This is a genomic window from Elusimicrobia bacterium HGW-Elusimicrobia-1 (assembly GCA_002841695.1).
Lineage (GTDB): Bacteria > Elusimicrobiota > Endomicrobiia > PHAN01 > PHAN01 > PHAN01.
The window spans coordinates 1-115343 of the sequence record PHAN01000003.1 but is presented as its reverse complement, the minus strand read 5'-3'; the positions used below and the strand labels follow the sequence as shown (position 1 = coordinate 115343).

General features: G+C 53.3%; 109 protein-coding genes and 3 tRNA genes (1 of these 112 running past the window's edge). 6 read left to right on the top strand and 106 right to left on the bottom strand.

Annotation, left to right across the window (positions count from 1 at the left end; genetic code table 11):
- The 13 genes from CVU77_02535 to CVU77_02475 form a co-directional block, all read right to left on the bottom strand.
- Positions 1–1704: the 5' portion of an ABC transporter permease gene (locus tag CVU77_02535; GenBank protein ID PKN01836.1), read on the bottom strand. Its footprint begins 15 nt before the window's first position; the window shows 1704 of its 1719 coding nt (coding positions 1–1704); the start codon lies at positions 1702–1704; its stop codon lies off the left edge, out of view.
- Complete coding sequence (locus CVU77_02530; protein ID PKN01835.1) at positions 1701–2966, bottom strand: hypothetical protein; 1266 nt, start codon at positions 2964–2966, stop codon at positions 1701–1703. Before CVU77_02530 ends, CVU77_02535 begins: the two co-directional genes overlap by 4 nt.
- Positions 2867–3790 carry a UDP-N-acetyl-D-glucosamine dehydrogenase gene (locus CVU77_02525; GenBank protein ID PKN01834.1) on the bottom strand — a complete coding sequence of 308 codons (924 nt, stop codon included), beginning with the start codon at positions 3788–3790 and terminating at the stop codon, positions 2867–2869. Before CVU77_02525 ends, CVU77_02530 begins: the two co-directional genes overlap by 100 nt.
- Before the next feature lie 54 nt (positions 3791–3844).
- Positions 3845–4684 carry a DUF1009 domain-containing protein gene (locus CVU77_02520; GenBank protein ID PKN01833.1) on the bottom strand — a complete coding sequence of 280 codons (840 nt, stop codon included), beginning with the start codon at positions 4682–4684 and terminating at the stop codon, positions 3845–3847.
- Positions 4681–5481 carry an acyl-[acyl-carrier-protein]--UDP-N-acetylglucosamine O-acyltransferase gene (locus tag CVU77_02515; GenBank protein PKN01832.1) on the bottom strand — a complete coding sequence of 267 codons (801 nt, stop codon included), beginning with the start codon at positions 5479–5481 and terminating at the stop codon, positions 4681–4683. The genes CVU77_02520 and CVU77_02515 overlap by 4 nt, the downstream gene beginning before the upstream one ends.
- 9 nt (positions 5482–5490) lie before the next feature.
- A complete protein-coding gene (locus CVU77_02510; protein PKN01831.1) occupies positions 5491–6798 on the bottom strand; it encodes a UDP-3-O-[3-hydroxymyristoyl] N-acetylglucosamine deacetylase in 1308 nt (435 codons plus the stop codon).
- Positions 6795–7820 carry a UDP-3-O-(3-hydroxymyristoyl)glucosamine N-acyltransferase gene (gene lpxD, locus CVU77_02505; GenBank protein ID PKN01830.1) on the bottom strand — a complete coding sequence of 342 codons (1026 nt, stop codon included), beginning with the start codon at positions 7818–7820 and terminating at the stop codon, positions 6795–6797. The genes CVU77_02510 and lpxD overlap by 4 nt, the downstream gene beginning before the upstream one ends.
- Entirely contained in the window at positions 7820–8515 is a 696-nt protein-coding gene (locus CVU77_02500) for a hypothetical protein (GenBank protein ID PKN01829.1), read from the bottom strand. The genes lpxD and CVU77_02500 overlap by 1 nt, the downstream gene beginning before the upstream one ends.
- A gap of 117 nt (positions 8516–8632) precedes the next feature.
- Positions 8633–10921: an outer membrane protein assembly factor BamA gene (bamA, locus tag CVU77_02495; protein ID PKN01828.1), complete on the bottom strand. Its 2289-nt coding sequence runs from the start codon at positions 10919–10921 to the stop codon at positions 8633–8635.
- Positions 10922–11084: 163 nt separating this feature from the next.
- Positions 11085–12614, bottom strand: coding sequence for a methionine--tRNA ligase (locus CVU77_02490; GenBank protein PKN01827.1), 1530 nt, complete (start codon positions 12612–12614; stop codon positions 11085–11087).
- Positions 12615–12853: 239 nt separating this feature from the next.
- A complete protein-coding gene (locus tag CVU77_02485; GenBank protein PKN01826.1) occupies positions 12854–13642 on the bottom strand; it encodes a stage 0 sporulation protein in 789 nt (262 codons plus the stop codon).
- A 6-nt stretch (positions 13643–13648) separates the two neighbouring features.
- Positions 13649–14536, bottom strand: a complete 888-nt coding sequence (locus tag CVU77_02480; protein PKN01825.1) for a hypothetical protein — start codon at positions 14534–14536, stop codon at positions 13649–13651.
- Positions 14533–15168, bottom strand: coding sequence for a dTMP kinase (locus tag CVU77_02475; GenBank protein ID PKN01824.1), 636 nt, complete (start codon positions 15166–15168; stop codon positions 14533–14535). Before CVU77_02475 ends, CVU77_02480 begins: the two co-directional genes overlap by 4 nt.
- Positions 15169–15253: 85 nt before the next feature.
- Between CVU77_02475 and CVU77_02470 the strand changes: the two genes are divergently transcribed.
- The gene (locus CVU77_02470) at positions 15254–15682 is read left to right on the top strand and encodes a hypothetical protein (protein ID PKN01823.1); all 429 of its coding nucleotides are present in this window, start codon (positions 15254–15256) and stop codon (positions 15680–15682) included.
- A gap of 12 nt (positions 15683–15694) precedes the next feature.
- Here CVU77_02470 and CVU77_02465 read toward each other — a convergent pair whose 3' ends face one another.
- From CVU77_02465 to CVU77_02415, 11 genes are all read right to left on the bottom strand, one after another.
- Positions 15695–16594: a glycine--tRNA ligase subunit alpha gene (locus tag CVU77_02465; GenBank protein ID PKN01822.1), complete on the bottom strand. Its 900-nt coding sequence runs from the start codon at positions 16592–16594 to the stop codon at positions 15695–15697.
- 168 nt (positions 16595–16762) lie between these two features.
- Positions 16763–17395, bottom strand: a complete 633-nt coding sequence (locus CVU77_02460) for a hypothetical protein (protein PKN01821.1) — start codon at positions 17393–17395, stop codon at positions 16763–16765.
- Positions 17396–17476: 81 nt separating this feature from the next.
- On the bottom strand, positions 17477–18121 hold the full coding sequence (locus CVU77_02455; GenBank protein PKN01820.1) for a hypothetical protein: 645 nt from the start codon (positions 18119–18121) through the stop codon (positions 17477–17479).
- Positions 18118–19518 carry a magnesium transporter gene (gene mgtE / locus CVU77_02450; protein ID PKN01819.1) on the bottom strand — a complete coding sequence of 467 codons (1401 nt, stop codon included), beginning with the start codon at positions 19516–19518 and terminating at the stop codon, positions 18118–18120. Before mgtE ends, CVU77_02455 begins: the two co-directional genes overlap by 4 nt.
- A 2-nt stretch (positions 19519–19520) precedes the next feature.
- The gene (locus CVU77_02445; GenBank protein PKN01818.1) at positions 19521–20768 is read right to left on the bottom strand and encodes a hypothetical protein; all 1248 of its coding nucleotides are present in this window, start codon (positions 20766–20768) and stop codon (positions 19521–19523) included.
- Positions 20769–20772: 4 nt separating this feature from the next.
- Positions 20773–21882, bottom strand: a complete 1110-nt coding sequence (locus CVU77_02440; GenBank protein ID PKN01817.1) for a hypothetical protein — start codon at positions 21880–21882, stop codon at positions 20773–20775.
- Positions 21879–22373, bottom strand: a complete 495-nt coding sequence (gene ybeY / locus CVU77_02435; GenBank protein PKN01816.1) for an rRNA maturation RNase YbeY — start codon at positions 22371–22373, stop codon at positions 21879–21881. The genes CVU77_02440 and ybeY overlap by 4 nt, the downstream gene beginning before the upstream one ends.
- Positions 22370–23887: a hypothetical protein gene (locus CVU77_02430; protein ID PKN01815.1), complete on the bottom strand. Its 1518-nt coding sequence runs from the start codon at positions 23885–23887 to the stop codon at positions 22370–22372. Before CVU77_02430 ends, ybeY begins: the two co-directional genes overlap by 4 nt.
- Positions 23888–23909: 22 nt before the next feature.
- Positions 23910–24290: a hypothetical protein gene (locus CVU77_02425; protein ID PKN01814.1), complete on the bottom strand. Its 381-nt coding sequence runs from the start codon at positions 24288–24290 to the stop codon at positions 23910–23912.
- Between the two features lie 288 nt (positions 24291–24578).
- The gene (locus CVU77_02420; protein ID PKN01813.1) at positions 24579–25304 is read right to left on the bottom strand and encodes a hypothetical protein; all 726 of its coding nucleotides are present in this window, start codon (positions 25302–25304) and stop codon (positions 24579–24581) included.
- Positions 25297–26163 carry a cation transporter gene (locus CVU77_02415; protein PKN01812.1) on the bottom strand — a complete coding sequence of 289 codons (867 nt, stop codon included), beginning with the start codon at positions 26161–26163 and terminating at the stop codon, positions 25297–25299. Before CVU77_02415 ends, CVU77_02420 begins: the two co-directional genes overlap by 8 nt.
- A 94-nt stretch (positions 26164–26257) precedes the next feature.
- On the opposite strand from CVU77_02415, the gene CVU77_02410 reads away from it, so the two are divergent.
- Complete coding sequence (locus CVU77_02410; protein ID PKN01811.1) at positions 26258–28387, top strand: hypothetical protein; 2130 nt, start codon at positions 26258–26260, stop codon at positions 28385–28387.
- Positions 28388–28494: 107 nt separating this feature from the next.
- Here the strand turns inward: CVU77_02410 and CVU77_02405 are convergent, their stop codons facing one another.
- The 52 genes from CVU77_02405 to CVU77_02150 form a co-directional block, all read right to left on the bottom strand.
- Entirely contained in the window at positions 28495–29037 is a 543-nt protein-coding gene (locus tag CVU77_02405) for a hypothetical protein (protein PKN01810.1), read from the bottom strand.
- Positions 29038–29293: 256 nt separating this feature from the next.
- Complete coding sequence (locus CVU77_02400; GenBank protein PKN01809.1) at positions 29294–30325, bottom strand: threonylcarbamoyl-AMP synthase; 1032 nt, start codon at positions 30323–30325, stop codon at positions 29294–29296.
- Positions 30326–30333: 8 nt separating this feature from the next.
- A complete protein-coding gene (locus CVU77_02395; GenBank protein ID PKN01808.1) occupies positions 30334–31527 on the bottom strand; it encodes a hypothetical protein in 1194 nt (397 codons plus the stop codon).
- A complete protein-coding gene (mtnA, locus tag CVU77_02390; protein ID PKN02021.1) occupies positions 31524–32570 on the bottom strand; it encodes an S-methyl-5-thioribose-1-phosphate isomerase in 1047 nt (348 codons plus the stop codon). Before mtnA ends, CVU77_02395 begins: the two co-directional genes overlap by 4 nt.
- 250 nt (positions 32571–32820) lie before the next feature.
- Complete coding sequence (locus tag CVU77_02385) at positions 32821–33084, bottom strand: hypothetical protein (GenBank protein ID PKN01807.1); 264 nt, start codon at positions 33082–33084, stop codon at positions 32821–32823.
- Between the two features lie 21 nt (positions 33085–33105).
- A complete protein-coding gene (locus CVU77_02380; protein PKN01806.1) occupies positions 33106–33957 on the bottom strand; it encodes a pyrroline-5-carboxylate reductase in 852 nt (283 codons plus the stop codon).
- Positions 33958–33964: 7 nt separating this feature from the next.
- Complete coding sequence (locus CVU77_02375; protein ID PKN01805.1) at positions 33965–34666, bottom strand: YggS family pyridoxal phosphate-dependent enzyme; 702 nt, start codon at positions 34664–34666, stop codon at positions 33965–33967.
- A 292-nt stretch (positions 34667–34958) separates the two neighbouring features.
- Positions 34959–36575, bottom strand: coding sequence for a chaperonin GroEL (gene groL, locus CVU77_02370; protein PKN01804.1), 1617 nt, complete (start codon positions 36573–36575; stop codon positions 34959–34961).
- A gap of 50 nt (positions 36576–36625) precedes the next feature.
- Entirely contained in the window at positions 36626–36916 is a 291-nt protein-coding gene (locus CVU77_02365) for a co-chaperone GroES (protein PKN01803.1), read from the bottom strand.
- 149 nt (positions 36917–37065) lie between these two features.
- On the bottom strand, positions 37066–37614 hold the full coding sequence (locus CVU77_02360) for a peptide deformylase (protein PKN01802.1): 549 nt from the start codon (positions 37612–37614) through the stop codon (positions 37066–37068).
- A gap of 14 nt (positions 37615–37628) precedes the next feature.
- Positions 37629–38171, bottom strand: a complete 543-nt coding sequence (locus CVU77_02355; GenBank protein PKN01801.1) for a hypothetical protein — start codon at positions 38169–38171, stop codon at positions 37629–37631.
- Between the two features lie 241 nt (positions 38172–38412).
- Positions 38413–39369 carry a hypothetical protein gene (locus tag CVU77_02350; GenBank protein ID PKN01800.1) on the bottom strand — a complete coding sequence of 319 codons (957 nt, stop codon included), beginning with the start codon at positions 39367–39369 and terminating at the stop codon, positions 38413–38415.
- On the bottom strand, positions 39341–39958 hold the full coding sequence (gene scpB / locus CVU77_02345) for an SMC-Scp complex subunit ScpB (protein ID PKN01799.1): 618 nt from the start codon (positions 39956–39958) through the stop codon (positions 39341–39343). Before scpB ends, CVU77_02350 begins: the two co-directional genes overlap by 29 nt.
- Before the next feature lie 95 nt (positions 39959–40053).
- Positions 40054–40251, bottom strand: coding sequence for a 50S ribosomal protein L35 (locus tag CVU77_02340; GenBank protein ID PKN01798.1), 198 nt, complete (start codon positions 40249–40251; stop codon positions 40054–40056).
- Positions 40244–41056, bottom strand: coding sequence for a segregation/condensation protein A (locus CVU77_02335; GenBank protein ID PKN01797.1), 813 nt, complete (start codon positions 41054–41056; stop codon positions 40244–40246). The genes CVU77_02340 and CVU77_02335 overlap by 8 nt, the downstream gene beginning before the upstream one ends.
- Positions 41053–42081, bottom strand: coding sequence for a tryptophan--tRNA ligase (gene trpS / locus CVU77_02330; GenBank protein ID PKN01796.1), 1029 nt, complete (start codon positions 42079–42081; stop codon positions 41053–41055). The genes CVU77_02335 and trpS overlap by 4 nt, the downstream gene beginning before the upstream one ends.
- Positions 42078–42704 carry a site-2 protease family protein gene (locus tag CVU77_02325; GenBank protein ID PKN01795.1) on the bottom strand — a complete coding sequence of 209 codons (627 nt, stop codon included), beginning with the start codon at positions 42702–42704 and terminating at the stop codon, positions 42078–42080. Before CVU77_02325 ends, trpS begins: the two co-directional genes overlap by 4 nt.
- A gap of 145 nt (positions 42705–42849) precedes the next feature.
- A tRNA-Gly gene (locus tag CVU77_02320) sits at positions 42850–42922 on the bottom strand.
- A gap of 64 nt (positions 42923–42986) precedes the next feature.
- Positions 42987–43826, bottom strand: coding sequence for a cobalt ABC transporter ATP-binding protein (locus tag CVU77_02315; GenBank protein PKN01794.1), 840 nt, complete (start codon positions 43824–43826; stop codon positions 42987–42989).
- Positions 43739–44380, bottom strand: coding sequence for a hypothetical protein (locus CVU77_02310; protein ID PKN01793.1), 642 nt, complete (start codon positions 44378–44380; stop codon positions 43739–43741). The genes CVU77_02315 and CVU77_02310 overlap by 88 nt, the downstream gene beginning before the upstream one ends.
- A 15-nt stretch (positions 44381–44395) precedes the next feature.
- Positions 44396–44692, bottom strand: a complete 297-nt coding sequence (locus CVU77_02305; protein ID PKN01792.1) for a hypothetical protein — start codon at positions 44690–44692, stop codon at positions 44396–44398.
- The gene (locus CVU77_02300) at positions 44689–45327 is read right to left on the bottom strand and encodes a cobalamin biosynthesis protein CbiM (protein PKN01791.1); all 639 of its coding nucleotides are present in this window, start codon (positions 45325–45327) and stop codon (positions 44689–44691) included. Before CVU77_02300 ends, CVU77_02305 begins: the two co-directional genes overlap by 4 nt.
- Before the next feature lie 88 nt (positions 45328–45415).
- Positions 45416–46159 (bottom strand): hypothetical protein, encoded by a 744-nt coding sequence (locus CVU77_02295; GenBank protein PKN01790.1) that lies wholly within the window; start codon positions 46157–46159, stop codon positions 45416–45418.
- Between the two features lie 132 nt (positions 46160–46291).
- Positions 46292–47314 (bottom strand): endolytic transglycosylase MltG, encoded by a 1023-nt coding sequence (locus CVU77_02290; protein PKN01789.1) that lies wholly within the window; start codon positions 47312–47314, stop codon positions 46292–46294.
- Positions 47311–47748 carry a Holliday junction resolvase RuvX gene (locus tag CVU77_02285; GenBank protein PKN01788.1) on the bottom strand — a complete coding sequence of 146 codons (438 nt, stop codon included), beginning with the start codon at positions 47746–47748 and terminating at the stop codon, positions 47311–47313. Before CVU77_02285 ends, CVU77_02290 begins: the two co-directional genes overlap by 4 nt.
- Positions 47726–48451: a hypothetical protein gene (locus CVU77_02280; protein ID PKN01787.1), complete on the bottom strand. Its 726-nt coding sequence runs from the start codon at positions 48449–48451 to the stop codon at positions 47726–47728. Before CVU77_02280 ends, CVU77_02285 begins: the two co-directional genes overlap by 23 nt.
- 5 nt (positions 48452–48456) lie before the next feature.
- Complete coding sequence (locus CVU77_02275) at positions 48457–49722, bottom strand: hypothetical protein (GenBank protein PKN01786.1); 1266 nt, start codon at positions 49720–49722, stop codon at positions 48457–48459.
- A 25-nt stretch (positions 49723–49747) separates the two neighbouring features.
- Positions 49748–50044, bottom strand: coding sequence for a DUF3467 domain-containing protein (locus CVU77_02270; protein PKN01785.1), 297 nt, complete (start codon positions 50042–50044; stop codon positions 49748–49750).
- A 114-nt stretch (positions 50045–50158) separates the two neighbouring features.
- Positions 50159–51724: a sodium:calcium symporter gene (locus tag CVU77_02265; GenBank protein ID PKN01784.1), complete on the bottom strand. Its 1566-nt coding sequence runs from the start codon at positions 51722–51724 to the stop codon at positions 50159–50161.
- 120 nt (positions 51725–51844) lie between these two features.
- Positions 51845–52504: a hypothetical protein gene (locus CVU77_02260; GenBank protein PKN01783.1), complete on the bottom strand. Its 660-nt coding sequence runs from the start codon at positions 52502–52504 to the stop codon at positions 51845–51847.
- Positions 52505–52519: 15 nt separating this feature from the next.
- Entirely contained in the window at positions 52520–53686 is a 1167-nt protein-coding gene (locus CVU77_02255; GenBank protein ID PKN01782.1) for a threonine synthase, read from the bottom strand.
- Positions 53687–53690: 4 nt separating this feature from the next.
- Entirely contained in the window at positions 53691–54818 is a 1128-nt protein-coding gene (locus tag CVU77_02250) for a hypothetical protein (protein ID PKN01781.1), read from the bottom strand.
- A gap of 19 nt (positions 54819–54837) precedes the next feature.
- Positions 54838–56166 (bottom strand): 8-amino-7-oxononanoate synthase, encoded by a 1329-nt coding sequence (locus CVU77_02245; protein PKN02020.1) that lies wholly within the window; start codon positions 56164–56166, stop codon positions 54838–54840.
- A 152-nt stretch (positions 56167–56318) separates the two neighbouring features.
- Positions 56319–57305: a hypothetical protein gene (locus CVU77_02240; GenBank protein ID PKN01780.1), complete on the bottom strand. Its 987-nt coding sequence runs from the start codon at positions 57303–57305 to the stop codon at positions 56319–56321.
- Between the two features lie 80 nt (positions 57306–57385).
- Positions 57386–57766, bottom strand: a complete 381-nt coding sequence (locus CVU77_02235) for a hypothetical protein (GenBank protein ID PKN01779.1) — start codon at positions 57764–57766, stop codon at positions 57386–57388.
- A gap of 4 nt (positions 57767–57770) precedes the next feature.
- Positions 57771–59048, bottom strand: coding sequence for a hypothetical protein (locus tag CVU77_02230; GenBank protein PKN01778.1), 1278 nt, complete (start codon positions 59046–59048; stop codon positions 57771–57773).
- Positions 59032–60384, bottom strand: a complete 1353-nt coding sequence (locus CVU77_02225) for a GTPase ObgE (GenBank protein ID PKN01777.1) — start codon at positions 60382–60384, stop codon at positions 59032–59034. Before CVU77_02225 ends, CVU77_02230 begins: the two co-directional genes overlap by 17 nt.
- An 88-nt stretch (positions 60385–60472) precedes the next feature.
- Positions 60473–60733 carry a 50S ribosomal protein L27 gene (locus tag CVU77_02220; GenBank protein ID PKN01776.1) on the bottom strand — a complete coding sequence of 87 codons (261 nt, stop codon included), beginning with the start codon at positions 60731–60733 and terminating at the stop codon, positions 60473–60475.
- 21 nt (positions 60734–60754) lie between these two features.
- Positions 60755–61069, bottom strand: coding sequence for a 50S ribosomal protein L21 (gene rplU, locus CVU77_02215; GenBank protein PKN01775.1), 315 nt, complete (start codon positions 61067–61069; stop codon positions 60755–60757).
- A 67-nt stretch (positions 61070–61136) separates the two neighbouring features.
- Positions 61137–62183: a hypothetical protein gene (locus CVU77_02210; GenBank protein ID PKN01774.1), complete on the bottom strand. Its 1047-nt coding sequence runs from the start codon at positions 62181–62183 to the stop codon at positions 61137–61139.
- Positions 62170–63234, bottom strand: a complete 1065-nt coding sequence (locus CVU77_02205; GenBank protein ID PKN01773.1) for a hypothetical protein — start codon at positions 63232–63234, stop codon at positions 62170–62172. The genes CVU77_02210 and CVU77_02205 overlap by 14 nt, the downstream gene beginning before the upstream one ends.
- An 82-nt stretch (positions 63235–63316) precedes the next feature.
- A complete protein-coding gene (locus tag CVU77_02200; GenBank protein ID PKN01772.1) occupies positions 63317–64603 on the bottom strand; it encodes a hypothetical protein in 1287 nt (428 codons plus the stop codon).
- Entirely contained in the window at positions 64600–65961 is a 1362-nt protein-coding gene (gene argH, locus CVU77_02195) for an argininosuccinate lyase (GenBank protein PKN01771.1), read from the bottom strand. The genes CVU77_02200 and argH overlap by 4 nt, the downstream gene beginning before the upstream one ends.
- A gap of 20 nt (positions 65962–65981) precedes the next feature.
- Positions 65982–66242 (bottom strand): type II toxin-antitoxin system RelE/ParE family toxin, encoded by a 261-nt coding sequence (locus CVU77_02190; protein PKN01770.1) that lies wholly within the window; start codon positions 66240–66242, stop codon positions 65982–65984.
- The gene (locus tag CVU77_02185; protein PKN01769.1) at positions 66229–66420 is read right to left on the bottom strand and encodes a hypothetical protein; all 192 of its coding nucleotides are present in this window, start codon (positions 66418–66420) and stop codon (positions 66229–66231) included. The genes CVU77_02190 and CVU77_02185 overlap by 14 nt, the downstream gene beginning before the upstream one ends.
- A complete protein-coding gene (locus tag CVU77_02180; protein PKN01768.1) occupies positions 66417–67667 on the bottom strand; it encodes an argininosuccinate synthase in 1251 nt (416 codons plus the stop codon). Before CVU77_02180 ends, CVU77_02185 begins: the two co-directional genes overlap by 4 nt.
- 200 nt (positions 67668–67867) lie before the next feature.
- Positions 67868–68896, bottom strand: a complete 1029-nt coding sequence (locus tag CVU77_02175; GenBank protein PKN01767.1) for a hypothetical protein — start codon at positions 68894–68896, stop codon at positions 67868–67870.
- A 50-nt stretch (positions 68897–68946) separates the two neighbouring features.
- A complete protein-coding gene (locus tag CVU77_02170) occupies positions 68947–70995 on the bottom strand; it encodes a helicase c2 (protein ID PKN01766.1) in 2049 nt (682 codons plus the stop codon).
- Entirely contained in the window at positions 70976–72727 is a 1752-nt protein-coding gene (locus CVU77_02165) for a threonine--tRNA ligase (protein PKN01765.1), read from the bottom strand. Before CVU77_02165 ends, CVU77_02170 begins: the two co-directional genes overlap by 20 nt.
- Positions 72728–72832: 105 nt before the next feature.
- Positions 72833–72906, bottom strand: a tRNA-Val gene (locus tag CVU77_02160).
- A gap of 62 nt (positions 72907–72968) precedes the next feature.
- Positions 72969–76328, bottom strand: a complete 3360-nt coding sequence (locus CVU77_02155; GenBank protein PKN01764.1) for a hypothetical protein — start codon at positions 76326–76328, stop codon at positions 72969–72971.
- A gap of 21 nt (positions 76329–76349) precedes the next feature.
- Positions 76350–77522, bottom strand: coding sequence for a hypothetical protein (locus tag CVU77_02150; protein PKN01763.1), 1173 nt, complete (start codon positions 77520–77522; stop codon positions 76350–76352).
- 94 nt (positions 77523–77616) lie between these two features.
- Here CVU77_02150 and CVU77_02145 point away from each other — a divergent pair, with 94 nt between their 5' ends.
- Both CVU77_02145 and CVU77_02140 read left to right on the top strand, forming a co-directional pair.
- A complete protein-coding gene (locus tag CVU77_02145; protein ID PKN01762.1) occupies positions 77617–78816 on the top strand; it encodes a hypothetical protein in 1200 nt (399 codons plus the stop codon).
- A gap of 49 nt (positions 78817–78865) precedes the next feature.
- A complete protein-coding gene (locus tag CVU77_02140; protein ID PKN01761.1) occupies positions 78866–79552 on the top strand; it encodes a hypothetical protein in 687 nt (228 codons plus the stop codon).
- Here CVU77_02140 and maf read toward each other — a convergent pair.
- The 22 genes from maf to CVU77_02030 all read right to left on the bottom strand — a co-directional run bounded on the left by maf (position 79530) and on the right by CVU77_02030 (position 101614).
- Positions 79530–80108: a septum formation protein Maf gene (gene maf / locus CVU77_02135; GenBank protein ID PKN02019.1), complete on the bottom strand. Its 579-nt coding sequence runs from the start codon at positions 80106–80108 to the stop codon at positions 79530–79532. The two genes, CVU77_02140 and maf, sit on opposite strands and share 23 nt — an antisense overlap.
- Positions 80109–80157: 49 nt before the next feature.
- A complete protein-coding gene (locus CVU77_02130) occupies positions 80158–80421 on the bottom strand; it encodes a DUF4321 domain-containing protein (protein PKN01760.1) in 264 nt (87 codons plus the stop codon).
- Between the two features lie 127 nt (positions 80422–80548).
- A complete protein-coding gene (gene amrS, locus CVU77_02125; protein PKN01759.1) occupies positions 80549–81406 on the bottom strand; it encodes an AmmeMemoRadiSam system radical SAM enzyme in 858 nt (285 codons plus the stop codon).
- The gene (locus CVU77_02120) at positions 81403–81963 is read right to left on the bottom strand and encodes a hypothetical protein (protein PKN01758.1); all 561 of its coding nucleotides are present in this window, start codon (positions 81961–81963) and stop codon (positions 81403–81405) included. Before CVU77_02120 ends, amrS begins: the two co-directional genes overlap by 4 nt.
- Complete coding sequence (locus tag CVU77_02115) at positions 81953–82486, bottom strand: YfcE family phosphodiesterase (GenBank protein PKN01757.1); 534 nt, start codon at positions 82484–82486, stop codon at positions 81953–81955. Before CVU77_02115 ends, CVU77_02120 begins: the two co-directional genes overlap by 11 nt.
- Before the next feature lie 47 nt (positions 82487–82533).
- Complete coding sequence (locus CVU77_02110; GenBank protein ID PKN01756.1) at positions 82534–82929, bottom strand: CoA-binding protein; 396 nt, start codon at positions 82927–82929, stop codon at positions 82534–82536.
- Between the two features lie 48 nt (positions 82930–82977).
- Positions 82978–83265 (bottom strand): hypothetical protein, encoded by a 288-nt coding sequence (locus CVU77_02105; GenBank protein ID PKN01755.1) that lies wholly within the window; start codon positions 83263–83265, stop codon positions 82978–82980.
- Complete coding sequence (locus tag CVU77_02100; GenBank protein PKN01754.1) at positions 83265–84422, bottom strand: hypothetical protein; 1158 nt, start codon at positions 84420–84422, stop codon at positions 83265–83267. Before CVU77_02100 ends, CVU77_02105 begins: the two co-directional genes overlap by 1 nt.
- Before the next feature lie 38 nt (positions 84423–84460).
- Complete coding sequence (locus tag CVU77_02095) at positions 84461–85819, bottom strand: 8-oxoguanine deaminase (GenBank protein ID PKN01753.1); 1359 nt, start codon at positions 85817–85819, stop codon at positions 84461–84463.
- A gap of 133 nt (positions 85820–85952) precedes the next feature.
- A complete protein-coding gene (locus tag CVU77_02090; protein ID PKN01752.1) occupies positions 85953–87221 on the bottom strand; it encodes a glutamate dehydrogenase in 1269 nt (422 codons plus the stop codon).
- Between the two features lie 283 nt (positions 87222–87504).
- Complete coding sequence (locus tag CVU77_02085) at positions 87505–88854, bottom strand: chlorohydrolase (protein ID PKN01751.1); 1350 nt, start codon at positions 88852–88854, stop codon at positions 87505–87507.
- A 63-nt stretch (positions 88855–88917) separates the two neighbouring features.
- Positions 88918–89400 carry a hypothetical protein gene (locus CVU77_02080; protein ID PKN01750.1) on the bottom strand — a complete coding sequence of 161 codons (483 nt, stop codon included), beginning with the start codon at positions 89398–89400 and terminating at the stop codon, positions 88918–88920.
- A gap of 86 nt (positions 89401–89486) precedes the next feature.
- Positions 89487–90347: a hypothetical protein gene (locus tag CVU77_02075; GenBank protein PKN01749.1), complete on the bottom strand. Its 861-nt coding sequence runs from the start codon at positions 90345–90347 to the stop codon at positions 89487–89489.
- Positions 90348–90829: 482 nt separating this feature from the next.
- The gene (locus CVU77_02070; GenBank protein ID PKN01748.1) at positions 90830–91327 is read right to left on the bottom strand and encodes a hypothetical protein; all 498 of its coding nucleotides are present in this window, start codon (positions 91325–91327) and stop codon (positions 90830–90832) included.
- Positions 91327–91551, bottom strand: coding sequence for a hypothetical protein (locus CVU77_02065; GenBank protein PKN01747.1), 225 nt, complete (start codon positions 91549–91551; stop codon positions 91327–91329). The genes CVU77_02070 and CVU77_02065 overlap by 1 nt, the downstream gene beginning before the upstream one ends.
- A 4-nt stretch (positions 91552–91555) precedes the next feature.
- Positions 91556–94030 (bottom strand): dihydropyrimidine dehydrogenase, encoded by a 2475-nt coding sequence (locus tag CVU77_02060; protein PKN02018.1) that lies wholly within the window; start codon positions 94028–94030, stop codon positions 91556–91558.
- Positions 94031–94164: 134 nt separating this feature from the next.
- A complete protein-coding gene (locus CVU77_02055; GenBank protein ID PKN01746.1) occupies positions 94165–95379 on the bottom strand; it encodes a hypothetical protein in 1215 nt (404 codons plus the stop codon).
- A gap of 6 nt (positions 95380–95385) precedes the next feature.
- Positions 95386–95781, bottom strand: coding sequence for a hypothetical protein (locus CVU77_02050; protein PKN01745.1), 396 nt, complete (start codon positions 95779–95781; stop codon positions 95386–95388).
- Positions 95760–96500 (bottom strand): hypothetical protein, encoded by a 741-nt coding sequence (locus CVU77_02045; GenBank protein ID PKN01744.1) that lies wholly within the window; start codon positions 96498–96500, stop codon positions 95760–95762. Before CVU77_02045 ends, CVU77_02050 begins: the two co-directional genes overlap by 22 nt.
- A gap of 2 nt (positions 96501–96502) precedes the next feature.
- Positions 96503–97102: a hypothetical protein gene (locus CVU77_02040; protein ID PKN01743.1), complete on the bottom strand. Its 600-nt coding sequence runs from the start codon at positions 97100–97102 to the stop codon at positions 96503–96505.
- A 61-nt stretch (positions 97103–97163) separates the two neighbouring features.
- A complete protein-coding gene (locus tag CVU77_02035; GenBank protein ID PKN01742.1) occupies positions 97164–98831 on the bottom strand; it encodes a hypothetical protein in 1668 nt (555 codons plus the stop codon).
- Between the two features lie 11 nt (positions 98832–98842).
- Positions 98843–101614: a hypothetical protein gene (locus tag CVU77_02030; GenBank protein PKN01741.1), complete on the bottom strand. Its 2772-nt coding sequence runs from the start codon at positions 101612–101614 to the stop codon at positions 98843–98845.
- A gap of 88 nt (positions 101615–101702) precedes the next feature.
- Between CVU77_02030 and CVU77_02025 the strand changes: the two genes are divergently transcribed.
- Positions 101703–101779 (top strand) — tRNA-Met (locus CVU77_02025).
- A gap of 59 nt (positions 101780–101838) precedes the next feature.
- Here CVU77_02025 and CVU77_02020 read toward each other — a convergent pair.
- The 3 genes from CVU77_02020 to CVU77_02010 all read right to left on the bottom strand — a co-directional run bounded on the left by CVU77_02020 (position 101839) and on the right by CVU77_02010 (position 110288).
- The gene (locus tag CVU77_02020; GenBank protein ID PKN02017.1) at positions 101839–104073 is read right to left on the bottom strand and encodes a 1,4-alpha-glucan branching enzyme; all 2235 of its coding nucleotides are present in this window, start codon (positions 104071–104073) and stop codon (positions 101839–101841) included.
- A 169-nt stretch (positions 104074–104242) separates the two neighbouring features.
- Entirely contained in the window at positions 104243–105193 is a 951-nt protein-coding gene (locus CVU77_02015; GenBank protein PKN01740.1) for a hypothetical protein, read from the bottom strand.
- Between the two features lie 160 nt (positions 105194–105353).
- Positions 105354–110288: a hypothetical protein gene (locus CVU77_02010; GenBank protein ID PKN01739.1), complete on the bottom strand. Its 4935-nt coding sequence runs from the start codon at positions 110286–110288 to the stop codon at positions 105354–105356.
- On the opposite strand from CVU77_02010, the gene CVU77_02005 reads away from it, so the two are divergent.
- Complete coding sequence (locus CVU77_02005) at positions 110276–110479, top strand: hypothetical protein (protein ID PKN01738.1); 204 nt, start codon at positions 110276–110278, stop codon at positions 110477–110479. The two genes, CVU77_02010 and CVU77_02005, sit on opposite strands and share 13 nt — an antisense overlap.
- On the opposite strand, the gene CVU77_02000 is transcribed toward CVU77_02005, so the two are convergent.
- The 5 genes from CVU77_02000 to CVU77_01980 all read right to left on the bottom strand — a co-directional run bounded on the left by CVU77_02000 (position 110449) and on the right by CVU77_01980 (position 115260).
- Positions 110449–111672, bottom strand: a complete 1224-nt coding sequence (locus CVU77_02000; GenBank protein ID PKN01737.1) for a hypothetical protein — start codon at positions 111670–111672, stop codon at positions 110449–110451. The genes CVU77_02005 and CVU77_02000 overlap by 31 nt on opposite strands.
- 61 nt (positions 111673–111733) lie before the next feature.
- Positions 111734–113251: a hypothetical protein gene (locus CVU77_01995; GenBank protein ID PKN01736.1), complete on the bottom strand. Its 1518-nt coding sequence runs from the start codon at positions 113249–113251 to the stop codon at positions 111734–111736.
- Between the two features lie 38 nt (positions 113252–113289).
- Positions 113290–113871, bottom strand: coding sequence for a hypothetical protein (locus tag CVU77_01990; protein PKN01735.1), 582 nt, complete (start codon positions 113869–113871; stop codon positions 113290–113292).
- 58 nt (positions 113872–113929) lie between these two features.
- The gene (locus CVU77_01985) at positions 113930–114502 is read right to left on the bottom strand and encodes a hypothetical protein (protein ID PKN01734.1); all 573 of its coding nucleotides are present in this window, start codon (positions 114500–114502) and stop codon (positions 113930–113932) included.
- Positions 114499–115260: a hypothetical protein gene (locus tag CVU77_01980; protein ID PKN01733.1), complete on the bottom strand. Its 762-nt coding sequence runs from the start codon at positions 115258–115260 to the stop codon at positions 114499–114501. The genes CVU77_01985 and CVU77_01980 overlap by 4 nt, the downstream gene beginning before the upstream one ends.
- Positions 115261–115343: the final 83 nt, after the last annotated feature.

Here is a 115343-nt window from a genome sequence, read left to right as displayed (position 1 = left end):
CAGACAAATGCGGTGATAAACGCCCTGACGGCGCACCAGTTCGTCGTGGCTGCCCTCTTCCACGACGGCTCCGTCGTCGATAACCAGTATTCTGTCGGCGTTTTTTATGGTGGCGAGGCGATGGGCTATCATCAGCACGGTTTTTTCCGCCATAAGGTTTTCTATGGCTTCGGCCACGGATTTTTCCGACTCCGCGTCCAGCGAAGACGTCGCCTCGTCGAGGATAAGTATCGGAGCGTCTTTAAGAATAGCGCGGGCCACCGCCACCCGCTGTTTCTGTCCGCCGGAAAGCAAAGCGCCCCTCTCTCCGACCACGGTTTCGTAACCGTCGGGCAGCGATTCTATGAAATCCGCCGCATTGGCGCGGCGGGCCGCCTCGCGCACATCTTCGTCGGAGGCGCCGGGACGTCCGCATAATATATTGTTTTTTATGGTGTCGTTGAAAAGAATTATATCCTGCGTCACAAGAGCCATCTGCGCGCGAAGAGACGCCAGAGTAATGTCCCTTACGTCGACGCCGTCTATGGCCACCCGACCGGAGCAGGCGTCGTAAAACCTCAACACTAAATGGGCCACGGTCGTCTTACCCGCTCCCGATGGCCCCACAAGGGCAACCTTTTCGCCTCTGGATATTTTGATATTGAGTTTTTTAAGAACGGGATGCTTGTGGTCGTAATAATAGTCCACGTCTTCAAGCGTGACGGCTTGGCGGAATTCCCCGAAATCCGCGGCTCCGGGAGCGTCGGCTATGGCGGGTTTCTCGTCGATAATCTCGAATATGCGCCCCGCGCTGACAACGGTTTGCTGCAAAAGCGCGTTCGCCGAAGAAAAGTTTTTTATGGGCTTGTAAATCGACATCGCGGCGCCCAGAAAAGCAAAAAACGCTCCGCTGGTCCACACGTCTTTAAGAACGTCCATCGCGCCGTACCATATTATTAAAGTGAGCGCGACGGCGCTTATAAACTCCATAATCGGACTCGACCGCGAATCGACTTTTACGAATTTCATCTGGTGCGAATAAAATTCCGTGTTTTCCTTCTCGAATACCGCCTTCTGCCTTTCTTCCATCCGGAAGGTCTTTATAACGGAAATACCGGTGACTGCCTCCTGAATTCTGTTGTAGATTTCGGCCATCTGTTTCTGACCGGCGTGGGCGGCCTTGCGCATACGGCGCGCAAAATCCACCAGAGGAAGAGCCACCACGGGAAACACCACGAATGCTATGACGGCAAACTTGAAGTTAAGCCAGAAAATTATGCCTATCAGAACCAGTGTCGTCAGAAAATCGCCGATAAAATTCAGCGGCAGACGAAGAAGGGCGTTTTGTATTATGTAGAGGTCGTTCGTCATTCGCGATAGGATTTTGCCCGACGAGTTGCGGTTGTAAAAATCGTGCGACAGCGACATAAGTTTGGCGAACAAATCTCCGCGGAGGGCCAGCGTGACGCGCTGTCCGACGTACTGAAGAAGATACGCCTGTCCGTAAAACGCTATCCCGCGTATGAACCACATAAGCGGAACCAGCCACAGAATCATAAAGAGCATACCGGTATCTTTGGCAATGAAGACCTTGTCGATTATGGGTTTTATCAAAAGCATGGTCGCGCCGGTTATGCCCGAAACCAGCGCCGTCAAGAAGGCCGCCAGAATAAGACGGTTTCTGTGAGGCAGCACGTATTTTATCAGGCGGGCAAGATTATTCATTGGTTCGACCTTCCGTCGGACGAAGCGCCGAGAATATCGTTGATAATGGACGAGGCGACCCTGCCGGAAGCGTCGGCCGGCTCAAGAAGCCGCCGCACGCGCGCGAACGATTCGGCGGTATCGCGCGGCTCGCCGTCTATGAAACCGGCGACGCGGACGGCTATATCGCCGCCGAGGGCTTTCTCCTGCAGGAACTCGGGCTGCAATTCTTCGTCCAGCAATATGTTGGGCAGCGACACGTATTTTGTCCGTATTTTTATCATAGAGCGAAGGATAAACGCGTTGAGAGCGCTGACGTTGTAGAAAATCGCCGTCGGGATTTTCATCAGGGCGAGTTCCGTCGCTATCGTTCCGGAAACACTGACCGCGGCCGACGGCCCGGCGGCGGCCACGCCGCGGGATCCCGCGTCAAGAATAAGATTTATTCCACTCGCCAGACGGCGGTAGGAATCCTTAAGCGCCGAAAGTCCGAAAAGCGCGAACTCTGTTTTGCCCGCTCCACGGATGTCGTTCAAATTCGCGGCGACGGCGTTAATGATGTCCACATGCCTGCGCACTATGTGCGTGCGGCTGCCGGGAAAAAAACCCACAAGTGGCGGCAGCCCCGCCCGACGACTTTCTACGCCGGACGGCGTTGTCTCAAGCAGCGGATGTCCCACCTGCTCGAAGGGTATCCCCTCCCTTGCGTATATTTCGCTTTCAAACGGCAGGGTCGTAAAAACTTTTTTGACAAAACTTTTTATCGCCTTTATTCTTCCGTAACGCGTGGCCCATATCTGGGGCGGAATGTAATAATATACCGGAATACCCCGACGGGCGGCAGCGGCGCCCACCTTCGCGTTGAATCCAAAAAAATCCACAAGCAGAACGGCCGAAGGCCTTCGCTCGTCGAGGTGCCGCTCCACAGCGCGGTACACTTTTAAAATTCCCAGGGCGGCGCGCGGCGAAACCGCGAAGCCGAAGGTCTCAAGAGATATCGTATCTCCGACGAATATATCGGAAAGGTTTTTGAGCTTTTCGCCGCCGGCCGACGACACGGCGAGGCCGCCTTCTTTAAGCAGCGATGCGACTCCGGCGGCGTGATTCTCGGCCGACGGGTCGCCGGCGCATATAAAAATTATCGGACGAGAATCGTCCGCGGCAAGTGGCGTCATTATTATTTTTACTGCAAACGAATTATCTTGTAGATTTCGCCAACAAGTTCCAGCGCGTCGCGTCCGTGCTCGCCGGTTACGGCGGGCCTTTTTCCGTGCCGAGCGCATTCTATGAAGTGCTCAAGCTCCCGCTCAAGCTGATCGTAGACCGGCGGTTTGGGTTTCTCAACGGAAATATCAAGAAAACTCTTCGGCTCCGGCACGCGTTTGGAATACACTTTTACGCTGCGCGCGGCGTAATCTATGGAGACGTAACTGTCCGGCTGAAATATTCTTATCTTGCGCTGTTTTTCAAGAGAAACACGACTACCTGAAAGATCGCAGACGCAGCCGCCCTCGAAACGTATCCTGACTTTAGCCATATCCTCGTGGTCGGTCAGAACTCTGGCGCCGTAGGCCTCTATGTCTTTGACCTTTTCTCCGACGAGATAAAGCAGTATGTCTATGTCGTGTATCATCAGATCCATTATGACGCCTATGTGGGCCACACGGGGACTGAACGGCCCTATGCGGTTGGCCTCGATAAATATGGGTTTGGTGATAAAGGGCTTGGCCGCCACGACGGCGGGATTGAATCTTTCTATATGGCCGACCTGCAAGACCAGATTTTTTTTGGCGGCAAGGTCGATGAGTTCGTCGGCTTCGGCGGGAGTGGCTGTGAATGGTTTTTCGACGAAGCAGTGAACGCCCTCTTCAAGAAATTTTTTGGCAAGCGGATAGTGAAACGGCGTGGGGGTTACTATCACGGCCGCATCCGGCTTAGGGGCGGCGTCGACGGACGCAAAGTGCGGGAGGCCGTACTTCTTGCCGAAGGACTCGGACAGGCGCGCGTCGGAATCCACCAGAGCGCAAACCTCCACTGTTCCGTTTTTGGCCAGTATCCTTACGTGATGCTGTCCCAATTGTCCCAAACCGGCTACAAGTATTTTCATAATATATTTTTCGTTTTCATAATTGTAGTTGCCGACCTTGGTCGGCCACAGTTTTTACACTCCGACGAAAGCCATGTCATTTTCGTCGGCGAAGGCCTTCATGGCTTCCGGATCCAGCAACAGTGTTTTTCCCGCTTCCACGGCGACGACCGTCGCGCCGGCGGCGAGGGCCGTTCTAAGCGTGTCAGGGCCGGCGACCGGAACGTCGAAACGCATATCCTGACGGGGCCGCGACATCTTTACGACGACTATCCCGCGTCCGGCGAGCGCGCCCGCGCGTTTTATTGTTTCGTCGGTGCCTTCGGCGCCCTCAAGAGCCACGACCACTCCGTTTTTTACCGCGACGGTCTGACCGCAGTCAAGATTCGCCAGCGCCGACGCGATTTTACGTCCGAGCTCCACATCCGCCGACTCGCCCTCCGTAGGACGGCGGCGGCTCAAAAATCCTTTGGGCGCCAGAAGATGTTCGAGCGCCGACGATTGCGGCAGAACTCTCACGCCCATTTCGGCGAACTTTCCTGCCAGCGAATAGAGCAGATTTTCCGCGCGGGCGTCGGGGCGCGACGCAAATAACGCGGCCGCCTCGGCGTCGAGTTTTTTGGTGAATATATATTTATGCTCTATCTTGCCTGATAAAATAAGATTGGGGGATTTGGATTCCCGTATGGCTCCGATTACGGCGGCAAGCGACCCGACCTCCGCCCAGCCGACGGAATCCGCCGCGTCGGTGATGGCCTCGGACGTCTCGCCGCGAAAAGCCACCGCCGAAACGACGCAGCCCTTTTTTTTGAGAGCGCGCGCCAGAATCAGCGGAAAATCCCCGGCGCCCGCCAGAATAACGACTCTGTCGCCGCGCGACAGCGGCGAAACTTCGGGGCGGGCCGGAGAGGTCATTCATCCTCCGACAATGCTTCTTTGAAACGGGCGCGGCAAACACCCCGTTTGGATTTCTGTATAAACTCAATGAGTTCCCTGACCTCGGAGACGGGCTCCGCGGCCGCGATTTGGTCAAGCGCTTCCTGCATGGGAATTCCGGAAATGAATATGTTCCTGAAAGCGCTTTTTATCTCGGAAATGGATTCCGGTTTTATGCGATTGCGCTTTAATCCGACAACATTCAGGCCGACGAGCTGCGCTCTGTCGCCCTGGGCCTGAACGAAAGGCGGAATATCCTGTGAAACCATGGCGCCGCCGCCTATCATAACGAGCCGGCCTATGCGGACAAACTGGTGAATACCCACCAGAGCCGACATTACCACGCCGTCGGCGATTTCCACGTGTCCGGCTATTTGTGTGCCGTTTGCTATTATGACATTGTTGCCGACCCGACAATCGTGCCCGACGTGCGTTACCGACATAAGGAAACAATTGTCGCCTATGCGCGTGGGCGCGGCGGGATTGGTAGCGCGGTGTATAGTGGCGAATTCCCTCACCACGCAGCCATTGCCGATTTGAACTTCCGTCTTGGTTCCGTCGTGTTTGAGGTCTTGAGGCGCGGCCCCTATTACGGCATACGGATATATACTGTTATCGGAACCGATGCGCGCGCTTTCAATCCACGCGTGATGTCCCACGGTCGTGTTTTTATTTATAAACACGCCCGCGCCGATAATGGCATAAGGCCCTACAGTGACCGAAGGATCTATCTCGGCGGTTTTATCCACAATGGCAGTGGGATGTATTTTAGTCATATCTTTTTCCTATTTGTCCACGATAATAAAAGTGAACTCGGCCTCGGCAACCAGCGCGGCGCCGACAAAGGCCTCGCCTTTCACGCGGCCCACGCGCTCTTTGGCTTTTAGCACTTCTATCTTCAGTTCCAGATTATCTCCCGGCAAAACCGTCTTGCGGAATTTGGCGCGTTCTATCCCCATAAAATAGGCCACTTTCCCCGACAAATCGGGACGAGAAAGTAAAAGCACGCAGGACGTCTGAGCCAGCGCCTCGACGATAAGAACACCCGGCATTATGGGATTGCCCGGGAAGTGCCCCTGAAAAAACGGCTCGTTGCCGCTGACGGATTTGTATCCGACGGCCTTTTTTGCGGCCTCCGTGACTACGACTTTGTCTATCATCAGGAAAGGATAGCGGTGCGGAATGATTTTTTGGATGTCGACGGCGCCTATCAACTCTCCTATTTTGATTTCCGGCTGACTCATCTTTTCCTCCGTTGAATTTTCGCTGTGTTCGGCGACCAGTTTTTTAAGGAAATTTATGTTGTGAAGGTGGCCGGATTTGACCGACGTTATTTTACCCTTGAGCGGCTTGCCCAGAATCCCCATATCGCCTATGATATCGAGCATCTTGTGTCTTACCGGCTCGTCGGAAAATCTCTGGCCGCCGTGGGCGTGGACTTTATCCATACTGAATACGACGGTGTTCGTGAAGTCGCCGCCCTTGCCGTAGCCCTTGGAATGGATTGCCTCTATCTCATAATCCAGGCAGAAAGTGCGCGCGGGCGCAATATCGGAAAGATATTTTCCGGGTGTTACAACGGATGAAAACCGCTGCGAACCTATGAGAGGATGGTCGTATACTATGGAGCAATCCAGTGTGAAATCATCGGACGGCTCCGCGACGATTGTGGTCCCGTCCGAAACGTATTCGACGCGTTTGGTTACCACAAAATAATTTCTCGGAGCCGATTGCGGCTGGAGGCCGGCGGACATAATGGCTTCGGCATACGGCTTGGCGCTTCCGTCGAGAACCGGCGGCTCGGAAGCCGTAAGATGCACAAAAACGTTGTCCACTCCCATGGCGGACAATGCCGACAATATATGTTCCACCGTATGAACGCGCGCTTCTTTTGTGCCGATGGTAGTGCCGCGCGTAACACCAAGAACCTTGGCAAACTCCACGTGTATCATGGGCGCGCCGGGCAGATCGTCTCTTACAAAAACAACGCCGGTGCCTTCCGGAGCCGGCTTAAAATTTATTTTCGTGTTCTTGCCCGTATGAAGACCCGGGCCTTTGAGCGCGAAGGATTTTGATATCGTGGCCTGATTCATTTTTTGCCGGTGACGCGGCCCGTTTTTTTTTCGGTGACGGCCGCATAAATTTCGGGAAGTTTTTCCATTAAAGCGTATATACGCATCATCCCGGCGTGAGGTCTGGCCGGAAATCCGGAAACAGTTACGCCCGGCGGCACATCGCCTATGACACCCGCCTGACCCGCGATTACGGCGCCGGCGCCTATCTCGATATGTCCGTTAATACCCGCCTGACCGGCCATCATTACGCCGTCGCCCACAACAACGGAACCCGCGAAACCTACCTGACCGGCCAGCATACAGTTGCGTCCGATTTTTACGTTATGGGCTATATGGACGAGATTGTCTATTTTTGTGCCGTCGCCTATGACGGTGGCGCCCATAGTGGCTCTGTCGATGGCCGTGTTGGCGCCGATTTCCACGTCGTTTCCGATTTTAACTATGCCGATCTGAGGAATCTTGACAGGCAGACCGTCCGTGGGGATGTACCCGAAACCGTCGGAACCTATGACGGTGCCCGCGTGCACAATGACTCTGTCGCCAAGTACACATCTGCCGTAAACGGTTACCGAAGGATGCAGAACGCAATCGGCGCCGATATGCGCGGAAGCTCCCAGGCGGCATCCTGAATGTATGACAGTCCGGTCGCCGACTACGACTCCGTCGGAAACGACGGCAAAATCTCCCACGCTGACGTCTTTGCCCAGACGCGCCGAAGGCGATACCGAAGCGCGGGACGATATTCCGGGCGTCGACAACGGAAATATGTCCGCGGCGAATATCGACAAAACTTTGGCCAGGGCGTCCGTCGGATTTTTGACGATTACAAATGTCTTGTCTTTGAAATCGTAGCTGCGGGACGCCAAAATAACTCCGGCCCGCGTGGCGGCGATACACTTCCGGAACTTGGGGTTTGCTATAAATGTGATGTCGGAAGGCCCTGCTTCTTCTATGGGAGCGGCCGCCGACACTGCCGCGGATGACTTGCCCTCGACACGTCCGTCGGTGAGCGCTGCGATTTCGGCGGCGGTTATTTTCATTATTTAAGCCGGTCTATAACTTTGGAAGTAATATCGTACGCTTCGGGGGCGTAAAGAATATAGTTTTTGTCGATTATCACAAGAAGCTCTTCTTCGACGGCTATCTGTTCAAGAACTTTGTATATGGTTTGAAGTATGTCCGTCGAACAATTTTTCTCGATATCCGAGATGCCCGATACCATTTCCGCGCGCGCTTTATCCAAAGACGCCTCAAGTTTTGTTATATCCGTATCGGCCGCCTTTCTGGCGATCTCTTTTTCATATACGGCTTCGACCGTCTTTGCGGAAGCGGTTTTATCCGCGGCAGGCGGCAAAGTTTCCGTGGATACGTCCACAGGCGCGGCGGACGTTCCGCGGCGGTATTCTTCTATTTCCTTTTGCAGCCGTTCCGTATCGCCCCGCCTGACGGCCAGGGCAGCGGTAATCGAGGATATGGCCGTTTCGTAGGCGTCTTTGGCGTCGCGGTATTCCTTTGTGGCTCTGGCTTTTTGCGGACAGACGTTATAAATAAGCTCCATATCGGCGTAGGCGATGCGCATCGCTTTGCCGTCCGTAACCGCGGAAACCGGTATTTCAAGAGCAACGGCCGGAGACACAAAAAATCCGCATACGGCCGCCGTGAATAAATGTCTTATAGCGCGAAAAACAAATGTTTTCATAATTAACTCATTGTCCTCGCTCTCACCTTCTGTCATTGCGAGGATTTTGTAGGGACAGGTCGCGACCTGTCCCTACTGACAAAGCAATTTCGCTTATTGTGAGATTGCCACGGCCATCTCCCTGCGGGAGATGACCTCGCAATGACAATGTGCTTAGAAAATTTGTCCTATCGTGAAATAGAACTGACTGGGATCCACACCCGTTTTTTGGTTGAGTCCGTAGCCCCAGTCGAGACGTATGGGAAACACCGGCGTGGTGAATCTGATGCCAAAGCCCACGCCGCTCTTCAAATCGTTTTCTCCGGTGCCCGCGCGGTAATCGATATCGCCGAATTCCCTCCACGCTCCTCCGATGTCATAGAAAAAAGCGCCTTGCAGCACGGTGCGATTGCGTTCCTGGATGATGGGGAATTTATATTCGATGTTTGCCACCATCATCGCGCGGCCGCCCTCATCGGGCCCGATCTCGCCGCGATATCTGTAACCTCTGACGGTTTCGGCGCCGCCCACGTAGAACCTCTCGTATATCGGCACGCCCGTCGACGGCTCGAAGGCGCCGATCCATCCGACTCTGAGGTTGGTGGACAGCACGAACTTCCAGAAAGTAAGAAAGTGCCACGACGTGGCGCCGATAGTTTTTACAAAATTAACGTCGCCGCCCATAACGCCGCCCGCGTACTGAATGCTAAGCGAGTTGCGCGACCCGCGCGAGGCGTCGAATACGTTGTCTCTGGAATCTCTGATAATCTGCGAAGAAATACTCGAAGTAACGCTCTTCGACGGCGTTATGCCAAGGTCGGCCGCCGACGAAGCGATGTCGAATATTTCTATTTCTTCGTACGAGTACGAGAAAAGCAGCGACAGCAAATCGGAAAGGCGCGGGCCAACTCTGAGCGCGCCTCCTTTTCTTAGTTCGCGGTAAGCGCTGTATATGGCTCCGTACTCTCTGGCGCGTTCGGTGTTGAAAATATCAAAACCAAAACTCATGGGCCTGTCCAAAAGCCACGGCTCCGTCCACGATATTTCATAATTCTGCTTTCGCTCGCCGAACTCCCACATCAGGTTGAGCCGCTGAGCGCGTCCCAGCAGATTTATGTGCTGAACCTGAAGAGTGCCGACCAGCTTGTCCACCGACGAGTATCCCGCGCCCGCGGTGAGAATCCCGGGTTTTCCTTCCGCGACATTTATTACAAGATCGACCACGTTATCCTGCGCGGTCGGACGTATTTCGGGCTCGACGAATTCCAGAAAACCCAAATTGTATATTTTTTCTAAGCTGCGTCTCAGAGTGCCCATCCGGAAGACATCGCCCTCTTTGAGCAGCACTTCGCGGCGGATGACTTTTTCCTTCGTATAGGTCAACCCCGTAACATCCACGTATCCGAGATAAAAAACCGGACCCTCGTCGATATGAAATACTATGTCCATTTTGCCCGTTTCTTTATCCTTGGCAAACTCGGGGCGCGCAAGCGCGCGAAGGTATCCTTTATCCGAATAGAGTTGCTGTACGCTTGAAAGTGTTTCCTGGAATTTCTCGTCGTTGTAGAAACGGCCTTTTTTGAGCGCCACCAGCTTTTTGAGTTCTTTTTGAGTGGCGGCCGTATAGCCCTCGAAAGTAACCTCGCCGACGCGGTAACGCACGCCCTCCGAAATAATCAGAAGAACCGTCATCGCGGTTCTCGCCTCGTTGAAAACTATTTCCGGACGCCCCGCGGCTATCTCCTGCCAGCCGCGATTTTTGTAAAAGTTCTCGATTTCCTTTATGTCGTTTTCAACAACGTCCTGCTTGTAGACCTTTTTGCGGCGTGTTTTCATCAGCGAGATTATTTTCTTCTCGTTGAATACTTTCGTGCCTCTTATAAAAACGTCGGAGATGAGAATTTTGTTGCCTTCGGTAACAAGAAAATTGACGGTTACGCGGTTTTCATCGTCGACGGAAGTTATGGTCTCAACCGAGCAGTCGGCGTATCCTTCGTCGCGGTAAAGCGTCAGAATCTTGGCTTCGGATTCCATTACGGAGAGCTTATCGAGATATTCTTTTTCTTTTACGGTTATTTCGTCGAGAAGCCGGCCGCGCGAGAAACGCTTATTGCCGCGGAATTCCACTTTCCGCACAAAAGGTTTTTCGACTACGTCCACGGTAACGACATTATAGGCAGGGTCGAAAGATATTTCGACGTTCTGGAAATGCCCCATCGCGGCCAGGGCCTCTATGTCGGCGGTGATTTTAGCGGGATCATAAAGGGCGCCGCGGCGGGATTTCATCTCGGCTATGACTGAGCGCTCTCTTACGTTGTAAAGTCCGTTGACGACTACAGCGGCTATGCGCGGGGCATTTTCCTTTTTGGAAGCGGCCAAAACCGGCGATGCGGATACAAAAACGGCAGCCGCCGCAAAAACAATGTACATCGACAACGGGAGTATTCTGATTTTAGTTTTCATAATGCTCACTTATCCTTTCGCCGCGCTTCAAAAATATCGCTTTATTTTCGTATCGCGCAATGCCGCCCGAACACGGGCAATTCTGATATTTTTCGGACGGCAATCGTTACAAACGACGATTTTATCATTTAATGAATATACTTTCAAAAAGCCGGATACCGCGCTACTCCACTCTCGGAAAAAGCAGGGGCGGCTTGACGGTCTTGCCGCCTGCGGACAGGGCCGACATATCCCGGGAGAAAATTCTGCGGGCTCCTTCATCTATGCCGATGGACGAACCCGACGACGTCCACATGGCTTCGGCCGCGGCGGGCATAAACGGCCTGAGGCAGACGGCGGCAGCCGAAATGGCCGCGAAAAGATCGCGCATTACCGTATCAAGGCGGGTATCTTTTTGCTTAAAGAGTGTCCACGGCTCCTCGCGCTGAACAAGACGATTCGCCTCGTCGACTATGGCCTGAGCGGCGGCGGCGGCGGTATGGAGCCGCGCGACGTCCATCGCCGCGCGGTATTGGGCAATTTTCGACGACAACATATCCGCAAAAGGTTTCGAGACGGCGCCGGCAGGAACGACAGCGTCGAAATATTTTTCCGACATTGTCGCGGCGCGGTTAAGAAGGTTCCCGGCATTGTTGGCAAGCTCCGAATTGTATCTGCGGTCAAGTTCGCTCTTGGAAAAATCTCCGTCGACGCCGAAAGGAAAAAGGGTGACCAGCAAATATCTTGCGGCGTCCGCGCCGTAGCGCTCTATGAGTTCGTCGGGGGCTATTACGTTTCCGCGCGTCTTCGACATTTTGGCTCCGTCGAGCGTGAAAAAACCGTGCGCGAATACGCGGCGGGGCGGCTTAAGCCCCGCGCCGATGAGAACCGCCGGCCAGATTACCGAGTGAAACCACAGAATGTCCTTGGCCATCAGATGACAGTCGGCGGGCCACCACTTGGCGAACTTATCGGGCGCGGAAGGCCATCCGGCTCCGGTGGCGTAGTTTATCAGCGCGTCGACCCAAACGTAGGCCGTCTGCGAGGGGTCGAACGGAATGGCCACGCCCCATCCGGTCGAGGCGCGGGAAATGCTGATGTCTTCGAGGCCGACCTTCAGTTTGCCTATTATTTCGTTGCGTCTTTCCTCCGGCAGAATCTCGATATGGTCGGGCAGCGCCGCGTCCTCGACAAGTTCCAGAAGCCGGTCGCGGAAAGCCGAGAGGCGGAAGAAATAATTTTCCTGGCTGTATTTTTCGGGTTTGCGGCCGTGGTCGGGACAGAGGCCGTCGGACGTGAGTTCGGTTTCCGTCAGAAACTTTTCGCAGGACGAGCAGTAAAGTCCTTCGTAAACGCCTTTGTAAATGTGGCCGGCCGCGCGCAGGCGCGACAGGATGTCGCCCACGGCGGCGATGTGGTCGGCGTCGGTCGTTCTTATGAAGCGATCGAAAGTTATGCCCAGCCGCCCCCAGGCGTTTTTGAATTCGGCTGACATGCCGTCGCAGAATTCTTTGGGTGTTTTGCCGGCGGCCTTCGCGGCGGCGGGAATTTTGGTGGCGTGTTCGTCGGTGCCGGTAAGAAACAGCACCTCGCGGCCTTCAAGCCGCCAATAGCGCGCCAGGATGTCGGCGGCGACGGTGGTGTAAGCGTGGCCTATGTGCGGCTTGTCGTTAACGTAGTATATGGGCGTGGTTATGTATTTTTTGTCGGGCATAAATAATTCTTTGAGTCAATTGAAAAAGTGTCCACAATGTCACCCTGAACAAAGTGAAGGGTCTCGTTTCTCATCGGAAAATGTCTTCGCGGAGTTTATCCTGAGGCATTATGAGATTCTTCGCTACGCTCAGAATGACGCCGCCGAAGGACCCAGAATGACACCGCCGAAGAACTCAGAATGACGCCGCCGAAGGACCCAGAATGACAAATAATAGGGTTTTTCAACTGACTCTCTTTCTAAAATTTCACTTCCGCGAGTTTAAATGTCTTTATCGCGCCCTCGGCAAGGCGCACGGTTACCGTGGCCGTAAGATAATTGCACGAAAGAACCGCGGCGCGGCCCTCCGGGGTCACGGCCTGCATACCGGTCTTCGGATATTTTTTCTTTTCTTCGACGTAAAACCTGTCCTCGTGCGCCAGGCAGCACAACAGGCGTCCGCAATGACCGGAGAGTTTCTGCATATTGAGCGTAAGGTCCTGATGCTTGGCCATATCTATCGATATTGAACCGAATCCCTTCATGTGACCGGCGCAGCAAAATACACGCCCGCAAACGCCCAAACCGCCCAACATTTTGGATTCGTCTCTTACGCCTATCTGAACCATTTGTATGCGCGTCTTTAGAGTGTGCCCCAAGGATTTGATGAATTCTCTGAAATCGACCCTGCTCTCGGCGGTATAATAAACGAATAATTTGCTCCGGTCGAAGTTATATTCTATGGCGCTCAGGCGCATTTCTATCTCGCTGTCCTCGATTTTTTGCGCTATCAATCTGAGCACCCTGCATTCGTTGCGGCGGTTGTCGGCCAGGCGGCTTTCATCTTCTTTTGTGAGACGCCGGACGACTTTGCCGTCGGAGCGCACGTCTTTGTCGACGAACCTTTCCTTGCGCACGACAACTCCGGTCTCAAGGCCGTGTTCGGATTCGACCAGCACTTTGTCGCCGATAGACAGGTCGTGTTCGCCGGCGTCGCAATTTAGTTTGTCGCGTTTTTTTCTTACGGATATTTCTATTGCAAGAGGCATATGATTTTAACCGGACGCGCGGAGCCGCGCGTGCAGATTGGAAAGCACCATATTTTTATTTACGCCCTCGGCGGCAAGCCGGCGGGCGTCGTGAAGCGCCTCTATCCGGAAAAGATTCTCCGACGGCGACGACGTGAAACCCGCGCGGAAAGCCGCGGCCATATAATCCAAAAATCCGCCGAGATCCTCGTCCTTGAATTCGCCCAATTCCAGACGCTCGAACTTTTTTTTGAGTTCTCTGTACCTGTCGGCTTTTTCCTCAAACAGAAGCGCCCTCGATACCGACCCCACGGAAGCCCGCGCGATGGCGGCGGCGGAGGCGCAATCCGGACGGAGCCGCTTAAGAATCCCCTCAACGTCTCCGTCAGACAAAGCCGCGAAAAAAACCGACTGACAGCGCGACACGATTGTTCGCGGCATTTCCTTCTTGGAGCGGCAAATCAATATAAGCACCGCGGCGGACGACGGTTCTTCGAGCGTTTTCAAAAAAGAGTTGGCCGCTTCGCCCGAAAGTTTTTGGGCGTCGGTCACTATTACAACCGCCTTGCGACCGTACGAAAGCTTCAGTGAAAGCGCTTTCTGTATGGCCCGCACAGTGTCGATGCTGAATTCTTTGACATCGCGCCCAAGAATCTGCCACTGATATTCGTCGTCGACGTAAATTACCGCGGGATGGCTCAAGTCGGCCACGGCGCGGCAGGAACGGCATTGGCAATCGCTCGTTGAGGCGTGGCCGTTTTCGCAGTTAAGCGCCCGCGCGAACTCCAGCGCCGAGGCCGACCGTCCTACGCCGTCGGGGCCGGTGAAAAGCAACGCCTGCGGCGGAGAAGACGCGGCGTACTTACCGAGAATCTCCACGGCTTTTTTTTGGCCGATTATGTTTTCAAAACTCATTTTGCTTTCAGAACCTTGAGGACCTCAGAGAGAATCCTTCTGTGGGTGGAGTTGATGTCCGGCTGAACAGGGATTACTTTTATTCGGCGGGATTCGCTGCGGGCGCTTTTAAGATAGCCCTGTCTGACCTTGCGGTGAAATACGACCGACTCTTTTTCCATTCTGTCGCCGTCGACAAAATCATCCTTGCGACGGGCCTTTGCAAGGCCTTCGTCGGCGTCAATGTCGAGGTATATCGTAAGGTCGGGCTTTATGCCGTCGGTGGCTATCCTGTTAAGAGAAGCCACAATTTCCAGATCGATGCCTCTGCCGTAACCCTGATAGGCGACGGTGGCGTCCGTGTATCTCTCGCATATTACGACGCGGTCGGCGCCGAGCGCCGGAATGATGACGTCCTGCGTATGCTGATTGCGGGCCGCCTCGTATAAAAGCAATTCCGTCATGGGATGAACGCGGTTGTCCGGCGACAGAAGAATATGCCTTATGGCTTCGGCGACCGGATTGCCGCCGGGCTCGCGGGTGTGCACGACGGAATAACCCGCTTCTACGAGGTAATTTTTCAGAAGCTTTGCGTGGGTTGTTTTGCCCGAACCTTCGGGGCCTTCCAGAGTGATAAAAAGATGCTTCCTCATCGGGGGTAGGCGCGACGGGTGTGATTTTGCTCACTTCCGTCTTTCGCGCGAGTTATTTTAACATAAATTTTATATAATTCAAAACATGATAAAGTGGCTCAAAGACGCGTACCTTCGCGCGCGATACGGCTTCGCCAAAAGACCCGAAAGATTCAAGATACACGGAATGGTGGCCATAGCTCCGGCGCGCTTCCGCAGCGAGGAAGAGCGCTACGCGCGGGCTGCCGTTGTGGACATCAGCTCCGGCGGTGCGGCCGTGGAATGTTTCACCGAATACAAAGTGGACGACGAAGTGGTTCTTGAATTCACGCTGCCTGCGCACAAAGTCACGTTATCGGGCAAGGTTATGCGCAGACACGCTCAGCCGCCCACGTGGGTTTACGGCGTTAGGTTCGACGACTACGCCAACGACAAGCACTCCGTAAAACAAGTGCTGGCTTTCGCCAGAGAAGAGATGAACAGAATGAGAGCGGCGGCAGCCAAGAACGCGACCGGGCAAAACAAGCAGGCCTGACGCCGACACGCATCAGACGCCCGAAGCAGAAAGTATTTCCCCGGGATTTTCCGAACCGGGGATTTTTTTTGCCTCTTCGGCTTCCGCATACGCGGCGGCTACCGACTTAGCAAGACCCCTGACACGTCCGACGAACGCGGTGCGCTCCGATACGGATATGGCGCCTCTGGCGTCGAGCAGATTGAAGGCGTGAGAGGCCTTCATGACGAAATCATAGGCGGGAAGAAAAAGTCCCTTACCGACGAGGCGGCGACATTCGGCTTCGTGCCTCTGGAAATCCTGCCGGAGCGTTTCGACGTCGGCCTCTTGGAAGTTATATTTGGAAAACTGGTATTCGTCGCGCTTGTGGATGTCGCCGTACGTCAAGTCGCGGTTCCATTTTACGTCGTAGACGCTGGAAACTCCCTGCGCGAACATCGCCAGACGCTCCAGCCCGTAGGTTATTTCAAGAGAGATGGGATCAAGCGTAATTCCGCCTATCTGCTGAAAATAGGTAAATTGAGTGACTTCCATACCGTCGAGCCAGACCTCCCATCCGAGTCCCCACGCGCCGAGAGTGGGCGATTCCCAGTCGTCTTCCACAAATCTTATGTCGTGTTTTTTTGGCGTCAATCCGATAGCCGCCAGAGATTCAAGATACAGCCCCTGGGCGTTTTCGGGGGCGGGCTTAAGAATTGCCTGATACTGGTAATAGTGGCACAGCCGGTTGGGATTTTCTCCGTATCTTCCGTCGGCGGGACGACGCGAGGGTTCCACGTAGGCCGCTTTCCAGGGCGTCGGCCCCAGACATTTTAAAAACGTCGCCGGATTGAAAGTGCCCGCGCCTTTCTCAATGTCGTAGGGCTGCCATATAACACATCCGCGCCGCGCCCAGAAACGCTCCAAAGCCATAATGATTTCCTGAAATGTCATATTGTGTCTCCTTGAAATTGAAGCATGGCGGACTTGACAAGCCGGCAAGCAATCTTATATACTGCGTCAAGAGGAAGCGAGTAAGTCCTTTTGAATTCCCGCGAAGTTCCCTTTCGTAAGATTGGATAATATTCGCGGGGAAGCGTTCAAAAGGGGTCGCTTCCTTCTTTATTTCTGTGGTAGATACATGGTCTCGAATCTGATTTTATCTTTATACATATCGTACCATTCCGCATCTTTCCGTTCATACTTTCTGAAAACCCCCCAACAGAACAAATCAACCGCTTGCAGACCTTTGCTCGCGTACGAATGATTATGATATATGTCTATCTTAGGCAATTGCGCTTTCAAATAACTCAGGAGATATTTGTTAAAACTTTCCACTCCCTGTTTGCGGCTTCTTTTATCTATCGTTAATATTATCCTGTCTATAGCTTGCTCGAAGGGGCATTTTTCCAAAAGAAACTTTGAAAGAAAGGCATAAAGCATCTCCGGCTCCGAAGATAAATACTTGTAAACTCGCCTCTTATTCAATATCACCGCGTAAATCTCAAAATCAGTTTCATATTTTAAGAGCGTGTTATAGAAATATTTTTTTACTTCGAACGCGGTATCCGAACCCTTTATCTCGTTAACGCTGTTTCTACGGCGATTTACTTTATTCTTCAGTGTTCTTTTAACAGCTCTTTCAAATCCCGTTTTGTCCCGCGCAACCAATACGGTTATTACCAAATGGCTTGTTGTATGGGCCTTGCTAAAATCAAAACCCAAATCGCCGGATTCATCCAAAAAAATATACATATACGCTTTAATCTCCCTTTACAAAGGAAGAAATTTTGAAACCCCGTTTTACTAAATTCCACTGCCCCGCCCCTTTTATTTTTATAACGCGGCCGCAGGACGCCTTTTCGCGCCGCAGATGTCTTCTATGTATGCTTCCAGAGCGAATGTCAGCCGCGATGCAGACTCATCGTCGACCTTCTCGAAAGCAAGGTCATCGCCGGAGAGCCGCGCGAGCCGCTCCGCCAGAACGGCTATACGGCGGTCGGCGAGCCTGGCGCGCGGATATTGTCTGGCAAAGTCATAGCCGGAAATTTTAAGCATCCGTAAAGTGAACGCCGGCGTGATCACTCGCGGATTGTCCGAGCGGCTCAGCAATTCCAGCGAACGACGCACAAGATTATATTTTACGTCGTCGGTCTCAAAGTACGGCGTAACCGCCGCGTATATGCGCGCGCATTCAAAGGCCTGCCGAATCCGTTCGCCCGAGTCAAAAAGTCCCGCGAACGGCTCCTCGACCACGGCCGAAGTTATTCTGTTTCTGAAAGAATGCGGTCGTCCCCACAGCGATATACGCGATTCTCTGAACGGTTCCAGCGACGCCGATAATCTGGCGGCGGGTTTGAGCGCTCCGGGAGCCACCGCCGTTATCTTGCCGAAGGTTTGCGTGCACAACAGCAGCGTCTTATCGGATTCTCCCGAAGGCGATGCGTCGAGCGCTATGCAATTTGTCTTTTCGTATCTCACAAATGTTTAAGTTGCGGCAGAAGCATCTGCGCTATCTTGAAATAAACTATCAATCCGATGACGTCCACTATTGTTGTGGTGATGGGCCCCGCCAGAACCGCTGGGTCGAGGCCGGCTTTTTTGGATATCAGAGGAAGCGCTATGCCCGTCGATATGGCAACCATTATGACGGTCGCCATACTCAGTCCCACCGTAAGCGCCAGAAATATCCCCTCGCCTATCAGAGACGCTCTCATAAACGCCACTACTCCGACTATTATCGCCATAAAAAACGCTGCGGCCATCTCCACTCTTACGATTTTTTTAACATTGCTCAAATCGACGTCGCCCGTGGCAAGGCCGCGAATTATCGTAATCGACGTCTGCGCGCCGGCATTGCCGCCCGCGTCAAGAAGCATCGGTATGAAAAACGCCAGTGAAACAACCGCTGCCAGCGCCGACTCAAAGGTCTGAAGCACCGTACCCGATAGAAAGTTGACGGCCAGAAGAAATATCAGCCATCCGGCGCGGCGGCGGACCAAATCGAAAACTTTGGCCGTCTTGTAACTGATTATTTCGCCGCCTTCCGACGACATCTTGCCGATTTCGTACATCTCTTTGGTATTGAGTTTTTGAATTATGTCGACGACGTCGTCTATCACGACAATACCCGCAAGCCGCCCGTTCTCGTCGGACACAGGAGCGCACGTAAGGTCGTAGCGCGCGAAAATCCGCGCGACTTCATCTTCGGGCATATCGGGCGAAAGTGTAATCACTCCGACGGAAGACATCGAATCGCGGACTTTTGAGTCCGGCGGCAGAGCTATGATGCGCCTGAGGGTGAGGCCGCCCAGCAGTTTCGAGTCATCGTCGATGACATAAAAAGCGTAGAGATTCTCTATCCTGCGGGAGCGGCCGAGACGCTGGATTCTTTCGAGCGCCTGTTTGATGGTCATGTCGGGTTTCAGATCGATGAAGTCGGCGTTCATCAGGAAACCCGCCGTGCCCTTGGGATATTCAAGAGTTTTTCTGACTTTCTCGGCTTCCTCGGAGCGCATCAGCGACATAAATTTTTTGTGCTGACGGGGAGATATCTTCCAGAAAATCTGGGCTTTCACGTCGGAAGGCGTTTCGTCGAGGAGCCGCCCCGCCTGCGCGGCTTCGATATTATCGAGTATATGACGCTGATCCGGCACGTCGAGTTCCTCAAAAACTTCTATGGCTTTAGACGGCCTCAAAAGCTTAAAGATAACCAGCCGTCCGTCCGCGTCGAATTTTTCCCAGGCATCGGCGATGTCCACGGGATGTATTTCGTCGAGGATTTCTTTCAGACGTTCATAATCTCGTTCTTTTACGGCAATAACCATCTCCGGATAAAACAGCGCCCATGACTGTATCTTTTTTTTGCGGGAGTTCATATTCAGTTAGGTTCCTTTTGGATTTTGCTGATTTTTATTTTTTTCACCCGTCTGCCGTCGGCTTCCACAATTTCTATGTCGAGATTTTCCCACGAAACGCGCGCGCCGGCGCGGGGTATTTCCCCGAAAATGCCGGTTATCCATCCTCCGACGGTGGAATAATCCGCGGACGGCAATGCGGTCTTCAGCTCCGTTGCGGCGGCGGACAGGGATTCTTTCGCGTCGAACATAACGCTGCCGTCGGGAAATCTGGTGACGTTGGTTTCCCTGACATCGTGTTCGTCCCACACTTCTCCGACTATTTCTTCGACGATATCCTCGATAGTGACCAGTCCGGTTATAAGCCCGTGTTCGTCGACGATTACGGCCATATGAAACCGGCCCTCGCGGAATTTTCTCAGGAGCTTCGCCACGAGCGCGTTTTCGGGATGAAAATAAGCCGGACGTATGAGGTCGTCTATAACGATAAGGTCCTTGTTGCGGTAAGAAAACGCTATATCTTTGGCGTATATTACACCCGCCATATTTTCAAGCGTACCGCGATATGCCGGCAGGCGCGAATATCCCGATTTTATGATTTTATCGAATATCTCTTCTCTCGGACGCGATATATCAACCGCCACTATTTCCCTGCGAGGAATCATTACGTCCTTGACGCGCCTGGAGCGGAAATCTATTATATTTTTAAGAAGTGTCCTGGTGTCGCGGGCAACGCCTATATCCGTGGCGTCGAGAAATCTTTTTATTTCGCGGCTGCTTTTGAAAGACGGCTCCGTTCCCGGCGACACTCCGATGAAGAATTCCGATATTTTAAGAAGAAATTTATTTACGATATCAAACGCCGAGGAAAGCGCGACCAGCGCTCCGATACTGTGTTTGCCGACGGAAACCGCGTTATACCGCGAATATGTTTTGGGAAGAATTTCGCCGAATATCAGCACCAGCGCCGGCGTAACGGACGGAATAGTCCATGCCAGAATGCGATTGGATGCCGCCATATCCTTTGCGATGCTCACGGCCACGACACCTACTCCCGCCATAGCCAGATTGGTGCCCACAAGTATCGTGCTCAGTATTCGTTCGGGATGGCGGGTCCAGAAGTCGAATTTTTCGGCTCTGCCGGCCGACTCCATACCGCGTTTATCAAGTGACGTTATCGCTGTCTCGCTGCCGGCAAAAAAAGCCAGCGCGGCGAAAAATCCGGCGTATATCAGAAGTTTGACGATAATAATTAATACGGCTGATTCCATTTTTTCAGTTTTCCCGCGGCAGTTCGGCGGACTGTCCGTCGGCTGCCTCGACACCGGCTGTTTCCGGTGAAGCGTCAACGCTTGCCGCGACGGCGGCAGAATCTCTGGCGGCGTCGTACTCGTCGAGTATCTCTCCGACTATTTCTTCCAGAATGTCTTCCAGCGTTACCATCCCCAGTATTGCTCCTTCAGTATCCGACACAAAGGCCACGTGAGTGTTCCCCGATTGAAACTCTCTTAAAAGACGGCCGACTTTTTTATCCTTGGGTATGATGTAAGGCATCCGCACTATGTCCTCGCTTATTGTCTCTCCGCCAACGGACAGGCGCTTTAAGATATCTTTTATGTGGACGTAACCGGATATGCGGTAGGGCGAACGCTTGACTATGGGTATGCGGCTGCGGCTTGTCTCGATGAACTTATCGAGCAGCCCGGTTTCGTCGCGGCAATCGAGGCACACGCCCTCTATTTTATCCACGGGAGTCATTACGCGGGAAACGTCGATATTGCCGATTTTAAGCACCCTGTCGACGGCCGACGAAGTGCCGTCGCCGAACATCGCGTCAAGATTCGATTCCGAGAAGAGTTGGCTCATCTCATCGGAACTGAAATGCGCGAGTCGGCCGAAAGGCGATATGATGTCGGGAGGAAAAAATTTCCTGAACGCGAACTCAAGCGGTCTCATCACGGGGCCCAGTAATTTCACCAGTCGCTCGTAAATCGGCAGCGCCATTACGGATATGCGCTCCGGCTGACGACGGCAGTAAATTTTGGGGGTAATCTCGCCCAGAACAAGAAGAAGAAAAGTTATCCCGAGCCACGCCACGATTTCTATGGCCTCGCGCGGCAGCGCCCACGACAGCGCGCTCACCGCGAATACCGCGGTCAAAGAACTCAGAAGCATGTTGGTGAAAGTATTGCCGACCAGAATTATGGTGAGTATGTAGTAGGGTTTTTCAAGCCAATATTTCAGAACTACGGCGCGGCGGGGATTAAGGGCGATAAGTTTTTTTACCCTGGTTACGGAAAGAGACGTCAAAGCCGTCTCGGTTCCGGACCAGAAAGCCGAGAGGGCAAAAAGAATTACGATGGACGCGACTATAGCCGGTATCATTTGTCGGCAACTTGAATACGAGACACTTTCGGGAATATCCCGCGGACTATCCGGTTCTGCATACGCCACATGCGCGCTTTGCGGGCCGCGCCGTGGTCGTCGTAACCGGCCAGATGCAGCAAACCGTGGACGGCCAAAAGAAATATTTCTTTTTCGACGGCTTTATCAAAATCATCTTCGTCGGGACACTGTGCGGCCGCCTGCCGGATATTTATGAATACATCGCCTTCGATATTGCGGGAGGCGGGGTTATCGTCGTAGTAAAAAGCTATGACGTCGGTCGTTCCGGCGCGGGAAAGATATTTGCGATTCAGCCGCCTCGTCCGGATGTCGTCGATGAGGATAAAACTTACCGAGCAAGGTCTCGACGCGAAAAACTTGCGCGCGGCCCGCAGCAGCAACAATCGCAGAATCGCGGGGAACCGGCGCGCGAGGCGCGGTTTGCCGTCGGGGGGATGGGCGGATTCGTCGACAACTAATATTTCTTTCATTCTGCCGGAGGAGCGGCGGGCGCGGCGTCAACAGCGGACAGGGGCGGCTCGTCGTCGGGCTTTTGATATCGCACGTGCAGGATTCCGCAGAGGGTGCGCGTCATAACTTCGGTGATAATCTCAAGATCCTTCAGTGTAAGCGGCGCGTCGTTGAGCTGGCCGTCGACGAATTTGTTATTTACGACTTTTTTTACCGTGTCGGCTATCGCCGACGGTTTGAGCGCCGTAAGAGACCGGCTCGCGGCTTCAACCGAGTCGGCCAGCATGACTACGGCCGTCTCACGGCTCCTGGGACGGACACCGTCGTATCGAAAATCTTTTTCCTCCACGTTCACGTCCTTGGTGACGGCCTTGTGATAAAACTGCAAAATCAGCGATTCTCCGTGGTGCTCTCCTATAAACTCGACGATTTTTGGATTCAATTTGTGCTGTCTGGCAAGTTCCAGTCCTTCCTTTACGTGCGCCATAAGCACCATACTCGACATCGTCGGAGAAACGGTGTCGTGCGGATTGCCGGTGTATATCTGATTTTCGATGAAATATTCCGGCTTAAACAGTTTACCGATGTCGTGATAATAGGCGCCCACGCGGGCCAGCGGACCGGAAGCTCCTATGGCGTCGCAAGCCGCTTCCGCAAGCGAAGCCGTTATAAGCGAATGATGGTAAGTGCCCGGAGCGTCGACCATCATACGTTTTATCAGGGGCTTGTTTGTGTCCGACATCTCGACCAAAGTTATAGAGCTCATTCTTCCGAAAATCGCCTCGAGGTACGGAAGCGCGATGAGCCCGGCCGCCGCGGCGGCAAGTCCCGATCCGAGCGCGTAGTAAATATCAACTCCGACATCGCCCTTGATACCGAAAAGTTCCTTGCCGAAAGCGAATATCAGCGTGTTGACCAGAGAAAGTTTGAAACCGGCGCTGATCACGGCCTTTCTCGATGTTACGGGTGACGCCAGAATAATCGCCGCGAACGACGACAGGACGTAACCCGGGAGAAAATACCAGTGTCTCATCGGCAGAAAAGAGCGGCAAACCAGAAGTGAAAATACGGCAAAGACCGATACGACTTTTTTGGGAAAAAGCATTGCCGCCGTAAACACCACGGCCGTCGTAGAAAAAATGTAGGCGGCGCCGTATATCTCGGCTATAAACAATGTGTATAGATTTACAAGCAAAAGAAAAATCAAAAGCGTGTACGACGATGTCTCCGAGCGTATTTCCGGGTCGGCCAAGCTTACGGCATAAACAAAAACTCCGTACATCCCCACGGAGTAAACCACCAGAGAAATGAAATGAAAGAAATCGGCGGCGTAAAAACGACTCTGTAATACCAGCAGGCCGGCCACCGCGGCGTCCAAAAGCAGGGGCGGTATCCTGACATCGCGGAGCCATATTCTCCCCGACGAGCGGGCGGAGCGCCCGGACGCCGCGGCTTCAAGACGTTCCATCTCGGAATCCACGAATGTTTTCACGTGTCTGAACACGCCGATAAGCAGTTTTGCGAAAATTTTCATAATGTCCCGATGTCCGGCGCGGTCAATCTTTGCTGCCGGAACCCGGCCCGCGCCACTTTTCGTAAGCGTCTATGGCGTCGACATAATCCAGTTGCGCGGGACTGCGAGGTTTTATGGCCTTGCCGTTGTGCGCCAGTATAACGGCATCGCCCGCCGCCGAAGCCGACGGCGTGCGGGCTTCAAATCGGCCGCGACGTCCGGCGTCTTCTATGGCGCGCACGGCCGCTTCGACTTTTGCCGGAGCTCCGCGGACGGAAATGACGAAATCCCCGCTCGACGGCGACTGTCGGGAAAATATCCGGACTCCGCACCCCGATTCTATGCTCCTGAGATGCTCGTCCTTGGATCCGAAGAGAGCCATCGCCTCGTCGAAATTATTCAGGATTATTCTTTTTGTCACCATACTGTCGAACCGCGCACAATTAGTTGCTCCTGAAAAACTATACACTTTGTCATTCTGGGTCCTTCGGCGGCGTCATTCTGAGTCCTTCGGCGGTGTCATTCTGAGCCCTTCGGCGGCGTCATTCTGAGCGTAGCGAAGAATCACATAATGCCTCAGGATAAACTCCGCGAAGAATCTCAGTTTTTCACTCGGGATAAACTCCGCGAAGAATCTCTTTGTCCGACGATAAGCGAGACCCTTCACTTCGTTCAGGGTGACAGTTTTATGACTTATTTCAGGAGCAACTAATTAATGCCCGTTGAGCATAAGTCCGCCGACGGCGACCAGCAGCGCTCCGGCAAAAAATGCCAGCGTAATAAGCCGATTGTTTTTCTTATGCGCCGCCGGTATAAGATCCGTGGCCGCGATGTATATGAACGAGCCGGCCGTCACAGACAGCAGAACGGCAAGGGCGTATTCTCCGAAGTTCGGAGCCAGCAGACGAAAAGTTATGGCGCCCGCGGGCGTTGCCAGCGCTACCAGAGACGACAACGCCAGTATCTTTTTACGGGACTCGCCCGCGTGCGAGAGGATGCCGCTTATTGAAATGCCTTCGGGGAGTTCGTGAAGTATTACCGAGACGGCCGTAAAAAAACCTACGCCGCTACCTACGGCAAAACCCACGGCTATGGCCACTCCGTCGAGCAGCGAATGCACGAAAAGCCCTATGAAAGAAATTATACCCAAACGGTGAAGTTCGCAGTGCTCGTCGACGCAGGGATGGAACATTACGAAGTTCTCGATTACATAGAAAGCGGCAAAACCCGCCAGCGCCCACGGAAAAACCGCTGCATTGGCGGCTTCGGCGGCTTCGGGCAACAGATGCATAAAAGAGGTGGCCAGCATTACGCCGGCGGCAAAGCTCAGAAGGTATTTGGCGTATTTTTTTACGAAACCCTCGTAGCGCAGGACAAGAAGCGTTCCGACAAGAGTTATACCCCCGGCGGCCAAAGAGTAAAGAGCCACGCTATACATAGCATTTCCCCGTTTCGCACGATACGCATTCGACTTCAAGCGTTGTGTGCGATATTCTGTATTTGTCAAGCAATATGGCGCGGAGTTCGCAGAGTATTTTCTGCGATTCGCTTGTTTTTATGTCGTCGACGAGAATGTGCCCCGATATAGCCCGCGCCTCGCCGGATATGCTCCAGACATGCACATCGTGAAAATCCCTTACTCCGGTTATGTTTTTTATATCGGCGGCGATGTCGGCCACGTTTATGTCGGGCGGGGCGGCCTCAAGAAGAATATTTAAAGACGCTCCTATCAGACGGGCGGAGTTGCGCACTATTACCGCCGCTATGACGAGACCGAGCACGGAGTCGATAAAATAAAGTCCCGTAAGGCGGATTATCAACGCGCCCGCGATAACTCCGACGGAGGAAAGCAAATCCCCCACAATATGCAGATACGCCCCTTTTATGTTTATGTTATGCGAATGCTCGCGCCGAAGAAGCAAAATGCCGACGGCGTTTCCGGCGAGACCGACCATCGCCACCGCAAGCATCACCGTGGTTTTTATCTCCACGGGACGCATAAACCTTAAAGCGGATTCGTATAAAATCGCTCCGGCGAGCGCCGCAAGAAGCGCCCCGTTAAAAAGAGCGGCCAGGACTTCGGCCCGTTTCCAGCCGAAAGTATTGCGAACCGAGGCGCCCTTTACCGCAATGAAAATCGCAACATAAGAAATCAAAAGAGCGGTTGTGTCCGTCAGCATATGACCGGCGTCGGAAAGAAGCGCCAGAGAGCCGGAGACAAGCCCCCCGACAACCTCCGCGGCCATCAGAACAAGGTTAAAAGAAATGATTATGAGAAGTTTATTTTTGACTTGCATAATATTGGGATACGCATAAGCGACGAAAGCGCCTGTTCGTCTCAAATTTTACATTTTTTTGACGGAGATTTACAAATTGGTATAATTCCGGTATATGAACAGGGAACTCTTCTTTTTCTATGTCAGAAAATACAGGACGGCGCTGATAATCGCCTCCGTTCTTGCGCCATTGTCCGTGACGGCATACTTCAATGCTCTCATACGGGAATTGCCGCCGGTTGAGAACCTGCAGAACTACAGCCCCGCGCTGGCCACCAAAATTTATGACCGCAACGGAACGCTGGTTTACGAACTATTCACGGAAAAGCGGCGGATGACGACCCTTGCCGAAATACCCGAAAGCGTAAAAAAAGCCGTCCTGGCCATAGAAGACACTAATTTCTATCACCACTACGGATTCAGTCCGCGGGGAATAATCCGGGCGGCGGTAAATAATACCGTCTATAAGAGGAGCCGTGGCATACAGGGCGGCTCGACATTGACACAGCAACTATCCAAAACCATATTTTTGTCGAGAGAGAGAACTTTATCAAGAAAGCTCAAAGAATTAATGATGTCTGTTCAGCTTGAGAGAACGCTGTCCAAAGACGAAATACTGGAACTTTATCTCAACCAAATATATTTCGGCGCGGGCGCTTACGGGATAGAGGCGGCGAGCCGCATTTATTTTTCAAAGATTCCGTCGGAAATCACTCTTGACGAGGCGGCGCTGCTGGCAGGCCTGATCAAAGCGCCGAACTATTATTCGCCTTTCAACGACCCGGAAAGAACCAAAATAAGGAGAAATATCGTTCTAATGCGCATGGCCGGCATAGGCCTTATTGCCCCGGCGAAGGCCGCCGAAGCTCTCGAAGCTCCGGTACAATCGCAAAGACCGCCTCCGGCGTCGACGGTAAGCCCTTATTTTATGGAGTATGTGCGGCTGCAACTGGAGCCGCTATTCGGCGAGGACTTGATATACCGCGGCGGGCTTTCCATATATACGACACTTGACGCCGACTTCCAGAAATCGGCGGAGGATGCCTTTGAAAAAAATATACGCGCGGTCGAAGCGGACACTAAATTCGTCGCCAATCTGGCCAAACAAAACAAATCATCGGCTACCCTGCAAGGCGCGCTGCTGGCCGTGGACGTGAAAACAGGCGGGATATTGGCGATGATAGGCGGCAGAAATTTCAGGGTGTCTCAATTCAACCGCGCTACACAGGCGATGAGACAGCCCGGATCGAGTTTCAAACCCGTTATATATGCCTCGGCGCTGGAAAACGGCTTCAAGGCCACGAGCGTTCTCGACGACGCTCCGCTTGTTTATCTCAACGACGGGCGCGACTGGCGGCTTGCCGCGCGCTCGACGGATTTTCTTGAAACCCTCGACCCGCAATTACTCGAAGACCCGATGAAAGTATGGGTTCCGCAGAATTATAAACGAAAATATCACGGACCGGTATCTTTAAGACAAGGACTGGAGCAGTCCATGAACTCCGTGTCCATAAGAATACTTGAAACCGTCTCGCCGCCGAGGGCCATTGATTACGCCAGAAGAATGGGCATCACTTCGCCTCTTACAAACACTTTGTCTCTGGCGCTGGGTTCAAGCGACGTCACTCTCTACGAAATGGTGCGGGCATTCTCCACACTGGCCAATTACGGAATAAAAACCCGTCCGTACGCCGTTACAAAAGTCGAGGATAAGGACGGGCGGCTGATATACGAGGGCAGGCCCCACGAAGAGGAAGTGATGTCGGCGGCCACGTGTTTTATAATGACTCACCTTCTGAAAGGCGTGGTTGAAAGAGGCACAGGCAGAGCGGCTCGGCTCGGAAACGTGGCCGCGGCAGGCAAAACCGGCACAACTAACGACAACACCGACGCGTGGTTCATAGGTTATACCCCCGAAGTGGCCTGCGGAGTGTGGGTAGGTTTCGACGACAAAACTTCTTTGGGCGACGGTATGACCGGCGGACGCGTCTCGGCGCCTGTATGGCGCGATTTTTTCAGAGGCGTCGGCCAAGAAAAAGCGGGACTGACGGATTTCGCCGCGCCTAAGGGCGTAGTGCTGGCCGGCATAGACCGGGCGACGGGATTTTTGGCGCTGCCGGAAACCCGCCAGGTGTTCACCGAAGCGTTTATCGCCGGAACGGAGCCCACGCAAACCGCTCCGGAAGACCCCGCGCTTTTGCCCGCGTTGATCTCCGACATAAAGGACGACGCCGAAGGTTTTTAGTGCCGGCGAATGGTACGCAACGATTAAAAATAAAAATCCCCCTGTGTCCCCCTTTATTAAAGGGGGAGTGAGGGGGATTTTAACTTTCGGCTTGCGTTTTTTGCGGACTATCTTCCCTGTTTATTCTGTTCGACTTCCAATTTATCGAAGGCCTTCTCGGCGTTGGCCTTTATGTACTCCCGCGCCTGCGCGCTCAACTGCCGGATTTTATCGGTAAGATCTTTAAGGTCGTCGACATTCAGGGAAGCCAGCGAGTATGTTTTCTTGCCGTCGTCCCAGCGGTCTATGATCTTTGCGCCAGTGATGGTGTTGGACGCGAAGGTCTTAACGGTATTTTCGACGTACTGCTCGCCGGAAGATTTATCCTGCTCGGTGGCGTCGGCCGAAGCCATATAATCGCGCATAAGCGATGTGGACATCACCGAGAGCTGCTTGGATATCTCGGCAACGGCGCGGTTGTCGGCGGTGGTGCGTCTTAACGCTTCCGATTTGATATTTTCCGCCAGTCCCACGCCGTAGAGAGATTTTTTGTCGCTTTTGAAAGCCGCCGGACCTTTTGTTATCCAATCCGGTTTTTTCGGCGCGCTCGAACAACCTGCCATCACACCCGCAAGAGCCAAAACCATCGACAACTTCACAATACCTTTCATAAGACCCTCCTGTCGTATTCGGCGGCGTCATTCTGAGCGTAGCGAAGAATCTCATAATGCCTCAGGATAAACTCCGCGAAGAATCTCGTCTTCCGACGACCACCCGCAGGTGGGAGACCCTTCACTCCGTTCAGGGTGACATTTTGGACACTTTTTCAATTGACTCAAATTGCGATTGATTTTTTTATTATAACACAAAACTCGGCAAAAAACAAGGCCGCGCGGAAACATATTAAAAATCACATTACGGCAAAATCTATCCGAGGGTAATTTCGGACGCCGCGCGGCGAAGGCGGTCGTTTACCGCGCGCGCAAGACCGGCGCCGGCAAGAAGGGGCGCCGCAATAACTCTTGCGCGCGACTTGGCGGCCTTTCTTAAAAGATAATAAAGATTCCGCGACAACTCGGCTGAACCGCGGAATCCTTCCGCGGCAAAACCGGCGCGACGGAAAACAGCCGTCATCTTGGACGGCGAAATAACGAAAACCGCCTTATGCGGATACGGAAACCGGCCCGCCAGAAGATTTTTTTTCATCGCGGCGGCGGTGGAGAAAACCACCAGAGGTATCCGCGGACGGTAATGCGCTTTCAACATTCCCGGCGCCTCGACGGCCCCTGCGGCGAGGCGTCGGCGCAGCAATTCTTCCGCAGATATTCCCAGCGCGTCCGCCACGGCCTCGGCCGTAATCGAACCGTGGCGCAGTATCGCGGGGCGGCGCCTGGAAAGATCCACTATGGTCGATTCCATTCCGCGGCGGCTGCGCCCTCCCGCGATGAGCACGTCCGGCGACGGCCCGCGCTTCGGGCGCGCCGAAAAATCGTCGACGACATCCGCGTGCGCCACGGGACTTACCCGCCCCGAAACATTCGCGCTGGGAGCGGCGATGGGAACGCCCGCGGCTTTTATGAAATCCAGCGCCGCGCGCGAAGACGGCATCCTGACGGCCACGGTATCAAGACCGCCCGTTACCGCGCAAGAAACTTCTTTTCTTTTTTTAAGCACCAGCGTCAGCGGCCCCGGCCAGAAACGTTTCATCAGAACGGAAGCCGCGCAAGGTATGTCGCGCGCCAAAAGCCCGACCCATGAGACCGAAGCCACGTGCACGATAAGAGGATTGTTCGACGGACGGCCTTTAATGCGGAATATTCTGCGGCAGGCGGCGGGATTAAAAGCGTCGGCGCCCATGCCGTAGACCGTCTCGGTAGGAAAAACGACGACGCCGCCGCTCTTAATCACCGACGCGGCGTATTGAATGCCTCGTCGGGAATCGGAACGGACTATCTTCATATTCGGGGTTATTGATTACCGCCGGGAACTTCGGCGGGCTTTATAGAACTTGCAGGCGGAATATTTTTCCATTCTTTTACGAATCGCCCGTAGGATTCTTTTGATTCAAGCGCGTCGCGGGTGTAGCGACATTTCGGATCCCACAAAAGCCACTGGTACACGCCGGCGTCATAGCAGGCCTGTATCTGGTCGCGGACTTCCTTCGCTCCGTATTTGTGCCCCAGCGAAAAATCCTGCAGATAAGGTCTTATCTTTGTGCGCATGTCGCCCAGTCGCTTCGCGGCGCCGGATATACTGAAATAGACGGTCTTGTACGGTTCGGCGTTGGGACTTGCGAGGCCGTATTCGCCGGGGTTGTAATGAGAGGGATAAACCATCGGGCACACGGCGTCGATAGATGCGGACATATCGACTATTCTCTGTCCGATGCCAAGATCGTGCGACGAAGTCGTCGTGAGGCCGAACACGCAGATGGAGATGTCTACGCCGTAAGGTTTAAGACGTTCGCGCGCGTAAGCAAGAAAGTCCGCCAGAGCGGCCGCGGCGGCTACGGAACTATGACGCACCGAGTAGCGGCACAGTCGCGTGTTGCCGTCGGACGGAAAGCGTATGTAGTCGAACTGTATTTCGTCGAAGCCCAGCTGTGCGGCGCGTTCGGCGATTTTAATATTATAGTCCCATACTTCGCGGTTGTAAGGATCTGTCCAGGCGATTTTCTTGCGGTCATGCCAGATGTTGCCGTCGGGGTCTTTAACGGCCCATTCGGGTTTCGCGCGAGCGACGGCATCGTCCTTGAAGACAACTATTCTTGCCGAAGGGAAAATGCCTTTGGCCTTCAGTCCGGCGATGTAGCTTTCCATGTCCGGCACGGCCTTTATGCTGCCGACGAGATTATCCACATCCGCGACACCGGCTATGTAGACGTCGCCCTTGTATTCTTTAATCGCGACCACGACGTGATTGAGTTCCGTTTCTTCGAGCAGCTTGTCGACGCGGGCGCGGGAATTCTTAGAGCCCGCCGCCCAGGCGCTCAAATGCACGCCGCGGACAAACATCGGTTTTTTTATCTCGCGCCTGACAATCTTTTTAACGGGATCGGCGGCATTTTCCGGCGGCGCGCCGTCGGCGACGATTTGCCTGCCCAGCCAAAACAGCCCCGCCGATACGACAAGCAGCAATACGGCGACATATTTTTTCTTCATTTATGACAACCGCCTTTCCGTGAAAAATCCAGATTAAATTTATGAGGAGGGCGAAACACGCCCCGCTCGGTTACAATCGCCGTTATAAGTTTTGAAGGTGTTACGTCGAAAGCCGGATGCAGCGCCTTGGTGCCGCGCGGCGCGATACGACATCCGCACACCCGCGTGACCTCGTCGGAGGAACGCTCCTCTATGGGTATGAGCGAGCCATTTTTCGTAGACGGGTCTATGGTAGAAGACGGGGCCGCGACATAGAAAGGAATGCTGTGATACGCGGCTAGAACCGCCAGCGAATAAGTGCCTATCTTGTTGGCAGTGTCGCCGTTGCGGGCAATGCGGTCGGCGCCGACGATAACGGCGTCTATGTCGCCGCGGGACATAAAGTGTCCGGCCATATTATCGGTGATAAGAAAATGAGGAATTTTTTCGCGCGAAAGTTCCCACGCGGTAAGCCGGGCGCCTTGAAGATACGGCCTCGTCTCGTCGACATAAACTGTTTTTATTTTCCCCGCGCGGAAGGCGGAACGGACTATGCCCAGAGCGGTTCCGTAGGCGGCGGTGGCAAGAGCTCCGGCGTTACAATGCGTCAGTACGCTGGATTTGCCGGAAAGGAGGCGGGCGCCGAGGTCGCCGATTTTTTTGTTCATCGCTTCATCTTCTTTGTAAATGGATGCGGCCTCGGCGATGAGTCGACGGTGGACGGAGTCCACGGACGACCGGCCGAGCGCGGCGCGAGACATTCTGGTGACGGCCCATTTGAGATTAACCGCCGTGGGGCGGGCCGCGTTAAGGACATCGGCGGCGCGGGAAAGATATTTTCTCAGGGCATCGAACGAATCGAATTCCTTTTCTACGGAAGCCAGGTAATATCCGTAAGCCGCCGCGCAGCCGATTGCCGGAGCGCCTCTTATGACCATATCTTTGATGGCTTTGGCCGTAGAAGCGTAGTCGCGGCACGCCACGTATTTCAGGCGGCCGGGTAAAAGCCTCTGGTCGAGCAGCCATAAAGCGTCGTTTTTGAAATAGAGCGGGCGTACTTTCATTTTTTTTGAAAACACCGTGGCATTTTTTTGAAAATACCGTGTATCAGAGCGTGTGTCGCAATTAACATTTTCTGGTTTTGTCATTCCCGTGAAAACGGGAATCCAGTTAAGTTATGTTATCGTTGGGGACTGGATTCGTCCCCGAATGTCTTTATCGGGGATAACAACCCTCGATAAAAACATTCGAGGGCAGGCATTCGGGAATGACTGGATTTTTGATAATTGCGACACGGTCTGTTAAGGCGGAACATCAAGGGATGGTATCGAGCATTTTACGAAGACGTTCCTCGCATTGATCGCAAATCTCTATGGTCTTTTCGCGACCGCGGGCGCCTTTTCTTAAAAAGACGTTCCCGTCGCCGGTCTCAAAAAAATCCGAGAGAAAGTCCAGCAGCATCTGGTTGGTGGCTCCGGCGAAAGTGGAGCACATCAGGTTGATTTTCAGAATGGTTCCTATGCGCGAAATGATTTCGTTCCGCCTCGCGTTCGGTATCACTCTGACCTTTATCATCATGGATCGACTACCTCCTGATTTTTATTTTCCGTTTAAGGAATTACGCGCGGATCCGGAAAGCTCCTCCGCGCGCCTGCGCGCGGCATCGACTGCTCCGCGAATAATTTGCGGCAGACGAGCCCTGTCGAACACTTTTACTGCGGCGGCGGTAGTTCCGCCGGCCGATGTCACATCGGCGCGAAGCTCCGAAGGCGATTTATTCGCGCGAACCATCATTGCCGCGGCGCCGGAAGCCGTTGCCTCGACAAGCGCGGAAGCCGTTTTAGCGTCGAAACCGATTGTTCGGGCGGCCGACTCCAGCGCCTCGGCGAAATAGTAGAAATACGCGGGGCCGGAACCGGTCACTGCCGTGACGGCATTGATCATATTTTCGGGAAGTTCCGCCATACGGGCGGAGCCGCCCAGCAAACTTTTAAGCAGCGCGGCGTCCTTTGCCGTAGCCCGACGTCCTCGCGCGAAACATACAACGCCTTCGCCGACCGCTACGGGCGTGTTGGGCATAGCCCTTATGACGCGCGCGGCAGGAATCTTACGCTCTATGGATCGCAAATCAACCCCCGCCGCAATGGATACGACAAGCGTACCCGATGCGGACACCGCCGTCGAAATTTCATCGAGCGCAGCGGATAACTGTTGCGGCTTGACGCACAAAAAAGTTACGGCAGAACCGGCGACGGCCTTGGAGTTGTCGCGCTCGACGGATACGCCGAATTTGCGCTTTACAGCCGCGCGGCGGACCGCCGACACGTCGGCGGCGACTATTCTCGTCGGAGAAATCCCCGCGGATATAACCGCGGACATAAGCGCCTCGGCCATCTTGCCTGCGCCTATAAAAACTATTTTTCCGCGGGCGGTGATTTTATTTTTTTTCATTTCGGATTTACTTGAATATCGAAGTCCCTATGCGAACCATATTCGCCCCCTCTTCAATGGCCACCTCAAAATCGCCGGACATACCCATTGAAAGAACCGGAACCCCCGAATAAGGATTGGGGGCGGCAAGCGATTCCGGTATGGCCTCGCAGACCTTGCGGGCGGAGGCAAAATACGGGCGGGCGTCCTCGGGATCGGCAAAATACGGAGCCATCGCCATTACGCCGCACAATCTAAGATTCTTGAGGCCGGCAATTTCTTTTGCCAGAGCGGGCGCGGCCTTGGGTGAACATCCATACTTTGAATCTTCGCCTGAAATTTTTACTTCTATGAGAACATTCTGGATTTTGCCGGCGGCGCCGGCTTTCGAGTTTATATCCCTGGCAAGCCGCGAACTGTCGACAGAGTGTATCAAATCGAATATCGCAACGGCCCGGGCGGCCTTGTTCGTCTGAAGATGCCCTATGAGATGCCACGACACGGAATCGGCGGCCTGAGCCAGACGAACGCGCTTGGAAGATGCCTCCTGAACTTTACTCTCGCCCACGTCCAGAACGCCCGCGGCTATCGCCTCGCGGACTTTGTCTTCCGCGACGCCTTTTGTGACGCAGACCAAGCGGACGGGACCTGCTTGAGGCGGTCGGCGCGGACTTCGGCGGGCGCTTTCAATTCTTTTGCGGATATCTTCCAACTGAAGGGATACTGACATAAAATCAGCGTTATTATATCATATTTAGAGAGAAAAACGCGCGTTCCGACGGTGAAGCATAAACAAAATTCCCCCTTAGAAAAGGGGGCACGGGGGTTGTCAAATCGCCGGGAAAAACACAACCGGAATTTCAAGTTCTCATTTTCTAACCAACGCAAGGCACGGGGGTTGTCAAATCGCCGGGAAAAACACAACCCCCTGTATCCCCCTTTGTTAAGGGGGAATTATTAAAATGAAAAGCCCCCGCTTATCGCGAGGGCCTTCATTATTTATTATCGAACCTGCCTGACGCTCAATACTCGGGCATAGGAGGCATCGACATTTTTTCTTTTTTCTCGGGCAAGTCGGTTATCAGAGCGTCCGTGGTAAGCAGGAGACCCGCTATCGAAGACGCGTTCTGAAGCGCCGTGCGGGTGACCTTGACGGGGTCTACTATTCCGGCCTTAAGCATATCGCAGTACTCCTGCGTATCCGCGTTGTAGCCGAAATTAGCGTCCTTGCCGGCCTTTATCTTGTCGACGACAACGGCGCCGTCCACTCCGGCGTTCTCGGCGATCTGCCTTACGGGCTCCTCTATCGCGCGACGGACAATGTTAATGCCGGTCTGCTCGTCAATATCGGAGGCCTTCATTGTTTCAAGGACAGTCGCTGCTCTCAAAAGAGCGACTCCGCCGCCGGGAACAATGCCTTCTTCCACGCCCGCGCGGGTGGCGTGCATGGCGTCTTCTATCTTGAACTTTTTGGTTTTCATCTCGGTTTCGGTGGCGGCGCCCACGTTGATTACGGCGACTCCTCCGACGAGTTTGGCAAGACGTTCCTGCAGTTTTTCTTTGTCGTAGTCGGACTTGGTTTCTTCTATCTGCTTGCGGATTTGGGCGATGCGGTTGTCTATGTCTTTCTTGTCGCCCTTGCCGGACACAATGGTCGTGTTCTCTTTGTCGACGACAACTCTCTTGGCGCTGCCCAGAAGCTCAAGGCCCGCTTTGTCGAGTTTCATTCCGGCTTCCTCGGAGATGACCTGTCCGCCGGTCAATATCGCTATATCCTGAAGCATCTCTTTGCGACGGTCGCCGAATCCGGGGGCTTTTACGGCCACGACTTTGAGCGTGCCGCGGAGTTTGTTGACCACCAGGGTAGCGAGCGCTTCGCCTTCGATGTCCTCGGCTATGAGGACGAAAGGACGTCCCGTCTGCGCGATTTTTTCAAGAAGCGGCAGGAAGTCCTGCATGGACGATATTTTTTTATCGGTGATGACCATATAAGGATCGTCGTAGGCGGCTTCCATTCTCTCGGCATCCGTTACGAAGTACGGAGAGATGTGACCTCTGTCGAACTGCATACCTTCGACGACGTCGAGCGTGGTTTCGGCGGATTTTCCCTCTTCGACGGTAATTACGCCGTCCTTGCCGACTTTGTCCATGGCATTGGCTATGAGTTTGCCGATTTCCTTGTCGCTGGCCGAGATAGCCGCTATCTGCTCTATCTCTTCTTTGCCTTTGACGGATTTGGAGACCTTTTTGATTTCTTCCACAACCGCGGCTACGGCTTTGTCTATGCCTTTTTTTACGTGCATGGCATTGGCGCCGGCGGTGATGTTTCTTAATCCCTCGGCGATAATCGACTGCGCCAAAACGCAGGCGGTCGTGGTGCCGTCTCCGGCAACGTCGTTGGTCTTGGAAGCGACTTCTCTTACGAGTTGCGCGCCCATGTTCTCGAAGGGGTCTTCGAGTTCCACTTCTTTGGCTATGGTAACGCCGTCGTTGGTTATCGTGGGCGAGCCGAATTTTTTATCGAGCACCACGTAGCGGCCTTTGGGGCCCAGCGTGACTTTGACTACGTTGGAAAGTTTGTCGACTCCGTTTTTTACTTTTCTGCGGGCTTCATCGGTGTAAACTATTTGCTTTGCCATATTATTGAATCCTCCGTTTAAACTTTATCCTTATTATTATACGACTGCTTTTATTCCTGAATGACGGCGTAGATGTCGTCTTCGTTCATAATGAGATAATCTTCGTTCTCGATCTTGACTTCCGTGCCGGAATACTTGCCGAAGAGTACCTTATCTTTCACTTTGACATTCATGGGCATCACCTTGCCCTCATCGTTCTTCTTGCCGGGGCCTACGGCGATAACCTCGCCTTCCTGCGGCTTTTCTTTTGCGGTATCGGGAATGATGATTCCGCCTTTCTTGACTTCTTTTGGCTCAAGGGCTTTTACCAGCACCCTGTCTCCGAGCGGTTGCAATTTCATACGCTTTGACCTCCTGTGACACTGTGGGTTTATTTTAGCAGTCCTGCTGCTTGATTGCTAATTATACAAAACGAAAGAAGGATTGTCAAGGGTCGGCGCGGAAACGCGCCCGCGGGCGGGATAGCAATCCCGCCGCTACAAAGAAAAAATCAAATATGTCTGATGCGGTCGATAAACAGAATTCCGTCGAGATGGTCTATCTCGTGCTGTAAAACAACCGCCTCAAATCCCGACGAACGGAAGGTTGCCGGTACGATTTTTTTGCATACCGAAACCGCTTCGCCCGAACTCAACCCCGACGACAATTTGCACGAGCGGATTCGAGCTATCAAACGCGAATCCAGCGCCAGAGCGGTGATTTTTATATCGGAAGCCCGTTCTACCATACCCTGAAATCCCGGAACGCTCATACATCCCTCCCGCGAGAGCATTCTGCCCGAGGAAGCGGATATTTCCGGATTGATAAGAATCAAACGGCCGCGATTATTACAGGGATGTTTGGACTTGCCGGCGTCGACGGCGATTACTCTTAAATGCTCGGCAATTTGCGGAGCCGCTATGCCCACGGCGTGAGGAATTTCATCCAGCGCGTCGGAAAGCAAAAGCGCGACAGCGAGCGCGCGCGGCGTTATAACATCCACACGGGCGGATTTTAATTTAAGACGCTCGTCGGGCAGCGCGATTATTTTAATGCTCACGGTTCAGGCGGCCTCTACAGTTCGACGGGCGCGTACTCGGTAATTTCGGCGTTGACACACATACGTCCGGCGGCGCGTTTGAGCTCTTTTTCAAGAGTTTTGCGCGCAAGTTTCGCGGGCGGAATTGCGTCGAGAATCAGAATATACACGTCGGGACGGCGTGGCGTCTTTATAAGCCGCGTGCGCATATCTATAATATTGGCTTTAAGCGACGCCAGAATACGGGTCGCTTCGGCCACAATGCCGATTCGGTCGGCGCCGTAAATTTTTACGGAAAAAACACGGCGAGGCGCGGTCGATGCCGTAACTTCGGCGGAATTAAGCTCCCTGATTGAAAACTCCAATCCCGGCAGAATCTTTTTGAGCGAGCGCCGCAACCCGTCGCCGATAGGACGCGGGGAACTCAAAAGGAGTATCATCGAAAACTCGTTTTTCAGACGCGCCATCGACGAATCGTCGATGTTTATGCCCGAACGGGCCAACAGTCCGGCGACTTTTGCGACTATTCCCACACGGTCGCGGCCCAAAACACTGAGCGCGTAAAGATTTTTTTTCATAATTTTTTTCCTCCGGACTTCCACCCGCGATATATCGCCCCCTCAGCGCTTATTCCATCAACTTGAGATTATTGAAAAAGTCCTCTTGGCTGTCATTGCGAGGAACGAAGTGACGAAGCAATCTCGCTATCATCGTCGTGTGAGAGATTGCCACGCCCCGACAAGTCGGGGCTCGCAATGACAAATTACGGGGTTTTTCAACAATCTCAACTTTCTTGCGTCTTATATTTTTGTCCGCGAGTCAATCCGCGACGGCAAAAATATCCCGCGCAGACCTCACCGCATCGGGATTAGAATACGGATGCGCCTCGATTATTTTTATGGTATCGGGCCGCATATATCCCAGAAAACGGGTGTAATCCATTTCGCCTTCGCCGGGAGCGTAGTGGTCCTGCGTCCCCCTGACGTCGTGCAGATGGAATCCCGCTATCCGGTCGCGGTACGGCTCAAGTATCTCTTCGTGCGACGACATCAGCCCCATGCGGATAAAAACCTCGCCGTGTCCCACGTCGTACCAGAACGCGAGCGAAGGCGAGCCGACGGCCCGGAATATCTCGCCGAATTCGTCAAGCAGCGGTATCTCGTGATAGAAAAATCTGTTTTCCAGCCCCAGGCGAACACCCGATCCGGCGGCAAAACGCGCCAATTCGTCGAGGGATTTTACGGCGTTGTGCACATAACGCTCGGCGACGGCCGCGCGGTTTTTTTTGAGTTCGTCGCGGCGCGCGGCGTACATAGCCGAGCCGGCGCCGAAATCGCGCAGGAACTTGGCCAGGTCGCGTCCGTGCGGTGTGACTTCGGTCTGACCGGAATGCACGACAACCACCGAGGCGCCCACGGCTGAGGCCGTATCCACGGAGCGCTTGGTAAGGTCGACGGCGCGACGGCGCTCCGTTTCGTCTTCGGAGGTTATCAGATAGGCGCTCCAGATACTTCTGCCGTCGGGTACGCTTTCGACCTTGGGGCAGAAATTGTGAACACTCAATATTTTTGCCTCGCCGGAAGCGACAGATTTTTTTATGCCGGGCAGCCAGGCCGACGGAACGGCCACGTCCAGCTCAAAAGAGTCGTAACCCAGACGGCGCGCGGCTTTAAGCAGTCGCGGCCAGTCGCGACAGGATGGGCCGTTAAGATATACGGTGGAAAGTCCGATCATTGCGGGGAGCGCCTTAACCTGCGGTTTCTTCCGCGGGGGCATCGTCGGCGGGGATATCGCCTTCGGGTTCGGAATCGTCGGATGTCGATACAGCGGAGGATTCCTCCGGCGGAGAAAAATCTTCTATGGTGGGGAGTTCGCTCAGATGCTTGAGGCCGAAATACTTCAGGAATTCCTGAGTCGTGCCGTAAAGTAACGGCCGTCCCAGAGTTTCCTTGCGGCCGACTATCTTGATTAGTTTTCGCTCCAGCAGCGTCTCCGTCACGCCGCCTGATTCTATGCCTCTTACACGCTCTATCTCAAGTCGCGTTATGGGCTGCCGGTAGGCGATAATTGAAAGCGTCTCCAGCGCCGACTGGGAAAGTTTGAGGCGGGTCTTGTCGCGGTAGAGTTTTTTGACCCACGCGGAATAATCGGCGCGCGTGGCGAACTGCCATCCACCGGCCACGTCCCTTATTTCAAGCGGGGACGACGAATCGGCCAGACGTTTTGACAATTCGGCGACGGCGGCGCGTATTTCATCCTCGGTAGCATCTTCCCCTACGACGTCCTTAAGACGCCGCGAAGAAAGCGGGCGATCGGTGATAAACAGAAGAACCTCTACGATATTGATAAGCTCGCTGAATTCCATAAAAACAGTGGTTAGTGGATAGTGAATAGTGGCGAGTAGAAGCAAAAAAAGTCTTTACTATCCACTATTCACTATCCACTAACCACTGCCTTTCGTCAGGCGTACGGCAATTTTTTCAGTATGGCTGCGGCGGACGCGGTATGAAGAATACCGGTTTTGTGAAGACGTCTTCCGCGCGATGCCTTCATTCCTGTCAAAAGGTGTCTTAAACCGGCTTTTCTGTGCTTTACCTTGCCGTTTTTTGTGACCGAAAAGCGTTTTTTCGCGCCGCTGTGCGTTTTCATCTTAGGCATTGGATTCTCCCTGTTGAGGTTCGGTATCGGTTTGGGCCGATTCTGTTTCCGCGGATACGGAGGCATCCGCAGGAGCGGGTTCGCCGTCGGAAACGGCTCCCTGTTCGTCGGGCTTGTATTCTATCAAATAGATACGAATTTCGCCAAAGGTCTCTTTCTGGCGGGCGATTATCTGACCGAGGCGGGTAAGTTCCAGAACGGCCAGAAAACTTACCACCACGCCCATGCGCGTTTTTTCGCGGAGCAAAAGTTCCTTAAACGGAATGAATCTTTTTTCGCGTAGAATTTCGAGTATCTCCGTGATTCTGCGCTCAATGGGTATTTCCTCGTAAACGATTTTTTTGACGTCGTCGGGGAGTATCGTTATGGCATGTTTGAAAGTGTCAAGCAGGTCGAAGAGCGAAACGTCGAGGGTGTAATCGTCCGTCGAGAACTCCGGGCGGGAGCGGTAGAAAATATCGCGGTTTTTTTCTTCGTGGCCGGCCAGAACCGAGGCGATCTGCTTGTATTTCTGGTATTCCGTAAGCCGCTCTTTAAGATCGGCAAACATCTCGGGCTCTTGGCTTTCTTCCTCGGTCGACGGCAGCATCGAACGCGACTTCATTTCAAGAAGCGTGGCCGCCATCACCAGAAACTCGCCCGCCAAGTCCAGGTTGAGTTCTTTCATCAGATTAACGTATTCAAGGAACTCCTGCGTAATCTGGGAAACCTTGACCTCCTGTATATCCATATCATTTTTTTTGATGATATGGAGCAGAAGATCCAGCGGCCCTTCAAAAATCGGAATGTGGACTTCGTATGTCATTTTTTTAGCGTGGAGGAACCAAGACCCATAACTCTTTTGGCCTCTTCCAGGACGATGGCGGCGGCGGCGCGCGCCTTGACGGCGCCGTCGGACAGAACGTCGGCGGCGTCCGAATTTTTTATCGTCTTTCTTTTATCGCGTATGGGCAAAAGCAGCCCGTCGAGAAGCGCGAGCAATTCTCTTTTGCATTCGACGCAGCCGGTTTCGCCATTGCGGCAGGAAATTTCGCGCGACGCGGAAACCGAAGGATTAAGCAACTTATTAAACGCGAAAACCACGCAGGCGTCGGGGTGGCCTTTGTCGTCAATTTTTATTTTTACGGGGTCGGTAAACATTGAGTTCACCCGTTTTTTCAAGACCGGCGGCTCGTCGCAGAGTTCGATGGCGTTTCCGTAGGATTTAGACATCTTTCGCCCGTCGGTGCCGGGCACTTTGGGCGACGGCGTAACAATCGATTTGGGCTCCGGAAAAACCGGTTTGTTTCCGGCGTAAAGCGAATTGAATCTGCGGGCGATTTCGCGGGTCAATTCTATGTGCGGCAACTGGTCTTCTCCGACGGGAACGGCGGTGGCCTTATAAACCAGAATATCGGCCGCCTGAAGAAGCGGATAGCCCAAAAAACCGTAGGTGTGAAGGTCGCGTCCCGCCAACTCGCGCAACTGTTCTTTGTACGACGGACAGCGCTCAAGCCATCCCAGCGGGGTTATCATGGACAGCAACAGATGAAGTTCGGAATGCTCGGTTACGTCGGACTGACGGAAAATAACGGATTTTCGCGGATCCATGCCGGAGGCCAGCCAGTCCTTCACTATTTCAATAGAAGCCGCGGCGATGGCGTCGGGACGCTCATACTCGGTGGTCAGCGCGTGGATGTCGGCCGCCATAAAAAAACAATCGTTGTTTTCCTGGAGCCGCCGCCAGTTTTCAAGCACACCCCAAAAATGACCTATGTGCAGATTACCCGTCGGGCGCATACCCGAAAGTATGCGTTCTTTCCCTGATAAAACCTCAAAATTTTTACTCATATTATCATTGTGTGCCACCCCACCAGGAGGCCGACTATGGCATATACCGCGGGCATTATGAGCCGCCAGAAAAAGCCCGACGATATCAGTATGAAAATTATAAAAATTCCGTACGGCTCGATTTTCATATATTCGTAAGCGATGCGCGACGGCAAAAGTCCGGACAGGACGCGGGAGCCGTCGAGGGGCGGCACCGGCACCATATTGAAAACCGGCAGAAGAACATTTATCACTACAGCATAACCCAGAAAAGAATATATCAGCTTGTCCTCAATGCCCGCGAATTTCAGAAAAAAAAGCGCGAAAGAACAGACCACCGCCAAAAGCAGATTGGAAACGGGTCCGGCCGCGCCGACCCACATCATATCGCGAGTCGGGTCGTTGAGCCGGTAGGGATTGACGGGCACCGGCTTCGCCCAGCCGATAAGAGGTCCGCCGGTAAGCGCGGCGATAAGCGGCAACAGCACGCTTCCTACGGGATCGATATGCGCCAAAGGATTGAACGTGAGACGTCCCATTACGCGCGCGGTATCGTCGCCTTTGCGCTCGGCCATCCAGCCGTGGGCGTATTCGTGAAGTATTACCGAGAAAAGAAGTATGGGTATCTGATATAGCCAGGTCATAAGTTTGAGTGGTTAGTGACTGGTGATTAGTGGCGAGTAGAAGCAAAAAAGAGTTTTTACTAACCACTGACCACTATCCACTAATCACTGCATTAAAAAAGCCGGCTCCGATAAGCGCGGCCGGCCGTTTTGAGGACGAAAGAAAAGCGGGCGATGGGACTTGAACCCACGACCTTCTCGTTGGCAACGAGACGTTCTAGCCACTGAACTACGCCCGCGTCATTAACGTCGGGAATTATAACAAAATGCCCTTGTATTGTCAAATGCGGCGGGATGGATTATTCAGGGGCGGGGGTCGCCGAAGAAATCGGACGAAAGGGAACCGGCGAAGAATTCGCCGGATGGTCCGTAAAAAACTGATTTTCCCCTTTCAATAAACAAGATTTTATCGGCCAGACGTCCGGCTAATTCCAAGTCGTGGGTTGATATCAGTTTTGAGGCCTTTATCCCGCCGAGAAGCGCAATAAAATCTCTTTTAGACGGGGGGTCAAGGCCAAGTGTCGGTTCGTCAAGAATCAGAATGTCGGGGTTTGTCACAAGAGCGGCGGCAAGCGCAGCGCGTTTTTTCTCGCCGAAACTCAAATTGTGCGGAGATGTCGCCGCGGAAGCCGTAAAACCCGCGCGCGCAAGCGCATCCGAAACTCTGCGGCCGACATCTTCGGGCGGAAGTTTGTCGTCGGCAAGAGAAAACGCCACATCGTCGAAAACCGTAGGCATAAAAAGTTGCTCGTCGGGATTCTGGAATAGAAAACCAAGCCGCCGCCGGTAGCGCGGCAGCGAGGCCGGCGAAGCGCGGACGCCGAATATGCCGGCGCAACCTCCGCCCTCGATAAGGCCCGCCGCCATCATAAGAAGCGTCGTCTTGCCGGCTCCGTTAGGACCCGCGACCACGAGTGTTTCACCGGACGCGACACTGAAACTTACGCCGTCAACAGCGCTATGGCCGGTATCCGGATAGGCGTAGCGGAGTTCATCCGCCGAAACGGCCGGAGACAAACAGGATTCCGCCGATGACGATGACGCAGGATTCCGATTCAAAAACCCTCCGAGCGAAGGGATATGGAACGCGAAATAGCCGCGCTGCGTTTGTAACTGCGGCCAAAAATATCGGCGAGCGCGTATCCGTAGGTCTTAATGAGAAAAAAGCGGGGGCGCAGGGCCAAGGCGTATTTTTTATTGATGAGCTCGTCGGCTACGACAGCGTAATACCTGTGCAGAAACACAGCCACCGCAAGAACTCCCCGCGGCATTCCGAAATTACCCATCGCTTTGACGGTCTCGCCGAAAGTCGTCACCGACGAAAAAATCGAAACGGCGGCGATGCACGCGCACGATTTGGATAAAACAACGGCGATTCTCGCGCCGTCGAAATTGCCTCCGACGTAGCCGGCGGCTGCGGGGAGAGCGGCAAACGATGCCGCCGCAAAAAATCTTCGGGCGAAGCGCGAGAGCGCGAGGCGCGCAAATACCGCGGCGCAAAAAACGACCGCCACAGACAGCGCGAAATAAATTGTCGACGGGCGCGTCAAATTGACGGCAAGCACAAAACTTATCAGCGCGGCAAGTTTTAAGCGCGGGTCGACGGAGTTCGGAACGCCCGAGCCGGAATTCGCCGGACATCCGGGGAGAATTGACGTTTTGCCGTCGATGGAGGGCAAGCGGACAGATTTGCGCATAATTTGAAATGCCGTTCAGCGCGGTCTTTTTTTGCCCGCGGCCAGGCGAAAGCCCAGCGCGCTCAGCGCAAAAACCATCGCGGCGCCGAAGAACCCTGCCAGAATCCCCGAAGTTTTTTCATCGGCTATCGACGGAAAAACGTAACCGGGCGCGGGAGATTTGATCGACTCTGCAGCCATCCCGGCGAAACCGAAATGTTCGGCCACGGCTTCCAGTCCGTCGGGCAGCCCTGAAGCCATAAAAGACAGCGCGGCCAGCGCAATCGCGGCGACGGCGAACAATATCGTAATTTTTTTGGCGGATACGCTCATTGCGCTCTCCCTTCAAGAGCCGCCGCGGCCAATATTTCAGGCGACGTTTTTTTTACCGCGGAGTAGGCGGCGGCGGTTATGGCGCCCTCGGCAAGTCCTATTACGGCGTGCGTAAGCGCCATCGCGCTCACGACCGGCAGAGCAGGGGCGACTCCGGAGGCGGCAAGCTCGATTCCGCAAAAAACCGCAGCGGCCACCGTCGAGAAAAAGCCCGCGGCAAAAACCGCGGCGCGATCGGGCATAAACCGTCGACCGGCGGAAAAAACCGCGCCCGCCGCAAGGGCTCCGACTATCGCCATATTAAAAATATTGGCGCCCAGGGCGGCGATTCCTCCGTCGGCAAACAGGAAGGCCTGCACAGCCAGGACGGCCGTCATGGCAAGAATCGCCGACGGTACGCCCAAAACAGCCGCAAGAAAAGCCGTCCCGACAAAGTGTCCGGAAACGCCGGCGCCCACGGGAAAGTTTATCATCTGCGCCGCAAAGACAAAAGCGGCCATAGCCCCCGCGAGGGGCGCCGCGCGAGCCCCTAAACGACCGGAAGCCGAGCGGGACGCGGCGGCCACCCCGAGAGCGGAAACCACCATCAGAGGAATAAAAACTTCTTTGGCCAGAAAGCCGTCGGGTATGTGCATATTATTATTTTACCTCCATATTCAAAATCCTTGAAAATCAAATCTTCAAGCGCCCCGGCGTAAATAAATGGTTTCAGCGCCGGATTTTCTAGAACTCATAAGTGAGACCGACGACATAATGCGCTTTTTCCGTCGGGGCGCCGTCCTCGGCGCGATTCTCGGCGGCAGAGGTAAGGGGTAGCCGCACCGAGAAATCCAGACAAAGTTTCTGATTAAGCGACCATCTTACGCCACCCATGCCGGTAACGTGATTATCGTCGAACGCCTTGTCAAAAAGAGTGCTCCCTGAGTGAACCTCTCCGCATAGTGTCAAAGTTTCGGATAACGACTTTTCGACGGCAACACCCCAGATGTAACCATCAAAAACATAATCATTATTTTCTCCCGACAAAAAACTGAATCCAAGGTTTGAATGCACGGTAAGAAATCCGATATTCTTGGATGCCGCCGCAGCCGCGCCATAAGAAAGCGACGACCACTTTTTCGGCAGATTGGCAATATTGAACACCAGCGTGAGAATCTGTTCCTCGCCGACTTTGAATAGATTGTATTTCGACCCGACGTTAAAAACTTCCAATTTCCCGGGTGCGCCCCCTCCTAATCCGGTATAAGGCACCTCCAGATAAAGTTCGAGAGAAGGAAGTATCCCGCCGTAGAACACAAAATTCGAGTCAACCTCCGAAATCGGCGTTTTATAGTCCGCGCCAAGTTCCACGCCGACGACTCCGACATCCGAAACAGGGGCGTCCTCGGTCAAAAACGGTCTGCCCGCGAAAGAAGCGGTCGAAAGAGCAACGGTCAGAACCGCCGCCACAATCATATTTTTTTTCATCTATGCCTCCTTAATTTGATATTCCGCGCGCGGACACAACCCGTCGCGGATGATTCCAAATATTACGTTTATGGAAATTGTAACATTTTTTTTGCGGCATGTCAAGTCCGTCAATAATCGTTTTTGCCGGCATTAGCGGGAGGTCGTTTTTTGTGCGGCGGGTTTTTTCTGCACACCGAGATGATCTTTGTAGTATCGGGAAAAAATATGCGTCCCCGATGTTTCGTCGACGACAAAAAACAGAGCGGCGGAGTCGTCGGGATAAAGCGCCGCCATAATGGACTCCATGCCGGGATTCGATATCGGTCCGGGCGGCAAACCGTAATTAAGGTAGGTATTATACGGCGATTTTACTCTGAGGTCGGCGTAAATCAGCCGATCTTTATGTTTTCCGAGAGCGTAAAGCACGGTCGCGCAGCTTTCCAGATACATCCTTCTTTTCAGACGATTATGAAACACCGCGGATACCAGACGGCGATCGTTTTTCGTGGCTTCTTTCTCGATGATGGATGCCAGAATTACCAGTCGCCGCAAATCAAGTCCCGTCTCTTTGGCGCGCTCAAGCATATCCGGCGTTATCCTGCGATCAAATTCCTCTTTCATCCGTCGGGCAACGGCCTCGGCGGTCGAGCCGTAATCAAAAAAATAAGTTTCAGGGAACAGATACCCCTCCAGACCATTTTTTGCGACATACGCAAGGAATTCCGCGGAGGCGCCGAGGCCGGAGGATTCCGCAAGCGCGGCTATTCGCGCCGCCTCGTAACCCTCGGGAACTGTAAGCCGTATCCTGTGACTATCGCCCCTCACGATTTTGGACGCCACGCCGAAAACGGATTCGCGCGGCGCAATCTCATAAACCCCCGCTTTTATGCGCGACTCCGCGCGCGCCAGCTTGAGCCAATATCTGAAAATCCCCGGCGATTTCACGGCGCCGCGGTCCGCAAGAATGCGCGAGGCGCGCGCCGCTGTCGAATCACGCGGAATATCGACCAGTATTTTTGTCTCCAGATCGTTGGCAATCACCGCGGCGTAGAAAAAATATAACGCGGTGGCAAGAACAAGCGCGGTCAGAGTCGCGGAGAATCTGCCGGATGACGGCAGGCGAAACGAAAAAGAGATTTTGAAATCGCGGGTGGGCGGGAGGTTCCGCTTCATAACGTATTGTCGTCGGTAATCGCTTTGGAATCCAGATAGTTTTGGAGTATCAGAACGGCGGCCAGTTTATCCCTGACTTTTTTTCTTTTGGCGCGGGAGACGTCGGCTTCCTCTATGAGCATTCTGTCGATGACGGAGGTCGTCATTCTTTCGTCGAAATATTCCACGCCCGCCCCCGCGGAAGCCGTCAGGCGCTCGCCGAAATCCCGAGCCGAGCGCGAGGAATCACTCTCGCGGCCGTCGAGATGCACCGGCAGTCCCATGACGATTTTTTCTACGGAATACTCCGACGCAAGGCGGCTCACATACTCAATGTCGCGCTCGAAGGAAATTCTTTTGTAAGTGACCAGCGGCTGCGCCGTCATCCCCAGGGCATCGGAGACGGCTATGCCCATATTTTTAGAACCGTAATCAATCGCCAGTATTCTGGGCATTTGTTTCCGAGAGGGCGCCGGCGGCGGAAAATTTGAAACCTTCGGCAAGAAGCGCCGGTATTATATCGTCGAGCGCCTCAAGGGTGGACGCTTTCCCCGAATGAAGCAGAACAATGCCTCCGTGATTCCTCTTTACGCCGTCTAAAACCCGGCGGGCAATGTCGCGGCTCGATATGTCTTCGTGGTCTTTCGGCAGGATGTCCCACAAAACCATTCTGTATCCCATACCATCGGCGATGCGCCTTATTCTTTCGTCGTGGCGGCCGCCGGGGGGACGAAAACCGTAGGAATCCACGGATGCGTGCCGTCTTATGAGGATTCGGGTCTTTTCAAGTTCGTAAATTACCCGCGCTTCGTCCAACAGCGTCAGATTGTCGTGCGAATAAGTGTGCCCGCCTATTTCAAAACCGTTTTCGGCAAGAAGAGCCGTCAGCGACGGATGCTTTTCTATTTGTTTTCCCACCAGATAAAACGTGGCGGGGACGCCGTATTTTTTAAGTTTGGCCGCCAATTGCGCGGTATAGACGGGATGCGGGCCGTCGTCAAAAGTCAACGCAACCGTGCCGGCGGAAGGAATGGCGGGTGTGGCATGCGCCTGCCCCGTTACGATGTCGCTCCGACGCACGCCGGAAGCGGCGAAAACCGCTACCAGCAGAGTCGCGGCGAAAAGTATCGCCTCATATTTTTTTATTATCAAACGCATAAGCGTTATTTTATCCTCAAAAGAAACTTTCTGAGCATATCCAGGGAGGATATGACGGCGCGTTCCCTGACATCGCCGCGGCTGCCGGAGAATCTGTATTCCGCGACGGCGGTCTCCAGCGGCGTGAAAACCCCGATGTAAACAAGACCGCTTTCCTTGCCGCCGGCGCCGACGGGCCCGGCGTAACCGGTGACGGCTATGCCGCAATGGGCCGAAGCGTTTTTCTTTAATCCGTCGAGCAGTTCGGCTGTCGTTTCACGCGACACCGAGCCGTGCTTTTCTATCGTAGCGGGATTAACGCCCAGACGTTTTATCTTGGACTCGTTGGAATATACCGCAAAGCCCTCGCGGAAGTAAAACGAACTTCCGGGAATATTAGTTATTCTGGCCGAGATGAGACCGGCCGTGCAGGACTCGGCCACGGCGAGTGTCATTTTATTTTTCATCAACAGCCGTCCGACGACGCTTTCGAGGGTGTCGGTGTTTTCTCCGAATATATTGTCGCCCAGCGCCTTATAAAATTCGGCGCGGACGTTATGCAGCATTTCGTCGAGCAGCAGTTCGTCGGATTCCGCGGCGGTTATTTTTATATCGACAATACCCTGATGGCACAGTATCGTAAATTTAAGAAGACCCTTGTCCGTCACGCTTTCATCTTCGACTATTCTGCGGATTTTCGCGTCCACCGCCGATTCACTCAAACCGCATATTCTGAGGGTAAGATTTTTTCTTAATGTCGCGGCGCGCGCCCTTAAAATAGGCGCAATGCCATTCTCGTACACTGCCCGCATCTCCCTTGGCGGACCGGGCAGCAACGCCAGTATTTTGGGAGGTTTGCCTGCTATTTCGATAATCTGCCCGGGAGCGGTCCCGTGCGGATTATCGACGGGACGAGCGCCTGAAATTATGCGCGCCTGCGAATCGTTGGCCGCGGGATTATATTCGAGATTTCGTTTGGCGAAACGCTGTTTTATTTTTTCGAGCACGGCGGGGTCAAGATACGTAGTCCTGCCCAGAGCGGCCGCGACGGCCGAGACGGTAATATCGTCGAAAGTCGGGCCGAGGCCGCCTGTAATTATTACGACATCGGCGGACGCGAGGGCGTCCTTAACGGCTTTCTCCGTCTCGGGGCGCGAATCTCCCACGACAACGGCCTTTGCGACGTCGAGGCCGGATTTGTAAATATCGTCGCCGAGACGGGTCAAATCGGAATTGGCTTTCCCTTCCAAAAGCTCCGTGCCGACGGAAATAATTTCTATTCTCATTGTCATACGCGGCGGAAATGCCGGCCTTTTTTTAATTCAGGAAGCCGACCTGCTTGTTTTGATCCTGCTGCGGCATTTTTATTTCGCCGAAACGCGATTCGTAATTTTTAAGATTTTCCTCAAGGGCCTTGAGCAGGCGTTTCGCGTGCAAAGGCGACGTTATCACGCGCGAGCGGACGCGGGCTTTGGGGGCCTGCGGCTGCACGAAAACGAAATCCAGCACCACTTCGCTCTCCGAATGAGATATGAGCGCCAGATTCGAATAGGCGCCCTGCGCGACGGCGTCGTCGATTTCTATCTGAATCTGTTTTTCATTCTTGGTTTCCATTGTCGTCTTCCCCTTTGTCGTCGGATTTTGCAGAAAAGATTTTATAAAAACAAAACGTCAGAGACCCTATGATTACGCTCCACGAAAGAATTAAAAGCGCCCATCCCGAAGGTTTCATATATTTCCCGCGGCTGTCATTTTTTCCCGCCTGCGCCACGCCGTTCTGACGAGAACGCACAGAATCACGAAAATCGAAGCGAGGTTTATCCTTGTATAAAGCACAGTGGCGCGGTTTGCTTCGGCGACGTTTTTCATAAGTATCACGTCGAGTCCTTCCTGATAAAACCACGCGCCCAGAATCGTCAGCAAAAGAACCGGCGTAATATATTTTATGATGAAGCGGTAAAACCCCGGCACTCTGATGTCGGCGCCCAGATGCATTTCATCCCACGCCTTATCAATCCCGAATATCCACGAAAAAAGCACCGCCTCTATCGCGGCAAACAGCACAAGACAAAAAGTCCCTCCCCAGAAATCCATTTCGTCGACGACGCCCTGTCCCAAAAGGAAAATCGCCGGCTGGCACAATACAAAAGTAACCGCGGCAAAAATCATTACGGCGTCTTTTTTTGAAATATCGAATTCGTCCTCAAGAAACGATATGGCCGGCGTGGCCAGTGAAACGCTCGACGTGATTCCCGCCAGGAACAGAAGCGCGAACCACATAAACGCAAAGAGCGCTCCCATCGGGATCCGCGTAAAAATCATAGGCATCGTGACGAAACTCAAATTGAACGAACCGCTGCCCGCTATTTCGGTCGCTCCGGCGACTCCGAAAAAAGTTACGGCGGCGGGTATCACTATACTGGCGCCGAGCACCACTTCTATGAACTCGTTTGTCATCGCCGATGTAATGCCCGAAAGCACGACGTCCTGGCGTTTTTTAAGATAACTCGCGTAAGTAAGTATCACGCCTATTCCGACGGAAAGCGTGAAGAAAACCTGCCCTGCGGCGGCAAGCCAGACCTTGGCGCTTTTAAGCTGCGAGAAATCCGGATTCCAGAGAAACCCGAGTCCGTTTACGGGATTGCGCTCCGGTCGGGCAAGGTCGACGACTCCCAGAGTAAGAACACGGACGGTTATTATCGCGCCGAGCACGAATAATATCGGCATAGCCCATTTGGCGAGTTTTTCGATACCATTTTTTATGCCGTAATAAACCACGACAATGTTTGCCGTAAAAGTCAGCACAAAAAAAAGATACGCCCATCTCAGACCGCCGAAATAAGGGTTCCCGGGCGCGCCCTGATAGCCGCTCAGAAATTCTTTCATTGTTTCCATAGAAGCGGTCGCGGGAGTGTATTTCCCGACGAGGGAAAAGAAAGCGTATCCGAGAAGCCACGACTCGATATAAGTATAATAGATGAAAATTATGACGGGCCCGAAAATGCCTATGACGCCGAAATATTTGATGAAGCGGTTCTTGCGCCACATCGAATGAAATATTCCGGGAGCCGTGCCGTGGCCGAATCCGCCGCCGAAACGTCCGGCCGTCCATTCAATGAGCATAAGAGGGATGCCCAGAAAAATCAGCGCGGCAAAATATGGAATCATAAAAGCGCCGCCGCCGTTGCGGGCCGCCTGCACGGGAAATCTTAAGAAATTTCCCAGGCCGACCGCCGAGCCGGCGACGGCGAATATAACGCCGAGCTTGGAGCCCCAGTTTTCGCGCTGTTTCATTTTTTGATACACAACTTGACAATCCTCTGCCAATTTTATACACTATCGTCAAAAGGTACCGCTCCGATGACAAGAGCCCATGGGGCTCTCCCGCAAGGGTAGTCGGGGCGGTCTTAATTTTTAGTAGTAATAACGCCCGCCTGCACGGAATATGTCATATTCGCTTCTTACCGCAGAAGATATAATATCGTAAGACCTTGCGTCGCCGCTTTCCCATTTGCGAAAAATCGACCAATTGCAATAGTCCGCTATTTGTAAATCATAACTGGACTTTGAGGCATGGTGGAAAATTCTGTACTTGGTAAACGGCGGCACAACTCTTTTAAGCACTTTTTTGATGGCTTTCTCTATGGCTTCCCTTTTTCTCTTTAAGGGAATGGCGTCGGTAAATATTAAAATCTCATCATATCCCGATAATTCGCAACAACCCAATACATATTTTAACAGATAACCCAGCATTTCAGGGAAAAATCTTTCCTCCGCCCGCAATACGGGATCGACCTTTCTTTTTTCTACTACCAAACTATCCAAAATCACGTCCAAGTGCTTTTTAATCACTCTGAATACAACATCTCTGACTATCTGCCTGTCTTCGGAGGCATGAAAATACTCCAAATCCAGCCCGGATTCTATCAAGTCATATTTTATTTCGGCGAGTTCCTTGTAAGCATCAAAAGGTCTTGTCTTGACTATGGCGGTCATAACAAAATATTTAGTGCCCCGCGCGGAAAAATCAAGGTTGCCGCCTTCATCGAGAAAAATATAAAGATGTCCCCCCATGTTATTCACGATTAACTATGATTTTATCCCCAAAAGAGAAACGATTTTCGCCGCGTCGCAGGGAACCGACATTGGACGGGAGGAATTCTTGACGGCGCAGTCGGGGTCCTTAAGACCATGGCCGGTAAGGGTGCAGACGGCGACCGGGGAATCTTTGCCGTCGGAGCCGCCGGAATCGGAAATGATTTTTTTGTATTTGATCAGGCCGGCCACGGATGCGGCGGAGGCGGGTTCGCAAAACACGCCTTCCGACCGAGCCAGCAGTTTGTAGGCGGCCAGAATTTCGTCGTCGGTCACGATGTCTATCGCGCCGAGCGACTCGTCTCTGGCCTCGACGGCCTGCCGCCACGAGGCGGGGTTTCCTATTCTTATGGCGGTCGCGACGGTCTCAGGTTTGGCTACCGGCGCGCCCCTTACGATGGGCGCGGCGCCTTCGGCCTGAAAGCCCATCATATGAGGCAGTGGATAGTGGATAGTGGATAGGGGATAGGGCGCAGAAGCGGCGGCTATGAAGAATTTCCCGTCGGCGTATTCTTTGTAGCCCTTCCAGTAAGCGGTGATGTTTCCGGCGTTGCCCACCGGTATAAAGTGAAAGTCCGGCGCGCGGCCGAGCGTCTCGATTATCTCGAAGGCGGCCGTCTTCTGCCCCTCGATGCGGTAAGGATTGACGGAATTGACCAGCGTGAGCGGATATTTTTCCGAGAGTTCCCGCACTATGTTGAGCGCTTCGTCGAAGTTACCGCTTACGGCGAAGACCTCCGCGCCGTGAACCAGCGCCTGCGAAAGTTTGCCCAGAGCGATGGCTCCGTCGGGGATGAGCACCACGCAGCGCATTTTGGCCCGCGCGGCGTAGGCCGCCGCGGAAGCCGAAGTATTGCCCGTGGAAGCGCAGATTACCGTCGAGGATCCGGCTTCGGCGGCCTTGGATATGGCCATCGTCATTCCGCGATCTTTGAAGGAGCCGGTGGGATTCATGCCTTCGTATTTAAGGTAAATCTCGCCGGAAAACCCGATTTCGGCGGCAAGGTTTGACGCGCGGATAAGAGGTGTATTGCCCTCAAGAAGCGTGACCACCGGCGTCTTGCCGGAAACGCTCAGATAATCGCGGTAACGTTCTATAAGCCCGCGATAATTCGACGTTTTTGCGGAGGCGGGGGTGTCAGAAAATTTTTTTTCGCTCATATCGTCAGACGGACGGCTCGATATCGCTTTGGAAAACCGTGTATTTTTTGTAGATATATCCGCCGAGCATCTCGGCCGCGCGGCGCATCATTATATTGTCTTCGAGTATCCACGACATCTCGGCCGTCAATATGCCGTGCTTTGGGCCGTTTTTTATAATTTCGGAAAACATTACGCCTTCTATGCCTCTGTTGCGATATTCTTTTGTGACACCCATTATCATTACGCGCATCGCTTTTATTTTGGTCTTGTAGTAAAGAAATTTGATCAGCTCGATGGGACCGAGGCGGCCGTTTATTTTTTTGAGCACTTCGGAATAATTCGGAACGCCCGCCAAAACACCGACGGGGCGGTCTTTTATCTCGGCCAGCAGAATGAGGTCGGGAATCATCAGGGGCTTTAATTTCGCGCACTGCGCCTCAAACTCTTTTTGCGTCCACGGCACGAAACCCCAGTTTTTCTCCCATGCGTTATTGTAGATTTCCCATATACGCTTCACTTCACCGGCGAAGTCGCGCGGATTTATGGGACGCACAGTCAAAAACGGCTCTTTTTTTCTGACGGCGGCGACCAGCCGCTCTATGCGCGCCTTGGGCGAGTTTTCTTCCGTCATAAGATACGCCAGAAGATTTTTCGCCGGCGTGAATCCGGACGACTCGACCAGATTTTTGTAATACGGCGGATTGTGCGGCATCATTATAAAAGGAGGAGTGTCGAAACCCTCGACGAGAAAACCCATTTCGTCGTTGGTGGAAGGCGCGGTGGGGCCTATGATTTTTTTCATTCCGCGGGCGGCGAGGTACCCACGCGCCGTTTCAAGCAAGGCGCGCGCGACGGCGGAATCGTTTATCGACTCAAAAAAACCGAAGAAGCCCGTTTTTTCACCGTGGAACTCCACAAAATTGTCGTCGACAATGGCGGCCACGCGCCCGACGACGGCGCCCGCCTCGTCGCGGGCAATGAAAAGCCGGCGCGAAGAGTGCTCCCAGAAAGGATTCCTGTTTTCGTCGAGGATGTCGCGAACTTCCGATTTAAGCGGCGGAACCCACGCGGGATCGCCGGCGTAAATCTTCCAGGGCAACTCCACGAAATCTTTAAGATCCTGCTTGGTTTCCACGGGTAGGATATTCATTTCTTAAAAACGGAAGGACCTACGCTCTCCATATTTTTTTGATCCAGGACTGTGTTTTTTCTTTGACGCCGAGATTTTTGAAACGCCCCCAGATACGCCGGAACCTCGCGGTGGAAACGCGACCGCGGGGTCTTTTGAGCCGGCCGGACGCCGATACCGCCGTCCTTCCGGAAATGATACCCAGATCCGCGCCGATCTTGGCGAATTTTTCGAGCACAAAATCCAAATCTTCCTCGGTGTGCGCCGCGGTGTAGCTTGTTCTTATTATGGCGTGGCCCTCGGGCACTGCGGGAGCGACCACGGGACTGGCGAATATTCCCCCGTCGTAAAGCATGCGCCACATCTGGAAAGCGGCCATATTTTCACCGACGGTAATGGGTATTATGGGGGTGCTCGAATTGCCGGTGTCGAAACCCATGCGCGTAAATTCACTCTTCATTTTTCTTACGTTGCGCCAGAGCCGCTCTCTTCGTTCCGGCTCGCTCTCTATGATGTCGAGGGCCGCGGCAATGGCCGCCGTATTCGACGCGGGAAGCGAAGCCGTGAATATCAGCGAACGCGAAATATGCTTGATGTAATGTATGACTTCCTCGCGGCCGGCGATAAATCCGCCTATTGAAGCCAGCGACTTCGAGGCCGTCCCCATTATCAGGTCGACCTCGCTTTCAAGCTTAAAATGTTCCGATGTGCCGCGGCCATTATCCCCGAGAACGCCCAGCGAATGCGCGTCGTCGACAAGAACCCTGGCGTTGTAAGCCCTGGCGAGTTTGACTATTCCGGGCAGGTCGGCGATGTCGCCTTCCATGGAGAAAACACCGTCTACGACGATAAGTTTGCCCGAGTCCTTGCGGGCGGCAAGCAGGCGTTCGAGATCTCCGATGTTATTGTGCCGGAAGCGCAACATTTCTCCGTAAGAAAGCCGGCAGCCGTCGATTATTGAAGCGTGGTCGAGTTTGTCGGTAAGAACATAATCGCCCTTGCCTACGATCGTGGATATGGCGCCCAGATTGGCGTGATGTCCCGTCGTAAAAAGCACGGCCGATTCCTTGCCTACAAATCGGGCGAGTTTTCTCTCCACATCCAGGTGCATATCTATAGTTCCGTTGAGAAACCTGGAACCGGTGCAGGACGTGCCGTATTTTTTGACGGCCGCGATTGCGGCTTCCTTGACTTTGGGATGGTTCGCGAGCCCCAGATAATTATTGGAGCAAATGACAACCCGTTCGCGGCCTTCCACTATGGCGGTGGGGCCCTGGGCCGAATCCACCCTTAAAAAGTAGGGATACAAGTTGGCCGCCATAATTTCCTTGGCGGCGGTAAACTTAGAACACTTGTTAAATATATCCATTGATGTTACATTGAGCCCGTCGAAAAAGTATTTTTGAACCATTTTGTCATTCCCGAATGCTTTAATCGGGAATCCATCACTGACAGGAAATCTGGATTCCCGCTTTCGCGGGAATGACATGACAAGAGTTTTTCAATGGCCTCATATTAATTTCAAAGCCAATGGTTTTCTTTGTACCAATTATATGTTTTTGCCGCGCCGTCGGCAAAATCCGTCATTCTAAAACCCAAATCCTTTTGCGTATCTTCGACGCCGGAGCATGTCCATGCCGGCCGGAGCATCTCATTGGCCTTATCGGTGTTGAACACCGCGTCCTTTCCCAGCGCCGACGATATTTTTTCGGAAACGAGGGCGGCAGAGGATAGAATGAAATCCGGAACTATCACCCGCAAAACGCTTTTTTTGGCCGCCGCGGCTATAATCTCGCAGACATCGCTCCATGAATACTCCTTCGGGTCGGCCGCGTAATAGGTTTTGCCGTCGGCGCGGTCGGTCTCGGCGGCAAGGGCTACGGCCAGCGCGACATCTTCGGAAAAACTCATATTTATAAAGCGGGGAGGACGCGACGACACGCTTATTCCCAGCGAAACGGCTTTGAAGAAAAAAAACATGTCCCTGTCGCGGGGGCCGTAGACGGCCGACGGCACAATCACGCAGTGCCGCGCTCCCGACGCCGCAAGCGCCAAAGTGCCGTCTAATTTGCTTCTGCCGTAAACCGACACGGGCGACGGCCTGTCGCCGAGACGCCGCGGTTTTCCCGGCTCCGACGGCCCGAAGGCCGCCAGCGACGATAGATGAACGACTTTCGTTCCGATTGTCCGCGCGATGGCGCCCATAGACGCGACGGCTGCGCTGTTGACGGCGTAGTAGCGCGCCATGTCGCGGGAACGGAGCACTCCGGCGGAGTTTATCACCGCGTCCGGACGGCCTTCGCCGAAAGCGGGTTTTTCCATGACGGCGCGCAGCGAAACAGGGTCGGTAACGTCTCCCCTCACGACAACGGCTCCCATTTGTGTCAGATGTTCGGCACGCGCAAGATTTCTGACAAGACAAAAAACTTTATGTCCGCGGGACAAAAGCGTTTCGGTTATGCGGGTGCCTATAAAACCGCCCGCGCCTGTGACAAGAAAACTTTTCATCGGATAATTTAGGTAAAACGCCGGAAAAACAGGCCGCCCGTCGACATTACCGATGTCCGCGGGGTCAGTGCCGGAATTTTTTAGAAAATCCTTTTGCCCTCTATCCGGCGGACCAACAGCCAAATCTTAAGGCGCGTTAATAATCTGTTTGCCTCAAATTCCGCGCCGTAAAGACGCTTGCCGAAGGCCTCGCTCGACCACTTAATGCGGGCAAACGCTTTTATCTTTACGAATCCGCCGGTTGAAAAAATGAAACGGTATTTTTTGTCGATGGACAAAATTTCGTACGACTCTAACCCCAGACCGGAAAAAGATATATTCCGTATAAGTCCCTGCTTCGTTTTGTCCGAATCGGATATTTTTACGGGAGACACCAGTATATGCCGCGCGTGTTTTCTTTTTTCGATGGCCGCCGACGGCGATGCCATGGACGGCAGCGGCGACTCAGAGGTTTTGTTCATAGTTTTATCCCCGAAGTTTGAAAGTTATAAGTTCGCTGTTGCGATGTTCCCCGCGGGAACCGGAAATGGTAGTGAGCACCCATCCGACGTAGGGAGCGTAATAGCTGTATCTGATTACGCCGGGAGAATCGGTATATTTTTCGCCTATTCTTATGCACTCGCCGAACACTCCGGCCCTTACTTTTACGGCAGTCGGGACGAACTCCACCGTAATCCCGGCTACCCTGGCGCCGTCGCGGCGGGACCATTTTTTTCCGTGATAAATCGGGTGTTCGAGAAAAACGGCGGAACCGGAATCCGGCCTCGACTGACTTTCAAGCAGGGCATAGCCGGAAACGGCATAATAGACGCTGCGCGTGGTCACTACCATGGGACCGGCAAAGAATTTTTTGTCGACGCGGAAAACTCCGGTCGAGACCTCGTGCGCCGACCATATCGCTTTCATGTTGGCGCCGCCGGTAGCCGAGTCCCCTTCGACCCACTGGGCTCCGTCGATAAGAGGAAAGTAGTCCGGTGATCTTAAAAGCCCCGCGCGGGCCCGGACAAGCAGCGCGGGGTCGGACGAATAATCGGCTTCGGCGCGTCTGTAAAGAGAGGCCGCTTTTGCGGGAAGTCGCAGTTGAAAATTGTAAATTCCGGCGGCCTCAAAAATCGCGGATGACGCAAGCCGGTGAGACGGCCGACGGTCGGCGAAGCGCTCATACCGGACTGCGGCGTCTACATAGCGGCCCGCCTCGGCAAGTTTTGCAGCGCGCATAAAATCGTGGCTCGCGCCGAAAAAAAGGAGTTTGACGGCCAGAACTGCGGCCAGCAAGATCGGCAGAAAAAGAAAAATCGCGCGATTTGGCTTCATTTCCCGGAAAAAACGGTTTATCCTTGCGGTATGTCCTTTAATTTCGAGCCAAACCGCCAACGCAACGCCGGAAGTGTCTATAAGAACATCCGCGGCAGAGCCCGAACGGCCGGGCACGAACGTCTGGTGATATTCGTCGGATACGGCGTATATTATACTAAATAAAACCGGCCATACGAGTTCAAAACGGCGCGGGCGGACGGTTGCGCCGGCGATGTTCACCGAAGAATCCGCGAAAGCGGAGCGCGCGAAAACAAAAAGCAGCCCGTATACGGCGGCGTGGGCGATTTTGCGAAGAATGGTGTCCCATACGCCGAGATCGGTTTTAAGATACGGCACGGATGAAAAATAAAAAATAAGAGCGCACCAAAAAACCAGGCGCGCCCGATAAAAAAACTTTTTCGTCCGTGGGTCAGGGCTCAAAATCAAATTCCTTGGAACCTATACGGACGGTGTCGCCCTCCGCGGCGCCGGCGGCCTCCAATGCTTTATCTATGCCCATTTTTTTAATTATATGCTGAAAGCGCACGAGGGTTTCCTCGTTTGCAAAATCCGTCATCTCGGCAAGATCGTCGATTCTTTTGCCGGATAAAACCCAGACGTCGCCGTTCCGCTCGACGACAAACGGCTTTTCGTACGTAAATCTTCTCGTCCGGCGGTCGTCGGACGCAACCGGCGGCGCTACCGTCCTTTCGGCGGCGCGCTCGGCGCAATAGTCCAACAGCGGCGCCAGACCTTCGCCCGTAACGGCCGAAATCGGAAATATCTTTTTGCCCTTCAATCGCCTGCGGAAAAGAGCCGGCGCGCGGGCGCTTTCGGGAACATCCATTTTATTAAGCGCGATGACCGTCGGTTTTTTGATGAGCTCTTTGGAATGAGCGCCAAGTTCGGCGATAATGGTTTTATAATTTTCCAGCGGGTCGCCGGAAGACCCGGACGCGTCTATCACGTGCAGCAGAAGTCCGGTTCTTTCGATGTGTCTTAAAAAATCGTGCCCCAGCCCCTTTCCGTCGCGGGCGCCTTCGATAAGACCGGGAATGTCGGCAAATACCACGTTTCTGGAACGTATCGTCGCGACGCCAAGATTGGGCGAAAGTGTCGTGAAAGGATAAGACGCAATCTTGGGGCGGGCGGAAGTGATTCTGGAAAGTATGGACGATTTGCCGGCATTGGGAATGCCTATAATGCCTACGTCCGCGATAAGTTTTAATTCGAGTTCGAGGGTCGACGTCTCGGCCGGCTGGCCTTTTTCGTAGATACGGGGCGCGGTATTCATCGCCGTCTTAAACGACTTGTTACCGCGGCCGCCCCTGCCGCCGCGAGCGGCCAAAACCCTCATCGCCGGAGCGCTCAAATCAGCCAACACCTCGCCGTTCTTGCGCGCTATCGTTCCGACGGGAACGGTTATTATAAGGTCTTCGGCGCAAGGCCCCGTTCTGTCGGACGAGGAGCCTTTTCCGCCGTCGGCAGCCGTAAATCTCGGACGATATTTGAAATCCAGCAGAGAGGACATCCGGTCGGTCGCCTCAAGCCATACGTCGCCGCCGCGCCCGCCGTTTCCTCCGTCGGGCCCGCCGAAAGGCACGTATTTTTCCCTGCGGAAACTCATGGAACCGTCGCCGCCGCGCCCGCCGGCGACTACTATCAACGCCTTATCGATGAAAGCTCCGGTGGATTTTCCCGGGGACCGGACTGAGGTCGTCCGCGCGACGGCAGAGCCGCTCACGGGATTCAAAGATGCCGATTCTTTATCAGGGTTTTTCATGCGTACGCTCGCAAAGGAGCAACTACGATGACGAAGAAAGGTAACTACTGCGCGGGTTTATGGTTTGAAACGGGATGGAGGCGGGCGGCTATTTTTCCGAGGGAAGCACGCTCACGCGCAGACGATCCTTGGCGCCCCTTTTGAAACTCACCACTCCGGCTGCTTTGGCAAAAATCGTAAAATCGGAGCCCATTCCGACACCGGCTCCGGGATACACCTTAGTGCCGCGCTGCCGGATTATTACGGCGCCGGGAAGAACACTCTGAGAGCCGTAAACCTTCACTCCGAGCCGCTGCCCGGGAGAGTTTCTGCCGTTTGTGGACGATCCTTGCGATTTTGTGTGTGCCATTTTATGTGCTCCGGTAAGTGCTTATATTTTTATCTCTTTGATGATCAATTCAGTGAGTGACTGCCTGTGCCCGCGTATTTTTTTATATCCCTTTTTGGAACGCTTTTTAAAAACCAGGACTTTGGGCGCTTTTTTGTGGCCTACCACTTCGGCCACCACTTTCGCTTTGGGAACGACGGGCGTGCCGACGAGCGTTTTATCTCCGTCGGATATGGCCAGAACTTTGTCGAACTCGACCTTATCCCCGGGCTTTACGTTTTTAATGTGGTCAACAACAACGTTCGAGCCCACCGAGACCTTGCGCTGAGCCGAATTTATGGATACGAGTACCTGCATATAGTTTCTCTCCCTTACATTCTTGACTGCCCGGCTATTATACTTTATTTCGGGTGGATTTTCAAAATCAACGCGGAACGGTCCCGGCGACCGATGTCTTTAGCGCCCCCGCCACGGCCGACAGCACGGAATCGTGTCCGGACAACTTCAACGCCGCGGCGTATTCCGTCGAAGCTCTTGAGGATTCTCCGGACAACTCCAGCGACAGTCCCAGAAAAAATCTGGCGGCGGACGAATCGGGCATTTCAAGCAGATATATCTTGAATATCTCGGCGGCCTCGTCGGGACGGGAACTCTTATAATAGGCCATGCCAAGGCGCAAAAGCGCATCGGGGCCGCGAGGGTTCATTTTTACGGCCGATGAGAAAGCCGTTACGGCGCGCGCGTATTGTCCCGACGCATAATAGAGTTTCCCCAACTGAATGAATCCCCCGTAATCCGGAGTCGCGGCCAGATATTCCTTGAGCAGCGCCTCGGCAATAACCCGTTCCGAAACTATCTCATAGCAGCCGGCAACCCTGAGTATTACATCGCCGGAGGCGCCGCGCACCATGGCTTTTTTGTAATGTTCTATGGCGTCGGCGTAAAGACCCAGCGATTCAAAAACTCCCGCGGCGCCGAGCAGGGTATCCACGTCGTCGGGTCGCCGCGAAAGTATCTTTTTGTATTCTTCGAGCGCCGGTATGCGCAGGTCCGCCTCGACGTAATAATGCGCCAATTTTTTTTGCGCGGAGACATCGCGCGGAGCCGCGGCGACGGCATCTTTGGCGAACTCTATGGCCTTTCCAAGCGACCCCTGTGAATAATAAGTGTCGGACAGGCGCCGGAGGGCTCGCAGTTTCCGTCGAGCGGAACGCGCGTAATGGAGGGACGACTGATAGTAATTCAACGCCTCCTGAGTTCTGGAACGCTCCAGATAAATTTCGCCCAGAGAGAAAAAAGCGTCGGACTTCCGCGCGTCCGACGAGCGGCCGTCGGCCGCGGCATGGAGGCGCGAGATTTCGCCATCGGCGACGCCGGCGCGCAAACTTTGCGGCGCGCCGAGCGCCCAAATAAATATCGATATAACGGCAACAGACGAAAATTTCATAAGCTCCGCTCTATTTGTAAACATCGGCTCCGGCGCGCTCCAACACTCTGCGCACTATAAATTCTTTAAGGGCATCCATCCTGGATTCGGTTTCCACAACACCGGCGGCGATACATTCTTTGGCTTTTGAAAGGTCTATGGCGGAAACGCCCTTCACGTCGGGAGAGATGATGAAATCGGCTTTTTTGAGCGATTCATTCTCAAGAAGCGCGCCCTGAATATAAATGGCCTGAGTGAGGGTCCGGAAAATGCCTTCGGATGGATTCAGCGTGTAATCGGAACGGGCCGTAAGAACTATAACTATGTCGGCGCCCATAGAGCGGGCGATGTCCACCGGTATATTGTCGATCAATCCGCCGTCCACCAGGTAACGATGGCGGAACATAACCGGCTCGAAGATGCCCGGAATAGTGGCCGACGCCCGCACGGCGGAAGCCACTTTGCCTTCCGAAAAAACTATCCGCTCTCCCGTGGAAATATCCACCGCGACACAGGCGAACTTTATGTCCAGTTCGTGAAATCTCTTGCCGCCCAGATATTTTTCCAGATACGCTTCGAGACGTTCGGTCGAAAGCAGATTGCTGCCCAGCAGCAAACCTACGAGGGAGGCGCTGCCCATGTCCGCTATTTTATCCCAGCCAAGGTCAGATGAAATATATTCGAGACGTTCCAGCGGCACACCGCCGGCGTAAAGAGAGCCGATTACGGCTCCGATACTGACGCCTACGACAATATCGACGGGCAAGCCGTGCCGCTTAAGCACTCTTAACACCCCGATGTGAGCAAATCCGCGCGCTCCGCCGCCCGAAAGAACCAGAGCGATTTTGGGCCGTTTTGACGCCGGAAGAAGCGATGCCGAATGCCAAAGATAATCCATTACAACGCGGTCTTCGGAAAAAGGATTCTCCGCCGCCGTCACGGAAACGGCTAAACACAAAACCGAAACCGCCACGCAAAAGAAAAACGCGGGCATCTTAATGTATCGCAGCACACACGTATCCCAATTAACAAAGTATGTCATACCCGCGCAAGCGGGTATCCAGAGTTTTTCCGACAACAATTTCTGGATTCCCACTGGAGTTTACCCCGTACTTGATACGGGGTGGGAATGACAAGTAAAAATCAAATGTCAAAGTGTTTTTATCGCCGCATATTCTTCACGATATTTCTTTGCCTACGGCGAGTTCCAGATTTATCAGCGAGGTTACGGCCTCAAGACGCGAATCCAGAATATCCATGGACGCAAGATATACGGCTCGGGGGTTGACGGGTTTAGCCGACAGCGCCTCGGCGAGACGGTCTTCGTCATGCTTTACTTTTTTGGCGGCCGCCTCAAGCGTAAGCACGGCCAGACGCACTTCGTAGGATATGGCGTCTTCGGCGTCGGTCTTTTTTATGCCGCTCTGGCGGGCGTGGGATTTTCGCGCGTCGAGACGCGCCCACGAAGCCCATCCGTCGAAAACCGGCAGATTCAGATTGAGAAACATTGCCCAGTTTTTCCGGGAATCCGACCGGTTGACATCGACAAATTCGTACGTTCCGCCCAATGTGACCGCCGGAAATTTTTCGGTCTGCAGCAAAGAAACCGCCAGCGAATCTATAGTTTCCTGAATGGCCACTCTGCTGAGTTCCCTGCGGTACTGATACGCCTGCGCCACAAGTTTATCGGCTTCAAGCGCGGTCGGCAAATCAATTTTCAACGCGCCTGATATTTCAAAAATCGTGTTCAGTTCAAGACCCGCCGTGGAAAGAAAGCCGAGGCGGGCGGCGGCGTAATTTTTTTCCGCGGAGATAATATCCCTTCGCAGCGCCGCGAGCAATTCTCCGTCGGCGGAGCGTCCGCCGGACGACAGGCGGGCGGCTTCTTTTTTCATATCGCTAAGCCGCGCGGACGCGTATATCAGGCGGTAAAAAGCTTTTTTGACCTCGGCGCGAACATTGGACAACAGAATTTCCCTGTTGGTTTCGGCCACCCTGAGATTTGTTTTGGCCAGCCGCATATTGGACGTATACCGGCCGCCGGCATAGATGTACTGCGCCATGGTGAATTTTGCCGTGTAATTTTCCGACGGAGCGCGGCTCGCGTCGTAATAAATGGAGCCCAGCGCGTCGGACAGTATGAAAGGCGTGGCTGTGTCGTATTTGGACGCGTTGAGATTAAAATCTATCTTGGGAAACACGAGCGCGTGGGTTTCGCGTATTTTGGCTTTTGCTATCTCGACGTCTTCGTTGGCCACAAGGATTTGCTGATTATTTCTGATGCCGTAAAATACAGCGTCGGCGGCGGTGAAAACTCTTACCGAAGCCGACGGCCGCGAAGGCGACATCGAACCGTCATCGGCGGCCGGAGACGAGTTTGCGGCGCAAAATAAAAAAAACGCACACACCGCCGCCCTGATAGACGCCGAAAAAATCCTGCCTGTGCCGGAGAATCTTGATCTCATATTTTTTTAAGCCCCCGCAATTCCGAAGATAAATACCGCGACACTTCCGAAGCCGCGGTACCGCCAAGCGACTTGCGGGAAGATACCGCGCGCCTCACGTCGAGGCATTTGTATAAATCGCGTCCAAAGGCCGGCGAGTATTTTTTGTAAACTTCAAAAGTGACTTCGGACAGAGAAACGCCGCGCTCGACGGCATACCGCGCCACCGCCGAAACGGCCGCGTGCGCCTTGCGGAAAGGAACTCCCCGCACGGCCAGATAGTCCGCCAACTCGGTGGCCAGAAGATAATCCTTGTCGAAAGAAGCCAGCATCCGGCGGCTGTTTACTTTGAGGCCATTGGCCACGGCGGCGCAAACTTCAAGAGCGAGACGCGCGTCGTCGGCGGAGCGGAAAACGTGAAGCTTGTCTTCCTGAAGATCGCGATTGTAAGCGAGCGGAAGGTTTTTCGTAAGAGCCATCAGCGACATCAGCGAGCCGACGGCCGAAGCGGCTTTCGCGCGCACGAGTTCGAGCCAGTCCGGGTTTTTCTTCTGCGGCATTATGGACGACCCGCTCGAATAGCCCGAAGGCATTTCGACAAAGCCGAACTCCGACGACGAAAATATTATCAGGTCTTCCGCAAACCTCGAAAGGTTCACAAGAAGCACCGCGCAGGCCGCGGCAAACTCGCAGGCGAAGTCCCTCGACGCCACGGCGTCGACGGAGTTCGCCATAGGGCGGGCAAACCCCAGAAGGCGCGCCGTGAGACGCCGGTCCACAGGGAAAGAAGTTCCCGCGAAAGCGGCCGCGCCAAGCGGCGATTCGTCGAGACGTCCGAGGCATCCGGCAAGCCGCGATTCGTCGCGTTTGAGCATTTCATTGTAAGCCGAAATCCAGTGGGCGAAAAGCACCGGCTGCGCCTGCTGCAAATGCGTATAGCCGGGCATTACGGCCTTTATGTTGGCGCGGGCTTTAAGCAGAATTTCTTTGCGGGCGCGGCGCGATGATTGTATTAATGAAGGAATTTCTTCTTTGAGCCAGAGGCGCAGATCCGTGGCGACCTGATCGTTGCGGCTGCGGGCGGTGTGCATCTTTCCTCCGACGGGGCCCAGACGTTTTATAATCTCTTTTTCCACGGCGAAATGAATATCTTCGGCATCGGGAAGCCGCGGACGTTTCCCGGCGGATACCGCGGGGCGTATTTGCGACGAGAGTTTACCCAGCGCGGCCGCGATTTTGACGGCATCGCGGCGCGGGATTATTCCGCGCTCGGAGAGCATCTTGACGTGAGCGACCGAGCCGGCGATATCGCAAAGAGCCAGCCGCCAGTCGTATCCTGACGACGATATGAAACTTTTTGAGTTTGTGGTCGTCTTCATTGTTTTATTTACCCCGCCGCTTATCTATAAACTTCTCTTCTGTGTTTTATTCTCTGAACGGTTACGATTCTCCTGTCGTCATCCACCTGATATACGACTCTGTAATTGCCTATACGTATGCGATAACTTTTATCACTGGCCCAAAGTTTCGCCGAGTGCATCGGAGTGGGATTTTCGGAAAGCTTTTTTATTTGTTTCCAAATAACGGGAATAAACCTCGTATCAAGCGACTGCAACTCTTTAACCGCCGATTTTTTGACTTCTACTTTATATAAGTCCATTGTGTCTAAGTCGCTTTTCCACTTCTTTGAGGGACAAGGCAGGTTCGTCTTTTCTTTCGGCGATAATTCTCAAATCATCCATATCATCGAGCAGCTGATTGTAAAAGTTGATGCCAAGCACCACCGCCGTTTTATGGCCTTTGTTGTCGACAAGAAATTTTTCTTTTACCGCTTTCATATTTTTATCTCCATTTTATGTTTTATCGACGTAAAATTCGGATTTTTGCTTTTATTTTGTTGATTTTTCAGTATCGCGCGCACTTTAAGCGGCAGGCCGTAGAGATTTATAAAACCCTCGGCGTCTTTCTGATTATAAATATCTTCCCGTCCGAAAGTAGCGAGTTTTTCCCAGTAGAGAGAGTGCCTGGATTTGCGTCCTGCGACAATTACCGAACCCTTGCAGAGTTTGAGACGCACGGAGCCCGAAACGTTTTTCTGCGTTTCCGTTATGAAGGCGTCAATAGATTCTTTCAGCGGCGTGAACCACAAACCGTTATAGGCCAGTTCGGCGTATTTTTGAGAGAGTAATTCTTTGTAGTGAGAGGTGTCGCGGTCAAGAACCAGCGATTCGATCTCACGGTGCGCCGCCAATAAAACAGTGGCGGCGGGACACTCGTAGACGCCGCGGGATTTTATTCCGACGAGGCGGTTCTCCACTATGTCCACGCGGCCGACGCCGTTTGCTCCGGCGATTTTATTAAGACGATTTATCAGTTCGACGGCCGGCATTCTCTTGCCGTCGAGAGAAACGGGCGCGCCCTTCTGGAATCCTATTTCCACATAACGCGCCTTCGACGGGGCTCGTTCGGGCGAGACGGTCATTTGGAACATTTTTTCGTCGGGCTCGTTCGCAGGGTCTTCGAGTATGCCGCCCTCGTATGAAATATGCCAGAGATTGGCGTCGGAAGAATAAGGTTTGGCGGGCGTCACTTCTATGGGAATTTTTCTGCGGCGGGCGTAAGCGATTTCGTCCTCGCGCGACTTCATCTCCCATTCGCGCCAGGGCGCGATAATTTTGAGGTCGGGCGCGAGCGCCTTGAAAGTAAGCTCGAATCTCACCTGGTCGTTGCCCTTGCCCGTGGCGCCGTGAGCGACGGCGGAGGCCTTTTGGCTGCGGGCGATATCGACCACTTTAAGAGCTATGAGCGGGCGGGCCAAAGATGTCCCCAGAAGATATTTGTGCTCGTAAACGGCGTCGGCTTTAATGGCCGGAACGACATATTTTTCGGCAAACTCTTTTTTAGCGTCTATTATGTACGCCTTGGAAGCGCCCGTCTTCAATGCCTTCTTTTTTATGGCGGCCAAATCTTCGTTTTGCCCCACGTCGACGATGGCGGCAATGACTTCGGCGCCGTAATGTTCGATAAGCCACGTTATCATTACGGATGTGTCGAGACCGCCGGAATAGGCGATTACTATTTTCATAACTACTCCTCCGATATCTGGACAGGGCTGCTTATGAGACCATTGAAAAAGTCGTCAAAATGTCACCCTGAGCGAAGCGAAGGGTCTCCACCCGAAGGGTGGTCATCGGAAGATGAGATTCTTCCCCCTCCACACAACGGCGGGGTCAGAATGACAAATGATGGGTTTTTCAACAATTTCATTATAGCAAAAAAGGTGTCTTATTTCGAGGAGAAATTAAGTATCGCGCCGGCCAGAAAAAGAGCGGCCAGCAGATAAGAATACCACGCGAAACCAGCGGCAAGTTTTCGCTTCGAGCGCAAACGCATACCGATTATAACCACGACTGTCATGGCAAGAATCGCGCCCGTCGTATTCAGATGAGCGTAAGTATCAAGCGCGGCGAAAATGTCGCCTTTTGAGTAGAGAGCGTCGTTGACGAAGATTATGGCATAGTTGAAAAGATTGGAGCCGATCATGTTGGCTACGGCCATCTCGTGCGCGCCTATGCGCATAGCCGCAAACGAAACGGCTATCTCGGGCATTGTCGTGGCGAAGCCCAGAATAAGCGTGCCCACGAAACTCGAATGCCATCCCATTTTTTCCACGAAACCGTCTCCGATGTAGGCAAGCCATATCCCGCAGGCGACAACGACGGCGGCCGACAGCAGAAAATGAATCCATATTTTTTTAAGCGGCGAGGCCATTTCCGACGGCGGCGCCACTGCGGCGGGCGATGTCTGCGGCGGCTCACCGGCCGCGCGGGCGTCTTTTTCGTGTAAATAAATCGCCCTCATGGAAAAAGCGTAGGATATCGCCACGCCCCAACTCCACACGGAAATATTAAGGAAACTCGCGTTAAATCCCATAGGCGCTCCGAGCAGCCCGCCGATAACGAATACGAGCGGCGACAAGCTCAGCCACGCGGTAAGCGTCTGCCCGCGGGACATCGCGCTTAAAATCGGAACGCCGACGGCGAAGTAGTCGAGCACGGCGATTTTAAGCAGATTATAGGTGTTGGCTCCCAGAATGTCGCCGAAGGTAAGGTCGGGATTGCCCACAAAAACTATACTGCCCACGCCGGTGAATATCTCCGGCAGCGACGTGACGGCGGCCATAAGCACGACGCCTATCCAAAGACCTCCGAGACCGGTTTTTTGCGCCAGGGCGTCGCCGGAAATCGCCACGTTTTTACCGGCCCAAAAAACGAGCGCAAGACACAGCGCGAATTCAATTATTATCACAGTCATATTTTACCGCCTTTTTTCCTGACACGTCTGTTTTCCCGTCGGCGAACGCCCTAAACGTGCGAAGCAAAAAAATCTTCCAGTATCTTCTTGTCAGATATTATGTTGACCTCGGGCAGGGCACTTAAAAAATATTTTCCGTAGTATTTCGTCCGTATCCTGGGATCAAGCGAGGCCACTACGCCCCAGTCGGTTCCCGTGCGCATAAGCCGTCCGAATCCCTGACGGAATTTAAGCACAGCGCGCGGCAGAGTGTAATGCGAAAACGGATCTTTGCCCGCTTTGCGAAGTTCTTCAAGTTTGGCTTCCACGACGGGGTGGTCGGGAACGTCGAAGGGAAGTTTGGTCAGTATCACGCAGACCAGAGAATCGCCGGGGACGTCGACTCCCTGCCAGAAACTGTCCGTGCCGCATAGCACGGCATTTCCGGCCGCCTTGAACTCCTCGATAATCCGCCAATGCGAGCGCGCGCCTTGCTTAAAAAGTGTGTGCCCGCCGCTCTGTTCGAGTTCGGCGTAAACGGAATTAAGCAGTTTGTAACTCGTAAAAAGAACAAACGAACGGCCCCCGGCCAGATGAACGATTTCGCCGACTTCCTTTTTTACGGCATCTTCATAGGCCGCGTCGCCGGAACGCGGGTCGGGCATATTTTCGGGAATATAAAGCGCGACCCTGTCGCGGTAATTAAAACCGCTTGATAGTATGATTTCGTCGCAGTTTTCAGACGGCACGCCGAGCGTCTCCTTGACGTACTCGAAGCTCCCTCCGACGGAAAGCGTGGCCGACGTCAGAACGACCGAGTACGTCGCGCCGAAAAGTTTTTCCGCAAGAATCCCTGAAATATCCGTGGGCGTGGAGCATATCGAAATCCTCTCGCCGCGGCGGCGGCGTTCGCGCTCGAACCAGTAGACCCTGTCGGGATTTTTGTGCGCAAGCCATTCTTCCACAACGGCCGCAAAGCCCTGCGCGCGCAGCGCCTTGGATTGTATGTCGAGCGCTTCCTCGCGGCCGGACGCCGAAGGTATCAAATCCTTCAACGTCGCCGAAAGATTTTTCAGCGACGCCGAAAGCGCCGCGCCGTCGACGGAAACCGCGGGCGGCTCAAGAAATCTCACGGTGTCGCGCGAGGCGCCCGCGGCGACGGATACCGCGCCGAAAAACCGCTCGGAGGCGGCCAGGACTTCGGAGACGGCGGCGGCTGCCGCGTCTTTGCTTTCGGGACTTATGCGCCCCAGACGGAAAAGCAGTCCGCGGCGGCGACGGGGATTAAAGACGTCGAGACAGAGTTTTCTGGCCTGATAGTTATTGGCCGAATCGCCCAGAAGATCGAGCGCGACCTCCTCGGCGTTGTGCGCTTCGTCGATAACGGCGAAGTCAAACGGCGGCAAAACCCTTCCGCCGGAGGCGATATTGGTAAAGAACAGATGATGGTTCACCACCAGAATATCCGACGAAGCCGCGCGCGCCTGCGCTTTTCTGTAAAAACAATCCGCCGCGCGTCCGCAGGAGGAGCCCATACAGACGTCGGCTTCGCGCGAAATATCCTCGCGGGCGGAATAATCTTCGATGAAATCGAACTCGCTCAGGATGCCCGTTTTGGTTTCGGCTGCCCAGGATAAAACGCGCTCCCTGAGCCCCTCCGACGAGAAAACGTCCGGCGAGAAGCGGTCGAGCCGCCGGAGACACAGATAATTATCGCTGCCGAACAGAACGGCAAAGTCCAGAGAGCGTCCGTCGGTTTCAAGGATTCTTGAAACCATCGGGATGTCTTTTTCGATGAGTTGGTTTTGCAGGACTTTCGTGAAGGTGGATATGACTACGCGCCTTTTAGGCGCGAGCGCATCGCCGTCGCCGACGGCGGCGGGACTATCCGCCGGGCGCATCAAGGCGGCCGGAACTATGTAGGCGAGCGATTTTCCGGTGCCGGTGCCGGCCTCCGATAGAAGATGCCGTCCGGAGGCAAAGGCCTTTTCGACGCGCAGAGCCATCGCGAACTGTTCGGCGCGTTCCTCGTATTCGTCGAGATGAAGCGGGACTATGTCGCGGAGTATTCTTGCGGATAACGACGGAGGGGATTCCATTTTAAAGCCGTCGAGAAACATCGTCCTTCAGGCGGGCCAGAAAATCAGTCACGCTCATTGTTCCGAGATTTTCGCCGGCGCGGGTTCTCACCGCCACGGTGGACGACGCCTTTTCTTTTTCCCCCGCCACGAGTATGTAAGACACTTTGGCAAGCGTGGCCTCTCTGATTTTATATCCGATTTTTTCGTTTCTCAGGTCCGCTTCGGCGCGAAAACCCGCGCGGCGGAGTTCGTCGGCCACGGAACGCGCGTAATCGGCGTTGTCGTCGGAAATATTGGCCACGACGACCTGCGTGGGCGAGAGCCACGCGGGAAATTTCCCGGCGTGATGCTCTATCAAAATTCCAAAAAATCTCTCAAGCGATCCGAATAAAGCCCTATGAATCATATACGGCCTGTGCTTTGCGCCGTCGGCTCCCACAAAAGTCATATCGAAACGCTCCGGCATATTAAAATCAAATTGAATGGTCGATGTCTGCCACTCCCTGCCCAGCGCGTCTTTTACTTTAAGGTCTATCTTAGGCCCGTAGAAAGCCCCGCCGCCTTCGTCTATTTCGCATTCCAGCCCTTCGGCCTCGACGGCTCCGCGCAGGGCGGCCGTGGCCTCGGCCCATCTCTCCGACGGCCCGATGGCGTCGACGGGTTTTGTAGCCAGATACGCCTTAATTTCCGAAAAACCGAATGTCTTCCAAATCGACATACTGAACCTTAAAACTTCGCGGATTTCCGAGGAGACCTGCTCCGGCGAGCAGAAGATGTGGGCGTCGTCCTGAGTGAATCCGCGGACCCGCATAAGTCCGTGCAAAACGCCGGATTTTTCGTAACGATAAACCGTGCCCAGTTCCGCCCATCGCAACGGCAGATCGCGGTACGAATACAGGCGGGAGCGGTAAATTTCTATGTGAAACGGGCAGTTCATCGGTTTTACGTAGTAGTCGTTTCCGTCGATTTTCATGGGAGCGTACATAGCGTCTTTGTAAAAACCCAGATGTCCGCTGGTTTCCCAAAGCGTCGAACGGCCTATGTGCGGAGAATAAATCAATTCATAGCCGTTTTTATAATGTTCCTCGCGCCAGAATGTTTCTATGATGTGCCTGATCATCGCACCGCGCGGATGCCAGAGTATAAGCCCGGGGCCGACCTCGTCGGAAACGCCGAAAAAACCGAGTTCGCGTCCGAGCTTGCGGTGGTCGCGCTTTTTGGCCTCTTCAATCTTCAGAAGATATTTTTTGAGTTCTTTTTCCGACTCAAAAGCCGTGCCGTATATGCGCTGCAGCATCGGGTTGCGGGCGTCGCCGCGCCAATACGCCCCGGCCACGGAAAGAAGTTTGAAATGTTTTATGGCACCGGCGCGCTCGATATGCGGGCCGCGGCACAAATCGGTGAACGCGCCCGTGGAATAATAACTGACTTTATCGTCGGTGATGCCGTTTATAAGTTCGACTTTATATTTTTCGCCGAGAGATTCAAAGCGGGCGAGAGCTTCGGCTTTGGATTTTTCGGTTCTTACGAACGGCTCGTCGCGGACCGCGATTTCCCTCATCCGCGATTCGATTTTTTCGAGGTCTTCGGGAGTAAACGCTTCCGCGCGGTCGAAATCGTAATAGAATCCTTCGTCGATGGAGGGGCCTATGGCGACTTTCGTGCCCGGAAAAAGTTCCGTTACGGCCGCGGCCATTATGTGCGCGGCGGAGTGACGCAAGGTATCCAGATGCAATTTCGCCTGATTTGAGTCGGAAGATATTTCGTTCATAGTCGATATAAAAAAATAAGCCGCCGCCCGCAGGGTGGCGACGACAACAAGAAAACGCCGTCGGTTTACATCATGTTGAGTCGCGCGGAAATAACTTAAACAAAATGGGCGGTACAGGATTCGAACCTGTGACCCCTTGCATGTCAAGCAAGTACTCTAACCAACTGAGCTAACCGCCCCCGAATCTTGCGGGCATTATATCAGAAGGCGCGGACGGATGTCAACCGGACGCGTCGCCGTCTTAAGCGCCTTTTTTCTCGATTTTGTCCGTTTTGTAACCGGCCGGGCCGAAAAGTTTCTCAAGCAGTTTCGTTATGAAAACCGACTGATTGTCGCGGGTCATTTTTTCGTAACCCGTCGGCATAACCGCGGTTTTTCTGTCCACCGACGCGAAAATCGGAGAAAATCCGGAATAATTCGCGTCGAGATTTTTGGCTATCCGAGACAGGTCGAACGAGCGGGCGTCGTCGCCCGTATTGATGAGATAGAACGCCCCGTAGCGCATATAGACGATGTATTTATAAAGTCCCAGATGCATGGAGCGACGCAACAGACCTATGCACAGCGGCATAACCGGCGCGCGCGATCCCTTGACGAAGGGCTCCTCGATAAACGCGACCGTAAGCGGCTTGGATTTTTTGTCGGCCGGTATCAGGCGGGTTTCAAAAACCGCGCCGCGGAGGAATTTTTTTGCGAAGGGATCGAGTTCCTTGGGCACAAAAACCGCCGGGGGCGACAAAAGCGAATGAATCTTCCATTTATTTTTCTGCGACGGGTCAGAAAGTCCCTGCTCGACAAAGCCGCTTAAAAACGCCGCCAAGTCGAAGAAACGCTCTTCCTTGGCGAAACGCCATTCTCTTGATATTTTTTTGTTCCGTCGGGGATTTGCCGCGGCAAAACGCGGATCGCCCGAGTCCTCCTGCCATCCGAGCGCTTTGGCGACGGGGACAAGGTCTATGGCGGCCGACGCGTCTCCGACATTGGCCAGAATTATTTTGGACATCGCGCCCTGCACCAGGAACAGATAGTCGAAGCGGTATTTCATCCTCAGATAGGTTATGACCTGAACCAGCGACGGATTTGAGTCGCGCGAATCGTAATCGGGCTTGGGCATCTTGGCGAACATTATCTTTTTTCTCATCCAGCCGGATTTTACGACTAATTCTACGAGTGTGGGGTCAAGACGCTCCAAACTCTGTCTTATCACCGGCGAGAAATCAAAATTGACCGGTTCGAGTTTCTTGAACGGAAAGCCCGCGCTTTCGGATATTTTTCCGGCGAGATAATAAAGGTACTCCGGAAAGTTCCACTCCTTCACGTTGGATAATCTTTTGCGCGGGAACGAAGGATTTGAAACGGGCTTGCAGGTGGAAGCGCCGGAGTGACCGCCGTCGGCTTTGGTGCCGAGCCACTGCGAGAGGGTGCTCAAATTAATTCTCTCGTCGGAGTTGGCCATTTTTCTCTGGGTAAGAATGTTCGAGCCGTAGCAGTAAAAGAAGTAATCCGTCTTCATTTTTTTGACGCCCGCGATGTAACCGATCGCGGAGGCCACGTTTATCTGGGGTTCTCCCTTGCGCGGGTCGCAAAACGCCGAAAGCGCGGCAAAAATTTCGATGATATTTTTTTTGTTCAGCGACGGAAATATTTTCCCCAGAACGGCGGAAAGGCCTTTGGCCTCGCGCTCGAAAGTCATACGCATTACGTTGGCTTCCGCGCGCGGCAGCACCAGCGCCAGACGGCGCTCATAATCGGCGACGACTTTATCCCAGCCCGTCGACGCCATTATGTTTTCAAGCGACTTTTTGTCGGTAAGCTCCGAAAGTTTCAGCGCCATCTCTATCTTTGAAAATTTCGAGCCGATGAGTTTTGAAAGCGATATCGCCAGCGGCATCATCTTTATGTGCAAGTCCTGCATACGGGCCATTACGTTGAGCTGCGACAAACCTTCGGTCTTCGCGGCGGACGACGAGAGGCGTTCGAAAAAAACGATGTTGGCGCCGCAGACCTGCTTCTCGACGGGCTCTTCCTGCCCGCGCGGGGCCGCGCGAACGTTGAACTCTTTTACAAGACCTTCTTTTTGAAGCCGCGCTATAAGTTCGTGAACCGCGGGGGTGTAGGGATGATGGTCGGTGACGCTCTCGACGGTAACGTCGTTTTCGGCCAGAAACCGGAACTGCTTTTCCAGAAGTTGCAGCGAGACCGACATCGCCCTGTCTATGCGCGAATCGTCGTCCTCGTCGTCGAGGGCTTCTTCGACGGCTCCCGAATCCGCCGCGGAGATTATTTCCTCGGGAATCATCAGATACTTCACGTCGTCGTAAGTGGCGGAAATCTGGTACTCTTCGCCGGGCGCGCCCGGGACGTACACTATCGCGGCGGAGCCGTCGGAGCCGGTCACGATGTCGGCCGAGGCGCCGGAGCCAAGCTGTTTGCCGTCGAGACCGCGAAAAACACCGGCGCCGAGCAATCTTTTGAGCGAAATCTTGACGCCGGCGACAGTCCGTCCGCTGGACTGCTCCATAAGCAGCGCGGTTATTTTGTCTCCGTCGGCGGAAGCGGCGGCGGGCGCGGGATTTTTCGCGCGAAGCGCTGCATCCATCGCCGAGGATGCCGCAAGAGATATTTTTTCCGCCAGAGGCGCCAGAGCGTTCGACGCGGAGGACGCCAAAAATACATCGGAAACATTTTTAACGTTTTTGAAAAGCGAGGCCACCGCCTGGACTATCTCGGCGGATGCGGCCTGTATCCGCTCGGCGTTCGTTTTAGTGTAGGCAAGCGCGCCTGCTTCTACGGTATTTCTTGCGGCGTAAGCCACGCTCTCGACGGATACTATCATAAAATCGTCGGTATAATTAACGCGGCCTTTGGCGGAAAAATCGCGCGTGTTCGACTCTTCTATCTTTAAAATGTCGCGAGGATTTTCGAGTTCATCCATCTGCTCATCTTTGACGAAACCGCCCATGTTCTGAATTATGTAATCCTTGGCGGAGCGCAGCGCGTCGCCGGCTATATTGGACAGCACGTCGTTGAGATAAGCCGTCGCGGCGGCGTCGGGTTTTGCCGACAGCGCGGCGGACATTTCCACGCAGTAAGTTACAATGTCCGCGCAGGCGACGGCCGTGGCAATCGCGTCGCGCTCGGAATGTTCCAGCACCTTTGTCTTCTGCTTAAAACCGGAATTAAAAAGTTTTTTGAGACGGTCGTCGACCAAAAGAGCGTTGCGCCCGATTAAAATTTTAAGAGCGAACAGTTTGGAATTAAAATCGCTTATGAGCCCGACGGCGGACGGATCGGGAATATACATCAGTTCAAGGCGGGGAGAGAGCGCGTCGATTGGAAAATCCGGGATGTATATGTCGCAGCCGGAATGCACGACAAGATGCGAGAGTCCCTCGGAATAATTTACGAAATCGTAATCGTAGTCCTCGCCCCGGACGGCGGGCGAGCCCTTTGCTTTTTCTATCTCTTTGCGGGCCCACGCGGTGTAAAACACACTGGATGAAACCGTGTCGAGGTCGCCGCCGGCTTCCCAGCCGATGCCGTTTCGCTGGCCGAATCCGTGGATAATGAAGATCTTTTTTTTCATGGGCGAGCGGTTCATAATATCTCCGATATGCTTTTTTTAAGAAGTCCGGCGGACGTCGAAGAATTCTTCGGCCACGTAGCGGGCTATCGCCAGGGACGAAGTGAGACCGGGAGAATCAATGCCGACGAGATGCGCGCACGCCGGATATTTTTCGTCGCGGCGTATGACAAAGTCGTCGTAACCCTTCAGCTTGGCGCGGTTGCCGGCGTAATCCATCTGAAGGTCTTCGACGCGCAGGTTCGGAAAAAATCTTTTTACGTCTTCGTAAAAGAAGCCGGCGGCTTTTCTGCCCGTCTCGTAATCGTGTTTATCGGTCACCGGAATGGACGTCGGCCCGACGGAAACATACCGGCCTATTTTTCTGGAGCCGCCTTCGGCGACGTCAAGAGTTGGCGTAAGATGTATGCCTATACCGAAATAAAGTTTTCCGTCGAGTTCGTAGGGTTCCTGCACCTGATAAACGCAAGTTCCGTTGAGTCCCACTTCCTTGCGGGAGGAAGAATCGTACCTGTAATATTCCCCGCGCAGCGGGGCTATCCGCCACGAATTGGAGGGATTTACGAGAGCGGCGATTTCGTCGGCGTAAAGACCGGCGGAGTTTATTATCCTGTCGGTCTCAAACTCGTCTTCGGCGCCGCGGGAATCGCGTGTGCGCACGACGAAACCGTCGCCGCGCGGTTCGATACCCGTCACCTTTGTGTCCTTAATTATACCGGCTCCCGCGTCGGAAGCCAGACGCGCCAGGGTCTTTACGTATTCCGGCACGTCGAGCACGCCCGTGGAAGGAACAAGCAAGGCGCTCAGCGCGCGGACGTTGGGTTCGATTTCGATTATTTCCTTCGAGGAGATTTTTTTTACGCCTTTCACGCCGTTGGCCGCGCAGCGCTCGACATAAGTGTCAATCATGCGGTCTTTGGCTTCGTCCACGGCGACTATTATCTTGGAAGTATTGAAGCACGCCACGCCGTGCTCGTCGCAAAAAGCATAAAGCATGGCGTTTCCTTGCACGCAAAGCTTCGCCTTCAACGAGCCCGGGGAATAATAAACGCCGGCGTGGAGCACGCAGGAATTACGGCCCGACTGTTCATCTCCCAGATAAGGATTCTTTTCAAAGAGGTAGACCCCGTCAACCCCGTTTAAGGAAAGTTCGCGCGCGATGGCCAGCCCCACAACGCCCCCGCCTATTATAGTTACCGGTATTTTTTCCATAATTCGGCGGCGGCGCCAAGCCGCCTTAAGTCAAGCGCAAAAAGCATAGGACAATCCGGATAGTGTACAAAAATTTCCGGCAGAGGCAAAATTTTTGTATCATCATTTCCTCAATATACAGGAACTCAATATGACTGTGATATATCTTATTATTTTTCTGTCCGTCGCATCGGCGGTATATCTGGGAACGCATTATTTCGTCTACCATTCCATAATTTCCGGTTACGGAATCGCCAAAGATTCCCGCGCGGGCCGGATTTTGCGGATTGTTTTTCTTCTTTTGGGTCTGTGGTTTCCGGCCGGTGAATTTCTGTCCAGAACTCCGGCGGCGGCAAGGTTGAAAACCGCGATAACGGCCGGCGGGATTTGGATAGGCCTGCTGACTATGACTTTCTTTATTCTTATTATCAGATCCGCTCTCACGGCCTTTTTGAGGTCGCCCCGCTTCAAATATTATTCCCTTACGGCCGCTTTGGCATTAAGCGCCGGCGCGACGGTATTCGCCGTGATAAACGCTTCGGGTCCGCCGACGGTACGGGAGATTACGGTTACAACGGACAAATTTAGTTCGCGGGAAAAGTTCACGCTCGTGCAAATAACGGACTTGCACCTCAACTACGCAAGAAGCGACGAGTGGGTCGAAGCCCTGGTATCCCGAATAAATGCTCTCGAGCCGGACGCGGTGGTCATAACCGGCGATTTAATCGACGCGCGGCTCTGCGGGTTCAATAATTTTTGCGAAATACTTTCCGGGATTCGCTCCAAACACGGAGTGTTCGCGATTACCGGAAACCACGAATATTATGTCGGCCTCGAAAAATTCGAGATACTGGCCGAAGCGGCGGGCATAAAAATTCTTTACAATCAAAATATCTCGCCCGACGGCAAACGCCTTACCCTGATAGGCATTAACGACGACGAGGGATCGAGATTCGCCGGCGGCGGACCCGACTTCGCCGCGGCGTCCAAGGGCGCGGACTTTTCCAAGTATGCGGTGCTGCTGTATCACCGGCCCGCGGGATTTGACGGTTACGCCGACGCCGGCATAGACCTGCAACTATCGGGGCATACCCACTGGGGACAGATACCTCCCGTCGATATTATGGTTCGGCTGTTGTTTAAGTATCCGGCCGGTCTTTACCGTCGGGGGACATCTCTGATTTACACATCTCCGGGCACCGGAACATGGGGGCCGCCGATGCGGTTCTTTTCAAAATCTGAAATAACCGCGTTTCAAATAAAAGGCGCGGCCGAAAATATTCCGCCCTTCCGGAAGGAAATCTTTTTTAAATAGTGTCCCGTATAGAGCGCCTGACCCCGTTTTTTTATATAATATCCGCATTATGATGAACTTCTTCCGTAAATACAAGAGAAATATTTTCATAGCCACCGTCGTGATATTTATGGGCGGAACTTTCGTGGGCTTCGGCGGCTACCTGTTTGGCGACAGGGCCGGCTCGGACGTTGCTCAGGTGGCGGGCAAAAGAATTCCGCGGCGCAAATTCGATTTTCTTTACAACAGGCAGGTCGACGAACTCAGACGGCAGGACAAGGAGTTGACGTCCGAAGTTTTAAAACAGGTCGAGGCGGAAGTCATACAGGAGTTGATACAGGACGAGGTGTTCTATCAGGAGTCCGCGCGCTTCGGCATAAAGGTGACCGACGCCGAACTTGCGGCGAACATAAGGTCGATTCCCGCCTTCCAGCGCGAGGGGCTTTACGACTTCAGATTACATTATAATTTCGTAAGGCAGGTTTTCCGCGTAACGCCGAAAGAATTCGACGAATATCAGCGCCGGCGGATAGCTTTCGCCAAACTGCGTTACTTCATATCGGCATCGATTTACGTGCCGGATAGCGAAATTTTCGCGGATTACCGTCAGAAAAATCCCGGAAAGTTAAAATCGTGGGACAAGGAAAAATCCGATTATTCGAGCGCATACAGGCAGGAAGTCGTCAACGCGGTTTTCAACGAATACCTCAAACAACTCAACAACACGGTAAGTATCAAAGTTTTTTGGAAGGGCTGACGACAACACCGAAGCTCTCAAGAATAGAAATCAGCAATCCCGCCGGCAGTCCCACCACGTTATAATAATCCCCTTTTATCTTTTTGACGAAAGCGTCGTTTTTTTCCTGTACGGCGTAAGCTCCGGCCTTGTCCATATGGCGGCTCGCCGCCGACTTTATTTCGGCGCCGGTAAGGCGGCGCATGGTAACCTCGCTGACCGCCGAGCCGGTTTTCATTCTGCCGGTCGCGGTGTCCAGAACAGCGACACCCGTATAAACTTCGCTTACCCTGCCCGACAAACTCTTCAATATACCGCGGGCATGGCCCGAAGACCGCGGCTTACCGATAACTTTACCCTTCAAATATACGACGGTATCGGCGCCTATCACCAAACACTTGCGGGTTTTAAGACGTCGAGCGACTTCCGCCGCTTTGCGGGCGGCGAGTTCCTTGACCAGACGGCGCGGATCGGTTTCGACAGAGTCCTCGGACGCCCGTGAGGCCATTACTTTGTGGCGTATGCCGAGCATCCCGAGTATTTCCCTGCGACGGGGCGATGCCGACGCCAGAATTATCTCCGGCGAACGCTTTTCGCGCGGCGCCGAGACATTTCTCGATAGTTTTTTATTTCGAGATACCACGGAATATGTAGGCGGCGGCGACAATGCCGACGACGGACGTTACATTGAATTTAAATATACATCCGAACGTCAGCTCTATGACTCTTAAATCAAGCCGCGCGGGATGAAGCCCCGCCTCGATGCCCTTGGCGAAAAGATCCCTGGCGTTACCCGCCGGCATCACAATGGCAAGAAACTCCCCTATGAAAGTTCCCAGCAACGCTCCGACGACGATTACGATAATGAAATAAATAACATTTTTGCTCATAACTTCCGCAACCTCCTTATGCAGTGGATAGTGGTTAGTGAATAGTGGTTAGTCTGTTTCTGCTGCCTGCTTATAGCCAAACAGACGCTTTTACTATCCACTGTTCACTAACCACGAATCACTTCTTTTAAACATTGCCCAGATAAACCCTTTCAAGATGTTTTTGCGCGGCGGCTTTGGCGGCCTCAAGCGCGGCCATCGGCGTGGGAGGCGCGCTCGATTTGTAATTCGGAAAGTAGCGGCTCAGATGAAACGGAATTTTCTTGTCGAGCGCGGCCAGCCACGAAGCCGCCTCTTCCACCTTCGACGGGTCGTCGTTTTGTCCCGGTATTACAAGATACGTCACTTCCACGTGCCGTCCGGATTTCACCATTATTTCTATGCTGCGCAAAACCGGCGCCAGACGCGCGCCGCAGATTTTTTTGTAGAAGCCGTCGTCGAACGCCTTAAGATCGATATTGGCGGCGTCTATGTATTCGAGAATTTCTCTCCAAGGTTTCTCATTGATAAAACCGTTTGTGACAAGTACGTTTTTCATATTCGCCGACGTCAACAGACGGGATGTTTCAAGCGTCCACTCGAAGTTCATAAGCGGCTCGTTGTACGTATACGCTATACCGATTGAACCCATGCGGCGGGCAAGTTCAAGCGCCTCCCGCGGCGAAAGTTCGCTCGACGATAAATCTTCCGGCGAGGTGCGGGCGAGTTCCCAATTCTGGCAGTGCGCACATTTTAAGTTGCAGCCGCCTGTCCCTACGGACAATATCATCGAACCCGGGTGGAAGTGATACAGCGGCTTTTTTTCTATCGGGTCCATGTGGACGGCCGCAAGCCGTCCGTAGGCAAGCGATTCAAGAACGCCGCCCCTGTTGGCTCGCGCCAGACAAATTCCGGACGCGCCGGGCTTTATGCGGCAGCCGTGAGGACAAAGGCCGCAAACTACCGACCCGTCGGGCATTTTCTCGTAATAAAGCGCTTCTTTCATTTTGAGAGATATTTAATGAGGGACGCCGCGGATCTAATGGCCGTTTTATCAGCCGCGACCGCTTTTTTTCCGTCGGCGTTTCTTACGAGCGCCGAGCCGGCGGACTTGAGATTGTAAACGTCGTAGAAATATTTGAGGGTAAGAAGGGCTCCGTCGAAAAGCTTTGCGCCTTTTGTGGCCCCGACCAGAATCGTATACGCCGGGCGCAACGGCGCGGGCTGCTTCCCTAAAAGATACTTCCGCGCCCACAGACACTGAGAGCGGTCTATCAGCGCCTTAAACTTCGACGGCAACCCGTAAAAATATATGGGCGACGCCACGACCACCGCGCGTGCGGCAAGAATGTCGCCCGACACTTTCTGAAAGTCGTCCTTTATGCGGCACTCGCCGCGCGTGTCGCACCATCCGCACGCTTCGCAGGCCGACAGTTTCAGCGACGACGTCCGGATTATTTTTATTTTTTCGGAAGGGAAACGCCCGACAGCGGCGCGCAGCAGAAATTCCGAATTACCGCCGCGGCGGGGCGATGCCAAAATAGCGATGATTTCAGCGGCCATATTCAAGATAGGCGACCCGCGTTCCGGTATCAAGATCCGTGACTTCGACTGTCCCGGCGGCAAGGTCTATTACGCCCGCGGTTGATTGTCCGCTCATTATCCCCGACGTTTCCCCGCAGTTGAGCACGACCGTGCGACCTTCGCGGCGCAGATCCGTTTCGTGGGTGTGTCCGTATATCACAAAATCGTACTTGCCGCCGGCGACGATGGAATCCAGCAGGTACGGCTCGTGGATGACAAGAATTCTCGCGCCGCCCGCGTCGACTTCGGCGTAGCGTTCCCTGAGTTCCAGACCGTTCGGAAATTCGGCGGAGCGTATCCGCCAGAGATTTTTTTCGCCGTCGTTATTGCCGAAAACGCCGAGCATTTTTACTTTGAGTTTTTTGAAATGATCCGTCATAATGGGCGATATTATGTCGCCGGCGTGCAAAACGAGTTCGACGCCGGAAGAATTAAAAAACTCGACGGCTCTTTTTATCCGCGGAACGTTCTCGTGCGTGTCGGTGACGACTCCTATTTTCATGGGTTACCTCTCCGTTCGACGATCCTTCCGGCGGAGCAAGCGCTCATTCATCCGCCGAAAATTCCGCTGTGCTCTTTGAGTATACAGCGATCCATCACGACTTCAAGGCCGGCCGCGCGCGCCAGCGTCGAGGCCTCTTGGCTGACTACGCCTTCCTGCAGCCACAACACGCGGGCGCCTATTTTTACGGCGTCGGCGGCAACGGCCGGAACTTCTTCCGGACGCCTGAAAACGTCCGCTATGTCGATTTTTTCGGGCACATCGAGCAGGGACTTATAGCATTTTTCGCCGAGGATTTCCGTCTGACCGGGATTGACCGGAATAATCTTATATCCGGCTTTTTTAAGATACGCGGCAACGACGTTAGACGGGCGGTCGGCTTTCGGCGAAAGCCCCACCACGGCTATCACTCGCGCGGTCTTAAGTATCTGCGGAATATCCATTTTCGCCCTCCACTGCTTTTTCTATCCACTCGCCACTAACCACTGCTTTTATCCTCCGGCCACGGGCGGCAGCACGTGAAGCACGGAACCTTCGACGAACTTCGAGGCGGCGGGATTTTTCTGGTCGACGGCTTTTCCGTCGAGAAGAAGTATGAAGTAATTTTTGACGCTGCCGTCGTCTTCGAGCACTTCCGACGTAAATTTTTTACCGAAGCGGCCGCTTAATATCTCAATGGCCTCGCCGGCGTCCCGGGCGGTTATGGTCACCGAGCCGACGCCCAAAGTTTCCTTCAACGGAGGATAAAATTTGACGGTTATTTTATGTTTTTGCGTCATTATTTCGCCTGCGATTTTATGCGGCTGCGTATAAGTTCCACGGAGTTTGCCGCTTCCACGCGGACATAATCTTCAGGGTCGGATGTCGTCATTTTAATAAGTGTATCCGCGTCGGAAGTTCCTCCGGTCTGTCCCAGCGCCCATGCGGCGGCGCGGCGCACAATCGTGGACGGATCCGACAGGTTGGCGCGTATGCCCGGAAGGCCGGCGGCAATGCGCAAACGCCCGGCGACCTCCATAGCGGCAATTCTGACGCCTTCGGCCTCGTCGGAAATTGCCGGAACCACGACAGACGAAATACCTTGCGGACTGATTTTGCCGAGAGCTTTGACTGCCTCGGAACGATAAATCGCGTAAGGGTCGACGGCGAGTTTTTTGAGCGTTTCCACCGACGACGTCCCGCCGAGGTCACCGGCGGCGCGGATGGCTGATATCTTGGCGCCCACGTCGGTTTCTTTTTTCAGGAATTCCGCGACGGCCGCCCGCGCCGACGGCCACGCGCCTTCAAGCCGTCCCAGCGCCTCGACGGCCGTGCGCCGGACGAGAACGTCGTCGTCGTAAAGCACGCCTATTATGGCCTTGAGCGATTCGGGTGTCTGCTGACGGGCTATGAAAAGTATGGCGTTCCTGCGGGCGGTGGGATTTGCGTCGGACAAGCGCGAAAAAGCCGCGTCGAAATCTCTGGTATAGTCGATTATATTAAGTTCAGCGTCGGTTACATTCTCCTCGGCGAACTTGACTTCGTCGTAGGGAAATATCAGCGCAATGTCATCGCGGCGGGCAAGATCTTTTATGACGTCGGCGGTCGCGCTGAAAGCTATTTGATTTTTTATGCGGTTGGATCGCACATCGGACGCTTTTTGGCCGGCGGCGGCTTTAGAAAGATATCCCGAAACGCCGGCCTGGTCGGAAGACGCGAATTCCTTGAGTTCCTCGACGCGCCTAAGGCGTATCTGCTCCCTTTGCTCCGGCACGGAAACGCTGAACGGACGAAAGGCGTAGCGCGCAGACATCGACGCTATTACGCGTATTTGCCGCGACGGCGCCGAATCCGCCATTATCGCCTCAAGGTCGGGGGTTGTCTTGGTCTGTTGCGCGAAAAGACCGGAGGGCGACGCGATAGCGATGAAAGTCAGCGCAAGCAGTGTCTTTCTCATTTTACCGGATTGCCGCCGAAGGATTTTTACAGTGTCCGTCAGGCGCCTATGAATTTGCGCGAGAGAATATCGGCGGATGCGAATAATTTTTCCTCGTCGATGGAAGCCAGGCGGCCGCCGTCGACGACTATTTTTCCGTTTACGATAACCGTCCGCGCTATGTGGGAGTCGCCGCAAAAAACCAGAGCCGCCAGAGGATCGTGAAGGGCTCCCGCGTATCCGATTTTTTTCATGTCGAATATGGCGATATCCGCGGCCTTGCCCGCTTCAAGAGAACCAATATCGTCGCGCCCGAGCACCGCCGCGCCGCCGCGGGTCGCCATATAAAAAACGTCCTCGGCGGGCATCGACCCTACCCCCGATTTTATCCTGTGAACCAGCAGACACTGTCTCAATTCTCCGAGCATATCGGAGGTATCGTTCGACGCCGAGCCGTCGACGGCTATGGAGACGGGCACGCCGGCGTCGAGCATTTTTCTTATCGGCGCGATGCCGGACCCCAGACGCAGATTTGATGTGGGGCAGTGCGCCACGCCGGTTTTGGTTTTGCCCATAAGTTTTATTTCGTCGTCGGACATATGAACGCAGTGGGCGTACCACACGTCGGGGCCTATCCATCCGACTTTTTCCATATAAGCCAGTGGTTTAAGCCCGTGCATATCTATACAGAACTGTTCTTCGTCGAGCGTTTCGGCAAGATGAGTGTGAATTCGGACTTTTTTGGCGCGGGCAAGTTTAGCCGTTTCGACCAAAAGTTCGCTGGTCACGGAAAACGGCGAGCACGGCGCCAGAGAGATTCTTGTCATCGCCAATGGTTTTGAATCGTGATGTTTTGCTATGAGCCGCTCGCTTTCTTTGAGTATCGCGTCCTCTTCCTGAACAACTCTGTCGGGCGGAAGTCCGCCCTTTGATTTTCCCCTCGACATCGAACCGTGGCACGGCTGAAAGCGCATTCCGACTTCTCGCGCGGCTTCCACCTGACGGTCGATAAGATCCGTCGGCTGTCCGTGCGGAAAAACGTAAAACTGATCGGTGGAAGTCGTGCAGCCCGTCAGAAGCAACTCGGCCAGGCCCAACTGAGTACTCACGCGAACAATTTCAGGGTCGAGGCCGGCCCATATCTCGTAAAGATGCACGAGCCAGTCGAATAATTTGGCGTCCTGCACGGCGGCGATGTTTCTTGTAAGCGTTTGATAGAGATGATGATGAGTGTTGACGAAGCCGGGCAGCGCCACACAGCCGGAAGCGTCTATTGTTTTTGTCACTCCGTCGGCCGCAAGATTTTTTCCGACCGCCTTGATGACGTTATTCTCTATCAAAACGTCCCCGCCGGGTATTTTGGTGCGCTTGTCGTCCATAACAGCGACGAGCAGGGCGTTTTTTATGAGAGTTTTCATTATGAATCTCCTAAAGGCAGTGGTTAGTGATTAGTGGATAGTGAATAGTGTGTTTCTGCTGTCCGGTTGCAGCCATAAATACGCTTTTACTCACCACTCGCCACTAACCACTATCCACTGCTTTTTATGTCTGTCAGGGATATACGCCTCTTAATTTTACGGCGGTCGCCACGCGGCTCACGGCAAGTATGTACGCCGCAAGGCGCATATCGCACTTTTCTCTCTCGGCGATGGCCATGACGTCCGCGAAACTTTTCGTCATTATTCTCTTGAGTTCTTTGTCTATGCCTTCCGGCCGCCAGAAGTGCGACTGCAAGTCCTGCACCCACTCGAAATAAGACACCGTTACGCCGCCGGCGTTGGTCAGAATATCCGGCAGAACCATAACACCGTTGTCGTGCAGGATTTTGTCGGCGTTGGGAGTCGTGGGGCCGTTGGCTCCCTCGGCGATGATTTTGGCTTTTATCTTTGCGGCATTCCGGCTGGTTATCTGATTTTCAAGGGCGCAAGGCGCCAGAATATCGACCTCTAAATTGAAGAGTTCCTCGTTTGCCTTTTCTATGCCCGACACGAAATCTCCACCCGAAAAACCCTCGATGCTTTTCTTCGGGGCATTTTTGACGTGCTCGATAAGTTTCGGCACATCTATGCCTTTTTTGTTGAACAGTCCGCCCGAGACGTCCGTCACACCGATGATTTTACATCCGAGTTCGTGCAGAAATTGCGCCGTCGCGCTTCCCACGTTTCCGAAACCCTGCACGGAAACCGCGCAGTCGGACGGTTTGATTTTTTTGTATTTCAGCGCCTCGTCGATAACGAACATCGCGCCGCGTCCCGTCGCGGTGAGACGACCTTCGCTGCCGCCGATTTCTATGGGTTTTCCTGTTACCACACCCGGAGCGGAATACCCGATATTCATCGAGTACGTGTCCATTATCCATGCCATAATCTGCGGGTTCGTGTTGACGTCGGGCGCGGGAATGTCTTTTTCGGGCCCGATTATTATGGAGATTTCGGAGGTGAAGCGGCGGGTGAGTTTTTCTATTTCGTAAATCGACATCTTCGACGGGTCGCAAATGACGCCGCCTTTCGCCCCGCCGTAAGGGATTCCGACGACGGCGCATTTCCACGTCATCCACATCGCCAGCGCCTTTACTTCGTCGAGCGTGACATCGGGATGATACCTTATGCCGCCTTTCGCCGGGCCGCGCTCCAAATTGTGCTGCACGCGATAGCCCTCGAAAACCCGAACTTCGCCGTTGTCCATCCTTATCGGGATGGAGACGATAAGAGCCCTTTTGCAGCTGCGAAGTTTGGCATGGATGCTCTTGTCGAGATCCATTTTCTGAGCCACTGTATCCAACTGACTGCAAGCCATTTCCCACGGATTAAACTTAGCCATATTAAGCCTCCGTATCAAACGATGTTTTATAGTCGGAATCAAGAATTAAAAACTCGCGCTCGTCATTGCAAAGTATTCCCCCTTAACAAAGTCGCAGACTCCGTATCTGAAGGCATCGGAGGGGGTAAGGGGGTTGTTGTGTCCTTCTTTAACGAAAGGGCGACAACCCCCTTTTGTTCCCCCTTTGTTAAGGGGGAATTGCTGTAAAGTAAGCGCACTAATCATGTTCTGTTTTTAATCTCCGTCGAGTTTTTACCGGACACGTGTGATGTCGGGCATAGTTTTAACTTTCCTTGACGATTCTCTCCCAGAATTTTTTGGAGAGTTCCCTTGATTTTTCGCAGATAAGCTCTTCGTTTATGCCTTCGAGTTTTTTGTCTTTCATCAGCGTTTTACCGCCGGCTATCACCGTGTCCACCGTCGAGTCCACCATCCCGAAAATCAAATGGCCCAGGAAATTATCCTTCGTCAACGGCGTCGGGGGCGTGTAGTCGAGAACGACCAAATCGGCGGCGCCTCCGACTTCCATCTTTCCGATTTTTTTGCCGAACACACGCTCGGCAATTTTTACGTTATTGTCAAGAAGCATCGTCGGCGCCTCGACAAACGCGACCCTCGGGTCCCTTTTATTGTGTCTGTGTATAAGATACGCGCATCTCATCTGCGAAAGCATATCCGACGACATCCCGTCGGTGCCAAGTCCCACGGTTATTCCCTTTTTCATCATCGTCAACACATCGGCGCAGCCGACGGCGTTATTCATATTCGACTCGGGATTGTGGACGGCGTTTGTGTCGGTCTCTTTTATGATGTCCATTTCTTTTTCGTCGATATGTATGCAGTGAATCAGCGCGGTTTTGGGCCCCAGCGCTCCGAATTTATTAAGCCGCTCGACGACACGCATCCCGTGTTTGGCCACGGAATCGTTTTCGTCGGACAAGTCCTCGGCGCAGTGGATATGAAGGCCGACATCGTATTTTTTTGCAAGAGCCGCGTGCGCTTCAAGAGTGTCATTATTGACGGTAAAAGCCGCGTGCAGTCCGACCATTCCGGCGATTTTATCCGATTTATCTTTTGCGATTTTAGCGAGGAACCGCTCGTTTTCTTTCAAACCCTCTTTGCCCTTGCCATATCTGTCCGACGTGCCGAAGCACAAGCACGCGCGTATTCCGATTTCTTCGACGGCATTCTCTATCGGGTCAAGAGACCCGACCTGCAGCGTCTGCGACTCGTGATGGTCTATTATCGTAGTCGTTCCGTTTTTCACGCACTCGATAAGAGGGATGAGCGACGAATAATAGATGTCCTCTTCGGTGAGTATTCTGTCGAGTTTCCACCAGAGTTTTTCAAGAACCTCGACGAAGTTTTTAGCCGGTTCGCCCGGAATATACATCCCGCGGGCGAATGTCGAGTACAAATGATGATGGGTGTTGATGAAGCCCGGGAGGATTATTTTTTTCTTGACGTCGATGATTTTAAGGTTGACTTTGTCGCCGGGGGCTTTGAGGGCCTTTGAGCGCACGTCGTCGGTTTTGCCGATGTCTTTTATTATTCCGTCTTCAAACAAGACACCGCCGTTTTCGATGACTTCCGTCGAGGTGATTACGGTTCCGTTACAAAGCAAGGTGAGCATGTTGACTCCTTTTGTTGTTAGTTTTTCTCTACGGCTTCCCAGTTGTTAATCTCTTTTTCGGGATTATTGGCGACATAATTCCTGATTTTTTGCCAGTTTCTTCTCGTCTCGTATTATATGTTCGTAATAGTTCCATTGCCACATTGTTTTTGTGGCGACCGCAATATCATTAGCTTTTGTAGCGGCCGCATTGCTATGCGGCCCCTTGCTATGGCGGGATGGCAATCCCGCCGCTACAATTTTAGTTATATTATATTTCATCGCTTTGACGACCTGTCCCAACGTTTTGCCGCAATCATTAAAAGCAAAAATTATATGGATATGGTCGTCCATAACGACATAATAATCAACAGCCAGCCCGTTAAAAAACTCCGGCAAATCATTTATTGCCCGCGCTACGGCAACCGCACCGATGTCGGAACTATATTCTTTCAACAAAGGTAATCTGTCGCGAGTTACCACCGTAACGAAATAATATCCATTGGTTTTATAGTCGTAATTTTTTAACCTGATGTCCTTTCGTCGTTTCAGCGCTAAATCTTTCACGATTCCCCCGGCAATCGGTTTATAAAATTTTGCTTATCTTCTTATCGGTAGAAATTAAACGGCGACATCGAAAGAAAACACAACTGTCATTTTCTAATTCTTAGTATTCGTTTAGGATATACGTAAATTTTTTCTGGAACATCCATGCGGGCATCTATTGCATTAGCGGTTAAATAAAGTTTTACGGTATTATCCCACGCCATCCTTCCGTGTTCAATTTCATATTTTTTAACTGTAAATAATATTGTTATAGGAACGACTCGCTCATCGCCAATGTTTTTTAGAATTTTTATCGCATTATTCTCACTAACAGGTAAAGTTGTGTCGTAAATTATTGAGTTCCCAAATTTTATTGTGTGCGCCCCTATTTCAGATGCCCTTTTATGCCAATAAGCCCCATCCCTGTAACTTATATCTGATTTTGTGCTGGATTCAAAGCCCGATATGTTTTCTTTTATTTCAAATCCACCATCAACATAGTCGCCCAAAGAAACACCTACCGATAGCGTCCATGTTGTTTTTTCAAGCAACCCCCAAAAAGTATTTAGTTCTTCCTTCCTGACATCAGGATTATATTTGGCTTTCAGTTCTTTGATTTTAAACAAATCCTTAATGCCCGATGATTCTTCCTTGTACTTTTTTAAGGACCACTCGGCGAATTTTATTCCTTCAATGTAATAGTAAAATTCTCCCGTGGTCATTTCCCTATCTGTCAATGGCACATTTTCATGGGGCCGCAAAGCATTCAAGAGATCTTTTGCATTTTTTTCATCAACATTTATTTTACTTTTTACTGGTTTTGAGAGTTTGAGGATTTCATTGAACTTAGCAGTGCGTTCATCCGTGGCGGGTTCATTTGTATCGACGGTTTTAGATTCAACTAAACATGGAGACAATAAAAGCACAGTGAAAACTGCAAAGAAAAGATTGCTCCTTTTTAACATCATAATTTACCCTCCCCTTTTTTAAAACAATTTAAAGGATTACTCAAAACCCTCTTTCACGTATTCTCTCTAATCATCCTGCTACACCTGTGTCATAAAAATGCGACGACTACTTGTTCTCCCCTTCCTCACGCTCCACGATTTTCAAAAATAAAATATCATCTTTGTTTCTCGGTCTTGGAGAGCGTTCTTTCATCGGCTGTCGGGACGATTGCCCCTGAGCATTTGCATCCGCCATTTTTCCGCATCTTCCAATGTTTTGAATTTATAGACACCTTTGGGAATACAAATATTGTCTTTCCTGAATTTCGCAAACATAATCAGGAATCTATTGAGTTCGTCGCTGAAACCTTTTTTCATTGTTATTTTGCGCGATAGCAATGCGGCCGCTACGCATATTGTAGCGGCCGCATTGCCATGCGGCCCCTTGCTATGGCGGGATGGCAATCCCGCCGCTACAATTTACATGCCCTTTTAAAACAAACTCACGAGTCCGCTTTTTTGCCGGATTTCATGGCCCGAAGCGCTTTTTCGAGTATTTTTCTGTCGGGGACGTCTTTGTCCCTTAATGTCTTTTTGGTAAGTAGCAGGCCCTCTAAATTTACGGTTTTTATGGGGATGCCGTCAAATACGATTGTCTCTTCGTATTTTTTCAAATCGCCGTAAGTGTGGCCGCAGGCGTTGAACATTATATCAACCACGACTTCGTCGGCCACGCGGATAGTCCCTTTTTCGTCGAACCAAGCGAGGTCTATATCTTTGGCGCATTTATCAGGCAATACCAGCAACGCCCGTATCACGTCCGCGCCGGTTTTTCCGCCCGACGGAACAAGTATGTCTATATCCGTCGTGGTTCTTACGTAGCCGTGTGCCTGAAGAGCATATCCGCCTATGAGCAAATAATCCACTCCGCGTTCGTTGAACGCCTTTATTATTTTTTTAAGGTCTTCTATCGTAGCGGGACGCGGGACGGGCTCGAACATTATTTTTTATCTTTCTGACGGGCGACTATCCCTCCGACGACGCAATCCGTCCAGTGACGTGACGCATCCTCGTGAGTTTTGTAATGGTAGACGCCCTTCGGGATGCGAAGTTCCGCTCTGAAAAACTTGTTTACGGAATCGTTGAACTCGCAACCCTTTTTAAGGTTTTTGACGGTGGCGTGAAAAGATATTTCAGTATTGGCCCTGCGCCCGACAGTTTTCATTGCTTCAGTCCTCTTTCAACGCCGCGGTTTCCTCGGACGTTCTCTCGCGCATCGAGAGGGCTCCCGAGAAACATTTCTGCACGCAGATGCTGCAACCGATGCACTTCGCCGCGTCGGTGACGGGATGCCTCTCGTCGTCGAGAGTAATCGCCTGATACGGGCAGCGCGAACAGTTGCCGCAGATAAGGCAGACATCCGTGTCGCAGGTCGAGATTTTTTTTACGCTCGTCAATTCCATAAAACCGGTGACGGGTTTCGGAAGCGCGATACCGATGAGTTCTTTCATCGACTTGATGCCGCGCTCTTTCATCAGAGAACTCGCGCCATTGACGAGCTCGTCGAAGATTCCGTAGCCATGTTTGGTCGCTATCGTGCAGAATTGGACGGTCTTCACTCCGAGGGCGAGGAAGTTCATCGCCGCTTTGTAATCCATCGGGCCGCCGTTCCCCGAGACGGCAACGCCCGGAGATGAAACGCCCGCAAGCGTAAGATAACTTATCGGGGTGACTCCTTCGCCGCTCATTCCCACGACGACACCTTCTTCCCATTCCTTTTTTTTGCCGGGGCGGAAGGCCATCGTCGGGAATGTGTTGGCCAGCGTGATGCCCGCTTTTTTGTTCGGATATTTCGCGAAGACTTTTTTAATGGCGTTGACGATAGGTACTATGGAAGTCACCGCCGCAGTCAATTTGAAAAGTTTGGGGATTTCGGGGTCGCCGGCTTCCATTACCCAGTCGATGATTTTGGCGGTAAGCGCCGCGTTCTGGGAGACGATGTCCCCCTCGGTGCCGTCGCCGCCCTGAGGGCAGGAAAGCGAATACTCTATTCCCATTACTCCCGACGATTCGAGCTTTTTGGTGTTGGCCTGCCAGCCCTTTTTGTCGGTCGCGTCGTTACCGGTGACGGGGCCGCCGGTGGAAGCCATTGTCAGACGGTCGGGATACTCTTTTATGAGTTGTTTGATTTCTTTGCACACCCTGTCCATCGGATGTCCGGAAACGTTGTCGCAGTTGGCGTAAGTCGTTTCGTTAAATGCGAACATATATTCGCCGGGGATGTGAATCGGAACATTATCGAACGAAGTCTTCATCACTCCGCCCGACCATCCGGCTTCATAGGCCTTTTTCATCTGGTCGTATCCGTCCGACGGAGGAGCCGCCGAGAGAAGAAACGGGGTCGATATTTTTCTGCTGAAGAAGTCGGTTTCAAGAGAGACCGGGGCGCGGACGTAACCTTTGAGTTCGACTGCGCTCTTGACTTTTTTGTCGAACGACGGCTTCTTTTTGGCGCCTATGACGGCTTCGACTTCAAGCGCCGCGTTTTTGCCGGCGGCAGACGCCTCCACGACGGTCGTGGGGCCTTCTATGCAATCGCCCGCGTAGATTACCGCCGGATTCGACGACCTTTCTTTTTTGGCGCGAGCACCGATGGCTATGATTACCGACGAGATGTCGTTTCTTGTCTGTTCCGTGCCGGCGATGTCCGACAGGTCGCGCAGTCCGAATTTTTTGCCCGCGGGGAGCGACACTTTTACGGTTTTAAGTCCGGCGATTTTGCCGTCTTTCCCGACGATGGTAACAACTTTCGTCCGGCCGGATATTTCTATGCCGTTTTCAAGCAGTTCTCCCATTTCCCGCGGGGTAAGCGGCATTTCTCCGACGGATTCAAGCGCGAACATCTCGACTCCGGCAACGCCGTTTAATTTTGCCGTCATAGCGCAGTCGGCGGCTGTGGCGCCTCCGCCTATAACCGCGACTTTGCCCGTCAGTTTATGTTTCCCGGAATCTTTAAGATAGTCCAGTCCGGCGACGGCCAGATTTTCGTTTTCTATTCCCATTTTAAGCGGCTCAGAAAGACCGGTCGCAACGACTACCGCGTCGTAGCCCTTATTAAGCAGCGATTCGGGAACATCGACGGACGAATCGGTTTTTATCGATATTTCCCCGAGAGACGCCAGGAATTTTATATCCTCTTTGAGCATATCGCGGCTGAGGCGGTATTCGGGAATCAGGTTGCACATGCCGCCGGCAACTTTTTCCTTCTCAAAAACATCCACTTTGTACCCGAGCGAACCCAGCACGGAAGCCGCGCCCAGACCGGCGGGGCCGGAGCCGACTATCGCTACTTTTTTACCGTTGAGTTTGGGCTTTACGAACTCGGCAATTCCGCCGAGGACGCGGGCTTTATGCACGATTGCGGCCTGCACGGCGGGAATATTGACGGGAGAATCGAATTTTTTATGCACACACGCGGCCATGCAAAATCTGTCGGGACAGACCATTCCGCAAACGCCTCCGAAAGGGTTGCTCTTCATAATTTCGGCGGCAGAACGTTTTATGTCCGACGGAGCGAATACTTTCGCGGCCATTATAAAATCGGCGGCGGAGCAATCGCAGGGGCAGGCGTCTTTGCAGGGTTTTTCCTCGCAAAACTCGCATTTTTCGAATTCGTTTTTGAGTTGAGCGTCCGTCAGAAACATCTTTTCACCGGTGGTGGATTTTGCCGACATTTTGCCTCCAATTATCCCGGACATTAAGTCCGTCCTGATATTATTCAACACGTTTGCAAGAATTATTGCGGCCGCTATTTCCTTAACAACTTACCCGACACAACCTATCCGATGAAAAGTTCGATTCCATCGTTGTCCAAACAAACCACTTTGTCAAAAAAACCCGCAGACGACCAATCCATAACCAAGTTTTTATAATGATTTAACGATTCGACGGAAATCGCCGCAAAAGAATCTTGTTTGCAAGAAATATAACTTTCCAAAGCGGTTATGCCGCCGGCATTGAACACATCCGAAAAAATGCCGGAGATCTTGTTTATCTCAAGAATTTTAGGAGCGCCATACGATGAAAGGACGAAATCCAATGTAAATATGGCGTCCGAAAATTTGAAAGGTTCGAGTATAATGCTGTACCTCTCGACGCTTGCCGTCGAAAAATGTGAGCCGCCGAAAACCTCGCTTATTTTTGCGTATGGCCTTGTATCCGTCAAATATGTGTTATAACTATTTGTTATTTTCTGACACTCCTGCGAGACAAACGCCGCGCGCGATTTGTCGTCGGCGCCGACGCCGATACAATTTGCCTTGTAAATGACGTTATCGGGCGGCGATGCAAGTGTATTTTCGTTTATAATAAATTCCATTGCCATCACACTCGCGAGATTACATTCATCTTTGCATATTTTCAGATAATACGGCAGCGCAAAATCGAGATTTTCATTGCGGCATATTAAATATTCGCGCGGTAGCCCCGTCGCGGACGCCGAGCCGTGGGAGGTTTTTAATATGACGTATCGAGAGGATAGATGTCTGCGACAAAAAGAAATCAACGCGTCGGAACACTCCGTTTTCTTGGGAATGTTTATTTGATTTGGAACGTATTCGGTATGTCCGAAAGAAGCATACACAAAGAGTGCCAGAAGAAACTTATCTGCCAGAAATTCAGGCAGCCATCCCCGCACGAAAATACCTTTGTGCGCCACAATGCGGACGAAAGCATCTTCCAAAGACGCCAATTGCACGTCGAGAAAATCGCAATTTAAAACATCTTCAAGATGCGCTGATATCGCCGATTCGGCGAAAAGATAAACTTCATCACCATCGTTGAGATATTTTGATATCAACCCTTGATAATGTCTGCCCCCTTGTTTATATCCGAACAGATATTTTGCGGGATATACCTCGTCGTAACCGCAGGATTTACTCTTTGCGTTGCAGATGTCAAGTGTTTCGGAATGTCTATAGAATAATTTATGCGGGAATTCTTGACCTATCGCCGCAAACAACAAACTATCACGAACAATAACGACTGCTTTCATAGGGGATTATTTCCACGGTTCTTCGGGCCATTTAATGAATTTTCTTGAGCCCTGGGCGTCTTCGCGGTGCACCCATTTCGTTTCAGCGTCCCGAAGGTCGCCGTGGGCAAAAGTCGTCATTGAATTGTCATTGTTGTAGTATTGACCGAGTCCTGTGAATCCGACTTTTTCCAATTCGCGGGAAATCTCCACCGTATTCATCCCGTCTATGTAAATATCTGCTGCAATTCCCTGCCCGTGGGTTTTTGTCGGCATATCCTTTTGCTCATCTCTATATCCGTCGGTTATATACACGGTTTTGCCGGTGTTTCGGCTAATCTCTTCCAACTTGTCAAGCACTTCCTGTTTTAAACCTTCTTTGTTGCCGGTAACAGGCATATTTATTCCTCCTGTGTTTTCCATTCTTTGATTTTTGTCTTAAATTTAATAGTGTGGCCGGTGTTTTCCCATTCTATATCGTTTAATGTAACCAATCTGTCGGGATTGAATGTCGCGATAAGAGTATCCCCGTCGGTTGCAATATCTTTTATGCGCACATCCGTCCGGTGTTGTTTTTCACAACTATCTTTTTCTTTTTTTACGAAGGATACGCTCACACAAATAATATAAGCGATTTTTTTGCTGCACGGCGACCAAAAATAATTTTCTATGTACGCGTCTTCCCATTTTGACCAATGATTTTCCGGCAGTGATGTGTAAGCGGGAAACTCTCCCTCCGATTTAATGTGACCTCCTTTTCTTAACGATACGATTTTCTTCAATCCGCCGCCGTTTGCATTAATCACCCACAATTCGGAAAACTCATAATCATGCAAAACGCCGCCTTTGAATGCTATCTTTTTACCGTCGGGAGAAAGTATGGCGTCAAAAAAAACTCCGCCGGGGTAAATATCAAGCGCGGGGTCATCATTTGAGAGAATAACTTTTTCTCTTTTGGTTTTCGGGTCCGCGACTATTATCTTTTTGCCGTCACGAATACTGACTGTCGTTTTTTCGACGGGCGGCTTGATTCCCTGAGAAGTTGTCGCGGCGCTGCCTATGGAAAGCGACACTGACAAGAAAACCATCAGATAAAAAAATATCTTGCGCCAAAATGCGAGACCGAGTCTTTCATTATTCATTTTTATTTCGGTTTAATCTCCAAAAGTTCGTTGGTGCATTTTTCGACTTCAAGCGTAAGGCGCGAAACTCTGTACGAAAAATAATGATAGAACAGCATCGTCGGTATCGCTATAATCAGTCCGGTGGCGGTGGTTATGAGCGCCTCGGAAATTCCTGAGGCCACCACGGCCGGCGAGGAGACGCCCCGCGAGGCGATGTCGCCGAATGCCCGTATCATTCCGGTGACGGTTCCCGTAAAACCCATAAGGGTCGAGACGGACGCTATGACCGCCAGCCCCGGAATATATTTTTCGACCTTGGGCATTTCGTTTACGACTTCGTTCTCGATGGCGTTTTCTATTTCCCGCCGGTCGAGCGAAAATTTGCGGATGGCCGCCGCAAGAATCGCCGCCAGCGGACCCGGATGCTTCGCGCATACGGCTATGGCGCCCTCGATATTTTTGTTCTTAATTTCTTTGGCAAGCTGCGACATCAAAATGCGCTCGTCGACGGAGATGCGGCGGAAAAAAATAAGCCGGTCGATGATAATGGCGAGGGCAATGACCGAACTTGCGATGAGGGGCAGCATCATAAAACCGCCCTTGAAAATGTAATCTATCATTGTTTTTTCCTTCGGATACCCGCGTCAGGGCAGCGCTCCGGCGCGGGGACCGCCTCAAAGTTCAGAAAGACGCTTTTATTCCCAGCGTAAACTCCCGCTCGTCGGAGACGAAGCCGGGCTGAATTTCATTAACGGCGGAAAATACGTTGCGGGCCGAGGCAAGCAGAAACAGTCCCGGCGCGAACCTGATTTCCGCGTCCAAATCCACGACTGACAGGTCGGCGGCGAATACTTCGGGAGAGATGCCGAACATCCTCGACGACGCGGCCTCGTGAGTGAGGCCGGCCGAAAAACCATCGACGGTGTAACCGACGCGCGTCGTCGATTTTAACTTCGGAAAACCGGGGACGGACTCGCCGGTATTGTATAAAAATCCGACGGTTAATTCAAAACCGCCGAGACGATGTTTCAGAGAGCCGGCGACATCGTTTATTTCGACGGCCCCGCCGACGAACGACGGCTCAAGCGCGGCCGCGGATGAAGAAGCTTTAAGATAAAAATGATTCGTGATTTCGCGGCGGGTAAATTCCACGCCGGCCGAGGATGCCGAGCGCGGAGCGTACCGCGCGCCCGCCGAAACCAGAACGTTTTCCGGGTATGTCCCGCGAAAATCCGACGGCGTAACGACGAAAAGGCCGTCGGGATACAGGTCGTCGGGCGCTATGATACGGTAGCCGTCGCGGCGCGAAACATACACTCTGAAACCGTCGGCGGGACGCAGCCCGACCGTCACCGACGAGCGGGTATTTCCCGATTCGTTCCTGACTTCGGCCGACAGCGTGGCGACGTCGAAAAATATTTTGTCCAGACCGGCTTTGGGCATGGAAATATCGCCGCCCGACGGAAGTCCTCCCGAGTAAACCGCGATTCCTCCGTAGACGGCGGTATCGGCGTCGGGGAGGAAGCGCGCCTCGACGTCGGCGTCGCGGTAATCGGCGCGGATGGCGGGTTCGGCGGACGGGCGCAGCCCCGCGTCGATGTTTTGCGACGAGCCGCGAGCCGAAACGACCACGCCGTCGGCGGGATGGTACCCGAGCGCGGCCGCGAAACTTGCGCGAGTTTTTTCCAGAGTCCGGACGGATTTTTCCGACAACCCTGCCGACACATCAAGAGAAACTCTCGGCGACAGTTCCGCAGAACGCGCGGCGGCGATTTCCCGCGATGCGCGCGATAGTTTTCCGTCGGGCGACGGCCCGAAGGACGACGCCGCGGCGGCCGACAGTTCAAGACGCGCCGCGCCGGTCGAAACAATGTATGAAAGCTCCGCGCGCGAAAAATTGTGACTGCCAGCGGCCCAGCCGAAGTCCAGCCGCCGGACGTCGGACGGGTTCGCCATAAAATACACCGACGGTATATCGGGCAGACGGAACTGCGGCGAATCCGGAATAAATGTCTGTTTTCTTAAAAGCGGCTCGTCTATACTGACGTCGCCCTGCTGCTCGATGGCCACGGGCGACTCGCGAAACACCGGCTCGGAAACGCTTACAGGTTCTCTCTCGTCGGAAAAGCCGTTTGCCGCCAATAAAAAAAAGCAGGCGGCAAAAGCTGCGCGCCGCGTTCGCGGGAATCGCGCCGCATCGGTTTTTGCGGCGACGGCAACCCGCCAGGATTTATCTTGATTGCCGCGAAAATTCCCCCTTAATCCCCCTTTGAAAAAGGGGGAAAGAGGGGGATTTAATACCGCCGCCGCATTTCCAGACGGCAGGCGGGCCGTTCCATTTTTTTTCATATCGCTGAGAATTATTTTGAAAGTTCTTTGATGCGGCCGTCGGCCTCGGCGGCCCAGAGCGTGCCCGGAAAGAAATCGACCGTCCGACGATAAGCGTTGACGGCCTCGCGCCGGTCTTTTTTTAATTCCAGCGCCTTGGCTGCCAAAAACTGCGCTTCGGACGCGATGGATTCGTAATTTCTGAAAAGATAGACGGCTTTAAGATACTCCACCGCCGCCTCGGAATACCTCGACATTTTGAAATAACAGTCGCCGGCCATTTTCTGGGCGCGGGCCGAATCCTCGGAACGCCCCGCCGAGGCGGGACCCAGAATATCGATAGCCGCGGAGTATTCGCGGGCATTCATTTTGACGCGGGCGGCCTCCACGGCCAGACGCGCCGCCGGCGCCGACGAAGGATAGCGCCCGGCCAGGCGGTCTTTCATTTCTTTGGCCAGCGATTTTTCACCCGCCGCGTCGTAAATCGCGGACGCTCTCATAATAGATTCCGCGGCAAAATCCGTGTCGGGATAGTCGGCGGCAACTTTAAGAAATGCCGAAGCCGCGCGGGTTTTCTTGGGCGATGCGGATGTCTCGTCGCGTTCGGCTTTTATCTCCGCCAAGGCGAATGCCGCTTCCGCGGCCACGTGCGCGGGCGGGGCCGCCGATACGATGCGCTCGTATTTTTCCGCGGCAAGACCCGAGTTTCCTGTTTCTCTGTGGATTCCGGCAATTGCCAAAGACGCGCCGCGGGCCAAATCGGTATAAAGGTACGAGGACTCTATTTTTGAATAGACGGAAAGCGCCTTATCGTATTTTTTGTTGTCGCGCAAATACTGCGCCGCTTCGGCCAGCGTCTGGGCTCCGACGGGCGAATACGGATACTTCTCGACTATATCGGCCCAGATATCGTAAGCGCGGGACAAGTCGCCGTCTTGTTTGGCAATCTCGCCCAGACGGAACATCGCCTGCGGCGCCGAGCGGGCCGACGGATGCGCCGAGACGATTTTCTCGTATTTCGCGGAAGCCGATTTATAATCGCGCTCGTCGAAATCCGCTTCGGCCATACGGAACAATGCCTCCGCTGCCGTAGAGACATTCTCCGACGATAAAAGCCGCGCAAGCGCTTTTCGCGCGTCGGCGCGGCGACCGAGATTGACCAGACACAGGGCGTAAGATAACGAGGTCTCCTCGCGCGCGGCCGACGAAGAAACCGTTACATTGAGGGCGGATTCATAAAAGTCCGCTGCTTTTTGCCATTCGAGGGATTTCGCGTAAAGCGAGGCCGTTTGAGCGTCGATAAGAAACTGCGCGGATGCGCCCCTGTGTTTCAAGTACGCGCCTTTGAGCGCGTCGAAGGCCTCGTTTTTTTTGCCCTGCGCGAACAGCACTTCGGCCAGAGCGAGTCGCGCGCTGAGCGCGGTTTCCGTCGACGGATATTTGGATGTCACATCGGCCAGAACCGACGCCGCCAGCGCAAGATCCATACGTTTCAAATGACACAGCGCTATTTTGTAGTAGGCGTCGTCGGCCAGACCGGAAGCGGGATACCTTTCGGTAAATTCCGAATAATGCCGCCGCGCCAAATCATACTCCGCCGTTTTATACAAGCATTCCGCCCGCATAAAATCCGCATATTCTTTAAGCCCGTTCGCGGTATATTTCTTTGCAAAATTCTTGAAAATTTCCGCCGCTTCGGCAAAATGCCCCGCGCGGTATTTGGCGTGGCCCGTGTAGTAGTATGCGTCGGCGGAGCGCGGAGAAGACGGATAGGATTTAATGAAACCGGCAAAATCCGACGCCGCGGATTCGTTGTCTCCGGCGAGATACACGCATATGGCGGCCAGATAAGCTGCGTCGGCGGAAGCCCAGTGGCGCGGATATTTCGCCGAAAAAGCCGAGAAGGCCGCGCGAGCGGACTGATAATCGCGTTCTCCCAGATGACACCACGCAAGACCCAGACGGGCGTGCGGCGCTTCCCCGTAACGGGCGAAATCATCTATTATTCTTTTGTAGCATTTCGCGGCGGAACGGTAATTTTTCTGCTGGTAGTGACTCTCGGCGATCATATAGAGAGCTTTTGATTTGAACTCCGGCGACATTTCCGGATCGGACAATATCTTCTCAAGCTCCCCGCGGGAATCGGCGGGGTTATTACTCCTTAAGAGAATCTCTCCTATGCGAAACTGCGCCAGCGCCTTCGACGATGATTTGGGATATGCCGCAAGAAGTCCGCGGAACTCGACGGCGGCCTCCTTATAGCTGGCCCTCTGAAACCACGACTCGGCCACGTATACTTTGGCTGTTTCGTCGAGGCCCGCGACGCGGTGACGGTTGAGGTAGTACCCGAAAGCGGTAAGTCCCTCCGTATAGCGTTCCGACTTAAACATTGAAAGCGCCCTGAAAAGGTGGGCGTGACCGGCGTAACGGCTCGACGGATATTTCGCGACAAAAGCTTCCGCGACCAAGAGCGATTCCGCATAAATACCCAGGCGATAAGACGTATCGGCGAGATAATATTCGGATTTTTCGGCGAGAGGCGAGGCGGGATATTGATTCAGGAATTTCAGATGGCGGGCGCGGGCCACGTCGTATTTACCGCCGAGATAATACGCGTCGGCGACATTCTGCGACGCGACTTCGCCCGACGGCGCGCCGAATGATTTGATGGCTTCGATTTTCGCGGCGTTGAGCGCGGCGGGCGAGACGGCCGGCGGATACCCGGCCCGCGCGACGGCGGAAACCGCGGCCACAAGCGACAAGGACGTCGCGGCGAGGGAGAGGCGCAATCGCATTATTGTCATACAGCGGAAATTATACAAAATTCCGCGGAACTCAGGCGGGTTGACTTCGCGGCGGAGTATATGTTATAATCGTCGGGAAGAAAAAAATCGCGGGGTAGAGCAGCCCGGTAGCTCGTCAGGCTCATAACCTGAAGGTCGTGGGTTCAAATCCCACCCCCGCAACCATAAAAAAAGCGTCCCGTCACTCGAAAGGCGACGGAGCGCTTTTTTATTTGTATCGGCTGTTATTTATCGTATCTGGGTTTTAATATCAGCCCGCCGAGAGGCGGAATGCTGACTTCTATGGAGTGGGGTTTGCGGTGGGCGCCGCGGCCGGAGCGGGCGCGGACGCCGCCGATGTTACCGACGTTGGAGCCGCCGTAGACGGAGGCGTCGGAGTTGAAGATTTCTTCGTAGTAACAATCCTCCGGCACGCCCAGAACGTATCCGCGGCGGGGAACCGGAGTAAAGTTTACGACCGCAACCACAAAATCCTTCGGGTCGTCGGAGCGTCGGATGAAAGATATTATCGAATTGTCGGAGTCGTCGCAGTTTATGCCGTCAAAACCTTCGGGGGCAAAGTCCTTCGACCAGAGGGCTTTTTCGCGGACGTAGACGGCGTTAAGGTCGCGCACGCACGCCTGAATGCCGGAGTGTTTTTCGAAACCAAGCAAATGCCAGTCGAGCGACTTGCGGCAGTTCCACTCGGAAAACTGCCCGAACTCCTGTCCCATAAAAATCATCTGCTTACCCGGGTGCGCCCACATAAAAGTGTAGAGTGCCCGCAAGTTCGCGAATTTCTGCCAGTAATCGCCGGGCATCTTGTTTATCAAAGAACCCTTTCCGTGCACGACTTCGTCGTGGGAAAACGGCAGGATGAAGTTTTCGCTCCAGGCGTAGAGAAGTCCGAACGTAAGCTGATTGTGATGGAATCTCCTGTGGATGGGGTCCTTTCGGATGTAGTCCAGAACGTCGTGCATCCATCCCATATTCCACTTAAACCCGAAACCAAGCCCGCCCAGATAAGCCGGACGCGAAACGCCCGCCCACGAAGTCGACTCCTCGGCTATCATCATAGCGCCAGGAAAATACTGGTACACGACGGAGTTCAGATGTTTGAGAAACTCTATGGCCTCAAGGTTCTCCTTGCCGCCGTAGCGGTTCGGCAGCCACTGTCCGGATTTGCGGCCGTAATCGAGATAAAGCATAGAGGCCACGGCATCGACGCGGAGGCCGTCGAAATGGAATTTGTCCAGCCAGTAGAGAGCGTTGGATATGAGAAAATTTTTAACCTCGTGCCGTCCGTAGTTGAATATCAGGGTCCCCCAGTCGGGATGCTCGCCCATGCGCGGGTCTTCGTGTTCGTAAAGCGCGGTGCCGTCGAAACGTCTGAGACCGTGCGCGTCCTTGGGAAAATGTCCGGGAACCCAGTCGATAAGCACGCCTATGTCCGCCTCGTGACATTTGTCGACAAAATACTGCAAGTCGCGCGGCTCGCCGAAGCGCGATGTGGGAGCGTAATATCCGGCAACCTGATACCCCCACGACTCGTCGAGCGGATGCTCGGCCAAAGGCATAAGCTGTATGTGGGTGAAGCCCATTTCTTTTACGTAGGGAACAAGAGTTTCGGCAAGAATCCTGTAAGACAGGAACTTATCGGGGTCAGCCGGAGAGCGCCTCCACGAACCGGCGTGAACTTCGTACACGCTGACGGGACGGTTCAAAAAATCCTGCTCGGCGCGCTGTTTGAGCCATTTGTCGTCGGTCCATTTATAGTCCTCGAGCGTGTGAACAACCGACGAAGTTTTGGGACGTTGCTCGGCGAAAAGCGCGTACGGGTCGGATTTAAGAAGAATCGCGCCGTCGCGCGTTTTTATCTCGTATTTATAAAGGTCGCCCACGCCAAGGCCGGGCAGAAACAATACCCATACGCCCGACGAATCCTTAAGAAGATCCATAGGATTCTTGCGGCCGTCCCAGTTATTGAAATCCCCGACTACGGATACGCGCGCGGCGTTCGGCGCCCAGACGGAAAAGAACACTCCGCGCTTGCCGTTTATCGTGCGTATGTGAGCGCCCATTTTTTCGTAAATTTTATAGTGCGTGGCGCGCGAAAAAAGATACCGGTCGTATCCGGTCAAATCGTTTATCCACTCTTCGTAAGCGTCTTCGGTAACCCACTCGCCGCCGGCGTAATTCAAGATTTTTAGTTTGTAACGGAATTTCGCGGGACGATCCCAGATTATCGCCTCGAACAGTCCGTCGCCGTGAATCTTGTCGGCCTGCCAGGACTTTGTGTCGTCGGCCGCGTCTATAACGCGGAGTTCTTTGGCATCCGGGAAAAATGCCCTCACGGCGACGCATTTCTTGTCGCCTTCGGGCGCTTTTGTTTCGACTTCGTGCATTCCCAGAACGTAATGAGGGTTACTGTGGGTGGAACGGACTATGGCAAGAATATCTTCCGCCGACATTGTAGTAATCATAAGTTTGATTATACAAAAAAAGAGAGGTTGCCAAATCCTCCCTAAAAAAAATCCCCCTTTAAAAAAGGGGGAAAGAGGGGGATTTATGATTGGATGGCCGGGTTGTCAGATGATTTGACAAAGGCGACAGCGCTTTTTTTGAGCGGCTGTGTTTTCGGTTGGCTTTCTAAAATTTCGCGGAAAAAGTCACGCGGTGAGTATCGCCTAAATCCCCGAACGGAACAAAAGCGTAATCCAATCCGGCTCCCCAGATGCGGAAACCCAAACCGCCGGTAATGCCGACAAGCGGGCCCAGCGACGCCGTGTCGTATCCGTATTTATATCCCAGCCGCAGGGCGAGGCGCCTCTCGGACAACCAATATTCCCCGCCGACGGCGGCGTAGAATTTGGCGTCTATGATGTACTGATTTATTTCAAGACCCAGGCGGGCGTCTTCGGTAACGTCGTAAGCTCCGGCGACTTTGATATTGAGCGGAAGGTTATCGGTGACTTCCCTGAATTTGAGCCCGGGCGAGATATTCTGCACGGCAATGGCGACAGCCACGTCGGAAACCGGACGGTGAATCGCTCCGATGTCGACGGAAGCGGTATAGGCGGCCGTCTGGTCTATCTCGGACGATATCAATCTGAGCGCCGCGCCGACCGACGTGTTTTCAAGCACCGCCGGAATCGCGTCGCGGCGCGCCCAGGCGAATGACAGCGCCATATCGCCGGCGTTGAAATCATCGCCTTTAACTTCGTTGATACTATAACGTTCTATCTTGTTTATCACAAGATACGTCAAACCTATGCCCACCGCTCCTATGCTTTTATCGGGATCGGCGTAACCCACGAATCCGTAATTTACGTCGGTAAAATATGTAATATAAGACGCCCCCAGCTGGGCTTTTTCCATAGCGGCAAGGCCTGCCGGATTTGAGTAAATAGCGAATACATCGTCGGCCGAAGCGCCTTGAGCGTCGGCCATGGCGGCTCCGCGCGCAGTGGGGCTTAACTTAAGAAACTGCGCGGCGGTCGTTCCCACCCCCGCGAAAACGCCCGACGGAAAGGCCGCCGCCGCCGCTGACAACGCCGACACGGCGACCATCCATTTTATCGAGTATTTTTTTGTTTTCATAAATGTACCTCTTAATTATCGCATTATGAGGCCTTTGAAAAACCCTTGTAATGTCATTCCCGCGGAAGCGGGAATCCAGAGTTTCTGTCAATAATGGATTCCCGATTAAAGCATTCGGGAATGACAAAATGGTCAAAAAATAGTTTTTTCAATGGTCTCCTTATTTTATTATGGCCAGTTTAAGCGGTTTGGCCGTCAGTTTTTCCGAACCTTTTTTGGCGATAAGGAAATAAACGCCGCTTGCGCAGGACTGGCCGGTTTCGTTTTTGCCGTCCCATTCCGTATAGTAATAATAGCCGCCGGTTTTCTGTCCCTCGTCGATGGTTTTGACAAGTTCTCCGGCCAGATTATATATGTAAAGCTTTATCTGTCCGCTCTTGTCCGACGGCAGAGAATACTTGATGAGGGTGCCGGTGATCGACGCCTGCGTGAAATTGGCGTCGCTCAAATCGGGCGCGACGGTCTTGGCGTTCAGGTCGAACGGATTCGGAAAGTTTAATATGACAAACGCCGAGCCGGTATAATTTTTGGCGCTCTCGGGATCGTTCTTGAACACGGCGAACATCCCCGTCTGCGATGTCGAAGCCGCGCGGTTGACGGCGTAAACGCCGCTTCTGATGACGGAACGCGCAGCCGGCCGCGAAGTCGTTTCCTGCTCGATGTTGTCCGTTTCCACGGCGACAGTGGCGGTCAGAGGATCGACCGTGACCACGCCCGGCATTGCCTTCCATTTTCCGGTGACGTCGTTATAGCGATATACTTTGAGATCGGCGACTTCGTCGTCGGCAACTTTGCGGCGGTCATAAGCAAGCGCCACGTCGAACGGTTTATTTATCTGCGCGCGGTCGAGTTTCATCTCGTAAACGTCCGATGCGGCGATGTCGGACAGCACAGTGTCCATCAGGCGCGATATTTCCTTGCTCGTGCGCGACATATTGACGTTGGGAAGCGCCGAGAGGAAACCGCCTACGGGCAGGTCGACCATCTCTTCGGAGATAAGCGAGCCCGGTTCAAGTTTGACCTCGGTGTTGTCGGAACGCTCGTCGTCTATGAGTATGGAGCCGCCCTCGGCCAGTTCGTCGGCGACTTCTTTTTTGGCCTTTACCGAGGATTTCTGGCTGAAAGTGACCGTCTCGCTCATATACTCGTTCATTCCGTACTGTCCCCTTATTTTAAGGGTATAGTATTCTTCGTCCGAGTTCGACGGAATTTCAACCTCGACGATATAGGAATTCTTTACGCTTTTCGTCGGCAGCGCGCGAATCTTGGCAAGGGCGTTATATGTCTGCCCGGGCGAATAATAACACTCCGGCGCGGACACCAGAGGCCGCGGCGACTCGACGATAAATCTGAATATGTAGGGATTGTCAGTCCTCTTCATAACGACCTTGAGCGTGGGCGTGGACGGCTTCACGTCAAAGTCGATATCCGTCGTGTCGTCGACGGAGACATAGATCCTTTTATAATAAACCGGACGCTCCGGAACGAAAGTGTAAACGTAATAAGTATTGCCCTTTATTATGTCGGGCACAATGTATGACCCGTCATTGGCGGTCTTTACCGTCGTGGCGGGCAGATATTTCGTGGGATTGGCCACATTGAGAGTTTCGTTATAGGCCACCACTTTTGCTCCGGCGTAAGTGTTTTTAACGCTCCATCCGCCCTCGCGGACATATATCTTGCCGGATATTTTTGCCGTCGCCGGCGTGAGCGCGACGGCAATGCTCTTATCTTCTTTTCCCAGAGAGACGCGCGTCCCGGCCGGAGCGTAGCCGGCCTTAGTAACATCTATTCTCCATGAACCGGCCGGAAGGCCGGGAATCGAGAAAGTCCCTGCCGCGCCGCCGGCGCGGGCTGTGAGGGTTTTTTTGGTCACCAGGCGGTGAGTCAGTATGACATTGGCATCGGCTATGGAATTGCCGGCGGCGTCGGTAACGCGTCCGGATATTCCGGCGCCTGCCTGAGCGTCGGTATCGAAATCTATGTTAACTACCGTCGCGCCGGTGGAAATGGTGACCACTTTTGTGGCGGGCGGGTAGTTCTTGGTTTCACAAACCAGAACATATTTACCCAGCGGCACATTGTCTATATAGTATTCGAGCTTGCTGGCGGCGGCATTGATAACTCGGTTCATTTCGATCACGTCGCCGGAGATTGAAGCCGCGTCCCACGCCCCCATAACTTCCGGAACGGGCAGCGGTCTTGCGGCCGAAAATCCCCTCAGATTGCCGTCCATGTCATAGAGCATTGCGGTGGGTATTACACCTTTGACCAATTCCTTCATATTGCCCTTGTAAGTGTCGGCGTCGGCCTCGGTAAGAATTTTACTGCCCCTCACAGAACCCGTGATTATTCCCGGGCCCATTACGCCGGCCCCCATAACTATCTGGAAATTGGCGCAGGGAGCAAGATCGTCGGATTTAACGTCCACGTTTTCGGCGCGGCTTATAAGCGTTAAGCAGGCGTCTCTGTTATTTCTGGGCGGGCCGTCGTTGCCCGGCAGAGCGTCGCGCTCGCCGAACATCCGCACGAACATCATATAGAAATTATATTTGCCCGCGTGCAGTCCGTTAACCGTCCATGCGCCGTTCCGGTAATCGAAAAACGGCACGTATATTCCTTCAAGACGGCCGTCGTTCTCCATAAGCGCCTGTATATCGGCGCCCTTGGGCGTAAAGTCCGACGGAAATCCTATTATTCCGTATAATCCCGCCGCATTCGGGCCGCCGCGCGGCGTGTAGTCGACCTCCGGGGTTAATGGCGGTTCGGGCGCGAGCGGTTCGCAGAATATGCCGGTCTTTACGCCCGCCTCGACGAAAGACGTCTCGCCTCTGAGCACTCTTATGCCGGATATGACCGCCTCGGGATAAAGCGGCGCCCCGTTGCCGCCCGACGGAGTGTATTTTTTCAGTTCAATCCTCAAATCATATTTACCGGGAGGAAGCGCGTCGAACACGAAACGCGCGGGATCCGGAGCGCCGTAATAAAGTTGTGTATTCTGCCGATAGTCGACACCTGTGCCCCTTACCTCTATGTTGGCGCTGTTCCATGAGCCGTCGGAGTTTTGTTTCGCCTGAAAATAACTGCCGTCGGGAAGGCGTATTTTGCCCTCAAGCCGTCCGGCCCGCACCAAAAATATCGGCGGCAATACAGCGACCGACCCGGGTTCCGTTACCGTCACACGGGTGTTAAAAGATCTTACGGGCACCCATTTGTCGGATTTTATCTCGACGTAATATGTGCCGGTGGATACTTCTATGTCTATGGGCTTGTGATTGCCCCATCCGGACATCCCGTCGGGATCGGCGTAATATACCGTGCCCCGTCCGTCGTGCTCAAGCCAGCGTCCCGTGGAAGGATCAACGGGATGCGCGATGACCTTTATTGCGTCGGAAGAAGCTATAAACACCGACTCAGGGAAATAAAAATTTCCGGCAATACGCGCCTGGGTGGAAATATTTACCGTCAAAGCCACGTTTATATCGCCGCCGGCGACTACCAGAACCGCGCCCGACGTGGAATATACCACGGATTTTATCGTATCGCCGGTGATGACTATCCTTCTGTCGTCGGTAAGACGGTAATAGTCGGGAGGCAGAGGCCCGCCGGCATCGGGATCGAACGCCGACGCAGGACGGCTCGACCTCTGATCTTCGCCGTAATTATAGGTGTAGCGGAAGTTCCATACCTCGGTCGGATTAGGATCATTCTGGCCACGCTCCCAGCCCGTCCAGTAATCGGTGTTGCCTTTCAATACGCTGTGATTAACTCCCATATTGTACTGCCCGGGAGCAAGTCCGATAAAATCAAACGAACCGTCGCCGCGCGTGTTTACGCTATACTGCCCGCCTTCGCCCCTGTAATTATACGGGCCGACGAATTTGTCCCACTCATTACTTATCCAGATATACGCGTCGGGCAAAGGTTTGCCGTTGAGCGTGACTATTCCCCGTATGGCTCCCGTGGCCTCCTGCAATTCGTATTGCGGCAGTAATATGCGCGAACCGGTGTAGAGACGTCCCGGCCCGCCGGCGACGGGATAGGCGCCCCAATCGCTGCCCGATTTGAAACCGAGTTTTGAAACGTTCACCGAATACGACGAATGCCTGATATCGCCGGTATCCGGCTTCATGACGACGAAGCGGCCGGATGCGTCGCTCAGAGTTCTGAAGCTGTTGAAGTCGCTGTACATTCTGCCGGTTTCCGGATCCTGCGACCGGTCAGTGTCTCTTATCTCGACGGTACAGTTAGCGACCGGCACGATCGCTCCGCTTACAAGTCCGCGAACCACGCCCTCAAAAGCTATCCTGCTTGTGTCGTCAATTGAAACGGCGTCGGAACGTGAAGTGGACACAAAACCCAATGCGACCGTTTGCGCGTTGCCCGAAGCGGGCTCGGTTGAATTAACCACCGCGGTTGAAATCACTACGTCGACGCCGTCGGGCGTGCTCATTTTGGCAAGAAGCATTCTGTAAGTATTGGCCGGAGCGGGAGGAACGTTGGTTATCCGTAAACTCAGATGCGTATCGGACGAAACGGAAGGCAGTTGGACTTTTTGCAAACTGAAACCGACCGGCTCGCCGGTAATTCGATGGCGCAAATCCAGCATTACGAGTTCTCCGCCGGAAAAAGAAGTGGTGGCAATCCTGATATGAAGCGCGCCGGCTCTGAAATCCGACGGGGCGTATCTCATTCTCATAGGATTATTGAGAAACTGCTCGTTGACGTCTCCCGCATTCAGAAAAGATACTTTCGGAATGCCGGGGTTGTTGATTTGTTCTTTTATTGAGGGCAGATAAAAGTGCTTGGAAAGCGCTATCTTGTAGGTTATCTTTCTGGAAAACGAATCTTGGTGGGCCAGACCGCTGAAAGTGGCCGCGCCCGCCGGAGAAGATTTGCTCACTTGGGTATAATCGGCGTTCGGTTCGTCCCACCCGTCCACAAAAGCCACTGCCATCACGGCGACATCTTCGATACCCGCCGATGTCGTATCGTCCACAACCTTTACTTTCAGCGTGGCCGCGCGAACAGACACGGCAGCCAGCGCAATTATAGCCGCCGATGCGACTGATTTTGCGAAAATTGTTTTTTTCATATGTTTTCTCCGGAAAAACTCAGGTATTGACACGGCTTCCGATACTTACTACGGCGGTGGAGCGCCGTTTGTTTCAGAAAGGGCCGCAGGCGGGCGGAAAATCGCATTTCCCCGTCGGAAAAATACCCGCCGTGACTTTTATCACAGCGGCGCGGCGAACTTATAAATCCCAGTTTATCCCCATAAAATAGGAGAACACGTCGTAGTTGTATTTATAGTTGCCCTCAAAGAGATTGTTCGAGTACGACGTCCGGTAACTCGACGTCATCCTGGCCGAAAATCCCTTGTAAATCGGATGGGTAAACGAAAGCCCTGCCGTCTGGGTCGCCTGATACATCTTGTCGGAAGTATACACGCCGGTGGCGCTTTGGGCCGGACGAGACGAGTAATACCGGCCCGCAAACTCCGCAAAAATACTCAACATCGAAAACGGCTCGAACTCGCCGAGCGAAAAAGAAATCGACGGAGAAAAAGTATTGCCGATATAGTTGTAATGCCCCGATAGAAACTTGGCCGCGCCGGCGTCGAAACTATTTTGATTGGAAGAATAGTTTTCAATAGTATCGCTCAGAACCGCGCGGGCGCGCGGGAACACGGCCGAAAGACGCGCGCCAAGAGCGGCCGACAGGTCTCTGCGAATGGCCGGCGAAAAAGAACCGTCGACGATAACGACACTCTGGTCGTTGAAGTTCTTTGTAATAACGTCGACGAAAACTTTATATCCCGATTCTCCGGCAAGTTTCCCGGAATACGAGGCCGACACGGCCAAATTAGTGTTGTCCAGCGGATTGGTTCCGGCGTTCGTGGAGAGTTCCTTATAGGTGGTTGTATCCAGCGAAGTTTCAAACTCGCTTTTTGTCACAAGCGACTGATAATTGGGATAGACGATGGCATAATAATCGGCTCCGAATCGAACCGAGCCGCCGCCCTCGACGGCTGTCTCGCCTTCAATGCCGAAAAGCGCCCGGCGCTGGTCGAAAAGTCCGGCGCCCCACGATTCGTCGACCGTTTCTCTGACATACTCGACTTTGTATCCTCCGCGAGCGCGCAGTCGCCAGTCATCCGACAATCTCGTTATAAACCTGAGCGTAAGCGCGTGATCCTGCGTCTCCTGAGTAAGCGTTCCGCCGCCCACAAGTTCTCTGACATCCTTGGTGCCGCGGTATGTCCCGAAATACATAGGCAAAAGAGCGGTGTCGCGCGAAAAGTTCACCACGGGACAAAGATAAGCGTCCGCCGAACCGCCGTTTGAAGCCGCCCCCGAATAAAAATACCGCCCGCCGCCCAGTGTGACCGAGGCGACCGGCGTAATCTTTACGTCTTGCGCAAAAACGGTAGAGCACAACGCGGAAGCCATGCCGCAGAATAGAAACTTTCTTATCATTAATTACTCCGTTCGCGAACGGCACTAAATTTGGCGCGACATTTACCGGCCGATAAGCCGGTCAATACGACGGCGCCGAATATCGTTTGGGATCCGGCAGCGAAAGCATACCGGAGTCTATCAAAAGTTTGGAACTGAACACAAGGTCTATGGTTATGTTTCCGTCGGAGTTTTTTGCGGAGGCATTGGTGAAAGCGCTCGAAGTGTATTCCCGCTGAAAGTTGAGCTTGTAGGCGAAATCCTTGAGTTCCGAAGAGGTCTTCTCAGCCATATCCGCGACGGTTATTATTTTGCCGTCGTCGTTTATGATGTAGTCCGATGCGGCTATCCAGAAACCGTCGGCATAAACGTTTTTCTGATAGAAGTGAAAGGCCGTGCCGCCCGACGGCATACCCAATTCCGCAGTCGGCGCGGAGATTTTGCCGCCCGATGAGTTATAGTACGAGAGTTCGCTTGCGCTTATTCTGCCGTCGGCGTTGGCGTCGGCAAAACCCCAGCGCTTAATATCGTTTACGTAGAAATCGTAACTGCCGGGGAACATTGTCCATCGGGAAGGATTAAGCGCGTCGTCGGGGTACATATCGCCGCCGGCGGCGATCTCGTTGACTTTATCGACAGTGTTGGACATTACCGAATCCACGCCGGTCAGATAAAGCGACGGTTTTTCGGCGCCTTCGGACTCAAACATAGTGCGCGTGGCCAGAGTAAGATCCGACGGCAGGCCGCCGGAAAAAGTGAAAAGTATTTTGCCGAAATCAAATCTGTCGTCGCGGGTGTTGAGCGCCACATACTTAAACTGATTGTCGGCCGGGCGCACGATATATTCCTCCATGCGCACGCGAAGACCCCTTGCGTCGACCAGGGCCTTTCCGTTCTGGTACTCCGCGGCCTTCATTTCCTGCGCGGCGCGGGACAGAACGGCGTCTCTGGATATCTCGTCGAACATCTCCGCTCTTACCGCCTGACGCGCGGCGACGGCAGAATCTGAAATACCGGATGCCGCGCCGTCCGAACGCGTCGGTTCCGGAGCCGACGGCGCAACGCCTTCCCGCATAGTAAGCGACTCTCCGGCCCTTACCAATACCTCGGCGCCGGTCGTTTCTTCGCGCGCTTCGACGACACCCTCCAAAACATCGACCTTTGAGGTCTTGCCGGTTTCATCGTATGAAACATCGTAAATCGTGCCGCGCACCGATATGACTGATATCGGAGTTTTTACCTGGTATTTATCGGCGGGCTTGAGTTTCTTCACCCACGAGCGCATTCTGCCCGAAATTATAGATATCACACTGGACGTCCGGTCGGCCTCTTCTATGATCACTCTTGTATTCTCGTCGATTTTTATTTTGTGCTTTTGCGGAGTTTCACCCTCTACGGATGACCGGCGGGACGTTCTGACGTGCGAACCCGCCTCGATTTTTTCATTTTTCAAGATAGGACGCCAGCGGCCGCCGGCGGCATCCCAGACGGAGGCATCGCCTTTCAACCTGGTTACGCTGACTTCCGCCGACAGCGGCGCGCAAACCGCGGCTGCCGCGACAAGCACGAAAGCCGCAATTGTTTTTTTCATAATCTTCATAAAAAATCCTCCGCTGCTTCCAAAGATTCCGCCGGACTTTACATTCGCAATACGGGGCGCTCGGTGTCAAGAACGGCGTTTTGGGCTCCGAATCCGTCGGGGACGAACTCTCCGGCCGACGGATCGGGCATTAATTTATCGTCGACAACAAGCACATAGCGGTAACGTCCGGGCGGAAGTTTAATCCTCCTGCTCCACCTTCCGTTTTTATCCCGCGCAAGTTCAATACCCGGAAGTTGCCAACCGTTGAAATCTCCGGTCAGGGCGACGGAAACGGCGCCGGGCATTTCGACCTCGAATAATACGGGGCGACCGCGCCGCGGCGCGACTACCGCGATAATGAATATGGCGGCGACGGACACAAGAGCGAAAGAAACAGCTCTTAACGGGGCTGACGCCGACGAAAAAATCGACAGGATTTCTTTGACGCGAATAACAACGTCCGAAAGTGTTTTCGGTCGGCGGGCGCGGACGCGAGGCGGCAACTGTTCGACCGCGCGCATTACTTTATTGTCAAAATCCGCGCTCAAAAACGCGCCGAGTTTGTCATTTTTAAGTTCTTCAAGCAATCGAATGAATTCGAAATCCATAAAATCCCCGCAGGCGCCGCGACTTTTCAAACCACACCGGAATAAAACCGCCTACGCCCATTACTACGCGCCAAACGGCGCAAAAGTTTCAAACCAGCGCGGCCTGCGCGCGTTTTCTGAGGTCGACATACATCTCGTAAAGCATTTTTTGCGCCCTGAAAATATATGTCTTGACGGTCCCCGACGGCAGAGCGGTGATTTCCGCGATTTCTTCGTAGGACTTGCCGTCGAAATATCGCAAAACGATTACGCCGCGGTATTTGGGCGGAAGATTGGCCACACACGCCCGTATAAGCGATTTCTGCGCGGATGACGCCGAGAATTTGTCGCGCGAGGCGAACGCGATATTTTCAGCTGTTTCCGTCGATAATCCGGCGGGCGACCGCGCCGGATGGGCGTCTCTGCGCTTCATATCGCGGCAGACGTTAAGTGTTATGGCGCATATCCAATTTTTGAAATCGTATTCTATCCTGAACGACTCCAGACGCTTATACGCCTTGACAAACGTCTCCTGAGCGACATCCTCCGCGCGGGAAGCGTCGTCGAAAAATCTGTACGCCAGAGCGAAAACCAGATTTTTATAACGCCCCACCAGCAGGGCAAAGTCATCGCGCGAGCCGGCGAGAACACGTTTAACGATAAGGACATCGTCTTCCGTCATCTGAGTTTTTTGTCGTCGGCGATTTCGGATTCGGCTTCGCGTTTCCAGCGGCGGGCCGCAAGTTTTCTGGACGCATCAAGCATTGATGAGGCATCGCGCGACTTGCCGTAATCGCGGATAATAGTTCTTAATTCCGCCGAGCGGGACGAAGGCACCGCGGCCAGGTACGACCCCAATGCCGCAATATCGCGTCCGCCGAGAACGGCGGCTGAAACCGCAAAGTCCGAGGCGGCTTTGCCGTCGCCGAGAATTCTTTTGACCTCGCGAAGCGCCAACAGCGCGTCGCCGAGAGCGGCGGCGGTTTTCTGCCTGAATCCGGCCGACGTCAATGCCTCGAAAGATTGTTCGCTCATACCGGCGTCGATTTCTTCCGACACGCGCACCAGGAAGTTTTTCCCGTCAGCGTTTTTGAAACCCGCGGAAACGGCTATGCGCGAAAGACGCCTCGCGTTTTCAAGAGATTTTATACGTGACAGCAGCATTTTTTCGGCCGTGGCGGCGGGCGCTCTTTTTGCGGCGGCCTCGCGCAAACGCATAACCAGAAAATCGTCGGGCAGGCCGTCGGCGGCGGCTCCGTTGAGAATTGAAAGCATTTTGGCCGAAGATTTAACGCCATAACGCTCATCGAGCATTGTCTTAATCCCCGGGTCGCGGCCGATGGCCGGCGGCGCGGCAACAAGTATGCCGCAAATCGCCGGAATAAGGACGACGGCAAAAATGCTTCCGCCGGAGCCGATATTACGCAAATCTACGTTCATAATCTTAGGTGATTGTAAAAGATTTGGCACTAAAGTATAATAGTGTCAATGAAACTTGAAACCTTTGAGTTCGTCGGAAAAAG

Excerpts from the sequence above, each read along its gene's own strand:
- CVU77_02530 (PKN01835.1), bottom strand. The coding sequence starts at position 2,966 with ATGCGCTCGGCACGGAAAAAGGCCCGCCGTAACCGGCGAGCACGGACG.
- CVU77_02525 (PKN01834.1), bottom strand. The coding sequence starts at position 3,790 with ATGAAAATACTTGTAGCCGGTTTGGGACAATTGGGACAGCATCACGTA.
- CVU77_02520 (PKN01833.1), bottom strand. The coding sequence starts at position 4,684 with ATGACCTCTCCGGCCCGCCCCGAAGTTTCGCCGCTGTCGCGCGGCGAC.
- CVU77_02515 (PKN01832.1), bottom strand. The coding sequence starts at position 5,481 with ATGACTAAAATACATCCCACTGCCATTGTGGATAAAACCGCCGAGATA.
- CVU77_02510 (PKN01831.1), bottom strand. The coding sequence starts at position 6,798 with ATGAATCAGGCCACGATATCAAAATCCTTCGCGCTCAAAGGCCCGGGT.
- lpxD (PKN01830.1), bottom strand. The coding sequence starts at position 7,820 with ATGAAAATAACCGCCGCCGAAATCGCAGCGCTCACCGACGGACGTGTC.
- CVU77_02500 (PKN01829.1), bottom strand. The coding sequence starts at position 8,515 with ATGACAGAAGGTGAGAGCGAGGACAATGAGTTAATTATGAAAACATTT.
- bamA (PKN01828.1), bottom strand. The coding sequence starts at position 10,921 with ATGAAAACTAAAATCAGAATACTCCCGTTGTCGATGTACATTGTTTTT.
- CVU77_02490 (PKN01827.1), bottom strand. The coding sequence starts at position 12,614 with ATGCCCGACAAAAAATACATAACCACGCCCATATACTACGTTAACGAC.
- CVU77_02485 (PKN01826.1), bottom strand. The coding sequence starts at position 13,642 with ATGCCTCTTGCAATAGAAATATCCGTAAGAAAAAAACGCGACAAACTA.
- CVU77_02480 (PKN01825.1), bottom strand. The coding sequence starts at position 14,536 with ATGAGTTTTGAAAACATAATCGGCCAAAAAAAAGCCGTGGAGATTCTC.
- CVU77_02475 (PKN01824.1), bottom strand. The coding sequence starts at position 15,168 with ATGAGGAAGCATCTTTTTATCACTCTGGAAGGCCCCGAAGGTTCGGGC.
- CVU77_02470 (PKN01823.1), top strand. The coding sequence starts at position 15,254 with ATGATAAAGTGGCTCAAAGACGCGTACCTTCGCGCGCGATACGGCTTC.
- CVU77_02465 (PKN01822.1), bottom strand. The coding sequence starts at position 16,594 with ATGACATTTCAGGAAATCATTATGGCTTTGGAGCGTTTCTGGGCGCGG.
- CVU77_02460 (PKN01821.1), bottom strand. The coding sequence starts at position 17,395 with ATGTATATTTTTTTGGATGAATCCGGCGATTTGGGTTTTGATTTTAGC.
- mgtE (PKN01819.1), bottom strand. The coding sequence starts at position 19,518 with ATGAACTCCCGCAAAAAAAAGATACAGTCATGGGCGCTGTTTTATCCG.
- CVU77_02445 (PKN01818.1), bottom strand. The coding sequence starts at position 20,768 with ATGGAATCAGCCGTATTAATTATTATCGTCAAACTTCTGATATACGCC.
- CVU77_02440 (PKN01817.1), bottom strand. The coding sequence starts at position 21,882 with ATGATACCGGCTATAGTCGCGTCCATCGTAATTCTTTTTGCCCTCTCG.
- ybeY (PKN01816.1), bottom strand. The coding sequence starts at position 22,373 with ATGAAAGAAATATTAGTTGTCGACGAATCCGCCCATCCCCCCGACGGC.
- CVU77_02430 (PKN01815.1), bottom strand. The coding sequence starts at position 23,887 with ATGAAAATTTTCGCAAAACTGCTTATCGGCGTGTTCAGACACGTGAAA.
- CVU77_02425 (PKN01814.1), bottom strand. The coding sequence starts at position 24,290 with ATGGTGACAAAAAGAATAATCCTGAATAATTTCGACGAGGCGATGGCT.
- CVU77_02420 (PKN01813.1), bottom strand. The coding sequence starts at position 25,304 with ATGTATAGCGTGGCTCTTTACTCTTTGGCCGCCGGGGGTATAACTCTT.
- CVU77_02415 (PKN01812.1), bottom strand. The coding sequence starts at position 26,163 with ATGCAAGTCAAAAATAAACTTCTCATAATCATTTCTTTTAACCTTGTT.
- CVU77_02410 (PKN01811.1), top strand. The coding sequence starts at position 26,258 with ATGAACAGGGAACTCTTCTTTTTCTATGTCAGAAAATACAGGACGGCG.
- CVU77_02405 (PKN01810.1), bottom strand. The coding sequence starts at position 29,037 with ATGAAAGGTATTGTGAAGTTGTCGATGGTTTTGGCTCTTGCGGGTGTG.
- CVU77_02400 (PKN01809.1), bottom strand. The coding sequence starts at position 30,325 with ATGAAGATAGTCCGTTCCGATTCCCGACGAGGCATTCAATACGCCGCG.
- CVU77_02395 (PKN01808.1), bottom strand. The coding sequence starts at position 31,527 with ATGAAGAAAAAATATGTCGCCGTATTGCTGCTTGTCGTATCGGCGGGG.
- mtnA (PKN02021.1), bottom strand. The coding sequence starts at position 32,570 with ATGAAAGTACGCCCGCTCTATTTCAAAAACGACGCTTTATGGCTGCTC.
- CVU77_02385 (PKN01807.1), bottom strand. The coding sequence starts at position 33,084 with ATGATGATAAAGGTCAGAGTGATACCGAACGCGAGGCGGAACGAAATC.
- CVU77_02380 (PKN01806.1), bottom strand. The coding sequence starts at position 33,957 with ATGAAAAAAAATAAAATCACCGCCCGCGGAAAAATAGTTTTTATAGGC.
- CVU77_02375 (PKN01805.1), bottom strand. The coding sequence starts at position 34,666 with ATGTCAGTATCCCTTCAGTTGGAAGATATCCGCAAAAGAATTGAAAGC.
- groL (PKN01804.1), bottom strand. The coding sequence starts at position 36,575 with ATGGCAAAGCAAATAGTTTACACCGATGAAGCCCGCAGAAAAGTAAAA.
- CVU77_02365 (PKN01803.1), bottom strand. The coding sequence starts at position 36,916 with ATGAAATTGCAACCGCTCGGAGACAGGGTGCTGGTAAAAGCCCTTGAG.
- CVU77_02355 (PKN01801.1), bottom strand. The coding sequence starts at position 38,171 with ATGAAAAAAAATCTTTACGCGCTCAGTGTTTTGGGCCGCGACCGTGTG.
- CVU77_02350 (PKN01800.1), bottom strand. The coding sequence starts at position 39,369 with ATGCCCCCGCGGAAGAAACCGCAGGTTAAGGCGCTCCCCGCAATGATC.
- scpB (PKN01799.1), bottom strand. The coding sequence starts at position 39,958 with ATGGAATTCAGCGAGCTTATCAATATCGTAGAGGTTCTTCTGTTTATC.
- CVU77_02340 (PKN01798.1), bottom strand. The coding sequence starts at position 40,251 with ATGCCTAAGATGAAAACGCACAGCGGCGCGAAAAAACGCTTTTCGGTC.
- CVU77_02335 (PKN01797.1), bottom strand. The coding sequence starts at position 41,056 with ATGACATACGAAGTCCACATTCCGATTTTTGAAGGGCCGCTGGATCTT.
- trpS (PKN01796.1), bottom strand. The coding sequence starts at position 42,081 with ATGAGTAAAAATTTTGAGGTTTTATCAGGGAAAGAACGCATACTTTCG.
- CVU77_02325 (PKN01795.1), bottom strand. The coding sequence starts at position 42,704 with ATGACCTGGCTATATCAGATACCCATACTTCTTTTCTCGGTAATACTT.
- CVU77_02310 (PKN01793.1), bottom strand. The coding sequence starts at position 44,380 with ATGCGCAAATCTGTCCGCTTGCCCTCCATCGACGGCAAAACGTCAATT.
- CVU77_02305 (PKN01792.1), bottom strand. The coding sequence starts at position 44,692 with ATGAGCGTATCCGCCAAAAAAATTACGATATTGTTCGCCGTCGCCGCG.
- CVU77_02300 (PKN01791.1), bottom strand. The coding sequence starts at position 45,327 with ATGCACATACCCGACGGCTTTCTGGCCAAAGAAGTTTTTATTCCTCTG.
- CVU77_02295 (PKN01790.1), bottom strand. The coding sequence starts at position 46,159 with ATGAAAAAAAATATGATTGTGGCGGCGGTTCTGACCGTTGCTCTTTCG.
- CVU77_02290 (PKN01789.1), bottom strand. The coding sequence starts at position 47,314 with ATGAAGCGGAACCTCCCGCCCACCCGCGATTTCAAAATCTCTTTTTCG.
- CVU77_02285 (PKN01788.1), bottom strand. The coding sequence starts at position 47,748 with ATGCCCAGAATACTGGCGATTGATTACGGTTCTAAAAATATGGGCATA.
- CVU77_02280 (PKN01787.1), bottom strand. The coding sequence starts at position 48,451 with ATGCGTTTGATAATAAAAAAATATGAGGCGATACTTTTCGCCGCGACT.
- CVU77_02275 (PKN01786.1), bottom strand. The coding sequence starts at position 49,722 with ATGACAATGAGAATAGAAATTATTTCCGTCGGCACGGAGCTTTTGGAA.
- CVU77_02270 (PKN01785.1), bottom strand. The coding sequence starts at position 50,044 with ATGGAAACCAAGAATGAAAAACAGATTCAGATAGAAATCGACGACGCC.
- CVU77_02265 (PKN01784.1), bottom strand. The coding sequence starts at position 51,724 with ATGAAACAGCGCGAAAACTGGGGCTCCAAGCTCGGCGTTATATTCGCC.
- CVU77_02260 (PKN01783.1), bottom strand. The coding sequence starts at position 52,504 with ATGGGGGGACATCTTTATATTTTTCTCGATGAAGGCGGCAACCTTGAT.
- CVU77_02255 (PKN01782.1), bottom strand. The coding sequence starts at position 53,686 with ATGAGCGAAAAAAAATTTTCTGACACCCCCGCCTCCGCAAAAACGTCG.
- CVU77_02250 (PKN01781.1), bottom strand. The coding sequence starts at position 54,818 with ATGAATATCCTACCCGTGGAAACCAAGCAGGATCTTAAAGATTTCGTG.
- CVU77_02245 (PKN02020.1), bottom strand. The coding sequence starts at position 56,166 with ATGGATATATTTAACAAGTGTTCTAAGTTTACCGCCGCCAAGGAAATT.
- CVU77_02240 (PKN01780.1), bottom strand. The coding sequence starts at position 57,305 with ATGAAAAGTTTTCTTGTCACAGGCGCGGGCGGTTTTATAGGCACCCGC.
- CVU77_02235 (PKN01779.1), bottom strand. The coding sequence starts at position 57,766 with ATGAACAAAACCTCTGAGTCGCCGCTGCCGTCCATGGCATCGCCGTCG.
- CVU77_02225 (PKN01777.1), bottom strand. The coding sequence starts at position 60,384 with ATGAAAAACCCTGATAAAGAATCGGCATCTTTGAATCCCGTGAGCGGC.
- CVU77_02220 (PKN01776.1), bottom strand. The coding sequence starts at position 60,733 with ATGGCACACACAAAATCGCAAGGATCGTCCACAAACGGCAGAAACTCT.
- rplU (PKN01775.1), bottom strand. The coding sequence starts at position 61,069 with ATGCAGGTACTCGTATCCATAAATTCGGCTCAGCGCAAGGTCTCGGTG.
- CVU77_02210 (PKN01774.1), bottom strand. The coding sequence starts at position 62,183 with ATGTTTACAAATAGAGCGGAGCTTATGAAATTTTCGTCTGTTGCCGTT.
- CVU77_02200 (PKN01772.1), bottom strand. The coding sequence starts at position 64,603 with ATGAGATCAAGATTCTCCGGCACAGGCAGGATTTTTTCGGCGTCTATC.
- argH (PKN01771.1), bottom strand. The coding sequence starts at position 65,961 with ATGAAGACGACCACAAACTCAAAAAGTTTCATATCGTCGTCAGGATAC.
- CVU77_02190 (PKN01770.1), bottom strand. The coding sequence starts at position 66,242 with ATGGACTTATATAAAGTAGAAGTCAAAAAATCGGCGGTTAAAGAGTTG.
- CVU77_02185 (PKN01769.1), bottom strand. The coding sequence starts at position 66,420 with ATGAAAGCGGTAAAAGAAAAATTTCTTGTCGACAACAAAGGCCATAAA.
- CVU77_02180 (PKN01768.1), bottom strand. The coding sequence starts at position 67,667 with ATGAAAATAGTAATCGCCTATTCCGGCGGTCTCGACACATCCGTAATG.
- CVU77_02175 (PKN01767.1), bottom strand. The coding sequence starts at position 68,896 with ATGACTGTGATAATAATTGAATTCGCGCTGTGTCTTGCGCTCGTTTTT.
- CVU77_02170 (PKN01766.1), bottom strand. The coding sequence starts at position 70,995 with ATGTTTCTCGACGGCTTTAAAATGGAATCCCCTCCGTCGTTATCCGCA.
- CVU77_02165 (PKN01765.1), bottom strand. The coding sequence starts at position 72,727 with ATGAACGAAATATCTTCCGACTCAAATCAGGCGAAATTGCATCTGGAT.
- CVU77_02155 (PKN01764.1), bottom strand. The coding sequence starts at position 76,328 with ATGAACCGCTCGCCCATGAAAAAAAAGATCTTCATTATCCACGGATTC.
- CVU77_02150 (PKN01763.1), bottom strand. The coding sequence starts at position 77,522 with ATGGAAAAAATACCGGTAACTATAATAGGCGGGGGCGTTGTGGGGCTG.
- CVU77_02140 (PKN01761.1), top strand. The coding sequence starts at position 78,866 with ATGATGAACTTCTTCCGTAAATACAAGAGAAATATTTTCATAGCCACC.
- CVU77_02130 (PKN01760.1), bottom strand. The coding sequence starts at position 80,421 with ATGAGCAAAAATGTTATTTATTTCATTATCGTAATCGTCGTCGGAGCG.
- amrS (PKN01759.1), bottom strand. The coding sequence starts at position 81,406 with ATGAAAGAAGCGCTTTATTACGAGAAAATGCCCGACGGGTCGGTAGTT.
- CVU77_02120 (PKN01758.1), bottom strand. The coding sequence starts at position 81,963 with ATGGCCGCTGAAATCATCGCTATTTTGGCATCGCCCCGCCGCGGCGGT.
- CVU77_02115 (PKN01757.1), bottom strand. The coding sequence starts at position 82,486 with ATGAAAATAGGAGTCGTCACCGACACGCACGAGAACGTTCCGCGGATA.
- CVU77_02110 (PKN01756.1), bottom strand. The coding sequence starts at position 82,929 with ATGGATATTCCGCAGATACTTAAGACCGCGCGAGTGATAGCCGTGGTG.
- CVU77_02105 (PKN01755.1), bottom strand. The coding sequence starts at position 83,265 with ATGACGCAAAAACATAAAATAACCGTCAAATTTTATCCTCCGTTGAAG.
- CVU77_02100 (PKN01754.1), bottom strand. The coding sequence starts at position 84,422 with ATGAGAAAGACACTGCTTGCGCTGACTTTCATCGCTATCGCGTCGCCC.
- CVU77_02095 (PKN01753.1), bottom strand. The coding sequence starts at position 85,819 with ATGAAAACTCTCATAAAAAACGCCCTGCTCGTCGCTGTTATGGACGAC.
- CVU77_02090 (PKN01752.1), bottom strand. The coding sequence starts at position 87,221 with ATGGCTAAGTTTAATCCGTGGGAAATGGCTTGCAGTCAGTTGGATACA.
- CVU77_02085 (PKN01751.1), bottom strand. The coding sequence starts at position 88,854 with ATGCTCACCTTGCTTTGTAACGGAACCGTAATCACCTCGACGGAAGTC.
- CVU77_02075 (PKN01749.1), bottom strand. The coding sequence starts at position 90,347 with ATGATGTTAAAAAGGAGCAATCTTTTCTTTGCAGTTTTCACTGTGCTT.
- CVU77_02070 (PKN01748.1), bottom strand. The coding sequence starts at position 91,327 with ATGTTCGAGCCCGTCCCGCGTCCCGCTACGATAGAAGACCTTAAAAAA.
- CVU77_02065 (PKN01747.1), bottom strand. The coding sequence starts at position 91,551 with ATGAAAACTGTCGGGCGCAGGGCCAATACTGAAATATCTTTTCACGCC.
- CVU77_02060 (PKN02018.1), bottom strand. The coding sequence starts at position 94,030 with ATGTTTCTGACGGACGCTCAACTCAAAAACGAATTCGAAAAATGCGAG.
- CVU77_02055 (PKN01746.1), bottom strand. The coding sequence starts at position 95,379 with ATGAAAGCAGTCGTTATTGTTCGTGATAGTTTGTTGTTTGCGGCGATA.
- CVU77_02050 (PKN01745.1), bottom strand. The coding sequence starts at position 95,781 with ATGGAAAACACAGGAGGAATAAATATGCCTGTTACCGGCAACAAAGAA.
- CVU77_02045 (PKN01744.1), bottom strand. The coding sequence starts at position 96,500 with ATGAATAATGAAAGACTCGGTCTCGCATTTTGGCGCAAGATATTTTTT.
- CVU77_02040 (PKN01743.1), bottom strand. The coding sequence starts at position 97,102 with ATGATAGATTACATTTTCAAGGGCGGTTTTATGATGCTGCCCCTCATC.
- CVU77_02035 (PKN01742.1), bottom strand. The coding sequence starts at position 98,831 with ATGAAAAAAAATGGAACGGCCCGCCTGCCGTCTGGAAATGCGGCGGCG.
- CVU77_02030 (PKN01741.1), bottom strand. The coding sequence starts at position 101,614 with ATGACAATAATGCGATTGCGCCTCTCCCTCGCCGCGACGTCCTTGTCG.
- CVU77_02015 (PKN01740.1), bottom strand. The coding sequence starts at position 105,193 with ATGAAAACAAAAAAATACTCGATAAAATGGATGGTCGCCGTGTCGGCG.
- CVU77_02010 (PKN01739.1), bottom strand. The coding sequence starts at position 110,288 with ATGAAAAAAACAATTTTCGCAAAATCAGTCGCATCGGCGGCTATAATT.
- CVU77_02000 (PKN01737.1), bottom strand. The coding sequence starts at position 111,672 with ATGATAAGAAAGTTTCTATTCTGCGGCATGGCTTCCGCGTTGTGCTCT.
- CVU77_01995 (PKN01736.1), bottom strand. The coding sequence starts at position 113,251 with ATGAAGATTATGAAAAAAACAATTGCGGCTTTCGTGCTTGTCGCGGCA.
- CVU77_01985 (PKN01734.1), bottom strand. The coding sequence starts at position 114,502 with ATGACGGAAGACGATGTCCTTATCGTTAAACGTGTTCTCGCCGGCTCG.
- CVU77_01980 (PKN01733.1), bottom strand. The coding sequence starts at position 115,260 with ATGAACGTAGATTTGCGTAATATCGGCTCCGGCGGAAGCATTTTTGCC.